Genomic DNA, 115343 nt, shown 5'->3' with positions numbered 1-115343 from the left:
TTGAAACCATTCGCACTGAAGCTAACCAGGGACATGGAAGATGCGAATGACCTCATTCAGGAAACAATGCTGAAGGCATTCAAAAACCGTGACAAATTTGCCACTGGCACCAATATTAAGGCTTGGTTGTACACAATCATGAAAAACACCTTTATTACCAACTACCAAAGAATGGTAAGAAGGAACACCTTTATCGACACCACCGACAACCTGCACTATATCAACTCATCAGCAAGCAGTGTTCAAAACGACGTCTACTCCAGCTTTACAAGGGAGGACATCGAAGCAGCACTCGACAACGTGGATGATGTATATAAAAGCCCGTTCATGATGTATTTCCGGGGATTCAAATACCACGAAATTGCCGAGAAGCTACAAATTCCGATTGGTACCGTTAAAAACCGTATTCACATTGCCCGCAAGGAATTAAAAGCTAAATTGACTCATTACGCTCACAGCTTCTAATTTATGCCAGCACTGGATATTTGCGTTATCGGCTCAGGTTTTGCGGGGTTATCAGCAGCCACTTGCCTGGCTGATCAGGGCCATAATGTCACTTTACTAGAAAAAAATAAAACGATTGGAGGCAGAGCAAGGAAACTTGAAGCAGACGGCTTCATGTTTGACATGGGCCCCTCCTGGTATTGGATGCCTGATGTTTTTGATCGGTATTTTGCACTTTTCGGTAAGAAGCCCTCCGACTACTATCATTTGAAAAGGCTCGACCCGTCTTACACCGTCGTGTTTGATAAGGACGACCACATGAAGGTGCCTGCCAAAATGAGCGAACTGGAGGCTCTTTTTGAATCACTTGAAAAGGGTGCGGGAAAAAAATTGCAGTCCTTTCTTTCCCAGGCAGAATACAAGTATGAAGTTGGCATCAATGACCTTGTGTACAAACCAAGCCGCTCACTGTTCGAGTTTATTGATCCCCGGCTCTTAAAAGGTCTGGTGAAAATGGATGTGTTCCAAAGCATGCATAGTCACGTTCGAAAATTCTTCACCAACGACAAGCTGATCCGGCTGATGGAGTTCCCTGTCCTCTTTCTTGGCGCTGTCCCAGAAAACACACCAGCGTTGTACAGCCTGATGAATTATGCCGACATGTCGCTGGGCACGTGGTACCCGGAGGGTGGCATGTACAAAGTCATCGAGGCAATGGTGAGCCTGGCAGAGGAAAAGGGTGTAAAAATCCTGACCGGCCATGAAGTGGAGAAAATAGTGGCAAAAAATGGGAAAGCTGAAAGTGTGCTTACCGCCAAAGGTGCCTTCAAAGCTGATGTGGTGGTGGCCGGTGCCGATTACCACCATGTAGACCAGCACCTGCTCGACTATGAGTACAGAAATTATACCCCAAAATACTGGGAGAAAAGAACCATGGCTCCTTCCAGCCTTTTGTTCTACATCGGGCTGAACAAGAAACTAGAAAATATTACCCATCACATGCTGTTCTTCGACGAGGATTTTGGCCCTCATGCGAAAGAAATTTATGAAACGCCGGATTGGCCAAGCAATCCTTTATTCTACTTATCTGCCACTTCTGTAACAGATGACACCGTGGCCCCCAAAGGCTGCGAAAACCTTATTCTGCTCATCCCGGTAGCACCAGGCCTGAAAGACGATGAAGCAACGAGGGAAAAATACTACAACATCATTATGGACAGGCTGGAGATTTTAATCGGGCAGGAAGTGAAAAACCATGTGATTTTTAAACAAAGCTATGCACACAACGATTTCATAAAGGATTACCACGCTTTCAGAGGAAACGCCTACGGCCTCGCCAATACTTTGAAACAAACGGCGATTCTGAAGCCATCTTTAAAAAACAGACATTTAAAAAATGTATATTATACTGGGCAACTGACAGTACCCGGCCCGGGTGTGCCCCCGACGCTTATTTCTGGCCAGGTGGTGGCCAATGAAATAAAAAAAGACTTTGTCAGATAATAGTAACACTATGAACCACATAGATCTTTTTGACAGCACCGCATTAAAAGTGAGCCAGCTGGTGACGGAGCGCTACAGCACGTCTTTCACCCTTGGGATTAAAACGCTCCATAAAAAATTCAGAGATCCAGTGTTTGCCATTTACGGGTTTGTCAGGTATGCCGACGAAATCGTAGATACGTTTCACGACCACAATAAAAAGGTGCTACTGGAAAGATTTAGAAAAGACACCTACGATGCTATTGACGAGAAGCTAAGCTTTAACCCTATACTTCACTCGTTTCAGTCCGTCGTCAATCAATACAAAATAGAGAACGAACTCATCGACGCCTTTCTGCACAGCATGGAAATGGACATTCTCCAGAATGAGTACAACGAAAGTGGCTACCAGGAGTATATCTACGGCTCGGCAGAGGTAGTTGGACTCATGTGCCTGAGAGTATTTTGCGAAGGGGACGACAACCAATTCCAGTCGTTGAAAGCACCTGCCCGAAGACTGGGAGCGGCCTTTCAAAAGGTGAATTTTCTAAGAGACATCAAAAGCGATTTTAAAGACAGAGGGCGCACCTATTTTCCAGGAGTCGATTTCAATAACTTCTCTCAAAACAGTAAAAATCAAATCGAAGAAGATATACAGGATGACTTCGACGCTGCCTATGAAGGCATCAAAAGGCTGCCCAAAGGCGCCCGGCTTGGCGTGTACCTGGCTTACGTGTACTACCTGACACTTTTCAGCAAGATTAAAAGGCTGCCGGTTGCCAGAATAATGACTGAAAGGATCAGGATACCTGACTCGAAGAAGATCATTTTGCTGTTCCAAACCTACCTAAAGCACAGTTTAAACGGCTTCTGATGTCACTCTATCTTTGGCTACATATTGCCACAGTCTCGTTTCCCTTACTGAGGTCATTCGAACCAAGAATTGCCTATGCCTCCAGATGGAGGGCACTGTTTCCGGGCATCTTACTCACTGCCGCTTTCTTTATTGTTTGGGATGTCATCTTTACAAAAGATGGCGTTTGGGGCTTCAACCCCGACTACCTCACCGGGCTCTTTTTATTTCATCTCCCCATTGAAGAGTGGCTCTTCTTTTTCACCGTCCCATTCGCATCTGTATTTATTTATGACTGTGTTGTTTATTTTGACAAAGGAAATAAGCTAAACATAAAGCTAAACTGGCTGGCGACTTTGCTGGGTGTCTTCTTAATAATTCTGGCCGCCCTCAACATTCACAGAGACTACACTTTCTATAATTTCCTATTCGCTGGGCTGCTGTTGCTTGCTCAGGGGCTTTTATTAAAATCTGCCTACCTGGGACATTTCTTTGTAGCATACCTCATCCATCTTATCCCCTTTCTGCTGGTCAATGGTATCCTCACCGGGGGAGTGACTGAGGCGCCGGTTGTATGGTACAACAATGCAGAAAATGTCGGAATACGAATTTGGACGATACCTGTTGAAGACACGGTGTATGCACTACTGCTGCTGCTCATGAACATTACATATTACGAATTCTTTAAATCGAGATTTGGTCTCAAACATAATTGAAGTTGGGTGGTTAAGTAAAGTATGTTGAACCTACGTGTAAATATCGATCCTCATTCTGGCTTCTGCTTTGGAGTGGTATATGCCATTGAAATGGCTGAAGACATTCTGGAGGAAGAAGGTAGGCTGTTTTGCTTAGGCGATATTGTACACAACGACGAGGAAGTGAAGCGGCTTGAAAAGAAAGGCCTGAAGATTATCAATCACGACGAGTTAGGCGACATCAGGGACGCCAAAGTGTTGATCAGGGCGCATGGTGAACCGCCATCAACCTATTCTTTGGCCGTTGACAACAACCTTGAGCTCATAGATGCTTCCTGCCCGGTGGTGCTCAAGCTTCAGAACAGAATCAAGAACTCTTTCGATAAAAAGGAAACGATCTACATCTACGGCAAGCCTGGTCACGCCGAAGTAGTCGGGCTACTTGGCCAAACTAACAATCAGGCAGTGGTTTTTCAGGACATCGCCGAATTAGACATCCCGTCGCTGCCAAGGGAGCTGACACTATATAGCCAGACTACCAAAAGTACTGATAAGTTCTATGAAATCACCCGCTTGCTTACCGAAGCCGGCATAAGAGTGAATCCCAATGACACCATTTGCCGACAAGTGTCGAATAGAGATAAGGAACTGAGAGACTTTGCCCGGCATTTTGACAAGATTGTGTTTGTGTCAGGCACAAAGTCGTCGAACGGCAAAGTGCTTTATCAGGTGTGCAAAAACACCAACCCCGACACGCACTTCATCAGCAACGCTGCTGAGTTGGAGAAACAATGGTTTAAGCCCGGCGATACTGTCGGCATTTGCGGAGCCACCTCCACGCCCATGTGGCTGATGGAATCGGTGAGAGATGAGTTGCTGACTTATTGATTATCTTTGGTAAGAATTTCTTCGAATGATCTGGCTGTTTTACACCTTTCTTGTCATAGGCACTTTCTTCTTTATGGAAGCTGTGGCCTGGTTTACTCATAAATACATCATGCATGGGATTTTATGGACGTGGCACAGATCGCACCACAAGCTGCACAACCACACACTAGAGCGAAATGATCTCTTTGCACTTGTCTTCAGTATCCCATCCATTGCCTGTATAGTCTTTGGATCCGAATTTCCCGAAATTCGCTGGCTGATGTTCGTGGGCTTTGGCATTCTGGCGTACGGCCTGTTTTACTTTATTTTCCATGATGTGATTGTGCATCGACGCATCAAGATCAAGTACAAAGCCAAAAGCAAATACATGAAGCGGATCATGCATGCCCACCACGTGCACCACGAAGTGCATACGAAAGAAGGAGCAAGAGCTTTTGGGTTTTTGTATGCGCCCAAGAAGTATGAGAAGGAAATAAAGTAACCCCAAGGCACCTATTTATCCTTTTCGACTGTATTTTGCCTGCCAAATGAGGCAGATTATTCCATTTCTACTTTTTGGGCTTTTGTTCACTCACTGCAAGACCAGAAGCTATTACATATTCTCACCTCCACCCACAAGCACTAACGCATCACTCTACGCTTCCGCATCAAACTATATAGGCTACCAGAATGCAGCGGTCGATTCTCTCATGCCCAACGCCACTACACCCGGAAACTTTAACAGCGGACAAGATAGTGTCAATCTTTACTCACATGATGAAAGACCAGGCAGCCAAAAAAAGCCTCTCATCGTTTCTAAAAAACCTCCCTCTGTTAGCCCCCCACACAAAAAACAACCAAAAAATGATGCTAGTAACAACTCCGCCACTGTACCTGATGAGGGCGACCCGAAACCCAATGCGCTTGCACACGTGAGCTTTTTTTCTGCTATTGGGCTCATACTTTTATACGTGTTTTTATCATTTTCATCGCCCATCGGCGCCATATTGGCTCTCTCGCTCCCGGTTATTGCCATAGCAACTGGCATAATAGCCCTTCCCCAGATCAAAAAATATCATGAAATGGGCAAGCATTTAGCCATTTTTGGAATATGTATTGGGGCGCTGGCATTTGCTCTGGCAATTTTGGCCTTGATATACGTTAATCAATCTCGCCCAAATTGATTACTATAGTATTTGAGCACACTGGCAATAGGAAGAGGTAAATTTCAAAAATCGAGTTGCGTGAGGCGTTAAAAGTGACGGACTATTTATTATTTTGGCTGCAAAATAAATATGCTCAATGAGGCAAGTAGTAGCTGGTTTGCTTTTCTTAGTGATTTTGATCCAATGTAAAGCCCCTAAACCGTATCAATTTCACTTGCCCTTTTCAAAAAAGTCCGAAAAAATCCATTCAAATAAATTTGTGCCAGGTGCAGAGGAAGAAGATCCTTTTTTTGATACGCTGACGTATTTCGAAAAAGAGCAAGAAAAAGAAGCGCTATACTCTCCGGAGTTCAAAGCCAAAAATTTAAATCTGGGTCTTGCGGGAAGTCCCTCTGATTCATCCATTGTACCGATCGACCCGGAAATCCTCAAAAGGGACACCTCCCAACTATCTCCCAGAAATAGCACCATTCAAAAAACCAGCAGTTTGGCGCAAATCAGTTTCTTCTCAGCATTGGCCACTATTGCACTCTTTCTTTTACCTCTTTCGTACCCCGCTCTTGGCTCCTTTTTGTTCTTAGCAGCAGCTGCCTCCGCCCTAACCACCGGGCTGATCGCTATTCAACGCATAAGAAAAAAGAATCAGAGTGGTTACGGCATGGCCGTGTTTGGTGCAAGCATCGGCGGCCTCGTGCTATCGATCCTCGCCATACTCATCTTCTATGGCTATGTCATCAATCAGTAATCGGCCACGCCAGAAGATCACCTTCTAGCATTCAATTCAGCATAGTTTACTCATCCCTCAGCGCTAGCACTGGATTCTCTTTCGTCGCTCTTAATACAATGAGCCCAACGCTGATCATGGCAAACAACAAAACGAGCCCGCCTGCAATCACGAATATTGTTGGATCCAAAGCTATGTGATAGGCAAAGCCCTGCAAAAATTCGCTCATCAGGTAATATGAAGCTGGGGTAGCGATGGTGAAGGCAACCAAAACCAAAAGCAAATAGCCTTTTATCAGCGACACAGCCAATTCGGACAAAGATGCCCCCATCACCTTCCTTATGCCTATCTCCTTGCGCTTGCGACGAATAAGAAACGACGCCACACTGAACAAGCCCAGCGAAGCAATGACGATGGCGAGAATAGAAAAGAAGGCTGCTGAGATGCCGATCCTTTCCTGCTCTCTGTACATGCCGGCAAACTCCTGATCGAGAAAAAAGTAATCGAAACTACTCAGCGACTCCAGCCCATTCCACTCCTTTTCCACCCGAGCCAGCACTGAGGATGTTTTGCCAGGCTGGAACCGGACCACGATCAGGCTGCCATACACATTATCCAAAAAGTGAATGAGAGGCTGAACTTCACCCGCCAGGGATTGATAGTGGAAGTCTTCCGTTACACCTATCACTTTGTAGAGTTTGCATCCATTTTCTCCGCCCTCGCAGAGTGTTTTGTCCTCAATATTCTGCCAACCAAATGCCTGCATAGCCTTTCTGTTGATAATGACCGCAGCGGTGTCACCGGCACGGGTAGCATCGAAGTTGCGGCCTTCGACGAAGCTAACGCCCAGTGCAGGGAAGTAGTTAGCGCCAACATACGACTGTCGCAAGCTGTGAACTATCGTTGGATCAGCTTTATCGCTAAAACGATTGTAGTTTTGCCAGTAACGGCCGGGTACATTTTGGGCCCTGGTCACCACCTCTACACCAGGTTCGGTCGCAAGCGCTTCTTGCATCACTTTAACACGCTGCATGGCTTTTTCAATATCGGGAAAGTCTTGCTCCGACAGGGGCACTACCAACACCTGACTATCGTCGAAGTTCAGGTTCTGGTTTTTCATAAAGGTGATCTGCTTCCAAATCACCACCGTCCCTACGATCATTAAGATGGAAGCAGCGAACTGAAATGTCAGGAGCCATTTCCTGAAAACAGGATTGGTGCCTTTGTTGCTACTCTTTCCCTTGAGCCCATCTGTCGCTTTGATGGAGGTGATCAGCAGAGCTGGAAAAAGCCCACTTGCCATACCAAGAAGCATGGAAAAAAAGAGCGTTGCGCCAACCATGACTGCCCAGCCGCCCGAGGTATAGGTAAAGGCAATAGAGAATATTTCTTCCATGTAAGGAATGGCAAAAAACAGCATCAACCAGGCTGCCAGGGTAGCCAGAAAGTTCACTATGAAAGCTTCTGCCAAAAACTGAGAAACAAGCTGCCTTTTGGAAGAGCCAAGCACCTTCCGTATCGTTACTTCCTTGATTCTCACAAGCGCTTGTGCAGAGGCCAGGTTCACGTAGTTCACCGACGCAATGGCAAGAATGATGATTGCAACTATGCCCAGAAGGTTGATGACCATATCGTTGTTGGCCTCCACTGCCCTGGAGCTTTTTAGTGGGAGCAAATGAATGCTGGTAGCATTGCCAGCTGGCAAAAAATTGTCGGCCACGATCTGATCAAGCTTATCGGCAAGCTGCTGTGGAGTAGCATACTCGTCCAGCATCACATATGCGGTCATAAAGGTGTTGTACCAGTTGGCCAGCTCGGGGTCGGCGAGGTAGCCGGGAATATTGCTCCAACCCGACAGGATGCTGAACTGGATGGTCGAATGAGTTGGGATGTCTTGCAATACGGCGCCCACTATCCATGTTTTGTCGCCAAGCACTTCTTTCACCTGTTTTCCCACCGCCCTGTCATCGCCGAAGAGCTCCCGGGCCTTTTTTTCTGTAATGACCATCTCGCCTTTGGTCGCCAGCGTTTGCTTCAGGTCACCCTCCAGCACTGCGAAGCCAAACATATCGGCAAAATCTTCGTCCACAAACTTGATTGTCTCCTGAATTCGCCCATGCTCAGCTTCGAGCCACGGACTGTCCCACCCTGCAAACCGGGTTGCGGCCACCACCTCGGGCAGGTCGGTCTTGAGTTTGGGGGTCAGGGGCGTTTTGGTGAGGTAATCAGGCTCCCCGCCGTTTTCCATCTCACCGATTTTGTAAATGCGGGCACTGTTGGGATGGAAACCATCGAACGATTTTTCGTAGCTGACAACAAGGAATAGCAGAATGGCAGAGGCAATTCCGAGCGAAAGGCCCAGAAGGTTGATCAGCGTGTAGCCCTTTTGCCGACGCAGATTGCGGTAGCTTACCTTGAAATGATCCTGAAACATAAAAAATGGATTTACTGATGACGGAATAACTGACTTTAAAAGTTTCGGTCGGATGAGTCGGGTGATCTCCCAAATAAAGAGCCACCTGAGTTTCGAACGAGAATTCTCCTGTGCCTTTTGCTCGTATATTTCCAACAAATCCCCTTCAATCTCTTCTAGAAAATCTGCTTTACAGATTGCCCTGAAAAATCGCATCGGCAGGCGAGGTGGAACAAATTGAGGGGATCTCATGGGCTACATAAATTTTAAAACCATCGATGGTATGTCAGACCACAGCTGGGCACGGATGTCTTTGATCTCCTGTAAAGCTCTTTGGGCAGAGGCCGTAATTTTGTAATACTTCTTCCGCTTGCCTCCACGCACGTTGGAGGTTTCGCCCCATGCTGAGTCGAGATAGCCTTTCTCTTCCAGCCTCTTTAGCGCTGTTTGCAGCGCACCTACGCTGGTGCCATAACCCAGCCTGCTCTCCAGCTCGTTTTTTATTGACACACCATAAGCGTCATTATGCAATACAGCAATAGTCAGCAGCACAATTTCCTCAAACTCCCCCAGCTGTGTTTTCTTCATGATTTATATTTTTCCGAAATGTAGAGGTTATCATATTAAATTCCTAATTGAAGAGGTTATAAGACTTCTTTTGCTGATTGTCAGCCACCTTACAGCATGCGAGGCCTCTGCTCTGTACCTTTACATCATGAAAAAGTGGGCAATTGCTATAGGCGTTGTGCTAGCAGTGGGACTTACAGCTTTTCTAAGCTCGAAGCCTTTCGTTGAAAAAGACACCCCATTGTTCACCTCCGGCAGTGGAGGTTTTGCCGTCATTGAGCTGTTCACCTCGCAAGGCTGCTCGAGTTGTCCGGCTGCGGATCAGCTTCTTAACTCAATTATCGAGGAAGCCTCCGCTAAGGGCGAGCCCGTCTTCGGTTTGTCTTTTCACGTAAGTTACTGGGACTACCTTGGCTGGAAAGACCCGTACGCCAGCTCCAAGTACAACGTTCGACAAGGCAACTATGTCAACAAACTAAAGGCTGGCAATGCCTACACCCCCCAAATGGTGGTAAATGGAAAAGTTGAATTTGTGGGTTCTTCCCGGAAGGAAGCGGATTGCGCCATCAAAACTGCTTTGTCCGAACCAGCCAGTTACTCACTAAAAGCGTCAGTCGTTGACAACGGCGAAGAGCTCCTGGTTAAATATGCCCTGGACAGAGCACCTAACCAGACATTGATCAATTTCGCCCTGGTGAAAAAGGAGGCAGAAAACCAAGTACCGAGGGGAGAGAACAAAGGACGAACGCTGACCCACAAAAATGTAGTTGTGGAGTTTCATGCAGTAGCAGCACAGGCGGCTGGAGAAGTTTCACTTTCCTTGCCAAAAGAATTTGACACCGAAGACAGTTCCGTAATTATTTACCTCCAAAATAAAAATGACCTGGCCGTCATCGCTGCTTGCCAGGTCATCCTGTAATTCTTTGTGGGGGTCAGGCACCCTTCAGTTCTTTAGATTTGTCAAGCACTGCGTTCCAAACCCTGAACACGTTCTGATAACAAATCTTGGCAATATCCTCTTCAGTGTAGCCCCGCTTCAAAAGTTCGTAAATCAGGTTAGGAAACTCAGAAACGTCTTTAAGGCCAGTTGGCAGCGAGTCACCCACGCCGTCGTAGTCGGAGCCCAAACCGACGTGGTCAATACCAGCTATTTCTACCACATGGTCAATATGATCGGCCACCACGCCTACAGTGGCAAACAGGTTGATGGCAGAATCTGCCACGTATTGCTTCATATAAGCCTGCGCAGTAGAATCTCTGTAGCTCAATCCATTTTCAGCCAACCAGTTGGTCATGTGCTCCCTTACTTTTTCGCTTTGTTCTCTCACTTCATCGGAAAGAAAGCTCGACCCAAAGTTGATTTGGATCACACCACCATTCTCACCCAGCATTTTGATCATTTCATCCGACATATTGCGCTCAAAACCTGGTGTGAAATACCGGCAAGATGAGTGAGAAGCGATGGCAGGCACGTCAGTCAGCGCCATCACATCATAAAATGTGCTGTCCGACACATGCGAAATATCCACCATAATGCCCTGCTTGTTCATTTCCTTCACAACCTCCTCACCAAATGGGCTCAGGCCATTCCAGGTATAAGTGGTATCGTAGCTGGAGTCGCAAATCTGGTTGTCTTTGCCGTGAGTAAGCGTGATATAGTTGATCCCTCTTTCAGCGAAGTACGCCACGTTGGCCAGGTCTTCCATTAAGGGAGCTCCGTTTTCCATACCCATCGGCAGCGATATCAGCCCTGCCCTAAAGTTCTCTTCAATTGCAGCAGGCGTCTTGGCCAATGCAAATTTGTCGGGATAGGTGGTTGTCAGCTTCTCTACCATGGCAATAAGCGAATCGGCGAGGTCTTTGGCTTCTTGCGTTACTCCATAGCTCGATGGAATGTAAATCGACATCATAGGCGCATCCAGGCCGCCTTCCTTTGCCCGCACATAGTCAAAGTTGCCTTCCGGGGTACGAACTGAAACGTCCATAACTTCCTTTTTTAGGATAAAACCCGCCACCTTCATTCGATAGGGCAAATCAACGTGGCCATCAGTCAGTATATATTTATGAGCAAGTGTGTCTGCGTAGGCCATCAACTCGGCATCCGACATGGCCGATATATCTTTCCTTTCTTCCTTCGGGGTACTACAGGCCGCTAATACAGCTATTAACAGGCAGTAAACTAGTTTTTTCATTGTTTTGGGTTTAGTTGAGTCATGAAATTAAGTGCAAATGACAAAGAAACCAATAGTTTGTTGTCGAGAACGAAGCAAAACAGCACTTAATTCGCTGTTTCATCTAATAAAATGAGAGAATGATTAATAATAGTATAATATTTAAACCGAAGTGAATGCGGCACTTCGAATTAATTAACTTGCCTGAAAGTGGAACCTGACGTCTAAATCTGTAGTTGGGCCATAAAATTGAAAAAATCAAAAACAGCCTAAAATTGAATTGTGTGCGCACACAATATGGATAATTCAAATTTATTGCCGATATTTACAGCCAATCAGCTGGCGCTTCGCAACGGACAGGACAGGGAAGAGGTTTGGATTGCCTACAAGGGGTTCATTTACGATGTGAGCCTTTCCAGGCTTTGGCGAACCGGACTACACTACGAACACTGGGCAGGGCAGGATCTTACCGGTGAATTACCCGATGCGCCACACACTGATTCAGTTTTTGATAAATTCAAATGCATTGGGCGCTTGTCCGGGCATGAAAACACCCAAACACAATGATTCTAATTGCAGACAGTGGGGCAACAAAAATAGAATGGCGTTTGATAACGGAAGATGGCCAAATCAAGCAAGCCAGCTCTGAGGGTTACAATCCCTACGTTCAGGAAGATGAAGACCTTCGAAAAGGAGTGCAGGAACATGTGCTTCAAGTGGTGGGGGCTCACAAAATAACCGAGCTGGCGTTTTATGGTGCTGGCTGCGGAAGCGTGGAAAAAAACAAAAAGGTAGCGGAAGTACTCAGGCCTTTCTTCCCTGACGCCGCCATTGAAGTTAACAACGATCTTTTAGCCGCCGCACGGGCACTATGTGGCAACGACCCAGGCATTGCCTGCATTTTGGGCACAGGCTCCAACTCCTGCTATTACAACGGTGAAAAAATTGCCGCACAAGTACCCTCACTAGGCTATGTGCTGGGCGATGAGGGTAGCGGTGCCAACATGGGCAAAAAGTTACTCATAGCAGCCATCAGAAACAGGCTCCCTTCCACTTTGCAGGAGGCGTTCAACAAAAGATTTGCATTAACGGAAGAAGACCTGCTTGAAAACGTGTACAAAAAGAAGTACCCATCCAGGTTTCTGGCCAGCTTCATGAAGTTCCTGATGCACCACATCAAGGAGCCGTATGTCTACAAGCTGGTCTACGATTCGTTCACCGAATTCTTCACGGAGATAGTCATGTCTTACAAAGACCACGACAAACTTCCCGTGCACTTCACTGGGTCGGTGGCCTTCTATTATGGCAATATCCTGCGCCAGGCAGCAAGCGATCAGGGTATTACTGTCAAAAACATCATTGAGGGCCCTATTGCTGGCCTCACGCTGTATCATCAGGAAAGAACTTTTGGAACAAGCAAAGTATGAGCACCACCGAAAGCAGTTCATATTACAATCACCTGGAACAAATGTCTGTTCTGGAGCTGTTGACCAACATCAACAAGGAAGACCAAACCGTGCCTTTGGCGGTACAAAAAGCATTGCCACAAATCGAGGTGCTGATCGCTCAGATGGTACCACGGATGAAAGAAGGCGGCAGACTGTTTTACATTGGTGCCGGCACCAGCGGCAGGTTGGCGATTGTGGACGCTTCCGAATGTCCGCCTACCTATGGCGTTTCGCCTAATGTCGTAGTGGGTATTATGGCCGGCGGCGACAAAGCCATCAGAAAATCCGTAGAGCATGCTGAAGATGACCCGAATCAGGCGTGGAAAGACCTTGAGGCATACAAGCCAACACCAAACGACACACTTATAGGAGTTGCCGCATCTGGCAGAACGCCTTATGTAATTGGTGGTGTGTCTGAGGCGAGAAAAAAAGGATTGCTTACTGGCTGCATTACCTGCAACGCTGGCACTAAGCTGGCTGAAGCAGTAGAATATCCTATCGAGGCGGTAGTAGGGCCAGAATTTGTGACTGGCAGCACCCGCATGAAGTCCGGAACGGCGCAGAAGCTGGTGCTCAATATGATCAGTACCACGGTGATGATACAGCTGGGGCACGTGAAAGGCAACAAAATGGTGGACATGCAACTGAGCAATGAAAAGCTGGTGCAACGGGGAGTGAGCATGGTGATGGATGAGCTGAAAATCGAAGAACCGCTGGCTGCCGAGCTATTACAGAAATATGGCTCAGTGCGAGGTGCTGTAGACAATTATCCAACGCATGCATGAGCTAGAGCCCTTTTACCGGTGGCTTACTTACTACGACCCTTCCACGGATCCCAACTCCCCTTTTGAAGGGAAAGAATACAACTACGACGTTTACTCTGAAACTGTTTACGGGTATTACCTGGCCCCCGGCTGGGATTATATGGGATCCGAAACGCTGTACATGAAAATTCTCTATGCCGATTACGAAGAGGGCTATGTCGTTTTTGAGTTCATTGGCGAATGGAACGATGCCCTTCATAACGACATCATGCACCTGAAGCGGAACATTGTTGAGCACTTCGAGCGGTACGACATCAACAAATTCATCCTCATAGGTGAGAATGTGCTCAATTTCCATGGTTCCGACGACTCCTACTACGAAGAATGGTTTGAGGAAGTGGAAGATGGCTGGATTGCCATGGTTGGCTTCCGGGACTTTGTGCTCGATGAAATGAAAAACTTCAATATCGACTCCTATGTCAACTTCGGCGGCACCCTACAGATTGACAACTGGAGAACCCTGACACCGAAAGTCTTTTATCAATTGGTGGAGCAGCAGATTCAGAGGAGGATCGGGGGGTAGTGACTAGTACTCAACGCTACTTCATGATGCAAAATCCAGAACTTTCTGTAAATTTATTGTTGTTATTAGTAGCATGGAGAAATCACTTCTACATAGAATTACATTGAATCCAGAAGTTTGTGGCGGCAAACCGACCATCAGAAACATGAGGTTTTCCGTTACCGACTTATTGAGTCTGTTGGCTTCAGGCATGACCCACGAAGAAATACTTAAGGACTATCCATATTTGGAGGAAGATGATATAAAAGCATGTCTTGAATATGCTGTAAGGATTTCCGACCCAAGAACAATCATTCCAGTAGTGCATTGACATGCATTGTTTTCTTGTCGACACGCAATTACCCCCGCTATTGTCTGAGTTGCTGAACGAAAGAGGTTTCGATTCAAAACACACTGCCGCCGACTTTCCAGATGGTCAGTTTCTGGGCGACAGGAGCATTATGGATATCGCAATAGAGGAAAATAGAGTTGTCGTCACCAAGGACAAAGACTTCAAAAACAATTACTTGCTGCAAGGCGCTCCTCCAAAAGTATTATTTATCCAACTCGGGAATTCTTCCAACAGGGAGTTACTCAATTATTTCAGGAAAAATTTAGCCCGCATTGAATCTCTGCTCGACGACGGTCATTATTTTATAACTCTCGGAAAGGACAATATCGCAGCTTACTAGACAAACGTCCAGTTCGACCTAACATGCTTGCAGAAATCATTTGCCTATCGTCTGCTGAGGCATAAAAACTAACCCTTGAAAAAACTTCAATATCGATTCCTACGTCAACTTCGGCGGCACCCTCCAAATTGACAACTGGAGAACGCTGACGCCGAAAGTCTTTTATCAATTGGTGGAGCAGCAGATTCAGAGGAGGATAGGGCTGAAATGGTCATCCTTTAGTTTCTGCCTACAACAACTCCTCTTAAATCACTTTTGAGATCGTAGTTGCTTTTCAGACCTCAGCCAATAAATATTTTTATCCAGTTTTCCCACGATGGTACGAAGCTCAAATGATCCCTGCATAATACTCGTCGATTTCAGTTCGTGAGTAGTATAAACCAAACGATAAGAGCCATAGGTATCATGACTGAAATAAGTACAGACAGAATCGTCTTCGATGTATACGTACTCTTTAACCAGCTTAAGCTTTTCCAAGAATTCAGTAAACTCCCCCTTGTCAGATTCCAAATACTCCACTACAGAATTCGGAACCTGCTCAATCGTCACGTCATTGAGTGTATACACCCACTGGTTTTGGTATGTCTTTGACAGATAACCTTCCCGTTCAATTGTCAACGTTCCACTGAAAATCTCGTCGTTGTTTTGACGTCGCTCCCGAGTTGGCGTCAACCCTTCGAAATTGCTATAATTTATCTTCTGCATCCCTTTTGATCTAGATAACTCGAAATGTTTTAGCCTAAGCGTATAGTCATTTCGCCATTCCCGATAGTTGGCAGATATCATCCTATTGGTTCTCGATTTCAGGAAGGAAAAGATGGCGTCAAATTCAGCTAACTCGTGCTTATAATAAGCAGGAAATTCATTCTGCTCAAATTTACCACGTCGGTAATCAATGTAGTGATGTTGAAGAAAAACTGTCCAAACAACTGTAGCTGCCACAGTCCCGAGAAGAATTACCTTGAATAGTAAATAAAACCGGCTTCTGTCAAACGGCATATAAGAATGTCTTTCAAAAGAGATTGGCTTCTCAGTCTGAGTATTGATGTTAGACTTTGGTAAATCAACATCATCTCCATACACTTGCTTAAGTTTCTTGAATGCTTTTTTGGGCTTTCTTGTGTAATTTTCCCTACGCATTCCGAATCCCATGTAACCCATAGCGAAAAGGTTGGTTTTTGGGGACGTTTAGTAAAACTAAAAAATGCCCCTCGCTCAATAAGTTAAAGAAAATAAGTCACTATCACCCCAACCTCTCCACCCTCGCCACTTCCGAAATCAAATACTTTCTCCCCGTTTTCATCTCCAGACAAATGGAGCGGGTGCGCTTCTTGCCTTCTTTTTTGAAATGGCGTGATTCCAGCAAAAACTCCTCACCAATGACAAGCTCAGCCAGCAGAATGCCTGATTTGTGCACGTCATATTTGGAAAGGGCCATCATGAGGGCAGGATCGGAGCAGGAAGCGGCTTTGGGGTTAGCCAGGTGGCGACGGAGTTTCAAACCCAATTCATCAGGAAACGCTCCAGCTTCCACCATGGGAAACAGCACTTCTTTGAAAGTATTTTTCCACTCAGCACCATGAGGGGCTATTCGTCGGCCATATTTTTCAAAAGCCTGCAGGTGGGCTACCTCGTGCAGGTAGGTTACTGTAAAAGCGTAGGGATTGAGGTCTTGATTGACCGTAATGATAGGCTTCCTGCCTTTGTTGAACCGGAAGTCGCCCAGTTTGGTGGAGCGGCCTTTGACCACCTTTAGCGTGAAGCCATGCTTCACCCAAAGGTCAAAGCAATACCGGGAAGCCTTTGGCGGCAGGTATTTTTCGAAAACTGCAAACTGTGACTGCAAGCGGGCTTAAGGTAAGTCTTCTACGTCTCTTTCAATGGTGATTTTCACATCCTTTAAATCACGATGGATGTTGCGAAGCTCTTTCCTGATTTGCTCTCTTATTTTTCGCACATCTCTGTCGGACACGTCCACTTTGATCACGATATCGTCGAGCCCATCCTCCAGTTCGATCCTGATCTCCTCCACATCATCCATGGCATCGTCGAGCGATTCCTCCACGTCGTTGAGGGCTTCGTTGATGATATCCTCAATTTCGTCGGTGCTGGCTTCTACAGTTATACTGAACCGATTGTCGTCACGCCGGTCGCTGCATGAGCTGATCATGAAAGCGACTGAAAGTATTGCTAACAATTTTTTCATAGGATAAAACTACCCTATTTCTGTCTGAAAAACAACGTAATGGGCGAACCGGTAAAGCCAAAGTGACCACGCAATTTGTTTATTAAATACCGCTGATAGGATTCTTTGATGTACTGAGGGTTGCTACAGAAAAAGGCGAATGAGGGCGTCTTTGTCGGAAGCTGCGTGATGTATTTGATGTTGATAATTTTGCTTTTGACAGACGGCGGAGGAAATTTTTCTATTTCCTTCAACATAATATCATTCAGCTTGGAGGTCGCAACCTTTTTTATTCGGTTCTCGTGGATTTCCATGGCCAACTCAATTGCCTGAAAAATTCTCTTCTTGGTTACTACAGACGTGAATATAATGGGCACATACGCCATGTCGCCAAGCTTTTCTATCATGGCTTTGGTAAACTTGTCGGCGGTTTTCTCGTCCTTCTCCACCAGGTCCCACTTGTTCACCATGATCATGATGCCTTTTTTGTACTTGTGGGCCAGGTTGATAATGCTCATATCCTGCGCTTCCAGGCCAAGTGTTGCATCGATCATGACAATACTCACGTCGCTGTCCTGAAGGGCCTGAATGGATCGCAGCACAGAGAAGAATTCAATGTCTTCTTTCACCTTGGCTTTCTTGCGAATACCAGCAGTGTCGGTCAAAATAAAGTCCTTGTTAAATAGGGTATAGCGGGTGTCGATAGCATCACGGGTGGTGCCCGCCACGTTGGTTACAATGGTGCGATCCTTGCCAACCAGCATGTTCAGAAAAGAAGATTTGCCCACATTGGGCCTTCCCAAAATAGCAATACGGGGAATGTCTTTTCCCGGATCTTCGTCACCATCTTCCTCAAAATGCTTTACTACTTCATCAAGCAACTCTCCAGTGCCGGAACCGCTATTGGAAGAAATAGGAAACATGTGTTCTCCCAGTCCCAGCTCGTAAAACTCATTCGCAGCAAAAATTCGCTCCGTGTTATCGGCTTTGTTAGCCACCAATAGCACGGGCTTGTTGACACTTCTCACGACGTTGGCGAAGTCTCTGTCCCATGGCGTAACGCCCTCACCACAGTCAACCATGAACAGGATAACCGAGGCCTCTTCGAGCGCTTCCACTACCTGCTCTCTGATGGCAGCTTCAAAAATATCATCCGACCCCACCACATATCCGCCGGTATCAATCACCGTAAAATATTTACCAATCCACTCGGCGTAGCCGTAGTGGCGATCCCGGGTTACGCCGGGTTCGTTGTCCATAATGGCCTTTTTCTTCTCTATCAGTCTGTTGAAGAAAGTGGATTTGCCGACGTTGGGCCTGCCTACAATTGCTACGATATTTGCCACTGGAAAATAAAAGATTAGTAATAATGAATGAGGAAATCAGCCACGATGGCTCTGCTGAAAACAAATATTATTGGTAAAATTCGTCATAATAATTCAGAAAAGCTCCTCCGGCTTTTTCGCTACCATAACAACGCATAACAAAAAGGCCTCAGCGTGCGCTGAGGCCTTGTTAGTAGCGGGGACAGGACTCGAACCTGTGGCCTTCGGGTTATGAGCCCGACGAGCTACCAACTGCTCCACCCCGCGATATGTTTGTTAAAGGGCTACAAATGTAAGGCAGCTTTTAAGCAAAAACAAGTACCTTTACAGAATAATTCAAAAGAATGTCAAAAAAATCTACTGACCAGCCATCTCCAGCGTTCCGTTCGGGGTTTGTGTCCATCATCGGCAAACCCAACGTCGGCAAATCTACCCTCATGAACGCCCTCATTGGTGAGCGCCTCTCCATCATCACAGCCAAGGCCCAAACTACCCGCCACCGCATTTTTGGGATATTGACAGGCAAAGATTTCCAGATTGTGTACTCCGACACACCCGGGGTAATGAAGCCTCAGTATGAATTGCAGGAGGCGATGATGCGTTTTGTGTACCAGTCGCTGGAAGATGCAGATATGATTCTTTTCGTTGTCGAGCTGGGCGACAAAATGGATGGCGACAACGTCGAAATTCTGGAGCTGTTGAGGAAGAGCGGCGTGCCTGCCCTTTTTGTGATTAATAAAATAGACAAGTCAAAAGGCAGCCAGTTGGAAGACAAGGTCACTTACTTCAAAGAGTTTTCGGGTGATATCCCTATTCTCTGCATCTCCGCCCTCGACAAGACCAACCTGGAGCCACTGTTTGACCAAATATTAGAAAAACTGCCTGTCCACCCACCGTATTTCCCTGACGATGAAATGACAGACCGAACCGAGCGGTTTTTTGCATCAGAAATCATCAGAGAGAAAATATTTCTGAACTACAAAAAGGAAGTGCCTTATAGCTGCGAAGTAATCATTGCTTCATTCAAAGAGGAAGAAAAGATTATCCGTGTGATGGCAGAGATTTTTGTTGAGCGGGCCACTCAAAGGGCGATCATTATTGGGCATGGAGGGCTGGCTTTGAAAAAAGTGGGGATAGAGGCAAGGAAGGACATGGAAGCCTTCTTCGGCAAGCAAGTCCACCTCGAAACCTATGTGAGGGTTGAAAAAGACTGGCGGCAAAATAAGCTCAAGTTGAAACGATTTGGGTATGTGGATTGAATCCAGGCCTAAAAATGCCTTCTAAGGATTTCATTTGAGCTACGGAAGGTCAGTCATAATTCCCAAAAAATAGATTCCCAAAAATCTTTCTTTCCTGCCGACAAACCGAAAAAAAATACCCTTATTCAGCATAATAAAACTATCAACTTTTCCATTTTATAAATTATTCCTATTTTAAGCACATGCTCAAACAGGAATAACCAATGCTATCCAGAAAAAACAGCCTCATATCAGGCATTATAATATTTACATATTTTTTTCCACAAACATTCTACGGGCAGGAAGTTATCATAGGGAACGCCTTGAGCTCTGACAATGCGCTTTTGAATATTGGCTCAGAAAAGGGCATACTACTTCCCCGGCTTACTTCCGTGCAGCGGGCAACATTACCCAGCCCCGCCAATGGATTGATTGTATACGACATCGAACAACACTGCTATTACTATTATAACAGCCGCAGCGGCTGGGAGGCAATGAAGCCGGTGCCGGCGGGAACAATTACAATGTGGTATGGGGATATTTCTACCTACTTTCCCGGAGGCGTGGGGGTTAAGCACATGGCGGGGTGGGCGATTTGCGACGGCAACAATGGAAGACCAAATCTGGGGGGCAAATTCGTTGTTGGGTACTCAGGGTCAGGAGACTATGCGACTATTAATGGCACCCCTGGAGGATCTGGAACAGTAGGTCTTGGGGTAGATAACTTGCCAAGCCACACCCACACCATTACTGACCCAGGTCACAACCATGCCGTCACACTGCCTGCAAACACAAGTCATACGCACAGCATCAGCTACAGTTCCAGTAGCTTTGGGCCAACTTTCGGGCGGGCGGACGATCATCTCTCTACCGTCGCTTACAGAGACGGTGGTACTATCGTTGACTATGACGTCACCACAAGCAACGGTTCCTTTTCGGCATCGATGAGTCCCGCCAGTGCAAACATTTCATTGCAAAACAATGGGTCGGGTGCTGCCTTCGACAATCGCCCACCTTTCTATGTTCTTGTTTACATCATGAAATTATAACCATGAAGTTTCCAGCTAAAATTAATCTGATTTTTGTGTTTGCCTTTCTCCTGGCCAACTATACCAACGCCCAACAAGGCGCAGCCATAGGGACGACTAACCCGGAGCCGTCAGCGGCCTTTCAGGTCGGAGAAAGGGTTTCCAATATCAATAAGGGAGTGCTCATACCACGAACTACTACATCAATTGTCGGGCCCACCGATGGGCTGCTTATATATAACACATCCTCCGGATTCCTTGCCTATTCCCAAGGAGGCGTTTGGACAGATATCGCTCCTGTGCCCTCCGGTACGGTGATTATGTGGGGAGGAGATGTCTCAAGTTTGCCGGATGGCTGGGTGCTTTGCGACGGAAACACCTATAATTTGCAAGGGGCTGTAACATCAGGTGGCATCCCAACCCCTAACCTCAGGAGCCAATTTATAGCTGGCTATTCTGGCGGCGGAGACTATGCCACGCTGAACTCCGTCACCGCAGGTGGGGCCTTTCACACACTTACTATAGCAGAAATGCCGTCACATTCGCACAGTATTTCATCTGATCACACACACAGCCTAGGTTTTACTCCAGGTGCTCACGATCATGATTTCTCTGTCAGTGATGCCGAAAAGAGCACCGGCGTTATCGCAGGTGCAAGCACTGCACCTGTTGCCGGGTTTCACTATCTCCCCGTGGCCAACCCCAAGTCAACCTCAAGGGTGGGAACCACGGTAACAGTTGGCAGTTCAGGGACGGGAATTTCCGTAGGGGAAACCGGCTCAAGTCAGGCCATCGACAATAGACCTCCATATTATGTATTGGCGTTTATCATGAAGCTATGAAAAAGATAACCCAGCCACATCGATGGCTACTCACTACCGTCTGCTTTCTTACGAGTTTCTGCCTAAAAGCACAAGGGCCGGAAGACTTTCTTTTTATAGGCACTGGGCCAACCCCGCCTTACGAAAAGGCCGTCGTTGTCATTGATGTCCAGGAAAAAAACAAAGGTGTGCTATTGCCTAACTACGCTACTGAAATGAACGACGGAACCAACCACAGAAAGCACTTGCTAGCGGAAGAAGACGGAATGATGTATTACGACTCTATTGGAAATAACGTCAGTGTTTACAATGGAGCCAATGACGTTTGGAATTCTCTGGCTTCTTTCCCTGTCAAAAGCATCGTGATGTGGAGTGGCGACCCAAACGCACTTCCGGCTGGCTGGTATCTCTGCGATGGTGGCAATGGCACGCCAGATTTAAGAGGCAGGTTTATTGTTGGTCTGAACCCAGGTGGTTCTGACTATCCTTCCAAGGGCCCGGGTGGGGGCTCTGACTACATAATGATTAACGAGGCCATGCTGCCTAACCACTCGCATGGGGTAAACGACCCTGGTCATACCCATGCGGCTACCTTGACTCATGATCATAATTATTCTGTCACAGAATACCGATCCATTATTCCGAACACAAATAAAAGCATGGTGGGCCCGGGGGGCTCTCCAAGCAACACAAGTTCGGTCACCACAAGCTCGGCCTCGTTTACCGGCACTTTCTCTGTCTCCTCAAGTGGTGTAGGAGCATCTGCTGGCGCTACTGGGGGAGGTCAGCAATACGACAACCGGCCACCTTACCTTGTGCTAGCCTTTATTATGCGTGTAAACTAGCATAAACCGGCAGTCGAAAAAGAAGCTGCATTTAACTCAGCAGCCGAACAAACATTTTTCTTCCTATCTTTCGCCTTGCATTAAAAATACATGGAAGCGATCGATAGTGTGCATCTTAATTTTAGTCAGGGATCTGCCTGGGGTCTTAACTTGCTGCTGGCCTTCATCATGTTCAGCGTGGCTATTGAGCTTTCGGTAGGAGATTTTAAAAAAATCGCACAATACCCGAAAGCGGCGGTTGTAGGTATCATCTCACAGTTCCTCGTCCTTCCTCTTCTGACTTTTCTTCTCATACTGGCGTGGGAACCGGCCCCAAGTATTGCTCTGGGCATGATCATGGTAGCGGCCTGCCCTGGTGGTAATGTCTCGAATTTTTTCTCTTTCATGGCCAAAGGCAATGTGGCACTATCAGTCACCCTCACCGCATTTTCAACTGTAGGTGCTATTCTTTTCACCCCTATCAATCTATCATTCTGGGCCAGCCAATATGAGCCTACCGCCAGGTTGCTTACAAAAGTGGATCTTTCCGTTTTAGATGTTTTTACGGCCGTATTCATCATACTTGGCGTGCCACTTATCGTAGGCATGACAGCAAAGCACAAAGCCCCGGAATGGTGCCTGAAATATGGCAATGTATTTCGCAAGGTCTCCCTGGGCATCTTTGCGCTATTCGTTGTTGGAGCCCTTACCGCCAACTACGAAATATTTTACAACCATATTTACCTGGTTGTCATTCTGGTATTGATCCACAATGCGCTTGCCCTGGGTGGAGGCTATGCCCTGGCCAGATTTTCCGGTTTGACTTCCACTGATCGTCGTACGATTGCTATTGAAACAGGAATTCAAAACTCGGGCTTGGGACTTTTGCTCATATTTACTTTTTTTGACGGCTTGGGAGGCATGGCGCTGATTGCCGCCTGGTGGGGCATCTGGCACATGGTATCCGGGATGACCGTCAGTTACCTGTGGTCCCGTTCCAACTAAACTTTAACGTTATACATGATCTATTTCATTTTTCGGCCAATTGTTAGGGTCGCTCTATGGTTTTTTTACGGCCATTTCAAGGTTTCCGGTCTCGAAAATTTACCAAGGAATGCACCTGTCATCCTTGCCCCTAATCACCAGAACTCATTTTTGGATGCCATTCTCCCCGCCTGTTTTCAGCCCAGGTCGCTTCATTTCCTCACCCGCTCCGACGTGTTCAAGAAAGGGCTGATACAAAAAATTCTTTTTGGTTTTCATATGTGGCCTGTCTATAGGCAGCGAGACGGCAAGGATACCCTTGGAAAAAATGAAGAAGTGTTTAAAAACTGTAGTCAGCTACTGAGGGATAATGGATGTCTGCTACTGTTTCCGGAAGGCGACCAAGTCTGCGCACACAACCTTAGGCCGCTCAAGAAGGGGATGGCTCGTATTGCATTCCAGTCAGCACAGGAGTCTAACTTTGAAAAGGAAATTTATATTGTGCCGGTGGGACTGAACTACGAGCACTACTGGAATTTCAATACGGCGTTTCAGATGCGTTTCGGCAAACCGGTCAAAGTGCTCGATTTCAAGAAAGATTATGAAGAGAGCGAACAAAAAGGACTATTATCGCTTACCAAAGCGGTGAGTGACGGTATGGAGCAGGAGATCATCCAGATTGGCAGCAGTGCCAATGAAAATTTTTGGTTCGAAGAAGCTGGGCTTTCGGGGGTAGATTTAACGTCGCCTGAATTTTTCAGAAACATAGACGTCGACTCAAGACCTGCACCCAAACCAAAGAAAAGAAAAATTAACCCACTGGCCCGTGCTTTACACTGGCCCGTGCTCACACTCCTTTCCCGTTTCTTGAAAAGTAAAATCAAAGACAACAAGTTTCTCGGCGCCGTAAAGTTCGGAATGGGCATGGTCTTCTTCCCAATATATTACCTGATTGTATTCGCAATCATTGTCGCCCTTTCTGGAAACTGGTGGCTGGCCACAGGATTAGTTGTTTTTATGATTCTATCCCTGAAAGTAAAAAGCTAAGCTTTGCTGTACTCAAAAGTGCCACGTGCACTGGAAATCGTGACAAGCGGGCTAGCTGAGGCCTTCACCTCACCTATAATTTGCGCATCAACTCCGAAACTGTTCGCAATTTGAATCATGTTCTCCGCTGAATCAGCGTCGGTATATATTTCCATCCGATGCCCCATATTGAACACTTTGTACATCTCCTTCCAATCCGTACCACTTTCTTCCTGAATGATCCTGAATAAAGGCGGTACGTCAAACATGTTGTTTTTTACAACATGGTTCTCAGTGATAAAGTGGAGTACTTTGGTTTGTGCTCCGCCACTGCAATGGACGATTCCATCAATCGCTGCCCGGTGGTGTTTAAAAATCTCCATCATTACCGGTGCGTATGTCCTTGTGGGAGACAGTACCAACTTCCCCATATCTAACGGCACGCCTGCTACCCTGTCGGTTAGCTTGTATTTCCCTGAGTACACCAGGTCTCTTGCTACTGCAGCATCGTAACTTTCAGGATATTTGCCCGCATAGGCCTTTTCAAAAACATCATGACGTGCAGAAGTTAGTCCGTTGCTACCCATGCCTCCATTGTAACTGGCTTCGTAGGTAGCCTGGCCGTACGACGCAAGTCCAACAATCACATTCCCCGGCTTTATCCCGTCAGTCGTGATAACGTCCGAGCGCTTCATTCTGGCGATCACCGTGCTGTCTACTATGATGGTTCGAACCAGGTCGCCAACGTCGGCAGTCTCCCCTCCGGTCAATGCTATATTCACACCATGGTCTCTCAATAGCTGCAGGACTTCCTCGGTACCGTTAATAATTGCTGAGATGACCTCTCCCGGCACTTTATGCTTATTACGCCCAATGGTCGAGGAGAGAAGAATGTTGTCGGTAGCCCCCACACAGAGCAGGTCGTCGGTGTTCATAATGACTGCATCCTGGGCAATGCCCTTCCAAACACTTAAGTCGCCCGTTTCTTTCCAATACAGGTAGGCTAGCGATGACTTGGTGCCGGCACCATCAGCATGCATAATATTGCACCATTCAGCGTCATTGCCCAGCATGTCGGGCACAATCTTGCAAAATGCTTTGGGGAAAAGACCTTTGTCAAGTTTCGAAATTGCCTGGTGCACGTCTTCCTTGTCGGCCGACACACCTCTTTGCAGGTAGCGCTCGTTCATCCGACAAAAATAAGCGACCCACAAGAATTGTTCGCCTTCTTTAGCCAATTAATTGAAGACATGCGACCGACTGGGCTGTAGATTATCATTAGATAGCAAACTCCTTTAAAAGGATGTTCTTCCTCGTTTCGGGATCTTCCCTGTAGATCACAATTCTTCGGCATTCAAAAGCATCGGGAACAGACGCACTGGCAAGGAACTTAATCGCCTTGTCGTAGTTGTCACCCTTGATGTAGTTGCCAATGGTGATGTGGTGCCTCAGGTATTTTTCAAAATCTTCGTGCTGAGGTTTCTCTCCAGTCAGATAATCTTTGAAGGCCTGGTGAAGGCTATTGGTTAATACCCTTAGAGGGAGTGACTTCTCCACATCCACAAAAATCAAACCCCTGCCGGGTGCGATAATTTTATTCAATGAGATGTCGAAAGGAAGAACACCTGTCACTACTTTTTCAACAGCCTGCACAAGCGGCTCGAGGTGACCCTGTTCAACTTTCAGATAAATAAGGGAAATGTGCGGCTCATAGTCCCAATAGAAAAAGTTGCCTATTTTCTCCTTAAGCTGAAGCTTGAGTTTTTGGATATGAGAATAGACCGGCTCCGTGGGAAGCAAAAAGACCTTTACAGTGTCGAGCGCCATTACTGTTGTTCTCCCCCGTTTCCTCGTTTAAAATACTTATCAAACTCATCGTCTTCCAGCGAGCCGGGCTGATCTTCGTCTTCGATGATGAACTTAGACTTGTCGTATTTTGTCACTTTAAATTCGGTACGACGGTTGACCTGATGCTCCTCCTCAGTTTGTGCTTCTTTGATGATCAACTGAGTTTCTCCATAACCCCGGGCCACCATGCGGGAGGCGTTTATTCCCTGTGAAACAAGGTATCTAACCGCTGATCTGGCCCTTCTATCTGAAAGGTCAAGGTTATAGTCGTCGGGAGCTCGATCATCTGTGTGAGAAGCAAGTTCAATTTCAATCTCTGGGTTGTCTCTCATGAGTTGCGCCAGTTTGTCAAGCTCAACTGCAGCATCGGTTCTGATGTCGTCCTTGTCCAGATCGTAGTAGATATTTTCCAACACAATCGGCTTTTGCATAATAATTTTGTCGAGCCGGATTTTTGTCTCAAAAGTTACGTTAGTGATCAGCTCAGTAAGTGTGCTTCTGTCAGGCGTTTTGCCTACAGTGCTAAAGTCGATCCTGGTGGTGAAGTAGTCCGGCTTTTCGGCTACCAGATAATAGTTTTCTTCCCCAAAAACCTGAAAATTGAAGGAGCCATCGTCACCGGTGAAGGTTTCGCTAATCAGCTTGTCATCTTTTTCATCCAGAAGCCTCACTTTGGTATTGCCTAAAATCTCGTCAGTTCCGGTAGCATCGGGCGTTACAGTAGTCCCTGCTAGATGAAAATTGATGATTTTCAGATTAGGGTCGTCATTGACAAAGGTATAAATGTCGTCATCGCCCTTTCCACCGGGTCTGTTGGAAGAAAAGAAGCCTCTCGTAGGATTAAAAAGGAACAAGCCAAAATCGTCTCCTTCCGAGTTGACAGGTGCCCCAAGGTTGTCTACCCTCATCGCTCCGCCCTGTCGCTTGGCCACAAAAATATCCATGCTGCCGAGCCCCGGATGCCCATTAGAAGAAAAATAAAGAGAGCCATCCTCGGCCATATATGGGAATGCTTCGTCACCCGCTGTGTTGATTTCAGGTCCCAGGTTTCTGATATCCACCCAACGGCCCCGGTTGTTTAGGGTAGCTGAATAAATGTCGCTGCCACCCAGTCCGCCTGGTCTGTCCGACGCCCAGTACAAAGTGGTGCCATCAGGACTCATAGCCGGGCTGCTGTCCCACGACGAGGGCTCATTGACATTGACGGGCCTTGGGGTAGACCATCGCCCGTTCCTATATCGGGTAAAAAACAAGTTAATTTGCTCGGCATCACTGCTTTTTCCTGTGTTGCCTTTGGCAAAAATCATCGTAAAGCCATCTGAAGAAAAGGCAACAGACCCTTCGTTAACTCCCGGGTCATTAATAACCGGATCCAGGGCTTTCAGCGAGGTGAGGTCGACAACGGCACCTCTTGTTTTCACACTGTAAATATCTGTAAAACCCGTGCCAGTGGCCTTGTACACTTTTCCACCATCTCTGTTTGAGGTGAAATACAGGTCGCCCTTATTGTAAACAGGGCTATATTCAGCAGCTGGTGTGTTAACCGTTTCAAGGTTTTTTACCCTGTAGTACGACTCTCTGTCTTTCAAAAGATCAAGCTTCTCAAGGCTCGCCAGATCATCTTCTGCGAGCTTCTTGATAGATGGCGTTGAAGCTTTCAGTAAGTAGTCATTCAGCGCATCTTTAGCGTCGTCATATTTCCCTACTGCTTTGAGGGCTTGAGCATATTCAAACCATGCCATTTCGTCATCAATACCATTCTGAATAGCAGCACGATAGTAGGGCGCTCCCTGGCCAATTTTATTCGACTTCTTGTAAGCTTCCGCAAGCCGATAATTGAGGTCAGGATCTCGTGGATTTTTCTTCACCAGTGTCTGATACTGGTCGATAGCAACGTCATATTCCGCATTGGCATATGACTTTTCTGCTTTTTTGGAAACACTGCATCCAGCCAGAAAAAACAATCCCAATACTAGTCCCAAACAGGTGTTTCTCATAACAACTACTATTAAACGAGGTACAACCTTCAAACACTCAATTTAACGAATGTCCCTATTGAAAGGTATGCGCAGTTTTAAAATAACGTTTCAACCAGGTGTCTCCAGCCGCCACCAGCCAATTTGCTTTCAGGTCTTCCTTTGAACTTATCAGTGTATTGAATACCCGAGAATCGGCCTCCAGTTCACCACTTGCTACTTTTGGTTTTATTTCTTGCAGCTTAACTCTCTCAAGAGACTTCCCATTTTTAAAAATCACTGTGTCTCTTGTAAAAAAGTCTACTTTCAGTTTTTCCTGAAGTATTTGGAGTTCGTGAACAGATGCATCAATACTACAACCTGAAGCACCATAAGACGCTTCGTCGACTGCGATAATGACAAACACCTTATTTTCTATAATAAAAGAACTCGTAAGCGGCTGGTTATGGGCCTTCCACGAATCAAGAAATGAAGTAAGCGAACCGGAAAGCCACTCCACCTCTTCGTCGGTAAGGAATCTATCGCATTGGTACACCCACAACCTGCTGGTGTCCTCCATCTGATCAAAAGGAATAAACATGCCTTATAATTTTTAGTAAATATAAAAGCCCGGGGCTACATGAACTAATCGAGCCGTCGCTATTACTAATAATTACAATAAAACTAAAGTTCCAATCAACTACGAATTTGACAGGTCAGAGTTTGATGCCAAAATGAGTTCTGCAAGGTCAAGCACCCTCACCTGACTCTCCTTTTCCTTGTTCTTGACCCCGTCCGACAACATGGTCATGCAGAACGGACAAGCGGCGGCTATCACCTCCGCACCGGTTGACAGTGCCTCTTCGGTGCGTTCAATATTGATTTCCTTATTGCCTTTCTCAGCGTCTTTAAACATTTGTGCTCCTCCGGCACCGCAGCAAAGCCCAGTAGTTCTGCATCTCTTCATTTCCACCAGATCAGCATCAAGTGCGGAAATCACCTCTCTTGGCGCTTCATACACCTGATTGGCCCTGCCGAGGTAGCAGCTATCATGATAAGTAATCTTTTTGCCCTTAAAGGCCCCTCCGGCCACCTTCACTCTGCCTTCATTGATAAGTTGTTGCAGGTAGGTAGAATGGTGGATCACGTCGTAGTCGCCGCCAAGACTGGGATACTCATTCTTCAGGGTGTTGAAGCAGTGAGGGCAAGCCGTCACTATCTTTTTTATTTCATAGCCATTGAGCACTTGAATATTGGCCATGGCCTGCATTTGAAACAAAAACTCATTCCCGGCCCGCTTGGCAGGATCCCCGGTGCACGCCTCCTCCTGGCCCAAAACTGCAAATTTTATCCCGGCGTGGTTGAGGATTTTAACAAAGGCAGTCGTCACTCTCTTGTAACGGTCATCAAAAGAACCGGCACAGCCTACCCAAAACAACACTTCGGGCGACTCTCCTTTGGCGGCCATTTCGGCCATCGTTGATATCTTATACTCCATTGTTTAGTCTTTTGAAGGTTCTTGTTTCAGTTCGTTGGCCCAATTGAACCGGTCGGAGGGTGGGAACTTCCAGGGGGCAAAATTATTCTCGATATTCGAAAACATAGTGTTCCACGAGGCTGGCGAGCCCGATTCTTCCATGGCCACATACTGGCGCATCTGCACAATGATATTCAAAGGGTCAATATTAACCGGACAGGCTTCGGTGCAGGCATTACATGTGGTACAAGCGTTAATCTCTTCTTTGGAGATATGGTCACCCAGAAGAGACTTCCCGTCTGCTCCCGGCTCTCCACCTTTAGCAAGAAAACTCCCGTACTCTTCCATCCGATCTCTCGTATCCATCATAATTTTACGGGGCGAAAGTTTTTTGCCAGTTATGTTAGCCGGGCACTCAGATGTGCAGCGACCACATTCTGTGCAGGCATAGGCATCCATCAGGTTCTTCCAGCTCAGGTCCATTATGTCTTTGGCGCCAAACCTTCCTACCTCTGCCGGAGGTGCGGCCTGATCCGATTGGATTCCCAGCATCATCTTCACCTCATTGGTCACCGTCTCCATGTTCTCAAATTTCCCTTTCGCATTGAGGTTTGAGTACCAGGTGTTTGGGAACGCCATGAAAATGTGTAGATGCTTTGAGTAAGTAACATAAATAGCGAAGGCCAGAATGCCAATGATGTGAAACCACCATGCAAACCGTTCAACAACTACCAGCGTGTCAGTGCTCAGTCCGTCGAATAATGGAATAAGCACAGAGCTGATGTACAGCGTGCCTGTCTGATGATATGCCTCCGGCAATTGAGTCTGCAACAACTGATCGGTGGCATTCATAGTTAGTATCGCAAGCATCAGGATGCTTTCAATTACCAAAATAAGGTTACCATCCAGTGCAGGCCATCCTTTCATCTCAGGCTTTGTGAATCTCGGCACCCTCAAAATATTTCTCCTTATCAGGAAGACAACACAGGCAACTAAAACGGCCAGCGCAAGAAATTCGAAAAAGTTAATTGCCACACCATAAATGCTGCCGAGCAAAGGAGCAAACAGCCTGTGCGTTCCCAATATACCGTCGAGCACAAACTCCAGCACCTCCAGATTAATGATGAGAAAGCCCGCATAAATGAAGAAATGAAAAAAGGCTGGAATAAAACGCTTGAACATCTTCTGCTGTCCGAACGCCACAAGCAGCATGGTCTTCCATCTTTCACTCTTACGATCCGATCTATTAAGAGGTCTTCCCAGTAAAATATTCTTTCTTATCTGCCGGATTCGACCGAAAAGCATAAAGCCCGCAACGGCCAGAATAGCTAAAAACGCAATTTGCGGAAGGTAGGTCATGTTGTTTGTCGCTAGTTTCCTTTATTTTTCAAATTGTTTTTGGATCAAATCATTTAATCCATACTTTTGCATTCTCATTTCTGAGGGTGCTGTAGCTCAGTTGGTAGAGCATCGGACTGAAAATCCGTGAGTCGGTGGTTCGAATCCACTCAGCACCACATCACTTAAATGCCTTCGCTAGCGAAGGCATTTTCTTTTTCTATCCTCCTCATCCCACTTCTTCACGCAGCGATAGTCATCCGACTTTGCTTTCATTATTTCGAAGATATAAAGGATTTATGAAAAATAGTATGCATGCATACTAAATAGTTGACCGAAGCACATTCCGGCCAACTACAATATTAAAACAACTAATGGAAGTTATAAAGGCAACGGAGTGATGCCATTTATCAGTGCACTAAAGTGACTCGAAACAGTGTGAGGCTGAATTAGGTGAAGTTCTTCAGCATATTAATTTCCGACTTAGTAAGCATACGCCACGTGCCCCTGGTAAGGTCTTTTTTGGTAAGCCCTCCATACATCACCCTATCGAGCTTCACCACGTCGTAGCCCAGGTACTCAAAAATACGCCTAACGATCCTGTTTCGGCCAACGTGTATCTCAATTCCGATACCTATCGAATCTGGAGATACGATCTGAATATCGTCGGGCTGAACGGGGCCATCCTGCAACTCAAGGCCTGCCTTGATTTTTGCAAGGTCATCGGCCTTCAATGGCTTATTCAATTCTACATAATAAATTTTCTTCACCATGTGCGAAGGGTGACTCAGCTTTTTAGCCAATTCTCCATCGTTGGTAAAAAGTAGCAGCCCACTTGTGTTCCTGTCCAGTCTGCCAACCGGGTAAATCCGCTCTTCACAGGCATTAGCCACCAGTTTCATCACAGTCTTCCTGTTTTGCGGATCGGTAACTGTAGTTATAAAATCCCTGGGCTTGTTCAACAACAGATAAACCAGCTTCTCAGCTTTCATTACCCTTCCATCAAACTTCACAACGTCCTTTGGCCCTACCTTAAGCCCAAGCTCGGTTACCACCTTACCATTGATGGTCACTTTTCCCTCTTCAATCAGCTTATCAGCCTCCCGGCGTGAAGCGATGCCAGCATTAGCCAAGTATTTATTCAAACGAACTGGCTCATTGGGAGACACAGGCTTCTCATCGTATTTCTGTTTGAAGGGTTTTCCAGCCGCTCCACCCTTTCTTGGCCCTTTTGGCGCACCTTTACCTTTTGGCTTACTGGCAAAGCGGGAAGTTCTTTCGAACGCTCCTTCCGTAGCATTGTCAGGTGAGCTTCTTTTCACACGACCAGTCGACTTTTCACCAAAGCTCCCTGCTGACCTCTTAGGACGGCTGGTGCCCTCTGAAGAACCTCGCCTATTCCGGCCTTCCGACGGCTGGCCTGAGCCGTCAGCAGAGCCGGTAGCAGGCCCCTTGCGCCTGGCAGAAGGCCCTGACCTTTTAGGGTCATCGCTTCTCTTGCCTGGCTCGCTGCGTTTGCCCGCACCAAAAGACGGCTTATCGTCGGAGAATTTCTTTCCTCCTTTAAATGGTTTCTTCATAAGTGGAATGTAATAAAAAAGAAGGGTTATTCTTCCGATTTGGTCTCCCCAATCTCATTTTCTTCTTTGAGAAAGTCTTTGGGGGTCGGCATTTCTTTCAAATCGTTAATGCCAAAGTAGTCCATAAATTTGCTGCTTGTGCCGTACAAAAGAGGTCTGCCTACCCCTTCTGACTTTCCCTTAATTTCGACCAGCTCTTTTTCAAGCAGCTTTTGTACAGCGTAGTCGCAATTGACACCACGAATTTGCTCGATCTCCGATTTGGTCATTGGTTGCTTATAGGCAATAATCGACAAAGTCTCAAGGGAGGAGGTAGAAAGGCGCCTTTTTGATTGCTGCTTCAGCAAAATGCCTATGCTTGCCTGATACGCTGGTTTGGTAAGAAACTGATAGCCTCCTCCAGACTTTACAGGCTCGAAGGCAAAGGTTTCCGCACTATATTTTTCTTTTAGCTTTTCAATCGCAAGGGAAATATCATCTCCAGGCACTTCAGTGCCGAACATTTCCTCCAGCGTACTCTTCAAGTCTTCATCCCTTACTGGCTTGGGTGAGCAAAAGATGAGTGCTTCAATATGATTGACAAGATAATCCAACTGCTATAAACCCCTACTACTTTAGTTTCGTGACTGCTTCAATTTAGCTTCAATAGAATGCATAGTATGAGGAACAGCTTTTAAGCGCTCCTTAGAGATTAGCTTTCCGGTATCTACACAAATGCCATAGGTGCCATTTTTTATCCTCACCATGGCATTTTCGAGTTGAACCATAAATTTTTGCTGCCTGGAGGCCAGCTGGCTCAGATTTTCCTTTTCCATCATGTCGGCGCCGTCTTCCAGTACCTTTATGTTTCCAGAGGTATTATCCGTGCCTTCATCGTTGCTTCTGCTAAGCGACTCCTTGATGTATTTAAGCTCACTTCGTGCCTTATCGAGCTTTTGAGAGATTATTTCCTCAAATTCTCTAAGCTCTTCGTCTGAGTATCTGGTTCTTTCGTCTTGGCTCATAGCATTTCAAGTTTTACCTGACCTGGCGTCCCAAAGGTTTTCAAAAATAAGGCAAATGTATGTTTTCATACCTGAAAAAGAAAGGCCCGCTACTAAACGGGCCTTTCTTTTTAAGCTACCTTTTGCTTTTCCTTAAATTTTTTCAGCTGCCTTCGCAAGGCTTCCACTGCCAGATCGGTTGCAGCTTCAAAAGATTTAGACTGCTCTTTGGCAAACAATTGTGAGCCAGGAATATTCAGCTTTATTTCAACTACTTTGTTTTCTACATCATTCTTCTCGAGACGCATAAATACTTCACCATCTATAATCCTGTCATAAAAGGTATTTAGCTTATCGGTTTTCTTTTGAATGAAGTCCAACAATTTAATGTCGGCGTCGAAGTGGATTGAATGCATCTGCAGTTTCATAATACTAAAATTTAAGGGTACAACAATCAAGCCTTTGGATGGGCTTGTTTATAAACAGACTTCAGCTTGTCAAGTGTATTGTGTGTATACACCTGAGTAGCTGCTAAATTGGCATGACCAAGTAAATCTTTTACAGCATTAAGATCAGCTCCCTTGTTGAGCAAGTGGGTAGCGAAGGTGTGTCTAAGTACGTGTGGGCTTTTCTTTTCCGAGCTAGTAACCATATTCAAATACGCTTTTACCGTCCTGTAAATCATCATAGGATAGGCTTTATCTCCCTCATCAGTTACTATCAAAAAGTTAGAGAAATTTTCAGACAAATGCCCCTTCTTAAGGGTAATATATTTTCTAACTTCTTCAACAAGTGGCGCTGGAATAGGGATCACCCTTTCTTTGTTTCGCTTGCCTAATACCTTAACGTGCCCCTGATAGAAATTGATGTCCTCATCCTTCAAATTAATTAATTCGGAAAGACGTATGCCTGTGCCATACAAAAAATCGAGAATAAGCTTATCTCTGACACCAACAAATCCCTCCGGAAAAGGAATTTGGTCAAGTAGAATGGTCATTTCACTCTCCCTTACGAATGAGGGGAGCATTTTGGGGGTTTTGAGAGGCTTCAGCTTGTCGGCCGGGCTTTTTTCTATCTCCTCTCTGCGGAGAAGAAACTTGTAGTATGACTTGAGGGAGGCAATTTTCCTGTTAACTGACTTGCTTTCCAGGCCCTGTTCAACAAGGTGGATAAGCCACGTTCTCAATGCCTGATAGTTGGCATCCTTTAACCCGTAGGAAAATTCACTGTTTAGAAATGACTCAGCCTGAGTTAGATCACTCTTGTATGAGGTAAGGGTATGGGGGCTAAGCCTCTTTTCGAATTGGAGGTATTTGAGAAAAGAATCAATCATAAGTTAGTGAAATCACCTTATTCACTAACTTATGAAATATATCCGCTATTATAAATTTTCCTGCCCCATCATTTGCTGACGGTAGGCTGCTTTGATTTTTTCTTCTCTGTTTTTAACAGAAGGCTTAACAAAGAAAGTACGGCTGCGAAGCTCCTTAAGAACGCCTGTTCTCTCGAATTTCTTCTTGAATCTCTTAAGTGCCTTGTCGATTGACTCGTTTTCCTTAATGTTTACTACGATCATTTCCTTAATTAATTATGGGCTGCAAAGATAAAGTTTTTAATTCCAAAAACTCAAATTTATTTCAATAGTTCTCTTGAGATAACCACCTTTTGGATTTCGGAGGTTCCCTCGCCAATAGTGCAGAGCTTGGCATCTCTGTAAAATTTCTCCACCGGATAGTCCTTGGTGAACCCATAGCCACCGAAAATCTGCACCGCATTATTGGCCACTGAAACAGCTACTTCGGAGGCATAGTACTTCGCCATGGCAGATTCCTTTGTTACTTTTCCCTTTCTATTTTTTATGGCACCTGCCTGATAGGTGAGCAGTTTGGCTGCCTCCAGCTGGGTAGCCATTTCGGCAAGCATAAAGGAAATCCCCTGAAAGGAAGAAATGGGCTTATTGAATTGATGTCTTTCCTGTGAGTAAGCCAAAGCAGCCTGCAAAGCGCCCTCAGCAATGCCACAGCTTAACGCAGCTATTGATATCCGGCCTCCATCCAATACCTTCAATGATTGTATAAAGCCATCGCCAACCTGCCCCAGGAGGTTTTCTTCTGGAATTCTACAGTCCTGAAAAATCATTTCAGCTGTTTCAGACGCCCTCATGCCCAGCTTATCTTCCTTTCTTCCACCCGTAAAGCCCGGGGTACCTCTCTCGACTATGAAAGCCGACATGCCATGAGAATCACCCGCTTTGCCCGTTCTTGCTATCAAAACAGCTATGTCGCCAGAAATGCCGTGGGTAATAAAATTTTTGGCTCCATTGATCACCCATTCCTTCCCATCTTTCACTGCTGTAGTTTTCATATTAGCAGCATCCGAGCCGGTGTTAGGTTCGGTAAGTCCCCAGGCTCCTATCCATTCTCCTGATGCTAGCTTTGGCAGCCACCTCTTTTTTTGTTCGTCATTTCCAAATTGAAGCAGGTGACCTGTGCAGAGGGAATTGTGAGCAGCCAGCGAAAGCCCTATAGAAGGATCCACTTTCGATATTTCTATGATAGCAGTAATGTATTCGAGATAGCCAAATCCTGACCCTCCCAGTTCGTGCGGCACCATCACTCCCATAAGGCCAAGCTCACCCATTTTATGAAATAGCTCTTTAGGAAAATGCTGGGACTCATCCCATTTTTTGATGTTTGGCGAGATTTCCACGCCGGCAAAATCACGCACCATTTCCTCAATCATTCTTCGGTTCTCCGACTCGGCTTCCTCGTTCCGTTCTTTTGTCAATGTATCCATGTTGTGTATTTGGGCTATATAAAATAAAAACGCAATTATCCATCGTTAGTTTAAACTGACAACCAGCATTCTCGCACGGTTGGTCTCAACGCCGAGTTTAATTAACTCCAAAAACCGTTCATTTACCGAAAGAATTGGTGTAATTATTTTGCAGATTGATAGATTTGCAGCAGACTAATAAGAAAATCCGAACAATATGAAAATTGCTGTAGTTGGAACCGGCTATGTTGGACTTGTGACAGGTACCTGTTTCGCCGAAACAGGAAACCACGTAACGTGCGTTGACATCGACGAAAAGAAGGTTGAAAAACTTAAGAATCAGATCATGCCCATTTATGAACCTGGTTTGGACGTTCTCTTTGAAAGGAATATTAAGCAGGGCAGACTCGATTTCACTACTAACCTTAAAGAAGGCATCAAGGATGCCAAAATCATTTTTCTAGCCCTGCCCACACCTCCCGGCGAAGATGGCTCTGCTGACCTTAAATACATATTGAAAGTGGCCAGCGACTTGGGCCCAATTCTTAGTGAGTATACAGTGATTGTTGACAAGAGCACAGTGCCCGTTGGCACAGCCGACAAGGTACATGCTCAAATAGCCAAAAATGCGAAAGTGCCTTTTGACGTGGTCTCAAATCCTGAGTTCCTCAGAGAGGGTGTCGCAGTAGATGATTTCATGAAGCCAGACAGAGTGGTCATTGGCACTAGCTCAGAAAAAGCCAAGAAGGTAATGGATCAGCTTTATGCCCCATTCGTACGCCAGGGCAACCCGGTTATCTTTATGGATGAGAAATCGGCCGAGCTGACCAAGTACGCAGCCAACTCCTTCCTCGCCACCAAAATCACATTCATGAACGAGATTGCTAACATGTGTGAGCTCCTGGGAGCAGATGTTGACATGGTTAGAAAAGGGATTGGTACGGACACCAGGATCGGAAAAAGATTTCTTTTTGCCGGCATCGGATACGGTGGAAGTTGTTTTCCAAAGGACGTGCAGGCACTTGCCAAGTCGGCGCAGGAAGTTAAATATGATTTTAAGCTTCTAACCTCGGTAATGGATGTGAATCAGGAGCAGAAAACCAAGTTGATCCATCGGGCCAAAGCTTTTTACAATGGGAGCCTAAAGGGCAAGACTTTCGGTATCTGGGGTCTCGCATTTAAGCCATATACCGACGACATTAGAGAAGCGCCAGCCTTAGAGAATATTAAAGAGCTGCTTGCACTTGGTGCCAAAGTGAAGGTATACGATCCGGAAGCCATGGAAAACGTGAAAGAGCTCTTTGGTGACACCATAGAATTCTGTAGCGACGAGTATGCGGCAGTTGAAGGTACTGACGCACTGTTTATTATGACGGAATGGCCTGTTTTTAGAACGCCTGAGTTTGACAAACTTCAGTCTCTGCTCAAGTCTAAGGTTATTTTTGACGGCAGAAACTTGTACGACACACAAGCGATGGAAGATTTAGGGTTTACGTACTTCAGCATCGGTAGAAAAGACGTTGATGGCAAATAATCAAATTCTCGTCACAGGCGGACTTGGCTATATTGGCTCTCATACGGTTGTGGAGCTGATCAATGCGGGTTTCGAGCCAATCATTATCGACAACCTGTCTAATTCAGAGGTCAAGGTATTAGATGCCATTGAGAAGATCACTGGTAAGCGTTGCCTGTTTCATCAGGTTGAAATGTGCAACTATAATGAGTTGGAATCCATTTTTGTGAAATATCCGGAAATGAAGGCGGCTATCCATTTTGCCGCCTTCCTTCTGGTCAACGAATCTGTCGACAATCCGCTTAAGTATTATGAGAACAACTTATTGTCGACTATCAATCTTCTGAAGTGTCAGTCAAAGTTTGGGACCAAAGGGATCATTTTCTCTTCTTCCTGCACTGTGTACGGAAATCCGGAAGTATTGCCTGTCGCTGAAAACGCCCCCATCCAGGAGGCTGTTTCTCCCTATGGCAACACCAAAAAAATGTGCGAGGACATCATCAGAGACACAACTGTTGCCTCCGAAGTAAAGGCGATAGCTTTGAGATACTTCAACCCAATTGGAGCACATCCTACGTCATTAATCGGCGAGGTTCAGCATGGGATGCCACATCACCTGGTGCCTTTCATTACAGAAACGGCGCACGGGAAAAGGGAGTTTCTCAGAGTTTTTGGCGACGACTACAACACAGTTGACGGATCTTGTGTCAGGGACTATATTCATGTAATGGATGTGGCCAAAGCACACGTGGATGCGGTGCAGCGGTTCGCAAATGGAGCTATGGAGTCTTCATACGAAGTATACAATCTGGGCATGGGAGTGGGTATGTCGGTGATCCAAATGATTCAGGCATTCGAAAGAGCAACAGGTATTAACATCCCATACAAAATTGTTGACCGAAGGGGGGGCGATGTCGAAGCAGTTTATGCGGATACGTCTCTCGCCAACAAAAAGTTGAATTGGAAAACCCAATTCGGCATTGAAGAAGCCTTAAAATCAGCCTGGGACTGGGAAATAGCACAGGCAAAACTGAAACAATGAAAAAAATATTAATTACCGGAGGAGCTGGCTTTATTGGCTCCCATGTGGTGAGGCTGTTTGTTAATAAATATCCTGATTATAAGATTTTCAATCTTGACAATCTTACGTACGCCGGCAACCTGGAAAACTTACGGGATATTGAAAGTCTGCCTAACTATACTTTTGTAAAGGGGGACATCACCGACGACAAGTTTATTTTTGATCTTTTCAAAAAAGAACAATTTGATGGCGTGCTGCACCTTGCAGCTGAGTCGCACGTAGATAGGTCTATATCCAACCCCATGGAGTTTATCAAAACGAATGTGATTGGCACAGTAACGCTGCTGAACGCAGCCAAGGATACGTGGAAAGACTCATTCGAAGGGAAACGATTCTACCACATTTCAACCGATGAAGTATATGGCTCACTTGGGGATGAGGGCTTCTTCACCGAAACTACTTCTTACGATCCACAGTCTCCGTACTCTGCTTCGAAAGCAAGTTCAGATCATTTTGTGCGTGCTTATGCCAACACTTATGGGCTCCCTGTAGTGGTTACAAACTGCTCGAACAACTACGGCCCTTACCATTTTCCAGAGAAGCTTATTCCACTTTGCATTCACAACATCAAAAACAGCAAGCCTCTGCCGGTTTATGGAAAGGGTGAAAACATCAGGGACTGGCTGTACGTGGTGGATCATGCGAGAGCCATAGACACTGTTTTCCACAAGGGCACAATTGGCGAAACCTACAATATTGGTGGGTTCAATGAGTGGACGAACATTGATGTGGTGAAGCTTCTTTGCAAAATCATGGACAAAAAACTTGGCAGACCCGAAGGCACTTCTGAAAAGCTAATTACCTATGTAAAAGACCGTGCCGGTCACGACATGAGGTATGCCATTGACGCCAACAAAATCATGAAAGGGCTAGGCTGGGAGCCTTCGTTGCAGTTTGAAGAAGGCCTGGAAAAAACAGTCGAGTGGTACCTGGCCAATGACGCCTGGTTAAGCAATGTTACTTCAGGCGATTATATGAAGTACTACAGTGATCAATACGAAAAGAGGTGATTTAACTGATTGGGCTTATTCTTCGTAAGCCCAATCAATTCCTTGTTTCATGTCTTTTAAGGTGATGCCCTCATTCTTTAGCAGGCTTCTTATTTCATCTACCTTATCATAGTTTTTTGCCTCTTTTGCTTCTTTATAAAGCGTAAGCAAAATACCTATGAGGTTCTTAGGCTCTACAATAAGTTCTTCTTTTAGCCCAAGAATTTCTTCAACAAAAGAAAGATAAGTAGATTTTAGCTTATCAAAGCCCTCTTGTCCGATTTCCCCATACTTAAGTCCGCCTGTTTGCAGCGAGTTGATCTTTTTCAAAAGATTGAACAAGTGCCCGATCGCCAGAGCAGTGTTGAAATCGTCGTTCATTGCTCTGTAGCAATTATCTGCCAAGCCATTGATTTGGTCAACAGCCTGCTGATTCAGGGCCACTCCTTCCTCCGGAACAAAACTCATTTCTTTAATCAGCTTCAGTCCATTCATTAGCTTCTTGTAGCCTTTGTTGGCAGCAGATAAAGCTTCGTTGGAAAAATCAAGCGTGCTGGCATAGTGGCTTTGCAGCATAAAGAAACGCACCGTCATTGGGCTGTACGGCCTGTCGAGCAATTCGTGCGTGCCAGTAATCAGCTCTGAAGGCAGAAAAGAATTACCCAGCGACTTACTCATCTTCTGGCCATTCACAGTCAGCATGTTCGTATGTAGCCAATATTTTACCGGCTCTTTCCCCGAGGCACCAACAGACTGCGCTATTTCGCACTCATGGTGGGGAAACTTCAGATCCATTCCACCGCCGTGTATATCGAATGACTCTCCAAGGTATTTGGTACTCATCACGGAGCACTCCAGGTGCCAGCCTGGAAAACCCACTCCCCATGGAGAATTCCATCGCATGATATGTTCGCTAGAGGCGTTCTTCCAGACAGCAAAATCCAGCGGGTTTCTCTTCTCGTCCTGTCCATCCAGCTCCCGGGTGTTAGCCATCAAATCATCTACAACCCTACCTGACAGTTTACCATATTGATATTTCTCATTGAACTTGCCGATATCAAAATAAACAGACCCTTTAGACTCGTAAGCATATCCATGATCTATAATGGTCTTAATCATCTCTATTTGTTCGAGAATATGGCCAGTTGCTGTTGGTTCTATGCTGGGAGGCAACACGTTGAAAATATCCATCACCTGGTGGAACCCATTGGTGTATTTCTGCACCACCTCCATCGGTTCCAGGTTCATGAGCTTTGCTCTTTTTCCGATTTTATCTTCTCCGTCGTCCGTATCGCCGGTCAAGTGCCCCACATCAGTAATATTTCTGACGTAGCGAACCTTGTATCCCAGATGCAAAAGGTATCTGTAAATAATATCGAAACTGATAAACGTGCGGACATTACCCAAATGCACATCATTGTAAACCGTAGGCCCGCAGACATACATGCCCACATAGGGCGCATTGATGGGCACAAACTCTTCCTTTTGCTTAGTTAAAGAATTGAATAATCTTAGTTTCGGGATCATGCGGCAAATTTAACAATTGTAAGCAGAAGGCAACATTCTTTATTTAAGGAGTCCTCCGCTCAACATATTTGCTTTCAAACGATCACAAGAACACTTTGTTTGGGAGAAGTTTGGGAGGGCCCCTTTGTTAACAAGAAAAATTAATATAAATTTGCGGCTGGATTAAGAAAAAAGGGGACGAGCGTCCCCTTTCTTTATATAGTTTGGTTTGGTATGGCTGAGGAATCGATTATAAAAGGTTGGCTTGACGAAATAATAGACAGTGACCTGTTTGTGGTTGAAGTATCACTAACCGGCCCAAAGAACGCTCAAAAGCTGAGAGTGTTTCTGGATGGGGACAGTGGAATCACCATCGAGCAGTGTGCGAAGATTAGCCGAAAATTAGCTGCCAAACTAGATGAAGAAGACTTGATCAAAGATGCGTATCAGCTGGAGGTGTCTTCTGCAGGCATTGATCAGCCCCTGAAGTTGTTGAGGCAGTACTATAAGAACATAGGCCGGTCGGTGAAGGTATTTAAAGCCGACGGAAAAGAGGAAAAGGGCAAGTTGATAACTGTGAGTGAGCAGGAGATTCAAATAGAAGTAAAAAATAAAAAAGTCACCGAAATGAGCACAATACTATTTCAGGACATTCATCATACAAAAGTTTTAGTCACCTTTTAGGCAGTTTACTATGGATAGCGTATTTCTTATAGAATCCTTTGCGGATTTTGCAAAGAGAAAAAACATTGACCGCCCAACAATGATCCGTATCCTGGAGGATGTATTCAGGACTATGATCAGGAAGAGATTTGAAACTGATGAGAACTTTGACATCATTATCAATGCGGACAAAGGAGACCTTGAGATTTGGCGATTCAGAGAAATCGTAGACGATAACTCGGAAGACATTTGGGATCACGATAAAGTAAGCCTTACAGAAGCGAGAAAAATAGAGCCTGACTTTGAGATTGGAGAAGAAGTAGCGGAAGAAGTTAAGCTTGAAGACTTTGGTAGAAGAGCGGTACAAATGGCTCGCCAAACGCTTATTCAGAAAATCAAAGACCTTGAGAAGGACATCCTTTTCCAGAAGTATAAGGAACTCGTGGGCGAGATCATCCTTGGTGAAGTTTACCAGGTGCTTGGAAGAGAGATACTATTGGTTGATGCTGAGGGGAATGAGTTAATCCTGCCGAAATTTGAGCAGATTCCTAAGGATCGCTTTAAGAAGGGGGAAAATGTACGTGCGATTGTTCATAGGGTGGAGATGGTCAATGGAAACCCAAAGATTATTCTTTCCAGAACTTCGACCGTTTTCCTTGAAAGGCTTTTCGAAAGCGAAGTGCCGGAGGTTTATGATGGCTTGATCACCATTAAAAAGGTAGTTCGTGAGCCTGGAGAAAGAGCCAAGGTGGCTGTAGAATCTTATGACGACAGGATTGACCCGGTTGGTGCCTGCGTAGGTATGAAAGGCTCAAGGATTCACAGTATCGTGAGAGAGCTTGAAAATGAAAATATAGACGTTATCAACTTTACTGAAAACACTGAGCTGTATATATCAAGGGCGTTGAGTCCTGCGAAAATATCCAGCATGAAAGTGGAGCCTGAAAATGGAAGAGTGTCTGTGTACCTCAAGCCTGACCAGGTGTCGTTGGCGATCGGAAAAGGTGGACAGAATATCAAACTGGCCAGCCGTTTGGTGGATCTTGAAATCGATGTGTTCCGTGAGCTTGAAGGTCATGAAGTAGAGGACGTATCACTGGATGAATTCTCAGATGAAATTGAAGGCTGGGTAATTGACGAGCTCAAGAAAATCGGCCTCGACACTGCCCGTAGCGTTCTTAATTTGACAAAGGAAGAACTCATCCGAAGGACCGATTTGGAGGAGGAAACAGTACAGGATGTGCTCTCTATCCTACGTCAGGAATTTGAATAATAATTTTAATAACACGCTTTAAAGAGTCATATTTGCGTATGAGTGAAGACAGAATGTGGAGACTAAGCCAGGTCGCCAGAAAGTTGAATGTTGGTACAAATACTGTCATTCAGGCTCTGGAGAAGAAGGGCTTTTCAATCGATAGCAGCCCGAATGCCAAGCTCACTCAGGAGCAGTACGATCTTTTGGCAAGAGAATTTGCTACTTCTGCCCACGAGAAAGAAGAAGCTTCCGGCATTACTATTGGTAAGAAGCATTCTGACAATGTGGTTATCAATACGAACTCTCCACAGGAGAGCGGATCGTCTGATGAAGAAGAAGAAATCTTAATAAAGAACCTTTCCAGCAAAGAGCAGCCTAAGGAAGAAGCTGCTGAAGAGGTGGAGGAGCCAAAAACTCAAACCCCGAAACTTCAGGGAATTAAAGTTGTAGGCAAAATAGATCTTGAGCCCAAAAAGGCTCCTAAAAAAGAAGCGGAAGATGCTCCCAAAGCTGCTACTCCTGAGCCTCCTAAAGAGGAAAAGAAGGTAGTAGAAGAGGCCCCTAAAGTGGTGGCCAAAGTGGAAACACCTGAACCTCCCGCCGAAGTCGCTGAAGAGCCCAAGGCTCCAAAAGAAGAACCCAAAGAAGTCTCTGAAAAAATAGCCGAGGAACCGCCAATGCTGGCCAAACCGGAGCCAATTATCAAAAAAGAGGATCGGGTAATTGAGGCTAAGGCCGACGCTCTCAAGGGTCTGACTGTTCTTGGGAAAATAGAACTGCCAGAGGCAAAGAAAAAGCAACCAGTTGCCAGCTCTGACGACAGAGACAAGAAGAAAAAGAAACGTCCACGCAAACGCATAGTTGTTGAAGGGAAGGACAGTGGCGATGCTCCGAGGTTCAAAAAACCAGAAGGCGACAGGCCTGCCAGCACACCCGGCAAAGGAAGATTTGAGAAAAAAGAAGAGGTCTCCGACAAGGAGATTCAGGATAAAATAAAAGCTACTCTCGCCAGGTTGAGCAAGGGTAGTAAGCCCGGGCAAGGAGCCAACAGGTCAAAATACAGGAGAGATAAGAGATCGGCCAAAGCTGAGGCGGAAGAAGAGAAGATGCTCCAGCAGCAGGAGGATTCGAAGACTCTTAAGGTGACTGAGTTTATTTCTGCCAATGACCTTGCCTCATTAATGGGGGTTTCTGTTAACGACGTAATTTCTGCTTGTTTAAGCATGGGAATCTTCGTTTCTATTAATCAGCGTCTCGATGCAGAAACGATTACCGTAATTGCGGACGAATTCGGTTTTGATATTGAATTCTCAACGTCAGAAGAAGAGTCAGAAGCTATTAATACTGAGGATGATATTGAGGACGATGAGCCCAGAGCGCCTATCGTTACCATCATGGGCCACGTTGACCACGGTAAAACTTCGCTTCTCGACTATATAAGGAAGACCAAAGTTACAGCGGGCGAGGCCGGTGGCATCACGCAGCACATCGGCGCATACGATGTAGAAACCACGGGCGGCAACAAAATTGCCTTCCTCGACACACCAGGTCACGAAGCATTTACTGCCATGCGTGCCAGAGGTGCGGCGCTTACCGATATTGCAATCATTGTGGTGGCAGCAGACGACAACGTCATGCCTCAAACCAAGGAAGCCATTAACCATGCGAAAGTAGCTGGTGTTCCGATAGTAATTGCTATCAACAAAGTTGACAAGGCAAACGCCAACCCAAACAAGATCAAAGAGGAGTTATCCCAAATCAACATTCTTGTGGAAGATTGGGGTGGAAAATACCAATGCCAGGAGATTTCAGCGAAAACAGGCCAGGGCATCGATGACCTGCTTGAAAAAGTACTTTTGGAAGCTGAAATCCTTGAACTGAAAGCAAAGGCTTCTAAAAAGGCCGTAGGAAGCGTTATCGAAGCTTCTCTTGACAAAGGCAGAGGTTACGTAGCCACCGTGATGGTACAAAACGGAACCCTGAATATCGGTGACGTGGTATTGGCTGGCTCTCACTTTGGTAAAGTGAAGGCGATGTTCGACCACAGAGGCACCAGGCTGAAACAAGCCGGGCCTTCAACGCCGGTGCTTTTGCTTGGTCTTGATGGAGCTCCTCAAGCTGGTGAAAAGCTGAACGTAATGGAAAGTGACCGTGAGGCACGTGACATTGCCTACAAGCGTCAGCAAATCCAACGTGAGCAGAACCTTAGGACTAAGAAGCACATTACGCTTGATGAAATTGGGCGCCGTTTGGCCATTGGTTCATTTAGAGAACTTAACGTGATTGTGAAAGGTGATGTTGACGGTTCTATTGAGGCACTAGCCGACTCACTGCTGAAGCTTTCTACACCGGAAGTTCAGGTCAACATCATACATAAAGCAGTAGGCCAGATTTCAGAATCTGATGTCTTGCTAGCCTCAGCTTCCGATGCGATCATCGTTGGTTTCCAGGTGAGGCCTTCTTCAAGTGCACGCCGCTTGGCCGAACAGGAAGAAATCGAGATCAGACTTTACTCGATCATCTACGACGCTATCAACGAAATCAAAGATGCCATGGAAGGTATGCTTGCGCCGGAGTTCCAGGAGGTGATTACTGGTAACGTGGAGATTCGTGAGGTATTTAAGATTTCTAAAGTTGGTACGGTAGCAGGTTGTATGGTGACTGACGGTTTCATTAAGAGAAACAATCAGATCAGAATAATTCGTGACGGTATAGTGGTTTACACTGGCGAAATACAGCAGCTCCGCAGATTCAAAGACGACGTGGCTGAAGTAAAACAAGGCTATGAGTGCGGTATAAGCATCAAAAACTTCAACAACCTCGAAGAAGGAGACATCATTGAAGGCTTTGAACAACGTGAAGTAAAACGCTCTCTTTAACAGAGCTGATAAATAAAAGTAAATCCGGCCAGTTGGCCGGATTTTTTGTTTCTGGGATTATGAAGCTACTCCAGGCAACAATGGTCATTTTTTTTATGCTAATACTAGCAGGCCTTTACCGTCCCTGGTGGGTGCTATGGTGGATGCCCCGCCAAAACAGAAAAAAGGTACTCCTGATGTATGGAATACCTTTTCTTCTGATGCTACTCATCTATGTCTTTTTCAGCTGAGCCCGGAAGGATACTCTCCACTGCTAACTAGCTGATGCAGTTTTTGCATGACCATATCTTTCTCCTGGCTGTAGGTTACACCCATCCAATCATTGCCGTCAGGTAGCACGTCGACAATGGCGTTTTTCTTCTGCATCAGGTTTGTAACTGCAGAGGGGATATAAAATTCTGCCTTTAGCTCATTTTTATTTGCAGCATAGAACTCGTCCCAAATGCCGACAAGCTCAGGAAACAAAGCAGGTGTGAAGCCCCAAAAATTCATTGAAACGAAGCCCTTAGGGTCCAAAATTTCCGGGTTGGCTTCATTTTCTTCATTGACAATATTAGCTCCTGACTGAAGTATTTTGGTTTTCTCTACCACAGAGATCAATTTACCGTCGGCGTCCACATTGCATATCCCTCTCGCAACCGATCCTGCATCTGAGAGCGTCTCCATCAGAGGATAGCCTACCATGCTAAAATGGAGCGCCTTTGGGTCAACGGACTGGAGAAACTTGCCCATTGCCAGGTAGGCTTTTCTTCCGTAAAAATCGTCGGCATTGATAATAGCGAACGGCTCCTTAACCACGTCTTTTGTTGATAGCACAGCCTGGCCAGTTCCCCACGGCTTCACCCTGTCAGGGTGTTGCGCAGGAGGTGTCTGAAATACGAACTCAATCTCAATCTTGTCACCCCACCACTTGTTCAGGTGCTCGTACAAAACATCCCGCAAATCTTTACGGGTGATAATAACCACCTTGGTAAACCCTGCTTGAATTGAGTCATAAATTCCATAGTCCATCAGCCACTCACCAGAGGGCCCAAAAGAGTCGGCCTGCTTTATTCCACCGTATCGACTTCCTATTCCGGCGGCCAGTATTACCAAACTTGTTGATTGCGTCATATTATCTGTAATTCTTTTTTTAATGGGGTCTGTTTCGGCATGCAAATTTTATATTTTACGGGTTCGAAACAAAAACTATACTCCAAAATGGTCTTAAGCACACTCGACTGGGTAATAATAGCGGTTTTTTTTGCTATTGTAGTAGGAATTGGATGGGCTGCCTCGCTCACCGCCGGGAAAAGCACCTCTGAATACTTTCTGGGCGGTAGAGGAATGCCCTGGTGGTTGCTCGGTATTTCCATGGTGGCCTGTACTTTTTCGGCAGACACCCCCAACCTGGTAACAGGAATGGTGCGTGAAAACGGTGTGGCAAAAAACTGGGCCTGGTGGGCGTTTCTCATTACTGGTATGGTGACGGTCTTCATCTATGCCAGACTCTGGAGACGTTCCAACGTAATGACCGACCTGGAGTTCTACGAGTTGCGGTACAGCGGCAAGTATGCTTCCTTCCTGCGGGGGTTCAGGTCCCTGTATCTTGGCATTTTCTTCAACTGCCTGATCATGGGAACAGTTACGCTGGCCGCTATCAAAATTGGGCAGATCATGCTTGGTATCGAAAACCCAGTTTACATTGTGGTGGGTGCCTCAATAGGGGTTGTTATTTATGCGACAATTGGCGGAATAAAGGGAGTGATTTGGGCAGACTTCTTTCAGTATTCAATCGCTATGCTTGGTGCAGTAATAGCTGCCGTGGTTGCAGTCAGCGATGAGAGAGTGGGTGGCCTGACCAAGCTGCTGGCTCACCCGAATGTGATGCCAAAACTGGATATTTTTCCAAGTTTTGACGATCCAAAGCAGTTCTTGCCATTACTTATTATCCCCATCGCAGTGCAGTGGTGGTCAGTTTGGTACCCGGGCGCAGAACCGGGCGGTGGAGGTTATATTGCCCAACGAATGTTGTCAGCTAAAGATGAAAAGAATGCCATCGGGGCTACACTACTTTTCAATTTTGCACACTATGCGCTACGCCCTTGGCCCTGGATCCTGGTGGCGCTAGCCTCACTGGTTATCTTCCCCGACCTGGCTTCAATAAAAGCTGAATTCCCCGGTATTAGTGACAACTATCTGGGTCACGACATAGCGTATCCTGCTATGCTAACACTTTTAGGCACTGGCTGGAAGGGACTTGTTGTTGCTTCAATTATTGCTGCCTACATGTCCACCATCGGAACACACCTCAACTGGGGCTCATCCTACGTGGTCAACGATTTTTACAAACGCTTCGTAAAGCCAGACGCCACTGAAAAACAGCAGGTGTCTATCGCCCGTTTCACTACCGTCGGGTTAATGATTTTCGCTGCAACCTTCTCGCTCACTATCCTTAAGAATGCTACGCAGGCATTTGATATCCTGCTTCTCTCCGGAGCCGGCACAGGTGCCATTTACATCCTCAGATGGTTTTGGTGGAGAATCAACGCACTTACTGAGATTGTTGCCATGGTAGTAGCTACTGTTCTGGCCTTTCTGCTGGTGCTGGTGATAAGTCCTGAAGCACTTGACAACGCCTATCTGGACGTTTTCTCAACCCGCCTTTTAATATCTCTATTTGGCGTTAGTGCTGCCTGGATTTCTACTACTCTGCTCACCAAGCCCGAAGATAAAGAGACACTAAGAAGCTTCTACCTGAGAACCCAACCTGGCGGGCCTGGCTGGAAAAAGGTCGTTGATGAAGCCATGAGCGAAGGCATTGTGCTTGATGCTTCCAAAGGCGCAAACTGGCAAATGCCCTTGCAAGTAATGATGGTATTTGTAGGTTGTGTAAGCATCTACTGTTCGCTGTTTGGTATTGGAAGCTTTATCTACGGAAACATCGGTCTTGGATTCGGTCTTTTGGGCATAGCCGCCGCCGGTACGGTTATCCTGTTCAGAAATCTGGGCAAGCTTTCTTTGAAGTAAGCACATTATGGATAGTAGGAGGATACATGCTGCTGTTGTCCTGGGAACCGCACTCCTATTTTCTTTGCAAGCATGTCAACAAAACGGGGAATCAGCAGTGGCTGACTCCCCGTTTGATTCTTCTCACCTGCCAACTGACACACTGAATGTTGGCTTCCTCGCCATCAATGGCGTCTACAATTCTGAGTTGATGGCTCCTTTTGACGTATTTCAGCATACTGTATTTCACACCTCTCCAGGCATGAAAACATTCATCGTGTCTCCCACCCATGAGCCCATCAAAACATTTGAAGGAATCAAAATCATACCTGATTTTAGTTTTGACGATACTCCGTCCATTGATGTACTGGTGGTGCCCAGTGCTGAGCACAACATGGACACCGACTTGCAGGATTCGGTTCTGATCGAATTTGTGAAAGATAAGGGCGCAAAGGCCAAGTTTATTATGTCGTTATGCGATGGAGCCTTCATACTCGCCCAGGCCGGCCTTCTCGACAATGTGAAATGCACAACCTTCCCTTCCGATATCGGGAAGTTCAAAAAAATGTTCCCTCACCTCAATGTTCAGGAGGGATACAGTTTCGTTCACGACGGAAAAGCCATTACTTCCTCAGGCGGCGCCAAATCATACGACCCTGCCATGTATTTGGTGGAATATCTGTATGGTAAAAAGGTAGCCCGAGGCATAGGTGGCGGCTTAGTGATCGACTGGAAGCTGGAAGAGGTTAAGCACATGCAATAGTGCCATGCAGCCTGCCTTCAACTAAACTAGAATCGTTTGCTGAATACCTCTGTTCGTTTGGTTTTATAATCATAAATCCTGACCTCGAAAAAATGATGTCCTCTATCGATCAGTTCCCGAAAATCGTACTGAAGCCCTTCAAGTTTAAAGTCCTTCACAAATTTGTTGGAAAGCGTTCGCTTGGTAACTGCGTCCGTAATAGTTACCTGCAGGTTGGTACCCTTCCTCACGGCAAATGGGAAAAAAGCTGTCGTGTTCTCCCTTGCTGGCGTCGCCTCTGTTAGTACTGCCTCCTCATGAAGATAGAGCCGGTGCTCGTTGTTGGCGTCAACGAGATAAACATCATAAGAATACCTACCAACTTCCGTCAGGGTATCTTTCAACAGGTATTCAGACCCCACGCCACCACGGCTATTGAAAGCCAATGGCAATTGCCAACGTTTATTGGAAGCCTTACTTGTTCTTATAACGGAAAAATGGCTTACCTCCGATGTGTCGGGCTGGTATTCCCAGCGCAAGTCGACTGTTTTCTCATTGGCCTCCAATATTCCTTCCGCCAAAGGGTCTTCGATCAGCACCGGAAGCCCATTGGCTTTGTCCGACACCTCGATAGTAAAATCGCAGAAGTCTCCCAGGTATCCGTCTATGATCATAAAGTACCTGATATTAGGCTCAGGGCTATTTACTTTAAAATAAAAATCGTCGGCGGAGGCTGGTGAATTGCACGAAACGATTTCATAACTCTCAGTTTGGCAAAGCTCACCTTTGAAAACAACCAACTGCACACCCCTATCATCCTTGCAACGCTCATGCCTTACGTTGACGTAAAATGAACTCTCATCAGCGGGGATATAGGAAAACCACTGGTCGTTATGGTACTGTATGCATTGGCCGGTAAGCTTTTCGTCAATGCAGGCTCTCTCCACAGTATTGTTGTCGGTAGAAGATCGTGTAAGCGTATTAAGAACTAGTTGGCTAACGCCCGTTGACAGGTCATTAGAAGTTTGAGCTTTGGCCCAAAAAGTGATCAAAAACAGAATTAATGTAAAAAGCGCCCTCATTACGTGACATTTGGCCTTACAGCAAGATACACACCACTTACTCCCCAGAGAAATAAAAAAGGGGCAGTTGCCCCTTTCTATAATTATGTGGATTAACTATCAATCGTCAGCCGACCATCTCCAGTCGCCCTGTATCCTCAGCTTAAGCTTCAAGCCCTGATCTTCAAGCAACTTGCGGGTGCTTTCGTCATCCAGCTTAGCTGCTGGGAGCTCCTGAGCCCTGTCCAGTTCGTAAAGCATCATGCTGGAAAAACGAACATTGTTGACCAGGTGCTCTTCGTTAACAAGGTCGATGTCATCGCAGTCGGCATGATAGCAGTCGTACACCGAACGATCCAGGTTACTTACCGGTGCAAAGAAGGGGACGCCTTCCAGCATAAACGACTGATGGTCGCTATGAAGACCAGCCCTGTTCGCAAATTTATTAGTGAATGTGCTATCCACTGCCTTGATCCTGTCGCCTGCGTCTACAAAAAACTTTTCGGCCTCCAACCTGCCGCCAGCATTAAAGCCAACAGCATTAGATGAAGCGTCCAGATTGAAAACATATTTCAGATTCTCAATTTCGCCTGATTCTTTGAGGGCATTAACATAGTGTTTCGAACCCAGCAGTCCTTCTTCTTCCCCCATCCACATCACAAACTTGAGTGTTCTGCGTGGCTTGATGTCCAGCGCCTTAAAGGTTCGGGCTATGTCGATAACAGAGAAAGAACCGATGCCGTTGTCGATAGCACCCGTTGCCAAATCCCACGAGTCGAGATGGCCGCCGGTAAGAATAACTTCGCTAGCCTTGTCTGTTCCCGGGATAGTGGCTACCACATTTCTTGCTTTGATCACTTCGCTGAAGTTTGTCATTTCAAGCTTGGCTTTCACCGCTCCGGCAGTCAGCTTGTCTTTTAATGCAAGGCCATCCTCATAGCCAATGCACACCGCAGGAATTGGAATAAGGCTTCCTGTAACCGAGGCTGTTCCGGTCAATAAAACCCCACCTTCTACCTGATTGAAGAAAATAATTCCGGCAGCACCATTGTCGATAGCCAGTTTTGTTTTTTCAGATCTATGCAGGTTTTTGGAAGGATCAACTGTCTCAGGCAAAATACTGATGTATACAAATACAATCTTTCCCTCTACAGACCCTGGATTGGCCTCGTAGTCTTCCTCTATTCCGTTGCCCATGTCAATAATTTCGCCTTCAAGGTTTACACTAACAGGTGAGTGAGCCAGGCTGACAGAGCTTACCTCTTCCCAATCGGATCCACTGCTAAACTGCGTTTTTACTTCTCCACGGCTCCACGACTCAACCTCGAAGGGGTCATACTCAACGTCGATGCCATACGACTTGAAGAGGTTGTAGGTGTATTCCTCGGCCTTAGCGCCATTCTCAGACCCAGTAAGTCTGTGCCCTACTGTAGCCATGCAATCTGCCAGCGTGGGATACACTTTTGAGTTAGCCAGCGTCTCTTTGTTGATTTCCTCCAGCATGTTCACTGGCGGCTTTTGCTCACAGCCAGCTATGGCAAGTGTGGCAGCAAATAAAACGGTCAAATGTCTTTTCATCGATTGAAGTTTAGGTTAGTCCTGCGATTTACTAACAAAAAGGGACAACCTGAAAGGTATTTTTATTGGTGGCGAATTGTTTACTGCACTTTTCTCAAGGCGTTCTTTATCGTTTCCACAATAAAATTCACCTCGTCTTTATCAATGATGAGTGAAGGTCTTAGCGTAATAATGTTTCCTTCAATAATTTTAAAAGCGAGCCCTTCCTGCATGCATAGATACATGATCTGCTCAGCTTCATCGGTCGCCCTTTCCTTAGCAGTCCTATTCTTCACCAGATCAACGCCCAGGTGAAGACCTTCCCCGGCCACATTGCCTATAAGAGGAAATACTTCCTGTAGTTCAAGAAGCCCTTCTTTGAGCAGGTTGCCCATCGCTGCGGCATTATCGACCAATTGCTGGTCTTCGATATAGTTGATAGTAGCCAGCCCTGCGGCACAGCACAGCGGATTCTTTTCATGCGTAAAATGCCCAATCGACCGGTGCTGCAACAGATTATATTCTTCCTTTGTTACAATTCCTGCAAAAGGCATCAAACCGCCACCAAGCGTCTTACCTAGTACCAGCACATCTGGTGTTACAAAGTGCTCCGACGCAAACATTTTGCCTGTTCGGCCGAACCCCTCAATAATTTCATCAAAAATCAAAAGTGCATCATGTCGGCGACAAAGCACTTTCACCTCCTCCCAGTATCTTCTACTCGGCACCACAGGTGTAGCCGAAATTGGTTCTCCGACAACGGCTGCCAGGTCAGGATTTCTGTTGAGAATAATTTTCATCTGCCTGAGATACTCATCGTCTACCTGCGCCTGGTTTGTGAAGCCCCAGGGATTACGATAGTAATTGGGAAACTCTACATGAAAGGCTCCGGGAACCATTGGGCCATTGCCTGTATTAAAATGCTCCTCACCCCCCACACTGGCCGACTGGAAGCCCGTGCCATGATAAGAATCCCAAAAGGAAATGGTTTTCCATTTGCCGGTGACTTGTTTTGCCAGCATAATAGCCATTTCTATTGCCTGGGAGCCCCCGGGGCAAAACAGCACACGATCAAGGTCTTCCGGCGTTACTTCTATTAGTTTAGCCGCAAGGTCAACCGCAGGTTGACTGGTGTATCTTCGGGGCGTGAATGCCAGTTGTGCATCCAATTGTTGTTTTACTGCCTGGATGACTTCGGGATTAGAAAAACCGGCATTGTGTACACCGTTTCCATGGCAGTCCAGGTATTTTCTTCCTTCCAAATCATAGATGTAAGCACCTTCAGTTTTTGACAGGCCATTCATCACTGGAGTTGAGAGTGCCTGATGCAAAAAATATTTTTCATCGGCTGCCAAAAGACCCAGAGTGGGTGGGTGTGTCAGCGCTTGTTGATATGCCTTTCTGGTTTCGGTCAGGTTAGAATCGCCTTGTTCGTGAGATGCATTACTGTTTTTCATAAATGAAAATACAGGCGATTTCATTTATGAAGCTTTTCCTACGTGTTAACAAAAGATTAAAAAAAAGCCCCGAAGTGAATCCCTCCGAGGCTAAGTATCTTTGTAGCTATTGCGCTTACAGGCTGACTGCCTCTACAGACTGCACTTCTGGCACCATTCTTTTGAGCAAATTCTCAATACCTGCCTTTAAGGTCACCATGCTGGAAGGACAGCCACTGCAAGAACCCTGCAACGCCACTTTTACAATACCATCTTCAAAATCCTGGAACACAATGGCTCCGCCGTCCGACTCAACTGCGGGCTTAATGTACTCTTCCAATACGCTCTTGATGTTTTTTACCACATCTGGGTCGCTGTCGAGTATGTCGTTTTGTAGGGGATCGGCTTTTATCAAAACTGGCTTTTCAGCTTCCAGATATTCCCTGATATGGGTTTTCAGCTGATCCTGAATATCTATCCACTCCACATTTTCGTCCTTTGTGATCGTCACAAAGTTATTCATGTAGAATACCCTCTTTACAAAGGCGTAGTTGAAAAGCTCTTTTGCCAGGGGAGCATGTTCTGCGCTAGCCTCGTCGGGGAAGTCATAGTTTTCACCTTCCCCTACCAACATAAAGTTCGCGACAAATTTTAATGAATTGGGGTTGGGATTGTTCTCCAGGTACAGAGTAACAAGCCTTTGAGACTTCTTTATCGTAGATTCCATTGGTTTCAGAATTTTAGCTTACTTAGGAACAACCTGCTGCCAAATAAGTTCAGCAGCGCTGCTTTGTGTTTTAATGAACCAAAGATACAACCTGTCATCGACGATATACTCCCTCAGGAACCGGCGTCAGAATTAAGGAGACCTTTATCAAATTCGCTGGCGAGGTCGCCCTCTGAGGCAGCCACTATCACAGCTACCGAGGCATCACCGGTAACATTTACAATCGTGCGAACCATGTCGAGAGGTCTGTCAATAGCAATGATCAAAGCTAGCCCTTCAGGCTCCACACCTATTGCACCCAACACTATCACCAGCATAATTAGCCCTGCACTTGGAACAGCCGCCGCACCAATAGAAGACAGGGTGGCGGTGAGCACAATAATCAACTGGTCGGCGAGCGTAAGGTCGTGGCCAAAGGCCTGTGCTATAAACACTGCGGAAACCGCCTGGTGAATGCTGGTGCCGTCCATGTTGATGGTGGCGCCAAGTGGAAGTACAAAACTCGTTACCTCTTCCGACACGCCAAGGTTTTTTTCCACACAATCCATCGTTACAGGCAGGGTAGCGGCACTGGAGCTTGTTGTGAATGCCAACATCTGAGCCGGAAAAATGCCCTTGATGAATTGTACGTACTTTATTTTTGTGAAAATTCTAATAAAGAGCGGGTATATAAGAAAAATCATCGTACCCAGCCCTCCAAGAACTGTGAGGGCATAAACCCCCAGTGCTTTAAACAAATCAAGAGCACCTGAAGGGTCATCTCCGGCGATATCAACGAGCAGCCCTGCAATAAGCGCAAATACGCCGATTGGGGCATACTTCATTATAATATGCACAACGTTCAAGAGAGTGATGTTAATCCCCTCAAAAAAACCCTTCACCGGGACAAGCTTGTCTTTCGGCGACATCACCATGGCGATGCCCAGCATGAATGCAAAGAAAATCACTTGCAGCATAGCCCCATTGTCAGTTGCGGCCTTAAAAAAGTTGTCAGGCACAATATCTTCAAGCATTTGAAGAGGCCCCGACTCTTCCACGCCTTTGGCACTGGTCATTTTCAGGTTCGCATCTGAAGCGTATTTCATACGAAGCTCTTCCCTTTTGTCGCCAGGAAGAAACTTGCCAGGTTGAATCGTATTCACCAATAGCAACCCAATGGTAATGGCAACTACCGTTGTGAATAAATAAAAACCAATAGTTTTTCCGCCTATTCTCGAGAGCTTGGTGAGGTCGCTCAGATTAGAAATGCCATCAATTAGGGACACAAGCACCAAAGGAACCGCTATCAGCTTCAGCATTTTGATGAAGATGGTGCCGAATGGCTTCACCCAGTCTGTTGTAAATTCACCAAGGCCGCCGAAAATAGCGATCATCCCCCACACCACTCCAGCCAGCATTGCAATTACTATCCAGAGGTGTAAGGGAATTTTTTTCTTTTGGCTTGTCACAGTTTAACGGTTTTGTTGATCAAATAGTAGTCGGCTATAACAAGTGCTGACATTGCCTCTACAATTGGCACTGCTCTTGGCACTACGCAGGGGTCGTGGCGGCCTTTTCCAGTTACTGTAGTGGCATCACCATGCAAATCAACACTCTCCTGATCTGTCATAATAGTGGCTACAGGTTTAAAGGCTATCCTGAAATATATATCTTCTCCATTAGAAATACCACCCTGAATTCCACCTGAGTGATTTGTTTTCGTTTTAACGGTATCGCCATCCTTATAAAAAACGTCATTGTGTTCCGAGCCCCTCATAGTAATTCCTTCGAACCCGCTTCCAAACTCAAATCCCTTCACGGCATTGATGCTCAGCATGGCTTTGCCGAGTTCCGCATGAAGCTTTTCAAAAACAGGTTCGCCAAGCCCTGGAGGCACGCCTTTTATCACGCCGGTCACAATGCCCCCAATCGTGTCTCTGCTTTTTCTAACCTCATCGATCAGGTCAATCATCTTCTCTGCCATTGGCCCATCAGGGCAACGCACAATATTGTCATCGATTTTTCCGAGATCCAGCTCCTGATAAGATTTTTCTAGCTTTAAACCACCCACCTGCGACACATAAGCGTAGCACTCAATGCCGAGGGTCTTCAGAAACATTTTTGCTATTGACCCGGAAGCCACTCTGGCCGCAGTTTCTCTTGCAGAGCTTCGCCCACCACCCCGGTAGTCTCTTACGCCGTATTTAACCTGATAAGTATAGTCGGCGTGGGATGGCCGAAATTTTTCAGCGATGTGGGAATAGTCCTTGCTGCGCTGATCCTCATTATAAATCACCATGCCGATAGGAGTGCCGGTTGCCTTCCCTTCAAAAATTCCTGAAAGGAGTTCCACCTTGTCACCCTCCTGGCGCTGAGTAGTGATTTTTGACTGGCCAGGCTTTCTCCGGTCTAATTCTGCCTGAATAAAGTCTTCGTTGATTTCGAGCCCGGCCGGGCAGCCTTCCAGCACTGCGCCAATACCTTTTCCATGCGACTCACCAAAGGTGGATATCTTAAAGAGCTTCCCGAATGAGCTTCCCATCTATTTTCTTTTCACGTACAATGCAGCAGTAAGTGCTAACATAACTAATATAAAAACGTTGGCAAAAATACGTGATGAACCGGCACTTGAAAGTTTTACAAGGGTATTTTCTTCCAGCCCTATCCTGTCGTAAAAAGAGCCAAGGTCGCTGGATGAGATATATTCATTTCTGCGGCTCTCTCCTTTCACTACCAATTCCACTCTCGATTTAAGTGTGTCGTATTTGGCCTCTTCGGGGTTAAAAAACACCATTTGGAAGTAGTCCGACAGTTTGTATCCCCCAGGCTCATTGGGGATGCCAAAATAATTGAAAGTCTTTGTACCCCTCACCTTCCCATTGTTTCTGTTCACACTTTGCTTTACGTTGGGGTCGTAAAAGTCGAAAGCCTTGCTTTGCGCCACCTGAGGCTTGTTAATGGCAGAGATATTTCCTTCCCCAGCTACAATAAATGAGTAATTAAAACTGTCGCCAGTGTTCAACTCTGTACTGCTGATTTCTTCTTGCAGTCTATATTTACCCACCGGCACAGCTTGCTTCAAAGGATGCGGCGGAAGGTCTTTGACGGCCACCACCTTTTCCTTGGAACTAAAGGTCTTGTAGTCCTCCATTCTATTCTGTCCAAAAAATGTTGGGTTCTTTGCGACCTTGTATTTAATCAACTCCAAACCCACAGAGGGAAATGTGATGTCGTCGAGATTGAGCGGGTAGTAGGTAGCCTGATAAAGTTTATACTGCGAATACCGCTTTCCATTGATAGTTACGGGCTCCTTCTGCACATTTTCAATGTTGTAGTTTTCCTCCCAGGTGTTGGCTGGCTTCACTTTCTTCACGATGTCGGTCAGCTGCTTGCCCAGCTCATAAAACTGAAGCGGTGCCTTGTTCTCCTCCGCCACATAAAAGGCCAGGGTGGTTGTAAAGCCCTCCCCAACAAACACCTCATCCTTGTCGGTGGTAAGGGCCAAAAAAGCTTCGTCCTTAATATCAACAAACTCATTTGGTGTGCTTTTCCGACCGAAGAAGTCTTCAAATGGATCAGCCCCGAACGGATCTGCCTGCTGCCTTCTGGCGTTAACCGGGGGGCCCACTTTGATGATTTGCCCCTCAGATTTGAACTTTTCTCCGTTAACGGTGATGGTAAACGGCTGAAGGCGGAAACTGCCCTCCCTCTGTGGGGCATAATTTTGAGTAATACTCTGGGTAGAGCTCATTTTCCCGTTAATGAAATTAGTAGATGTGGAAGAAGACGTGCCTCTTTTTACAAATCCCGAAATTTCAGGAAATTCATCATAGCTTCTCAGTCGGTCATTTTGAACAGTAACCGTAATTGTAAAATATTGATTGAGAGCCATTTCTGAAGGCCCGAGGTCAACAGAAATTTCCTGAGAATAGGATTTTTCCAATATCAAGAGCGTCGCAGCAGCTATCAAAAAACTGGTCTTTGCAAACGATTTCAAACGCATAAAATTGTATTTTATGTTAAATCTATTTCCAGATTAAGATTTCATTAAAAGTAGGACAAATCTTTGCCAATTACCCAACATTTTTTTAAGTTCGACGTACTTAAAACCGACGTAAAGTCTAAACGATTGAAAACGACTGTATGTTATGTTAAGAACAAGAATGCCCATGTTAGAGTACTTTAAAACAATCTTAAGCAAAGTTAGCTTTGACAAATTTCTTTTCGAAAAGGAATTGAAAAAAGCTATTAAGGCGTTGGTACCGGATGAGCTACTCGTTTTCCGGGATTGGTGCTACGAGCAATTTGGAAAGATGTATCAGTTAATCCTAAACAAACAATTCAGTAAAGTCAAATTGTAACATTAACCACCGAAGGGACAAGAATTTGTCCCTTACTTTTTTCCCGCAAATTGTATATTTCTCTTTAGCCCTGCAAACTTAGTTCTCTTCACCGCCGACTTCTTGAATACCCTACCGAACGTCTCTTCGGTCATTTCCTCCCACTCGCTCTTTGAAAAACCCTCCCAACCTTGTGGACTAAAGGCAGCCTCACGATGGGGCTTCGAAAATCGGTTCCATGGACAAACGTCCTGGCAGATATCGCATCCAAAAGCCCAGTTTTCCATTTTCCCGCTAAACTCATCCGGTATGCTCTCCTTCAACTCAATGGTTAGGTAAGAAATACACCTGCTCCCATCAACAACATAGGGTTCAGGGATGGCCTTAGTAGGGCAGGCATCCTGGCAGGCGGTGCAGGTACCACAATAGTCCTTCATGGGGCCGTCAGCTTCGAGCTCCAGGTCAATGATGAGCTCTGCTAAAAAGAAAAAACTTCCCATTTCTCTGTTCAACAGCAGGCTGTTTTTGCCCACCCAGCCAAGTCCGCTTTTGGCAGCCCAGGCACGTTCGTGCACAGGAGCTGAGTCCACAAACACCCTGCCTTCCACTTCGCCAATCTGGGTTTGTATAGCTGAAAAGAATGTCTTGAGCTTTTCTTTCACCACCAGGTGATAGTCCTGGCCGTAAGCATATTTGGCAATTTTGAAATTGTTCTCGCTTTCGTGCTTCGCCTTCGGGTAATAATTGTAGACCAGCGAAACCACACTTCTGGCCCCGGGAACGAGTTTCGTCGGGTCCAGCCGCATATCAAAATGATTCTCCAGGTAACTCATTTTTCCCTGATAGCCTCTATTTAGCCATTCCTCGAGTTTTGGTGCCTCTTCGGCTAAAAATTCAGCCTTCGCTATGCCACAAAAGGAAAAACCCAGCTCGCTGGCTATGGCTTTAATTATCTGTGTGTTTTTTGAAATTATGTGACTGGACATATCAAAAGCCACTTTTATTCATCGAACAGGGTACCTGACCTTCCGGGAAGGGGTACTTTTAAATGTTTGTAAGCCATAGGCGTGGCCTCTCTCCCCCTCGCCGTTCTTTTGATATACCCTTCCTGAATCAGAAAAGGCTCGTACACTTCCTCGATGGTTTCGGCCTCTTCACCGCAAGCGGTAGCAATAGTACTGAGGCCAACGGGACCACCGCTGAATTTATGAATGATAGTGGAAAGTATCCTGTTGTCCATCTCGTCCAGCCCGTTCTGATCGACATCAAGCGCTTTCAATGCCATTTCAGCTATAGGCATAGTGATAGTGCCAGTTCCCTTTATCTGCGCAAAGTCCCTGGTTCGGCGCAGCAGGTTGTTGGAAATCCGGGGGGTACCACGGCTCCGCCTGGCAATTTCGTAGGCTGCGTCGTCCTCAAGAGGTGTATTCAAGATATCGGATGATCGCTTTACAATTTGCGTCAATAGTTTGGCGTCGTAGTATTCGAGCCTGGCATTGATGCCAAAGCGAGCCCGAAGCGGTGAGGTGAGCAGCCCTGACCTGGTTGTGGCACCAATCAACGTAAAGGGGCTGAGGGTAATTTGCACACTCCTGGCGTTAGGCCCTGAATCGAGCATGATGTCAATCCGATAATCCTCCATGGCAGAATAAAGGTATTCCTCCACGACTGGGTTGAGCCGGTGAATCTCATCAATAAAGAGCACATCGTAAGGCTCCAGATTTGTCAGCAGCCCAGCCAGGTCGCCGGGTTTATCAAGCACCGGGCCGGAGGTGATTTTTATATTCGACTGGAGCTCGTTGGCAATGATGTGTGAAAGGGTGGTCTTACCCAGGCCCGGGGGGCCATGAAGCAAAACATGATCCAGAGGCTCGTTGCGTTGCTTGGCGGCACTGACAAATATTTTGATATTTTCAACCACCTTCTCCTGCCCGGTAAAATCACCAAAGTTCAAAGGACGTAATGCCTTTTCTATCTCCTTTTCGGTGGAGCTCATTTGTTCATCGTCGCTACGGAGGTAGTCTTCTCTCATACTCAATTGAGGATTTGCGCTAAGTTAACGAATCGCCTTATTAAGTGGATAGTTCACCGGCCTTTGTTCAGTCAATCAAAATTTTTAACTGTAACTTGCGGGCCTAAAAACTGATTGTCAATGGATCCTTTTGTCAGGAAGCGAGTTGTGCCTCTACTATTTGTTATCGCCCTATTTATCGTTGTGTTTGTGAGGAGAAACAGCTCGCCAACACAGGTAATGATGCTTCAGGGAACAACCATGGGCCCGATCCCCTACCATGTGAAATATATTTCAACTAATGGGGTGTCGTACCAAAATCAGGTAGACTCATTGCTGCAGGCATTCAATCAATCTCTTTCTACTTATGTGCCGGATTCAGAAATATCGAGATTCAACAAGGCCGACTCGCTTGCTTTTGAATCATCACTGATGTTACCTGTGCTGGAAACAAGCAAATTGGTGTATGAAATGACGGGAGGGGCTTTTGACCCAACAGTTGGGCCACTGGTCAACGCCTGGGGTTTTGGTCCTAACAAACAACCTTCGGCCGACACGGCAAAAGTGGATTCTCTGCTCAACTTTGTTGGGTTTGATATGATACGATTTACTTCTGCCTATGCCGTAAAGGAGGTTTCGGGCATGTACCTCGACTTTAGCGCTGTTGCTAAAGGGTATGCAGTTGACCTTGTCGGAGATTTTCTGGCTTCTAAGTCAGTCAGCGACTACATGGTGGAAATAGGTGGTGAGGTGACCTGCCATGGCAAAAATGAAAACGGTGAGGCCTGGCTCATTGGCGTGGACAACCCGAAGCTGGACATTACCAATGAAAATATTGCTGCGACGGTGAGCCTCGACAACAGGGCGATGGCAACTTCTGGCAACTACCGAAACTTCTATGAAGTGAATGGGAAAAAATATGCCCATACTATTGACCCGGTGAGCGGCAGACCAGTTCAGCACTCACTGCTAAGCGCTTCGGTGTTTGCCAACAATTGTATGACTGCAGATGCCCTGGCAACCGCCTGTATGGTAATGGGAGTAGAAAAAGCAGTCACACTTTTTGAAGCGCACAAAGAGCTGGACGCTATACTCATCTATAGCGGAGCCGATGGCGACATCCATACAATTGTGACTTCCGGCATTAAGGCAAATGTGCACTACCTGCTGTTTCCTGAAGCAAGCAATTCTGTATCCCAGTAGCAGCTACACGTAACGGAAAATTTTAGGGCATTGAACCTTTTGCGTACTTTCGGTATTTAGTAACGATACCTGACAAAATTTTTGCTGGCAAATGTGTCTAACGGAAACCCATAAGTCCTTCATTTTTAGCTTACCTGCTCACAATGGTTATTAGTATTATCTCTCTGTTCGTTTTAACACTGGCCGGCGGGCTTGCCTCCCAGTACTTTTCAAAACCTGCAGGCGCCAGCTATAAGCTTGCATTGGTCTTCGCAGGTTCGTACCTCTTTTCCATCACCATCATACACATTCTGCCTGAGATTATGCAGTCGTCCACGGATGGAAAACATATCGGCATGCTGGTGTTGGCGGGCTTTCTCATGCAGCATTTTCTGGAGTTTTTCACCACTGGAGTCGAGCATGGCCATAGCCACGATCACTCGCCGGAAAACCAATCGGGATTAGCTCCCTATTCTATTACGGTCGCTCTTTGCGTACATGCCTTTTTGGAAGGAACTGTTCTGGCTCACCCGGGAGTAATACATGGAGAACACGAGCCCTGGACCTTGCTGGTTGGCATTCTTTTGCACAAGATTCCTGCTGCTTTTGCCCTTATGTCGGTTCTGGGCTACTTCATGGGTAAAAGCAAAAAGGCCATATTGTTACTAGTTCTGTTTGCCCTTGCATCTCCATTGGGTTTGATTGTCAGCAATATTCTCAAAGACCAGCTTATACTTTCCGAGTCTGGGTCGGTGGCTTTATTTGCGATTGTGAGCGGCAACTTCCTTCATATTTCCACCACCATCTTCTTTGAAAGCAGCCCCAAACACCATCATGGGTGGAAGAAAAATTTGACCATCATTATTGGTGGCATCGTTGCCATGATATCAGAAGCGCTGATGTAGTACAACCAATAGTTGAAAAGGCTGGTCTTGAATACACATCAATGCCCAAGAGTTTAATTATCTTTGAGGCTCATTTAAGAAAAGGTTGATTAAAAAGCATCTCATACTGATCATTTTCCTGCTGGGGGGCAACTCGTTTGCCTGGTCTCAGGGCATTTTCAACGATACTTTTGTTGTAGAAGGCACGCTGCTCGATAAAAATGACACAGTGCCGGTGCCGTTTGCCCATGCCTATTCGATGGATTACAAAAGGTTCAGGGTGTCTGACGAGAAAGGCAAATTCATCATCCAGCTTCAAAGAGGCGATACTCTCGTTATATCGTCCATTGGGTATGCCACACGCTTTTTCCTTTTTACTGACATTCCTGCCAGCCGAAAAATAGAGCATGTTATTTATATGTCGCAGGATCCTGTGGAGTTGCAAGGCATCACCATTTATGGCAAAATGCCCATGGAAGGATTCTATGACCATGAGCGCATTCCTTATGACAAGTTCAAAGAAAAAGAGCTGGAGCCTGGCTACTACAAACCCGGTCTAAGCATGAGTCCGGGCGGAGCGGGTGTGTCAGTGGGTTTCAGTGGTGCATTAACTTTATTAGCAGCTCAATTCAATAGCGAGTATCAGCAACTGAAAAAACTGGATAAAATAAGGAAGCAAGAATACCAGGTGGCCCGCTACGAGTATTTTGTAAAAAATCGCCTAAGTCCGAGGTATGTAACTACCAACACCTCTCTGCTAACCACCGAAGTTGACGACTTCATCAAGTTCTGGTCGCCCGACACAGCCTTCGTGGAATATGCCAATGAGTATGAACTAGTCACCGCCCTGCAGGAAAAGGAAAAGCAGTACATTGATCAAATCAAGCGCAACCGGGGTGCCGACGAAGACATAGTAAGCACCATTGAGTTGCGGAAGCTGCTGATGGACAAGGGGAATGAGGAGTAGCGCTCAACCCAGTCTCTTGCAACAAAAGCAGCCACTAATACCCATCTCCATTACATTATTTCACTTGTTTTAGTACCTTACTGTTTCGAGTGGCCAACAAGGCGCTCGACTCAAGCTTAACACACTAAACAAGTTCGCTGATGGAAGACAAATGGCACAAACAATACTGGCAGAGAAACCTTCGCTATCTATCCATACTTCTCATCATTTGGTTCCTTTCTTCGTTTGGCTTCGGGATTTTCTTTGTCGACACCCTTAACACCGTCAGACTAGGTGGCTTCAAACTCGGCTTTTGGTTTGCCCAACAGGGCTCCATCTACATATTTGTCGTACTCATCTTTTTATATGTTCGCTGGATGAACAAGCTGGACAAGAAGTATGACGTTGACGAAAAATAACCCGCTTAAACCTACTTAAACAATGGATGTACAAACCTGGACCTACATTATCGTAGGCTTCACTTTCGCTATTTACATCGGTATCGCCATTTGGTCGAGGGCCGGCAGCACCAAAGAATTCTACGTAGCCGGAGGGGGCGTTTCACCGCTGGCCAATGGCATGGCCACTGCCGCCGACTGGATGTCAGCTGCCTCTTTCATTTCTATGGCCGGACTGGTTTCGTTCATGGGCTACGATGGCACTGTTTACCTCATGGGCTGGACAGGCGGTTACGTGCTACTTGCCTTATTGCTCGCTCCCTACCTTAGGAAATTCGGGAAATTTACGGTGCCTGATTTTATCGGCGACAGGTACTACTCCAACCTTGCCAGAACTGTCGCTGTTATCTGCGCCCTTTTCGTTTCGTTTACCTACGTAGCAGGCCAAATGAGAGGTGTGGGCATCGTCTTCGCCCGTTTTCTGGAGGTCGACATCAACACAGGTGTTATCATCGGCATGTGCATAGTCTTGATATATGCTGTGTTGGGAGGCATGAAGGGCATTACCTATACCCAGGTGGCTCAATATTGCGTACTGATTTTTGCCTACATGGTGCCTGCCATTTTCATTTCCCTGATCATGACAGGAAACCCCATCCCGCAGCTGGGCTTCGGCAGCGAACTTTCTGACGGCACCTACTTGCTGGACAAACTAGACGGCCTCCATCAGGAATTAGGCTTTGCTGCCTACACAACCGGCAAAAAGACCATGATTGACCTGACATTTATAACGGCCGCTCTCATGGTCGGCACTGCTGGGCTTCCTCATGTGATCGTAAGGTTCTTCACCGTTCCAAGAGTAAAGGACGCCAGAATTTCTGCTGGCTATGCACTTATCTTTATAGCTATTCTTTATACGACGGCTCCTGCCATAGCAGCGTTTGCCAGAACAAACCTGATCACCACAGTTCAAAACAAAGAATATTCCAGTCTGCCGGAGTGGTTTGCCAATTGGGAAACTACGGGCCTAATCAAATTTGATGATAAGAACAATGACGGCATCGTTAACTATGTTGCAGATGCGGGCACGAACGAGCTGACCATTGACCCTGATATTATGGTGCTCGCCAACCCTGAAATCGCCAAGCTTCCCAACTGGGTGATCGCTCTGGTAGCAGCAGGTGGGCTGGCTGCTGCACTATCAACCGCAGCAGGTTTGTTACTCGTAATCTCCACATCCATCGCTCACGACCTCATCAAAAAACAAATTGCCCCCGATCTCTCCGACAAGAACCAGCTTTGGTTTGCCCGGGGCGCTGCAGTGTTGGCAGTGATAGTCGCTGGCTACTTCGGCATCAATCCGCCCGGCTTTGTCGCTGCAGTTGTGGCCCTCGCTTTCGGCTTGGCGGCCGCTTCCTTTTTCCCTGCCATCATCATGGGCATTTTCTACAAACGAATGAACAAGGAAGGGGCCATTGCAGGCATGGTCGCCGGACTCGGCATCACATTGTTCTACATGATGAGGTACAAACTGGGCTGGATAGGCGGGCCTACCACCTCAGCTGACTGGTGGTTTGGTATTTCGCCGGAAGGATTTGGCACGGCTGGTATGTTCGTCAACTTTGCTGTTTCGCTAATAGTCTCGAGGTTCACGCCAGCACCGCCAGAGGAAGTGCAAGAAATGGTAGAAAGTATACGTTACCCGAGAGGCGCCAGCGGCGCTACACATAGCTAATGTGTGCGCCAACAATTTCCCCATCCATTTGGAGCGTTGCGGTTGTGAACGTTTCTTCTTTTGGGTAACTTGAACCGACAGACGTTTATAACACATACCATACAGAAAGGGAATTGAGATGACGGATAAAATACAAACCCTCAGTGGGTATATTCACGAATACCAAAAGAGCGTGAATGAGCCGGAGGCCTTCTGGTCAAGAATTGCAGAAAACTTTTACTGGCGAAAAAAATGGGACAAGGTGGTGGAGTGGGATTTTCACAAACCCACCATCAAATGGTTCCGCAATGGAAAGCTGAACATTACTGAAAATATTTTTGAAAGACATCTTTTCACGCTGGGCGACCACCCTGCCATTATATGGGAGCCAAGCGATCCGAAAGAAAAGAATAGAATTATTACACTTCGGGAGTTGTACGAAATGACCTGCCAGTTTGCAAACACCATGAAAAAGAATGGTGTGAAAAAGGGCGACAGGGTCATTATCTATATGCCTATGGTGCCTGAGGCAGCTGTTGCCATGATGGCATGCGCCAGAATCGGCGCCGTGCATTCAGTGGTTTTTGCGGGCTTTAGCTCCACCTCTCTTGCTGACAGGATCAACGACTGCCAGGCAAAAATGGTACTGACCTCTGACGGCAATTTCCGTGGCAACAAGGCCATCGACGTAAAAGGTGTGGTAGACGAAGCCATAGAGAAAACAACGACTATTGAAAAGGTTATCGTTTTCAAAAGAACGGGATCAGATGTCACGATGAAGCCTGGAAGAGACCTTTGGTGGCATGAGGCTATTGAAGGCGTTTCAAAAGAAAACAAAGCAGAAGAAATGGATGCGGAAGACCTGCTATTCATTCTTTACACCAGTGGATCTACAGGCAAACCAAAGGGCGTGGTGCATACCTGCGGTGGCTACATGGTCTATTCGCAATATACCTTCCAGAACGTATTTCAATACAGCGCTGGTGATATATACTGGTGTACTGCGGACGTTGGTTGGATCACCGGACACTCTTACATCGTGTACGGCCCGCTCTTGGCAGGAGCCACCACACTGATGTTTGAAGGCGTGCCTACGTACCCGCATCCGGGCCGCTTCTGGGAAATAATCGACAAATACCATGTGAACCAGTTCTACACCGCCCCTACGGCCATCAGAGCGCTACAGGCTTATGGGTTGGAGCCCCTGGCCCCCTATAAGCTTGATTCGCTTAAAGTGATTGGTTCCGTGGGCGAGCCCATCAACGAAGAGGCCTGGCATTGGTATCACGACCATGTGGGCAAAAACCAATGTCCGCTGGTAGACACCTGGTGGCAAACCGAAACGGGTGGCATCATGATTTCGCCGATTCCGGGCGTTACACCCACCAAGCCTTCTTACGCTACCTTGCCACTTCCAGGTATTCAGCCCATCATCGTTGACCCTGATGGCAAAGAGCTGACTGGCAAAAGTGTTCAAGGCAATCTATGCATTAAATTCCCGTGGCCTGGCATGCTCCGCACCACCTATGGCGACCATGAAAGGTGCAGACAAACATACTTCGGTACTTACCCCGGCCTTTATTTCACCGGCGACGGCGTAAAAAGAGACGAAGATGGCTACTACCGCATCCTGGGCAGGGTAGATGATGTCATCAATGTATCGGGGCACAGAATGGGAACAGCAGAAGTGGAAAATGCTATCAACGAGCACCCTCTTGTGGTAGAGTCTGCTGTGGTGGGCTATCCACATGACATAAAAGGCCAGGGCATTTATGCCTTCGTGATTGCCGACATGTCGAACAGAACGGAAGAGAACCTGATCAACGAAATTCGTGAAACAGTAAGCAAGATCATTGGTCCGATTGCAAAGCCTGATAAGATTCAGATTGTGCCAGGCCTGCCAAAAACAAGGTCTGGAAAGATTATGAGACGGATACTTAGAAAAGCTGCGGAAGGCGATGTTTCTAATTTGGGAGATATCTCTACACTACTTAATCCGGAGGTAGTGGAGCAAATTATCGCTGGGGCAAAGAAGTAGCCGTTTTCTGCCAAAGATTTAAAAAGCTTAGACTTCTTTTAAAGAAGCATCTAAGCTTTTTTCTTTGTGCTTTCATTAGCCCGACTTAAGCACATTTTTCAGACACCTATTGGGAGAAGTCCCAACATCCTATTGTTGATATGCGACAGAAGTTACTACGTGAAGGGGCCAATGAACTTTCCTATGAAATAAGAGGCATTGTTAGAAAGGCGGAACAGCTGGAAAAGCTTGGCTACAACATCCTATGGGAAAATATTGGCGACCCTATCCAGAAGAACCGCAGGCTTCCTGATTGGATGAAAGAAATCATTTCAGGACTCCTCTTCGAAGATGAGACGTTCGGATACAGTCATTCGAAAGGAGTATTGCACACCCGTGAGTTTTTGGCAGATCGAAACAACAAAAAAGGTGGTGCTCAAATCACAGCCGACGACATAACATTCTTCAACGGACTGGGAGATGCTATTGCAAAGATCTATCAATACCTGATTCCTTCTGCCAGGGTCATAGGGCCGTCGCCAGCCTACTCTACTCATTCTTCAGCTGAGGCATCACATGCAAACAATCACCCACTGACCTATAAACTGGATCCTGAAAACTCCTGGTACCCTGATTTGGATGACCTTTATAATAAAGTAAAGTACAATCCGAATATTGTGGGTATCCTGATTATCAATCCCGATAACCCAACGGGTATGGTATACCCAAAGCCTATTTTGGAAAGAATGGTGGCCATCGCCAAAGAGTTTAACCTCTTCATTGTATGTGATGAAATTTACATGAACATCATTTACAACAATGCCGATACCTGCTCTCTTGCAGAAGTCATCGGTGATGTGCCGGGCATGTCCTTAAAAGGGATTTCCAAAGAGTTTCCATGGCCGGGTGCCCGATGCGGATGGGCTGAGTATTACAACCGTGACAAGGATGTTGAGTTTGCCAGACTTTGCCAGACCATCGACAATGCCAAGATGATAGAGGTGAGTTCTACCAAGCTTCCTCAAAGGGCTATTCCAAGAATCATGTCTGACAGCCGGTACCCGGATTTCATTAAGGCAACCAACAAACGGATTGGTGAAAGAAGTGCCTTTCTGTCAAAGACGTTCAAAGACAATCCTTATATCACCTTCAACGAAACCAACGGGGCCTTCTATAACACTATGATCTTCAAGCCCGACGCTTTGAAACCAGGCCAGACAATGCCGATCAAAGACGCCAAAGTGAAACAGTTGCTGGACAGCTGGTTTGAAAGCAATAATGGGCCAATGGAAATGGACAAAAGGTTTGTCTACTATCTGCTGGCGGCAAAGCAGGTTTGTCTGGTTCCTATTTCTTCTTTTTGCTCTGATCTGATGGGCTTCCGCATGACTTTACTAGAAGAAAATGATGAGATCCGGGACGAGATTTTTAAGAGGATCAAAGAAGGAATCGAGGAATTCTGCGGTGCTTGACTTTTCCTTAAAGAAGGTGCAAAAATAACCCCTTCTCATTGCTGAGAAGGGGTGTATTTAAAAGGCAGAATTAATAATCATTTCATCATCCGCTGCAAGATTCGCAAGACTCCGGATCGTCGAGCGAGCACGACATGTCGGCCTGGTTCTTCGCATCCATCTCCTCAAGCTCTGCGGCAGTAGGAACTTTATTTTTTTGCTTTTCCACCGTGAACTTAATAGCGTCAGTGGCTGCCTTGGTTCTCAGGTAGTACATACCAGTCTTCAACCCTAGCTTCCATGCTGTGAAGTGCATAGAAGTAAGTTTACCAAAGTTAGGGTTCAACATGTGGATGTTGAGGCTTTGGCTCTGGCAGATATATGGGCCACGATCTCCAGCCATTTCCAGAATAGTTTTCTGAGAAATCTCCCAAACCGTTTTGTATAGCTCTTTGATGTCATCTGGAATCCCAGGAATGTTTTGGATTGAGCCGTTGGCACCCATGAGTTGATTCTTCATGTCTTCGCTCCATAGGTTTAGCTTAATCAGGTCTTTCAGCAAATGCTTGTTCACCACAATGAACTCTCCTGACAATACCCGACGGGTGTAGATGTTAGACGTGTATGGTTCGAAACATTCGTTGTTGCCAAGAATCTGTGAGGTAGAAGCAGTTGGCATAGGGGCAACCAATAGAGAGTTACGCACACCATTTTTCTTAACATCCTGCTTCAGTTTTTCCCAATCCCAGCGGCCACTATCTGGCGTAACGCCCCACATATCGAATTGGAAAATACCTTTTGAGGTAGGCGATCCTTTGAACGTTTCATAAGGCCCTTCCACTTTGGCTATTTCCATAGAGGCTTCCATGGCAGCAAAGTACATCGTCTCAAATATGTCTTTGTTTAGCTGCTTAGCTTCAGGCGACTCAAATGGGTAGCGCATCAAAATAAATGCATCGGCCAGCCCCTGCACACCAAGCCCGATAGGGCGGTGACGCATATTTGACTTACGGGCTTCAGGCACCGGATAGTAGTTTACATCAATCACCTTGTTAAGGTTTTTGGTGGCTACTTTCGTGATCTCATATAGTTTCTGATGGTCGAACGTGCCGTCCTCACTCACATATTTAGGCAGCGATAAAGAGGCAAGGTTACAAACTGCTACCTCATCTGGCGCAGTGTACTCGATGATCTCTGTACATAAGTTAGATGACTTGATAGTGCCAAGGTTTTTCTGGTTCGACTTTCTGTTGGCCGCATCTTTGAAAAGCATATAAGGAACACCGGTCTCAATTTGTGCTTCTAGTATTTCGAACCAAAGCTCCTGCGCTTTCACAGAACGACGACCTTTGCCTTCCTTCTCATACTTTTCGTAAAGTCGCTCAAACTCCTCTCCCCAACAATCGGAAAGGCCCGGGCACTCATTAGGATCCAGCAAAGACCACTCACTGTTCGACTCTACCCTTTTCATGAAAAGGTCTGGAATCCAAAGTGCATAAAACAGGTCACGGGCACGGAGCTCTTCCTTACCATGGTTTTTCTTCAACTGAAGAAAATCGAAAATATCGGCGTGCCATGGCTCTATGTAAATAGCAAAGCTTCCTTTGCGCTTTCCACCACCCTGGTCAACATAACGAGCCGTCATATCAAAATTGCGAAGCATTGGAATGATGCCGTTAGAAACACCGTTGGTTCCCCTGATATAAGAACCCGTTGCTCTAACATTGTGAATGCTCAGTCCGATACCACCAGCAGACTGAGAAATCTTGGCACATTGCTTTAAAGTATCATAAATACCGTCGATGCTGTCGTCCTTCATTTGAAGAAGGAAACAAGACGAAAGCTGCGGCTTGGGCGTTCCTGCATTAAACAATGTAGGCGTCGCATGAGTAAACCATTTTTCTGACAGCAGATTATAGGTTTCAATCACAGAATCGATGTCATCCATGTGAATACCCACTGCCACTCTCATCAACATATGCTGCGGACGTTCCACCACTTGTCCGTCAAGTCTGATCAAGTATGAGCGCTCCAGCGTTTTAAAGCCGAAGTAGTCATAACCAAAGTCACGGTCATATATAATAGAAGAATCAAGATGAGCTGCGTTCTCCTTTATGACCTTCCATGCTTCCTTTGAAATCAAAGGGGCGTTTTCGCCAGTTTTAGGATCTACGTAGGTGTAGAGTCTCTTCATTGTATTGGAGAACGACTTGCTGGTAACCTTGTGCAGGTTGCTCACAGCAATACGGGCAGCCAGAATGGCGTAGTCCGGGTGCTTGGTTGCCATGCTCGCTGCCGTTTCAGCAGCAAGGTTGTCTAGCTGCTGGGTCGACACCCCATCATATAGACCGTTAATTACCTTCATGGCAACTTCAACAGGGCTAATATAATCTGCATTGAGTGCGTAGCAGAGTTTCTCGATTCTGGCAGTGATTTTGTCAAATTTCACTGACTCTCTGTGACCATCTCTCTTAATTACTAACATATCTATGGTTTATCAGGTATTGGTGGTGGTGATTAAAATTCTTCGTCTAGTGAGAACTTGTGAGAGTCCTTGTCATTATTGTTCATAACGCCCGCTTTCTGGTATTCAGCGACTCTCTTCTCAAAAAAGTTGGTTTTTCCCTGAAGCGAGATCATTTCCATGAAGTCGAATGGGTTGGTTGAATTATACAATTTAGGACAATGAAGCTCATCCAGCAATCTGTCAGCTACAAACTCTATGTACTGGCACATCAGGTCTGAATTCATGCCAATAAGCTTCACAGGAAGTGCGTCGGTAACAAACTCTTTTTCAATCTCTACAGCATCCGATATGATTTTCTGGAGTGTTTCAACCGGCAGTTTGTTCTTTACATGGTTGTTATAAAGCAAACAAGCAAAATCACAGTGCAATCCTTCGTCTCTGGAAATTAGTTCATTAGAGAAGCTAAGGCCTGGCATCAAACCACGCTTTTTTAACCAGAAGATTGAGCAGAAACTTCCCGAAAAGAAAATGCCCTCAACAGCAGCAAAAGCCACAAGCCTTTCCTGAAACGATCCCTCATCGATCCAGCGAAGCGCCCAGTCTGCTTTTTTCTTCACACAATCCATGGTATCGATTGCATTAAAAAGAAGATCCTTCTCTTTAGCATCTCTTACATAGGTGTCAATCAACAATGAATATGTCTCGGAGTGAATGTTTTCAATCGCAATTTGAAAGCCGTAGAAAAACTTTGCTTCAGTGTACTGCACTTCCGAAACAAAATTCTCAGCAAGGTTCTCATTCACTATACCATCGCTGGCAGCAAAGAAAGCAAGGACGTGTTTAATAAAGTGCTGCTCCCCTTCGTTCATATTGGCCCAGTCCTTTAGGTCATGGCTAAGGTCAATTTCTTCCGCTGTCCAAAAACTCGCTTCCGCTTTTTTATAAAACTCCCAGATATCGTGGTGCTTGATGGGGAATAGAACGAACCTGCTATTGTCTTCCTTCAGTATTGGCTCCTCAATTGCTTTTGTCGACATATTAACTACTTGTTACTAATTCAAAATCTTATTTCTCCTGGTCTTACTTTCTTCCTTCTGTACGCCGGTCTCGTTAAATACAATGACTTAGAGCCACCATTCCATACTGAGCAGGTGATATCTTGGAATAGTGCTATAATGTATTTAAAAACGAAAGGCCCGACTGGATTGGCCTGATGAGAGTGAAACCCCCTCAAAAAACAAGCAGTACAAATATGTGAAAACGGTTGAAAAAATCAAAAGTGGTTTGGCACACAAAGTTACGTTATTAAAATAGTGCAAAAACATTCATAACATACTGAAAACTAAAAGCTTATGACTTTATATCGAAACTTCTACTTCATTTCATTTTCGCTGTATTCGCAGTCGAAAAAAAGTTAAATTATTTTAGCATCAACAATGGGTAGTGTCTCTTGACAGGACGCTTGTAAAATATATATTATAGTTATACCTTTGCAGTCCTTTTTACAACAAAAGTTTTAAGAACAACGGATATGTACGCTATCGTAGACATCGCCGGAAAGCAGTTCAAAGTAACAAAAGACCAATTCGTTTATGCCCCTAAAATGGCTGGCGAAGAAGGCGCTTCCGTCGAATTTGAAAATGTACTACTTGTCGACAATGACGGCAAAGTAGCGGTTGGTACTCCTACCGTAAAAGGAGTAAAAGTGTCAGGTAAAATCCTTGGACACGTTAAAGGTGACAAAGTGATTGTCTTCAAAAAGAAGCGTCGTAAGAGCTACAAGAAGAAGAACGGTCACCGTCAGCAGTTTACAAAGGTTTTAATCGAGAACATTAAATAAGAAAAAACCATGGCACACAAGAAAGGCGCAGGTAGTTCCAGAAACGGCCGTGAATCGCATAGCAAAAGACTAGGCGTAAAGATATTTGGTGGCCAGTTGGCAAAAGCAGGAAATATTCTTGTTCGCCAGAGGGGTACTACTCATCACCCAGGTGAAAATGTAGGTTTGGGCAAAGACCACACCCTGTTTGCACTAGTGGAAGGCACTGTTAACTTCAAGAAAGGCTACAAAGACAGATCATTTGTATCTGTTGAGCCAGTGAAGTAATTAGAATAGAAATTTGAAATTGAAGCCCTGTTGAGTAATCGACAGGGCTTTCGTTATTCTAGAGCTCTACTCGGTATATGGCGCCGGTTTAAATAATGGCTTGTTGTCTATCATTCATAACTTTCCCAATATTAAACTGTACATTTTTTAGAAGCTAAAATTGATTAACTTATACAACAGTTCCGTTTTTATCGTTAATTTGCACCAAACCATTTAGCTCGATGCGCAAATTTTCTTTTGTAGGGTGCGCCTATCTTCTGCTTTTCTGTATGCCACTGCATCTTTCCGCTAGTGTTGCCAGCCAAATGCACGCACAAGTCTCCAGGACTTTTGAAACAAGCCCGTTGTCGGAAAATGGACTTGCAATGGAAACCGAAATGGCTGAAAAGCTGGAAGAGGAAGGTTTGGGGCTTTTTGGCCCTGGAAATAGAAAGAAAAAAAGACACAAAGAGAAGAAGAAAAGAATGGGGGGACACCAAAATCTCGGTGAGAGGCTTTCCCAAAAAGGTATCTTCGGCAAACAAACTAAAAATAGTGGTGTAGGCCAAAACGTGCTCTTCCTTGTCGTGCCGGCGGTTGCAGTAGTTGGCCTGGCTTTCTTATTTGCTGCTAGCACCAAGAACAAAAATGCCGACTCTCTGCTTGACCCCGACCCCAACGGAACCAACTAGCTCACCCAAATAATTTGTAGCTCGCCACTTTCTCGAAGAATTCGCCCACCACACCAGGGTGAATAAAAATGCTGTAAACGATGCCCACAATAGCTCCTGTCAAATGCGCCATGTGATTGATATTATCGCTCATTTGCCGTGACTGATTGATCGTGTAGATCAGATAAAGAACCCCCAAAATAAAGCCGGGCAACCCAATCAAGCCAAAAAGGTAGATTTTGTTCAAAGGATTGAATAGAATGCTGCAAAAAACTACCGCAGTCACACCCCCTGAGGCACCCAGTGATTGATAGTGAATGCTATTTCTATTTTTGAAGTAGCTCGGCACATCCGACAAGCCGATCGCTACCAAATAAAACACCATGAACTGAATGCTGCTTCCCCCCGAGTAATAGCCAATAATCTGCTCAGCTGCCTGCCCAAAGAAAAAGAAGGTGAACATGTTGAAGCCCAGGTGCATCCAGCTGTTGTGCACAAAGCCAGACGTCAGAAATCGCCAATACTCTTTCTTCTCCCTAATGGCATAGGGACTCATGGTGAGCTTGTAAAGTAAATTTGGGTTGTTCAACCCCATGATTGAAATAACGACTGTAACAACCAGGATAATCAGTGTGGGGCTCATAGTTCAGGAAGATGGCAATTTTGAAATATAAATTTTTAGTTCTCTCGGGCGATAAGGTAGTCAGCGAAATCTTTCATCGTTTGCTTTTTGCTATCTGGCAAAGAAAGGTCGGAAAGCTGCTTCAACGCAAGATCAAAATAATCATTCATTTTTTGATCCGTCAGCTCCCTAATCCCATTTCGATCATATATTCCCCTGACCGCCTCCACCTTCTCGTTCGTATCAAAGTCCTTGATCATCAGCCAATTTTCGAGCTGGCGTTTGTCATCTCCTGTAGACGTCCGAAGGGCCTGTATCAGCAAAAACGTTTTTTTGTTGGCAATAATATCTCCACCCACCTGTTTTCCGAACTTCGCCTGATCGCCATACACATCCAACAGGTCGTCCTTCAGTTGAAACCCGATGCCTATGTTCTCACCAAAGCTCTTCAAAAGTTGAGCGTCATGGGCACTGGCGTTGCCTAGTACCGCACCTAACTCGAGGCTAAAGCCCAGAAGTACAGCCGTTTTGAGCCGAATCATTTCGATGTAATCAGCCTCGGTCACGGCGTCCATCTTTTCAAAATTCATGTCGATTTGCTGGCCCTCACACACCTCAACGGCACATTGATTAAAAGAACGAATAATCCCTGGCAGTTTTTCGCCCGGCACCTCCAGCAACAGGTCATAGGCCTTTACCAGCATCGTATCTCCCGAAAGGATGGCTACATTGCTATTCCATTTCTCATGCACTGTGGCCTGGCCTCTCCGCAACGGCGCATTGTCCATGATGTCGTCATGCATGAGCGTAAAGTTGTGAAAAACCTCAACAGCCAAAGCAGGGCGAAGGATTGACTCTACATCGTCTCTGAAAAGCTTGTAAGCGAGAAGGGCAAGAATCGGCCGCATTCTCTTGCCGCCCAAATCCATGATGTACCTGATCGGCTCGTATAATTCTCTGGGGTGTTTACCAAATTCAAATTTGGTCAGTTCCTTGTTGAGGAGTTCTGTGTACTGACGCAGCAGCTCTGTCATTTTTCGTTAGCAAATTCCAAATCGATTGTGCGGCGATCAATGTCTGTATTGGTGACCTTCACTTTTACCTCGTCGCCCAGCGTGATCATCCGCTTATTGTTACGACCAATGATCCGGTAATTTTGTTCATCAAATTCATAAAAATCGTCGTTCAGGTCGGCTAGTCTCACCATGCCCTCACACTTGGTTTCTATGATTTCCACGTAAATGCCCCACTCAGTAACGCCAGCCACAATGCCATCAAACACTTTGTCGGCCGCCATTGACATGAACTCCACCTGCTTGTATTTAATGGACGCTCTCTCGGCATCCGCAGCTCTTTTTTCCATGTCGGAGCTGTGAACACACATGGGCTCGTATTTGTCTTGCTCAACTGACTTACCGCCTTTCAGGTAGTGGGCCAGCAAGCGGTGGACCATCATGTCGGGGTAGCGCCTGATAGGCGAGGTGAAGTGGGAATAGTGTGGGAAAGCCAGACCAAAGTGCCCATTGGCGGCAGTCGTATACTTGGCTTTGGCCATACTTCTGATGGCAAGAGATGTCAGCACATTTTGTTCTGGTTTTCCTTCAATCTCGTCTATCAGTTTGTTAAGCGTTGACGAAAGGTTTTCATCTGTCAGGTCGATCTTATGTCCAAACTTCTTGGCGAACAACGTGAAGTTGTGAAGCTTCTCCTCGTTAGGCGAATCGTGTGTACGATACACAAATGTCTTTCTTCCGCTCTCAGTTTTTTGTCCGAATATGAATTCGGCGACTCTCTTATTGGCCAGCAGCATGAACTCCTCAATGAGCTTGTGTGCATCCTTTCTTATTTTGGGCACAATACCCAGGGGTTTGCCTTGTTCGTCCAGCTTGAACTTTACTTCAATGGTTTCGAAGTTGATCGCACCATTTTTATACCGCTTGTTTTTTAACAGCTTGGCCAGGTCGTTGAAAATTTTCAGCTCTTTGCAATAATCGCCAACACCGGCTTCGATAACCGCCTGGGCCTCTTCGTAGCTAAAGCGTCGGTCGGAATGGATCACCGTTCTGCCAAACCACTCATTGACAATTTTGCCGCTGTTCTCCATCTCAAAAACTGCTGAGAATGTCAGCTTGTCTTCATTGGGGCGGAGTGAACAAAGTGCATTCGAGAGCTTCTCAGGGAGCATTGGCACGGTGCGGTCGACCAGATAAACAGACGTTGCTCGGGTGTAGGCTTCTTTTTCAAGAATGGTTTCTTCCTTCACATAATGTGTGACGTCAGCAATGTGCACACCAATTTCATAGTTTCCATTTTCAAGAAACTTGATGGAGAGTGCATCATCAAAGTCTTTGGCGTCCTCCGGGTCGATGGTGAATGTGGTTACGCCTCTGAAGTCCTTTCTGGCTGCTATTTCCTTCTCAGGAATAGTCTCCGAAATTTTATCTGACTCCGAAATTACCTCCTCGGGGAATGTAAACGGCAGGTCAAACTCAGCCATAATTGAGTGAATCTCGGCTTCATTTTCACCTGCTTTGCCCAATACCCGCACCACTTTGCCTACCGGGCTCTTGTTAGTTCTATCGTGCCATCGGTCTATTTTTACAATGACCTTGTCATTGGTCGTTGCGTTATTGATATGCTCTGGGTAAACAAAAATATCGTTATGAATCTTTCTGTTATCAGGAATAACAAAGGCAAACCTCTTGGATAGCTGAAGCTTGCCAACGAACTCATCCTTTTTACGCTGGACAATTTCTGTTACCCGGCCTTCTCTATGTTTCTTGCCATGGAACTTGCCCGAAAGCTCGAATTTCACCGTATCACCATCAACGGCAAACTCAAGATCATCCGTTTTCACATACACATCATCATCAAGTTCGGCGCAAATAATGTAGGCAAACCGTGAGTTAACATGGTCAACAACGCCCACCAACGCCGATGGCATTTGCTGGCTAACGAACCGGCCGTCTCTATTTCGGCTTATAATCCCTTCGTCTTCCAAACGAAAGGCAACTTCAGAAACAAGGTTTTTAGATTTCTTATCACGAACACCGAGCGTTTGAATCATTTGCCTGATAGACCAGGGCTTGCCCGATTGTTGCCTGAACAGATGTAGAACTGATTCTTTGATCTGTCCTGCAGATATTGTCTTTCTTCCTGGTGATTCTCCGCTGTTTTTTCTCTTCTTATTATTCTTTTTACTCATGTAGGAGTTTTCTTACAAAAAATTATGGGTCAATGCAGGTTCTGCATCAATTAACTGTTGGGTGTAGTCTGATGTTGGGTTTGCCAACACATTTTCAATCTCTCCCGCTTCTTTTATTTCACCGTTTGCCATCACTGTCAGGTAATCGCACGTGTGGCGGAGAGCTGCAAGATTGTGCGATACCAGCAGAACGCCCAAGTTACGCTCTTTTTTCAAGTAAAGGAAAAGATCGAGAATTTCAGCCTGAATGGATTGATCCAACGAGGAGGTGGGCTCGTCGCAAAGCAAAATCTTCGGTTGCAACGCAAGTGACCTGGCAATAGCCAAACGTTGTTTTTCACCACCAGAAAGCTGCCTGGTATTGCTTTTCAAAAGACCAGTCGGCAGCTTCACCCAGTCTAATAATTCATTTATGGTGATTTTAGTTTCATTCTGGTTTTCAGCGATGGCTTCATTGAGTATTTGCTCAACGTTTTGACGGGGGTCGAAAGCGCTTGAAGGGTTCTGATAAATCACCTGAACGGCTCTTCGGAAAGCTACCAGCTCTTCAGCAGTCAGGCTGTCGACAGGCTTGCCCTGGTAGTGCAACTTATCGTAGTGAGTTGGGTACATACCTGCCAGCGTCCGCATTAATGTTGTTTTCCCAGACCCGGAAATACCCGCCAACCCACTTATCGCTCCCTGGTAGAGCTCCAGCGAAACAGACTGAACTGCTTTAACCGCCCTATTTCTGCTCCAGAAAAATCCAGTTGGCTGGTAGATAAAATCCAGGTTCCGCACAGTTAAAACAGGTACACCCCTGTCGGAATGCTTCTCAGGTCTTTCCTTTCGTGACAATAGCCGCTTATGCGCTTGAATTAAACTGCTGGTGTAGGTTGCCCTGGGCTGGTTCATTATTTCTTTGGTGAGCCCATACTCAACCACTCTTCCAGTGTTTAGCACCATCAGTTTGTCGCACATGGGTGCCACAATCGACAAGTCATGGGTAATAAATATGAGCGCTGCCTTTTCCTTTTTGCAAAAATCTTTGAGGAGCTTCAAAATGGCCGCCTGGTTCACTGTATCGAGTGCCGTTGTAGGCTCGTCGGCTATAATAAGGCTCGGTTTGGCCATCATAGCCATAGCGATAAGAATACGCTGCAACTGCCCTCCCGACAGTTGGTGGGGAAGACTGCCCAGCAACCTCCCCGGATCATCAATGCCTGTCTTTTGAACCAATGCGTACGCTTCTTCCATTTGAAACTTGATTCCCAAAGCCTGGCACTGATCCTGCCATTGTCTGAGGAGAGTAGTTACCGGAAAACTCGCATCCAGTGGCGACTGGGGAATGTAAGCGATGGAATGGCCTCTCAGTTTGGCGATTTGGTCTTTGAGCGGTTGACCCTCCCAACCGATGCAGCCAGAGGAGTGAAGCCCTTCGTCGAGCAAATGTAGGACGCTATGTGCCAGCAACGACTTTCCTGCCCCACTTTCCCCCAGTATGCCTAGCGATTCGCCGTGCGCCAGGGACAGTGAAACATTCTCAAGCAAATTTTGCTGGCCAAAGCGAATAGTGAGTTCGGAAATTTTCAGCAGGCTAAGTGGATCGGCAGTCATTCGTTAACGTCTACAAACAATATTTTATCCTTCGGAATAGTCGGTTGCTGATGCAGCCGAAGGAAAACCTGGGCAGTAGCTACTACATCGTTTTTACAGTAGCGGGCAATTCTGTCAATGTCTCCGGTGCCATAGTAAACTTCATTTACCATGCTTCCATCAATATCATCCTTTGGAGATGGAATTCCCAAAACAGCTGTGAGAAGTTGCAAGGAGGTAAAGCTCTTTCTGTCTCCGTACTTCCACATTTCCATGGTGTCAAGGTGTGGCACCTCCCATGGTTTCTTGCCTTCAAGTCGTAGAATATCGGGCAACGGGATTCCGTGAATAGTCATTCTTCTGCATAGATAGGGGTAGTCAAATTCCTTTCCGTTGTGGGCACAGAGGAAGTAGCCCTGATTAAACTTTTGCTCCATCAGCTTTTGGAAGCTTGTAAGCAACTGATGTTCATCGTCGTTGCTCAACGATGTCACCCTCAACTCCACACTTTTATCCTCATTGAAAGCAAAGTAACCCAGCCCAATAACGATTACCTTTCCAAACTCAGAGTAAATTGCTGCCCGGTTTTCATACATTTCAGCCGCATCGACCTCATCATTTCCCCCTGAGAGGCTAACAGCCTTTTTGCTCCAGAGTTTTTGCCAAATTGGGTCGAGTTCGTCAAATTTCTGGCTTCCTGCTACGGTTTCAATGTCTATAAAAAGGATCTTCTTTGGAGTGCTGTCTGCCATGCCACAATATTTTTTCTATTAAAATAGAAAAATATTTACGGATGCAAGACACCTTCAAGCCCTATCTCTTCGATATAGCTCAAATTATCTTCTAAAATGGTATCAGGGACAAAAATATATTTCTTGTCATACACCTGGTTGCCAATAAAAAAACTGACCCAGTATTCATTGTTAAGGCCAAAAACCTGGGGATGGATGGACTCTACCTGCATCGCTCCTCCTCCGTCAACTAGTGGGAACATGTGCCGAAGTGTAGAAGTCTTTTGCTTCTCGCCATCTAGTTCGCCATACCCCTTGGAGGTAACCATCACATTTTCCAAAGGCCGATTATTTCTGTTAATGAGGTACACCACCCATTCTGCTTCTTCGTCGACTGTCGGCTTTTTAACCACAGCCAGGGTAACATCTTTTACAGGTAAAAAGGGAATGTCTTTTTTCATGCAGTGACGAGGTTCATTTCAAATAGAGAAGCAATGTTCTTCAAAAGCCTCTGTTGTACCTCTTCCATACTCACTTCAATCCCAAGCTCTTGCTGTAGGGAAGTCACCGCCTTATCATCTATCCCACATGGCACGATGTGCTTGAAATAATCGAGATTGGTATTCACATTGAACGCCAGCCCATGCATGGTGACCCACCTGCTTGACTTCACTCCAAGGGCACAGATCTTTCGTGGGTCCTTCTGTTCCTCACAGTCAAGCCATACGCCTGTAAGCCCGGCAATTCTTCCGGCCTTCACCCCGTATTCGGCTAAGGTCATTATTACAGCCTCTTCTAGTAGTCGAAGGTATTTGTGGATGTCAGTAAAAAAATTATCGAGGTCGACTATTGGATACACCACCAGCTGGCCAGGGCCATGGTACGTAATGTCGCCGCCTCTGTTGATCTTGTAATAGTTAGCGTCTATTTGTTTGAGTTCGTCATCATTTACCAACAGATTCGCTGCTTTTCCGCTTTTCCCCAGCGTAAACACGTGTGGGTGTTGGCAGAACAAAAGATAGTTGGGAGTGGGTTTCTGAAGTTCAACAGGCGCATCCCTGTTTTTAATCTTCAGCGTCACAGTCTCTGCAAATAGCTTCTCCTGGTAGTCCCACGCTTCCTGGTAGTCAATCAAACCAAGAGAGATAACTTGTGTACTAGTGTTTTTGATGGCAGCTGTAGCCTGCATTTTTAGCTGATATAGGATTCCAACATTTTGAATCCCGAAGTAGTTTCAAGCGTTACTTTCTTCAATTCAGCAGGTAGCAGCACACAGTCTCCCATTTTCACTTCTATGCTTCCACCATCATAAGCTATGTTCAGCTCACCGCTCATGCATACGTAAATAATAAACGAGTCGAGGTAGTGATAGTCACGCTCAATATCTTTGGTGCACTCTAGCTTATTTGTGATGAAATATGGGCTCTTCACAAGCTTCACAGGCTCATTCAACTTGTTCTGATACATTGTCTTGTAATGCTCATGGTAGGTGTAATCAATCGCATCCAGCGACTCATCCACATGCAGCTCTCGCTTGTTGCCTTTGTCATCTACTCTGTCAAAATCGTAAATGCGGTAGGTGGTGTCAGATGTTTGCTGAATCTCGGCCAGTAACAACCCCTTGCCAATGGTGTGCACCCGGCCCGCTGGCAGATAAAACACATCGTCGTTGAATACCTTTTCGTAGTTCAATACGTCCATTATGCGGCCTCTTTCGAAGTAGTCCAGGAATTTTTCCTTAGACATTTTGCGGTTGAAGCCAGTGATGAGTTGCGAGCCATGGTCGGCCTGGAAAATATACCACATCTCCGTCTTACCGTGGCCATTGTGACGAGCCTTGGCCAGTTCATCATTTGGGTGCACCTGTATGCTGAGATCATCATTGGCATCGATAAACTTCACCAGCAAAGGAAATTCGTCGCCAAACTTCTCATAGATTTTTTCACCAACCAGCGCAGCCTCAAACTTCTGGATCAGCTCCTTGAGGTTCATGCCCTCCAAATGTCCCTCTGCTACCTCGGAGATATTGCCCTCAACGCCTGAGATTTCCCAGGTTTCTCCGCAATTGGGCAACTTGCCAAAGTCTTTGCCAAGTATGGTCTTAATTTTCTGTCCACCCCAAATTTTGTCTTTGAAGATGGTTTTAAACTTTAAAGGATATAATTTTAGTTGTATCACGTTTATCGAATCTAATCCGCAAATATATAAATGCCTGCCAAGTCACATAACCAAAGCGTAGGGAAAAAAGGAGAAATAATTGCCACAGACCATTTGCGAAAAGCAGGTTATGAAATAATTGCAAAAAACTACAGGGCCGGTCGGGGTGAAATTGACATAATCGCAAAACTTTCGGCCACCCTGATATTTGTTGAAGTGAAAACCCGATCCAATGGAAAATTTGGCTATCCGGAGGAAGCTGTAACTCAAAAAAAAGCTGACAAACTAATAGAAACAGCCCAGGCGTATATGGAAGAAGTTAACTGGGAGGGCAACATTAGGTTCGATATTATTTCCGTCGACTTGCAGCGCAGTGCCGAAATAACCCACTTTGAAGATGCCTTTCACTAAATGATTTACTTTAGCTGCACCATTAAGCGCTCCCTGTCATATATCAACTCTCCTTTGTCATTCCATTCCCTCAGAATGACTGGACTAAAGCTTTCGTCGAAAGGATCTTTTGAATACTCGACCTCACGTTTTCTCCTGTTCCTGATAGGGTAATACTCCCGCCAAACGCCAACTTTGTGGTCAAACTTGTACTCGCCCATTACGGCTATCTGTCCGTTGGCATGAAAAGCATAGTAGTAGCCTTCCTTCTCCCCATACTCAATCGGAATTACTTCCTTCATTTTGGTTCGTTCAACGTCCCAATAAGCAATTTTTGACTCCCTTGGCCAACCCTTGTAGTACTTTTCCTTGTTGAGGAGAATGTCGGATTTATTGAGTTCTACCCATCGACCGTGTTTCGTACCCTTGTAGAAAAACCCTTCTTCCAGCACCTGATCACCCAATACTTTGCGGTAGGGGCCGTGCAAAATTCCGGCATACTCCTTGTCGATATTTCTGCTGGCCACAATTTTCTTTCTTTTGAAATTGTACCAATAAATGTCTCTAACATATTCATCCGGCTCCTGATACACCTTCAGATAGCTAAACAATTCCAGCACCGTATTCTCTCCAAAGCCCGTTCTGGTGAAACCCTTCTTCGTCTTTACTCCATAGTACACGTTCCTCTTTGGCTTTTTCTTCTTAACGTCGATTTTCTCATTCTCCTCGTCAAGCGCATCCAGGTCGATGGTGAGGGGGGAATCGTATTTGGGCTCAAAAGAAAATTCCTCCTCCTGCGCCTGAAGAGGGCCACAGGCTAAAAGCAGCAATACGAAAACTGAGGATATTTGATATTTTATTGCCATTGACACTTCAACGAGTAGAAGGGAACGGATATTTTTCGAAAAATAGGAAAAAGAATCCTAATTATCAGGATGAAGACACCTGTCGCCCCGATGTTCTTGTTGTGTGCTATGTAATTGAAATGGGCAGCGTAATTTTAAAAGTGTGCTGTTGCACAATCCAATTAACTCCCACATATTTAAGAGCTGATGAATAACTGAAACGGCCCTATTCCGACAGACTTTCGCTAAATCACACCTCTGATACCATGACCAAACCCCTGACACAACCCTACAAAGTGGTCACTTCCAACCGGTGCCTGCTGGGCGAAGGCCCTGTGTGGGACAGCCAACGACAAGTCATCTGCTGGCTGGACATCCTGAATGGCATTATTCATGAGTACAGCCCGTCTAAAAACAGCCACCGGCAAACCCCACTGCACGATATGGTCGGAGCAGTGGCCATGTGCAAAAACGGTGACTTCATCGCCGCCATGAAAAGCGGACTGGCCATAGTTGAACGGGACAGCGGAGCTGTAAAGCCGCTGGTTGATCCGGAAAGTCACCTGCCAGGCAACCGCTTCAATGAAGGAAAATGTGATCCGGCGGGTCGCTTCTGGGCGGGCACCATGGCACTATCGGAAGTGGAAGGAGCCGGTAATCTTTACATGCTCGACACTGATGGCACTTGCACGTTAAAAATACCCGGTGTCAGCATCTCCAACGGCCTGGCGTGGACTTCCGACCAAAAAACGATGTACTATATTGATTCACCCACCCGAAAGGTGGTGGCCTATGACTACAACCATGCAACCGGCCATATTTCCAATCAGCGAGTAGCTATTTCCATTCCAGAGGAAGAAGGTTCGCCCGATGGCATGACCATCGATAGCGAAGGCATGCTGTGGATTGGCCACTGGGATGGTTGGCAAGTTGCCCGCTGGAACCCTCTATCAGGGCAAAAGCTGTTGAGCATCCGCATGCCAGCTGCCCGCATTACTTCCTGCACTTTCGGAGGGGATGACCTACGAGACCTCTATATCACATCGGCCAAAGTAGGGCTCACCAACGAACAGCTCGAAGAGCAGCCACTGGCCGGGTCGCTTTTCGTGGTAGAAAATTGTGGGTTCAAAGGGACGGAGGCAGTTAAGTTTGGCTTTAGCTAAGCAAGTCTTTGAGCGGAACAGCACAAAAAAAGGAAAGCCTCCCATTGCTGAGAAGCTTTCCTGAAACCGGTTTGTGAAACGGGTACAGATTGATTCAGTTAATATGCCATCAAATACAATCAAAACTTCAAGTTAGTCGAAGAAAGCAGCAAACCTTTATCCTCGCTTTCGGAGTTTGCTCTACATTTTTTGGTGCAGGCTACTCTTCCTTTGTCCCAAAGGAATAACATCCATTCGAATTGATGAAATGGCTCTTTATAACGAAGGAAAACTACAACGTAAATTATAAAAAGCATGTTTTGTTATCAAATTGCACAGCTTGAACCACTACGTGATCAACCATACTTCTCCTTCATCGCCGCCACCTTTCCTCTAACTCTTTCCACCAACTCTTTAGGCGCCGAAATCCACAAATCCTCTCCAAGGCTTAGAAACCGTGCAATCAGTTCAGGGTTGATATGGGCCTTCAGTTCGTACAAGTTTTCTGCTTTATCCAACTTACGCTGTGTGTGGTGGATTTTCTTAGTGTCTATATAGTTGGCGAGATAAGGAGAGGTCTGGAAGCGAATGGTTTTTGGGCCTTCATCGGTGACTGTTACTCCAACCAGATCGCTGAAATGAGTGGTTGGATTGAAGGTTATCTTTGTTTGATAAAGATCGAAGTAATACTCCTCAATTGATTGTATTCGATCAAGCGCATAGTTTCTTACTTTACTTGTTTCCAGGTCGTGAGCAATCAGGTACCAGCGTGCATTGAATTCTTTCAGCATCAGCGGAACCACTTTTAGATCCAATGGCACTTCTATTCCAAATGGCTTATATTTCAGGGAAAGGGGATTTCGCTCCTTCAGGTGAGGGTATAGCAGACTGATCCATTGCTGAGCAGCTGGGTAATCTGTTTGCTCAAAGCTGATAACATTCTTCAATATAAAAATGGTGCGGGGGGGGTAATGATTCACTGGTTCAAAGCATGCTTGTCAGGTATTTTCATCTTTCAAAAAATGACAAGCAGCTTTTCAAAGTCCTTGTTGAGTCGATACACTATCGTGGCATACCAGAAACTGTGACCAAACTCCCTGTATCAGAAGTCAATACTACTAACTTAGCAGATAGGGAATTTTTATTGGCAATAATTGAGCAGGATGAAAGATCCGGAAGAAATAGCAAAACTAGTCGATGAGCATACCTCTCGGATAGGGCAGGTTGAGGAAGACGTAGTTCAAATAAAATCGCATGTTGGTTTGGTAGATCTTGAAGGACATAAGGGTGTCGCAGAACTGCTCTTTAAAAGCGTTCCTGATAGTGCTAATCGTAAAAGATGGATTTATCACTACGCACAGTTTCTGATAGCTGTAAATAAAGGTGACAAAAGTGAATTATCTTTAGCAGCATGCAAAATCTTTGAGGGACTAACAACATCGATTCTCCCTCACTCAATCACAATTGACGATTTTAACGTTGTATTAAAGGATAAGTACCGCAAAACGCTTAGAGATAATGTTTTCAATACCGGCCTTGTGTTTCGTGTTGATAATAACTACGAACCAAGAATTCTCGAAGCACTTAAGAACCACGTTCTTCCTTTCGAGCTAGGTATCCCAATAGACTTAATGGATAGGATTAAGCTTGCCGCATTCAAATTTCTGTACCGAAAAGAAAAGTGCTGGGGAAATGAAACTCGAATCATTAACGAAATGAAGGGATTTCGAAATTCTGAAGTTCACGATGGCGCTAAAGTACGCAGACAAGACGTGTCAATTCCGCAAATGGTTGACGTTACAGACCTATTTATTCGATCGCTGCTAACATTCTATGCGTCAAGTGATTAACCGGCCAAATACTTTTTTCTAGATACTTTTTCACGATCTAGAGGTCGATAGGCATTTATCCACTCAGCTAATTTCGAACACAGCCTGCTTCATGTCCCAGCCGATTGGTTGGTGCTTTACGCCTGAGAAGCTCATCATCTTGGCAACAAAAGTTGTTGAAAATTACAAGAATTTTTCCAATGCAAATTGGCTGCATTCCCAGCAAGTAAACTTGTACCATGAAGGAAGCAGCAACATACAACGAATTACTTGAGTCCAGTGAATGGAAAACTCGAAGGGATGAAATTCTCAAGAGAGACGGGCACCAATGCCTGGGCTGTGGCTCAACTTCGTCTTTGCACGTTCATCACCGCCAGTATCAGCACATGGAGGGAGAGTTCATTAAGCCCTGGGAGTATGCTGGGAAGTACTTGGTTACCCTTTGCTCAGACTGCCATCGTCTCGGCCACAGTCTATTTAAAGTATCCACATTTCAAATAACTAAAAGCGTAGGCTATGAATTGGTTTAAAAGAAAAAAAGCATCGTCATCAGAAATGGAAAACAGTGCGATTGGCACCCACGCCCTAAATCCACAAATGGAGAAATTTGAGCGAATATTCATAGAGAAAGAAGAGCCTGCTAACCAGGCACGTCCAAGTCAGGCAACAAATATCGAACCAACAGAGGCTTCGTCAAAATCTTCGCTTTTGTTGTTTTTGAATACCGATTATGATCAGCAAGGGTATTCTGACGGATACAACTTCCACAGTGAAAGGTACCTTGAGCTAAAAGTGGAGGAGTTGCAGGGTGACTGCCTGATGTATCTGGAAAGTGAAATTAACCGCCTTCAGGCTGAAGCATACAATCTGACTACTCAGATCAGATCCTACAGATCGGAAGATTTTATTGAATTGCGAGACCAACTTGAACTACGCCATGAGCAGGTTCACGAGGCAATTGGCAAATATGTGGCTCAGAAAGACATGGTAGCAGTTGGGCAGGGATTTCTTCAAAAACCAATCGCCAAATATAAGGCTGGCTATTTTAAGGGAGTGTTTCAATACCAGGAGCTCGAAATCTTGAGCAAACCATTAACTATACTTTAATCCAAAATGTCATGCTAAAAACTGCTTGTTCAATTCTCGGTGAAGATTATAACCTATTGAAAGACGAAACGGCTGAAAGCAGAAAAAAGGTTTTGCTTCTCAGTTCGGTATTGTTTGTTCCTGTGATCCTTTGGTTTTTCCAGGGCTTTCTTTTGGGCCAGATGATTCTTGGTCTGTCGTTTGGGGTTTCCCTGGCGACCGCAATCGTATTGTCGTTCCTGATTTTTTTGCTCGAACGGGCTATAATCATGGCTCCAAAAAACTGGAAAATGAACACCTTCAGAATCTTTCTGGGCCTACTGGTCGCTTCGATTGGATCTATCATCATTGATGAAATCTTGTTTCATAATGACATCAATGGTCAGATGGTCACTTATAAAAAAGGTCTCTTGGATGAAGAGCTTGAGGATATTGAGAACAAGTACTCCCCCGAAGTAACCACCTTAAAGGAACAGGTGGCAGCGAAGTATGCAACCTGGAATACGGCTATGCAAGAGGTAAAGGCTGAAGCCGACGGCACTGGAGGGAGCGGCATCAAAGGTGTAAGTGAAATTACAAAGACAAAATTGGCCCTCACTGAAGCGCAGGGTCAGTCTTATCAAAGGTCCGCACAGGACCTGGCGTTGCTAGAGGCAAAAAGGGAAATGGAAAAAACTGAGCTAGCAACTAAGTTCGAAAAGGGGTTTAGTGAGAATTCACTACTCACCAGGATGAAAGTGATGTTTAAATTCATTAGTAATGATTTGATGATGATGGCAGTGTACATCGTTATTACGCTGATATTATTCACCATGGAGTTTTTGGTGGTGATCATTAAGAGTTGTTCCTCCCAAACTCACTACGAGTTCAAGCTTCAAAAGATGGAAGAGATGGCACGTTCCAGAACAGAAAAAATTGTTGCCAGGGATTTGAAGATGTACAACGCTGGAATGGGTACGCCTGAAGCAAAGGATGCAAGGTTGTATATTGAAAGAGGCAATCAGGGGTATTATAGGGCGGGGTGAGGTGTCAATGATCCTTTCAATAGAAGTAGACTTAGTCTTTATTGATCGACTCCTCCCTGTCAAATGGAAGTCAGTCGTGGTGAATTCAAAATGACAAAATCTCTACTGAAAGAAGTGGCCATTACACTTGCTGTAATAATGACTAAATTAACAGAAATGTATCCGTATGTATACTGAAAAGGTAAAATTTTTGCCGTGGAAAGGACCTCACTATGAGGAAGGACTAAGTGGAGTTACGACACTTGTGTTAGGTGAATCCCATTACACATGGAACGAAAAAGACATTAATAAATGGCCAGAGGTAACACAAAAATTAGTGTCTGAGCAAATCCAAGACAAAAAGTTCAAAAAAGCTTTCTGGACCAATATTGTGATAACCTTTATCGGATTTACCCCTACGCTAGAAGACAAAAAGAAATTCTGGAACTCTGTGGCATTCTACAACTATGTACAAGAGACTGCTGGCGACAGCGCTAGAAAAGCACCACCAACGGACAGTTGGGAAAGGAGCGCCCCAGCGTTTCAGGAGGTATTGAATAAACTGAATCCTGATTTTGTTGTTATTCTGGGCTACCGGTTGTCAAGTCATTTGTCAAGGTTCAAAGAAAACCCGGGGCCGTTCTTAGGTACAGATTCAAAAATCAAAACGTGGTGGATGGCAACAAATGGTGGCCAAGCACTTGCCACTACCATAAGACACCCGTCAAGTGGGTTTAATGGCCGAGCATGGAATAAGTACATCCTGGAGGCATTGACTCTCGCTGCGAAAGAGTAGGTCTACTAGCTAGTGTTTTTAAAGAAACACTCCTTGACTCCAAATGCAACGAGTCACAATTCCTGGTTAAGTGGTTGAGAAAGAAATTGACATGAAATAACGCTCTGTCGTGCAAAGGCGACACACATTATCGTTCTACACATTTCCGTTGCATGAGAATTTAACCATTATGTAGCTCTCCCTGTTAGTGGAAATGTGGATCTTTTGGCAGTGTGATGTTGACTGTTGTTGATCTTCCGAAGCTTAGAGCAACAAATAGTTCCTATTGATCCAAAAATTTTCTACTTTCTACTCGAAAGAATTGACTGCTAACTTAATTACTTAGCCAACAACCCACGTTGATGAATTTTCAACGCCCTTTTTTTCATTTTTTCAAAAGGTATCGGACCGCCTTAGCATTAACTTTAGTGATAGGGACATGTGTCAATCTTTTTGGAATTGAACCTCTGTTCCCCTATCAAACACTTGTTGAAATCGAACGGAGTCAAGAATATGGCAGGCTATATTTCCACGACTTCAATAAAGACGGAAGAAAGGAAAGGGTTCGTATTGGAAAGCAATACCAAAACTCTTTTTACATTCTTCTAGATTATGACCATCAGTTCAATGCATTCGGAAATCTTCCAATTAAATCTAGCCCGGCCTTCGGCGACTACAATGACAACGGAATTGACGAGATATTTTTTGCGTCTTACTTGAACGATTCGGTTTTCATAAATGGCTACGAATACTACCGGGAGGATGAGCCAGTTATAAATTCGTTTTTTATTGACCGTGTTGAAACCTACAACGGCGAGGAAGATTTTGTCCTGTCAATAGACGCAAGGTACGATTTCGACGGAGATGGATACAAAGAGTTGCTAGTAGGAATACAAACTCTATACAACTATTCACCTCGAAGATACTACTTGATCAATTTGAAATCCAAAGCAGTAACTGCAACGCCCGTTAGTGGAGCATGGAAGCAATCTTACGAGGTTTTGAATCTTGACGACGACCCTTATCCAGAGTTTTTAACCTGGGGGTACGCACCAGGCAACACTCCCCTAAACTTCCCACTTCATGACCATTGGTCTTGGTTAATAATGTACGACCATGACCTGAACTACCTGGAAGATCCCATTCCTTACAAACAACGCCCAGGGAGTCTAAATTTCTGGAACATTGACGGAGACACCCTTGAAATCATCCTTCAAAGTAAAGCGGATAGTTTAACAAAGGCCGTCCGAATTTTAAAGAACGGCCAAGCTATTGATACCACTATTATTACTAACTCGGATTACACCACCCTGTATTCCAACCAAAGGACTGAAGCCTACAAAATAGACACCGAGGCAGGCGTACTTTACCTACTAAACCGCCACACAGAAAAGACACAATATTCGTTACCAGCCAAGTCAGCCTTACTATATAGTTTTGATGCTGACTGTGATCTCAGGGACGAGCATATTGTTTCATCGTCCGACGAGCTATATATACATACTTTCGATTTCAAAGAAAGCGTATTAGTTCCGATCCCAAAAGGTGAGCTGCGATTAGACCCTAATATTCTTCCCTTTTCAGTCAACTGTGTAAGTGGCAGCCCGGCACAAATCTCACTAAATTATCCGGATCACTTTTACCTATTCGACTACGAAACAAACAAGTTCACTCAGTTCAAATGGGCAATTTTTCTCTTAGCCTATATTGCATTATTTGGCATAGCAAGACTGGTCATTCGCTACCGTGAGCTCAAAGAAGCTTCTCTTGACTATGAATATTTGCTTCTACAGGTCAATTCGTTAAAAAATCAACTAGATCCACACTTTACTTTCAACCTTCTGGGATCCATTAGAACCATATTGGAAACTGGCGAAAGAAGTAAGGCTTTGGAAATATTTGACAAATTGGGGTTGTTGCTGAGAAGCTCACTTGTGGATTCTGACAAAATCGAAGCACCTCTCAGTTCGGAATTGACATCGGTCACAACTTATCTCGAACTCCAAAGGTTTCGATTTGGCGAGAGTTTCGACTTCAAGATAACAGTGGATGAGTCCGTTCCTGACGACTTGCTAGTACCCAAGCTATTGATCCAAACCCATGTGGAGAATTCGATAAAACATGGCATAAAATCTCTGAAACACGGTGGCAGGATAGACGTAAGAGTCTCCCCTTGTGAGGAAGGCGTTGAAATTTTGATTGCCGACAATGGTATAGGCAGAAAGAACTCCCAACGTGAAGGTACGAGAGGGACTGGAAAGGGCATCAAGATAACGTATCGATTGATTCAATTGTTTAATGACGTTTATAGTACATCGGTACACCAACATATTTCAGATCATCCGTACCCCCAGCCACCCAACGTCGGAACATTGGTGCGAGTTTTTATTCCACACCCTTAGGTTCATTTCAAAATTCCTATTGTTCATTCGCAATGCGGCACAAATCGATAAATAACTTCCCTTTTTTTACTACAATGAATTCCTCCTACTCAAAAAATCGCTAAATTAAGATAACAGTAAAGGTCGGATCCATTTGACTGAGACACACACCCAAACTTCGAATGACATCCAAAAAGCTTACGGCATCAATTGTTGAAGATGAGATAGATCATTTACGTATCCTATCCGATTATTTGGTAGAACGAGCTGAGATTGAAGTTATTGGAAGGTTTTCGTCAGTTGAGAAAAGCATAGAAGGATTGCTGGATCATCCACCTGACTTGTTGTTTTTAGATGTTGAGTTGCCAGACGGTAGTGGCTTTGACATTCTCGACGCCATCAAGAATCATACCCCAAAGTTGATGGTAATTTTTACTACGGGACATGAAAAATATGCTGTAGAGGCGATAAGAGCTTCAGCATTTGATTTTGTGACAAAGCCCCTTCGACAGGATGAATTGAACAAGGCTATTGAACGTGCGATCGACCAGCAAGTGCCAAAAAGTTTTGAGCACCGTATCGAGGACTTGCTGTTCAAGTTTCAGAGCAGTCCGAAGGTTCGCCTCAATACCAAGACTGGATTTTTGATGATGAATGTGGCTGACATTATTTTTTGTCAGGCGGATGGAAATTATACTACGATTTGGTTTGGGGATTGGAAAAAGGAAGTGTCAACGCTACATCTTGGGCTGATCGAACAGAAAATTAATCATCCGGATTTTTTGAGGGTTAGTCGCTCTCTTCTGCTAAATATCAACTACCTGGTTAAGGTGGATCGGAAAGATGGGGTTTGTGTTCTGGAAGCTTTCGGCCAAACCGAAGTATTAAGGCTTTCGGAAAGATCCATAAGAGTCATTGGAGGCTTGTTGTAATTTCCAATTGTATCCGCTTGCGCTTACCCCATACCTCTCGGGGCATTATTTCTTTGAGGATACATTAGCATCAATTCCTGGTTTCATTCCTTGATGAAAAGAACGGTTCATTGCCGTATTAGTGCCTCCAATCAATAAGTATGCGTTGACTTTCAGGGCTTTATTTAGTGAGTTATAATTAATGTGCTTTCAACTCTGCACCATTCCAAGAAGCTGGAATATTAAGAAGGTTTGGCTGAAGGTAATGCCGGTGGGGGATGAAGGCGATTAAAGAGCCCGTCAACGGCGAACATCTATGAAAAAGCTGATAATTTTATGTTCTTTAATGCTTCTAAACTTGAGAGCATTTAGCCAATCAGACAGAAGCAAGTCTTTACTTCTGGAGGGCATGATTCATTGGGCGGAGGTTCAAAATAATTGCAACACTCAATTCGATCTTGTTACGGCTTACTCTGTATTAAATCAAAAACCCTTAGGTTTTATCTCCGCTGGAGTTGGAACGCAGGTGGATGTCGGATTAGGTTTTAAGATTTATTTTGACTTAGTAGATTACTATTCATACGTTCATAATGAGCCCAATGCATCTTGGGAAGGTGCTAACGGATACATCACTGTCTATGTAGACTATTCATTGAGTATTGGGGCTTCTCTTCCAGGTATAGGTATCGAGTTTATTGAATTTACGCCTGGCTTTGAAGATCCGTATATCAACCAGAATCTTAACCTTGCCAGTATCGACTTACCTCTTGTTCAATTCAATGGGTTGCAAACGACAATCGACGGATCAGGAAGTGAGAATGTAAATCTGTTTGGCGTTTCGGCTGATGGGTGTGATTCGGACTTTAAAGGTGGAGTTTCATTAATCACATACAGCAATAATTTAGCAAGAGCGGAAATTGCAGCCGAACAACTCATATCAATTCTTAATGATGCTCTAGGGCCAGTTGGCAATGCGGCAATGGCCTTTGATGGAATCGACTATTACGATTTTACAAAGACTTTGAAAAATGATTTGCTACCACTAGTTAAAGAACAAGCTTTCACGAATTGTGATTGCTATCAGCAAGTTCAGTACAGTGGAATCCTATCGGAAATTAAGGGAGGGGAGGACACAAATAATGATGGCAGAACTGATCTGATCTTTTCCTCTGCGAATTTTGATGGAATTCATGTATATCAAGAGAAGCCTCTTGAAATAGAATTCTTTAATAACGGCAATCAACAAAATGATTTTATTATCAAGATCGAAAACTTGACAAAAAATGGTAAGTGGAGAATAAATCCATTGGATAAAAACTACAACGCCGAACTGGAATATTCCATTTATGACACATATAGTCAGACCCTTAAAAATATTTACCCAAGTAGTTCAGCCTATCTTAAGAAATATGCTCTGTCGCCAGGCAATGAAAAGGCATATACGGAAGGAGACATTTTTCTAATTAGTTTGAAATGTGATCAATGTCAAGCCAATGCTTCTGAAAATAGGAAAATATATGTTAAAGGATATAGAGACGAAGATCAGTCACTGTTTCTTAACCTTAACAATACGACAATGCAAAATGATCTCCTTTCTATTGCATGGGACTCTGAGTTTCAGGCTGAAGCAAACCTACAAGTTGCTATTGACCCAGACATTAATACTACCACTCCCTGGCAAAAGGCAAATGAAAACGATCCTGATAACCATCAGTGGATTGGAGATGTAATTCAATTGTCTCAGAGCAGCAAATCGGGATCAAGATCATTTGATCTTTCAACGAAACCAGGAGGGCGATATACGCTATGGGGCATCCTATTTGATGACAAAGGATCAAACTATTTTGACTACATGGGTCAGATCTCGCTGGCAAGAAATTCCCCACCTGGAAAACCAACATTAACAGAAAATCAATATTCGTCACTAAGCCCAAGTCTAGCCTTTTCGCAGTATGTGGCAGATGATCTTGAAGCCGATCCTCAAAAAGGTTTCCAACTAAAGGTCTTCAATTCCTCTAGCGAACTCATATACAACACAGGCTTCATCAACAATTCTTCAGATAATTTTCACACCTATTCATTGGGGTCATATACCGGTTATGACGCTGCAAGCGAGGATGTTCGTAAAAGCGAAGCTCTTTCATACGGGAGTTCCTACACCTGGAAGGTTCGTTACCTGGACACTGGTGATGACTGGAGCGAATGGAGCGATTTAGGGTCATTTTCAATACCCAACAAGGGTGATGTTTTTGATATTAATATTATCTATCCCAATAAGACTTCATACAGTCAGGGTCAAACAATGGCTATTCAATGGCAGTCAGCGCTACCTACCGGTACAGAGTATGTGGTAGACCTGTATAAAGATGATCTACGACGAGCGATCATTACAACCTCCACTACCAACAAGGCAATCCAATGGTTTATACCATCGAATCAGGCATTAGACAATAGCTACAATATCAGGGTTTATGTGAAAGGAGATACTGACATATTCGATGATTCGGATTATTTTGAGATATCGGAGCCACAAGCTAATTATGACATATCCATCAGGCAATTTTCCACAAGTAAATCTTATACGAAACCAGGCAACACCATAACCTTCGATTATCAAATTTTCAATTCAGGCAACGGTACCGCCAGCGGTTTTACAGTAGACTATGTATTACGATCAGAAGCAACGGGAGCAATTGTGGAAGAAAGTGGTAACTACAACAATAGCATTTCTCTCGTGCCAAATGAAACTTATGCCTCGGGCGGGTCGATCCGAGCTCCAGATGAAGAAGGCATATATCTGCTTGAGGTTTCGTTGAACTACAGCAAGGATTCAAAATCTGGAAATAATAGTACAGAATATCCTGTTTATGTTGGTAATAGCAACCCTTATAATGTTTACCTCAATGGGGGCAGTGATGTGTGGTTTTTAGAAGGAAACCACACCATTCACAACTACTCATCATTCAATGTACTTGCCTACGACGACGATGATGCGAGAGTTAGTTTAGCTGGCAAGACGCAGACAATGGAGCTTGATCGAATATGCCTATTCGACGCTGATCGATTTGCTCTTATCTATAAAGGTTGGTTTCAGGGTTATGGGGCAGTTTTTAGATACTATTATCAAGTTGATGATTTTGAACTTGATGAGTTAAGATTTGAGGCGCAAGCAGGGAAGATTACATCCATTCCATTTTCGGCTAGTTCTGGCTCCAACATTGAAGGCGTCAAATTCTTAGATGAAAGTGATGTTAATGATAGCAGGCGAGCAGCTTTAGAGACTTGGGGTTTTCATTTCGATAATTTAAGCGCAGATCAAAACGCTGGTGAGATACATTTTAATATTCCTGCCGATAATCCAAGGAGCTACTATGATTTCTTCATAGAGATCGATCGTAAGTCGGCACCAGAATATATTCAAAGAGTGAAAGTGGATGTCATAGATCCAAAGGCTGAATTTTTACCTGCACTTTCAAAACAAAAGTTAACGCTCGCTCCCGGTCGCAATGAAACCATCGAAGTCACAGCTGAAGGATCATTTGGATTCAATGAGTCTATAGTAGTTTCCGTTCCTGAAATTCCAAATGGAATCCAGGTTTCTTTTGAAAACGGAGTCCGTGCCTTCCAAGTCGGTGAGACTGTAACTGTGAATGTCTCGGTAAATGAAAACTACGATGGAAGTTTTGGCTACTTGAGCAACATAAGTTTGGCCTTTGCATCCGATACTCAAAACAAGGAGGTACCACTATTTGTGGAAATGGTGGATGATTCACAAAATTTCATAGCAATTGACAATGTTCAATACATAGATCTGGACCCAAAGAAGGATAGCTTACAAATCAATTTCTCGGCTGATTTTAGTCTGGGCGAAACAGCTGTGACGTCAAATTGGCAATATTTCGATGGAAGTAGCTGGCTAGACATTCCCTCGGATCAGATCAAGAACAATGCGGCAGTTCCAAAAGGAAGTCATTCCATCATTTGGGTGATCCCATCCAATTTGCGAATAGAAAATGCCAGATTCCGAATGAAGAATAAGAATGGAACTGATTTTTTGAAATTAATAAGTAAAACAGAATCTTTTGACAGCCATCATGATTTTGATGCTGCTGCAGTTTATAATGGGCAATTATATTTTTTAGATACTCATTCGGATTTGTCTTATAGCCGGTTGCGAATCTTCAACCTAGATGATTACGGTACTCTCGTATCAAGCTCACCTTACTTAACCCAGATCCCACAAAGTGATGCTGTAAATATGTACTTCTGTAATAATCGGCTCTACTTCTTCCAGGATGGAAGCTCATCGACATCCGGAACCTTGTGGATTTACTCAACCTCATATTCATATTTAGGGAGTAAATCTTTTGATGGTCAAGTTGATTGCATGGTATGCATCGACAATAAATTACATGAATTCTTCTGGGATAACGATTTGGATACTCAAACATTTTATGAGCTTTCGCAATCAGGAACAAGGACGGGCAATTACAAGGTAATCGAATACAATAACTCTATCAGGTCGGATTATTCACTGTTTGACGGGCAAAATATTTGGATTGTTGACGGGGGTTCATTCTATAGAATTGGGCCAAATCTATCATTGGAAGAAAAAATAATTAGTGGCAGTTTCGATCAAGGTGCCTTATACAACAACCAATTTCTAATAGCTGTTGACGGAACCAATAATGTTTACAAATACTCCTTTTACGACCCCTACTCTTTTTTCTCCGAGTCACAGCCTTTTCATATCAACACCACGTTCCCTCCCCGATTTATTGGTTCAAATCAAATTGATTTAACTGAAGATCAGGACTACGATACGCTCAACTTAATCACATTATTTACTGACCAAGACACGGATTTTGCAGGCCTGACATTTGAGTTTATTGGCATCTCGAGTGGCATAATGGTAGAATATGACATTGCAAAAGGGAACTTCGCCATCAGGCCAAAATCAGATGTTAACACTGATCAGTCTTTTAAGATAACTGTAACGGATGGCTATAATTCTCTTACACAAGATTTCAATGTTTCAGTCTTATCTATTGATGATAATTCAATAGCAATCATTGAAGGTAAAACGGTAACAATTAACGAAGACAAGTCGATCAAAATCCCTTTCGATAGCCTATATGTAGATATAGATTCCGAGCCATTGGAACTGGAGTTTTCCGCTTTTGCATATCAGAAGGATAATCCCGGATATCCAGCGGGTTTTACCCCTAGTTTTAATATTGAAGATGAATACTTGCTTCTTGAGCCATACAAAAATGAAAATGGCGAGTTTGTCATTGAATTGGAAATCGTCAACCCTGAAACGGACAACTCGCTAACTTTAAGTTTCACACTTGTTGTACTACCCCAAAATGATCGGCCCGGATCATTTTCATTAACTTCTCCAGTCAATAAAAGAATATTGCCAGGCGAGTTCGGTTTCAATTGGGAAAAAGCTACTGATCCAGAAGCAGATCCTGTAAGCTATAAATTTATTATTTCTATTGGGGGTGTTGAGTATACAGAAACTCTATTTTCCAATACCGTCATTTATTCTATTGGCCAAGATTTTATTGGGAAGCCTGGTTTCTGGCAAGTGGTAGCAACGGATGGATCTGACGATACTTTTCCAGTCAATAATTATGGACATTTTTATGTAGTGGCAGACTCATCTGCGCTCTATCCATTTGACCAGGTAATAAAAGAAGACATTTCGTACAGCATTGATGAAAATATCTCGACAGGAACCGTGTTTGGTAATGTCCTCAACTATTTTCCATCTGACCTGGATGAGCTAGCGATTTCAATTTTCGAAAATGATAATTTCAATATCAATGCAGAAGGTTACCTATCAGTTAACAATCCATTGGATTTTGAAAGTCAAAATGAGTACTTCCTAAACCTTTCTATTGTTTATGCCGGCTATGATGCGATCAACTTCTCATCTGAAATGGTGATCACATTAAACGACGTTAACGAAGCTCCGTCAGTGGACGGTGGTGCGGTCACGATTGACGAAAACTCACCAGTTGGGACTTCTACCTGGACTGTCATAGCTTTTGATCCTGAAGAAGGTGATATAACCTACTCAATCGTTTCTGGAAATGACTTAGGAGCCTTCCTTATTGACCCAACTAGCGGAAAAATCACGGTTGCTGATCCAGTACAGATTGACTTTGAAATCCACCCAACTTTCGAACTTTTGGTAGAAGTGAGCGATGGAGAGTTCACAAATCAAGCTACGATTACAGTAAACTTGAAAGATCAAAATGAAGCTCCATCAATTGCTGATGACAAATTTACAATTGATGAAAACTCCGTAACAAACACATATGTCGGAACTATAAAGGCAGTTGATCCTGATGATGATGAATTATCGTTTTCAATAACTTCAGGAAACGACACAGGTGCTTTTGCACTTGATCCAAATACCGGAATCTTAACGATATTTGACAGTAGACCTGTAAATTTTGAAGCGAATCCAGTGTTTGATTTACAGGTTGTTGCACATGACACCAAAATGAGTGATACCGCAACCGTTGTTATCAACCTGAACAATGTAAACGAACCCCCATCGATTTCCGACACAACGTTTACTGTAATGGGCCATTCGCCCGTTGGAACCGAAATTGGAAGAATATTGGCGCAAGACCCAGAAGGTACGCCAGTGACATTTTCCATCTATCCAGCCAGCGGCACGGCGAATTTCGCTATTGATCAACAGTCTGGGATTATTTCGGTAGCAGAGGCTGGGGCACTGGATTATGACTTTAGACCTTCATACGAATTTTATGTTGGTGCGAAGGACAACACTCAAAATTCATGGGCAACAGTAAGCATTAACGTTTTGCCACTCCCGGAATCAAATGAATTCCTGCAAGACTCTCTTGCTCTTCTTGCCATATACAATTCTATGGGAGGCTCCAATTGGCTAACGCCATGGGACTTAAAAAGGCCGGTCAACGAATGGTCTGGCGTGACAATTTTGGGAAATCGGGTGACAGGACTTGATTTATCAGCTTTCGTAATGGAAGACGGCCTTACCTATATCAGAGATAATAACGTAGTTGGAGCGCTTCCAGAGGAACTCTATAGCTTAACAGAATTGATACACCTAAGCTTTCGTGCAAATTCAAAAGTAGCTGGTTCGATTTCGCCGGCCATAACGAATCTCCCAAATGTGTATCTTTTAGATTTCACCCAAACTTCTATTGATGGCGTGCTGCCCACCGAACTGCTTCAACTTAAGAACCTTGGCTTTTTGAGTCTTGGACATAGCAAAATATCCAACTTAGAAAGTTTCGACTTCAGTGATCTAAAAGTACTTCAAGGCTTAGACTTGGGCTACGTCTCCCTAAACACCGTGCCTGCTGGTATAAATCTAATGCAAGAAGGATATGTGTATTTGGAAGGCAATAAACTATCAGCCCTGCCAGAATTTACAGCTTCACATAAACTTAGCCTCTATGTTGCAAACAACCAATTGTCTTTTGAAGACTTAATTCCGGTGAAAGATTTGTTTACTGACCAATTTCAATATAACCGGCAAAACATCATGGCGCTAAACTCTCCTGCTATTGAGGTCACACAAGGTGCTCAGGTAACGCTAAAGGCTAACATAGACACAGATGTTCCAGAATGCATCTTCAGCTGGTTCGCACCTAACAACAGTTTGCTTGCGACCTCAGAAGACCCTGAATTGAGCATCACAGTTTCTGAGTCAAATATTGGGTATTACAGATTGGAAATATCAAATGAGATGTTGCCCGGGTTAACTCTATTCGGGAGTACCAAAGTCAACCTGGCTAACCACTTTATCTCTGTAAGTGACACTACTTTTTCAGTGAAAGAAAACAGTCCAAGAGGGCACAAAATCGGTTCTCTAAAAATGTCCGATTCATACAATCACAATTTAGCGTTCTCCATCTCAAGTGAAAGCGTAATTAACAGTGTTTCATATACTCCACAAGGAGATCTATATATTTCTGATTCGGCTGCATTTGACTTTGAAACCAATTCTGTAATTACGTTGAATACCGAAGTAACCGACGGGTTTTTTATTGAAAAGGTTGCTATAACAATCAACGTTGTTGACGAGCAAGAGAACGAGGGAGATGACGATGATAGTGATGACGATTTAAAAAGTTCTCAAACCATCACATTTATTGCTCCAGACACTGTATTTATCAGGAGTTCAATCGAGCTTGTTAATTTAATTGCGACAAGTAGCAGTGGGCTCGAGGTCTCATTCCGTCTAATCGAGGGTTCCGGACATTTAACAGGCTCTCAACTTTCTGTTACCGAAGCAGGACCAGTTCGAATCATGGCGTATCAAGACGGCAATGAAGAATTTGCGCCAGCAGAGCAGGTAGAAGAAACAATCAATTTTGTAGAAGAATCCGTTTCTACTGGCGTCGACGGTAAACTGGCAGAAAGTATTAAAATCTTTCCAAATCCTGTTACAGATAAATTGGAGATAGTATTGAAAGACCTGAGTAGCAAAAATCTTCCACTTGTTGCAGAAATTCATAGCATTAGCGGACAGAGATTCGGAAAGTTCAAAATTTCCAAGGACAAGACTGCCATAGATATGAGCCAGGCGCCTTCTGGAATGTATATCATCACCGTAGCCAAGCAAGACGGTAGAAGCTTAAAACATCAGAAGATTTGGCGAGAATAAGGAAGCAAGGAGAAAAGATGTCAAAGGGCTAAACCTGACTCAGGCGTCCTTATGAACGAAGGGGTTTCTACAAACACCGCAATCAGCCCGATTAAGGCTCATTATATCTGTTTTTGGATCAAGCAATATTTCTGGGGGACTAATTTTTTTGACAAGAGTATTATGTCATTACATAAAGAGGCAAAAGGTCCAAGCCTAACCCGGCCGGGCGGCACGCATTGAACCAGTTTTGCTTCTTTATTGTCTATCATTCGCCAAATGGTACAACGTTATTTCAGCGTCTTACTCCCCAGATTTCCCGCTTGATCCCTGTTTTTGTTCGGACAGTAATTGACGGCACAAATTCCCTTCAAAAATGAACCCTTGTATGTATCAAAAAATAAGGAGTCACAACTTTCGTCATAACTCCTTGATTTTCAATGTGAACCTGGAGGGAGTCGAACCCCCAACCTTCTGATCCGTAGTCAAATGCTCTATCCAGTTAAGCTACAGGTCCAGTTATTTTATTTTCCGCTATTCCCCAACCATCCCACCGGCTTTCTTGTCATGTTAAACGAGAGGCAAGGCTTTCTGGTCTAATCACTGATCGGACGCTGAATTAACATCTCATCATTAATTACGGGGTGCAAAGTTAATATATCTTGATTCATTAAAAAAGACTTTGACATTCTTAGTTAGTAATTTTAAGTTATCTTTGCGCTCTATTATTCAAAAAAGCAACGTTTCTATTCATGCAGCGATTCATTTTATTAGCTCTATCGGTATTAACATTCACTTTTACTGCGTCTGGCAATGCCGGCACGGAGCCTAACGACAACAAAGAAACGCAACAAATACATGGCCCAAGGCCCGACCTGCCTGGCAAGCTCCTGATTAATTTAGGCTCGAGCTACTTTGTCGATGCCCCTGACGGTATGAAAACCAAAGTATTTGAATCCCGCCCATTGGATTTATGTTATACCTATCACTTCGATATCCCCAGCTTGAAGCTTTCCTTCGTACCAGGCATTGGCTTTGGCTTTGACAGATATAGCTTTAAGAAAGCTGTCGGCTTCGACTACGAAACAACGGGAGGTGAAACCAACCTTGTGCTTGATTCCATTGCCGATGTAAAAGTATTGAGGAGTAAGTTAATCACTAACTACATAGACGTTCCATTGGAGCTGCGGTTTGTTCCGAACCTGGAAAACAAAGAACGCAGTGTATTTATTGGCGTCGGTGGCTCCATAGGTTATTTGTTCGAGGCACATACCAAGTTCAAATACGAGGACGATGGAGGCAAGAAAATGACCAAGCAGAGAGAAGACTGGAATCTTAACAAAATAAGATACAGTGTACATGCCAGACTGGGCATTGGCGGATTCTCTGTCTACTACAAAATGGGATTGAGCGACGTTTTTCAAAGTGGCAAAGGCCCGAACGGCATCAACGTTACTGCCAATACAATCGGCATCTCGTTTAACGGCTTCTAAGGTCAGGAAAATACCATCATCATCAGGTAACAAAATCCTCCTCCGAGAACAGCGCCGGCTGCGACTTGCGAAAAACTATGGGCCTGCAGCACCAAACGGGCTGTCATTACCCAGCCCAGCACGACAATTGCTGCCACAAAAGGGATAAGTAACTCGCTTCCCGGAAAAATATGAACCAGGGCCAGGATAAAGCCAACAACGCCACCAATACCCGCACTGTGAATGCTTATTTTCCAAAAGAAAGTGATTCCGGTTAGCAGCACAATCAGCAAAGTAGTGGTCAGCATTAATAGCACCAACACCGGATTTAGGGTGAGTTTGCTGTAAAACATGTAAGTAGTGACTGCGTAAAAAGTAGTAATAAAAACAAAAGGAACCAGCCTGTCATTTTTATCGTGCATTTGAAGGCTTTTGATAGTTGAAGTGAGCCGAAGGGCCAAAAGACTCAGCACAGGTATAATCAGAGTGGTGGTGGACAGCGCCAGCAGAATGTACGGCACATTTTCGTCGGCCAGAGGCCTGAAAGCCTGAGGCACGTACCGAAAAATAACAAAAAACATGATCGTCGGCAGAAGAAGCGGGTGAAAGACCACCGATAATGCCTGCATAAAAAACCTTAGCACTAGAGCTCCTTCCTTAATCTGGCCACAGGAATATTTAGTTGTTCCCGGTATTTGGCTACAGTTCGCCTGGCGATTTGATACCCCTTCTTTTTAAGCAATTTTTCAAGTTTATCGTCCGAAAGCGGCTTGCGCTTTTCTTCGGCGTCAATCATTTCTTTCAGGAAATGCTTCACCTCTCTGCTACTTACATCGTCGCCAGAGTCAGTAGAAATGCCTTCCGAAAAGAAATACTTCAATGGATATATCCCGAATTCTGTTTGGATAGTTTTTGAGTTGGCCACTCTCGACACCGTGGAAATATCCATTCCTATCTCTTCTGCAATATCCTTCAAAATCATCGGCCGCAGCTTGCTCTCATCTCCTTCAAGGAAAAAGTCGTACTGATACTTAATAATTGAATTCATTGTATTGAGCAGTGTTTGCTGGCGTTGCTTGATGGCGTCAATAAACCACTTCGCCGAATCAAGCTTTTGCTTCACAAAAGTGACGGTCTCCTTGAGTTTCTTGTCCTTCTTGTTGCTCTTATCGTAGGCCTGAAGCATTTCCGAATAGTCCCGGCTTACCTTCAACTCAGGAGCATTTCTGGAATTCAAAGAGAGTTCCAGGTTTCCATGATTGTTAAAGAGCATAAAGTCTGGAATGAGGTACTGCGTTTTAACAAGGCCAGACCCTACGCCACCGGGCTTTGGATTGAGGTGGGTAATGAGCTTGATCGCCTCCTTCAGCAACTCGTCATCCTCAAGTTCAAGCTTTTTTGAAATCTTGTCGTAGTGCTTTTTAGTAAACTCATCAAAACAGTCGGTGACTACATGATGTGCCAGCTGCGCTACTTCGCCGCCAGTTTCTATTTTCCGGTCGATTTGCAACTGCAGACACTCCTGTAAAGAGCGGGCTCCTATGCCAGCAGGATCAAATTCCTGGATAAGGTGAAGAATTTCTTCCACTTCGTCAGCTTCACATTCAATGTTTTGAGAGAAGGCCATATCGTTCACTATGGCATCCAGGTCTCTCCTAATATATCCATCCGCCTCAATACTGCCTATCAGCTGCCGCCCAATGGCGTACTGACGCTCGTCCAGCTTGAGAAACCCGAGTTGAGAAATTAGCTGCTCTGAAAGCGTGGAGCTTTCACTAAATGGCACTTCACGTTCTTCTTCATCTCCTCCAGGGCCATCCCCTTGCATCTTATACCCGGCGTAGTCATCGTCTGGCAGGTATTCATCAATATTCAGTTCGTCGCTTGCCGAATTGTCTATATCATCAAAATCATCTGCTTCTTTTGGCTCCTCCTCCTTACCTTCCTCCAACGCAGGATTGATCTCCAATTCCTCCTCGATTCTGGTCTCCAGTTCCGCCGTCGGTACTTGCAGGAGCTTAATGAACTGAATCTGCTGCGGCGACAGCTTTTGACTCAGAGATTGGGTTAAGCCCAGCTTTTGCATACTTCGATTAGTTTAGCCTTTTAGTGCTGTAAAATAAGAAATATAAGGTATTTGGCCATTCTTCCTGCCAACTTCATTACGCAATTCGAATCTATAGGTTGAGTCGACAATGTAGAAACAGAGGAAAGGCTGCATCCGGTTGATTTTTAATGCCATTCACCTTTGATAAAAGTCCTCAATATAGTTTTTTTGCGGCAATTTTAGAGTTCTCAATCGAGATGAACAAATAGGTTTGGTAAAAATACTGCTACCTTGCGAAAAAAGAGAACCGAGTACTTTTTTAATTAACGAGAAATAAGGTGAGCCAGAAAAAAAGGACTAAAATCAAGGACATTCTTCAGTTAGCTGAAGCGAATGTTGTAGTGACAGTGAAAGGCTGGGTAAGGACAAAGCGTGAAAACAAGAATGTTGTCTTTATCAACCTCAACGACGGCTCAACTATCAATAACCTTCAAATTGTTGGCGATCCCTCCAGATTCGATGAGGCAACTATCAAGAAAATAACTACAGGAGCCTCCTTGTCTGTTACTGGTTTGCTTGTGGCTTCACAAGGTTCCGGACAAAAGTACGAACTGCAGGCTGAAACGATCGACGTGCTCGGTGTGGCTGACCCTGAGAAGTTTCCTTTGCAGCCAAAAAAGCATTCCCTGGAGTTTCTGCGTGAAATTGCCCACCTCCGGCCCCGCACCAATACATTCAGTGCCATCCTGCGGGTGAGGCACTCCATGATTTTTGCCGTGCATAAGTTCTTCCACGAAAAAGGCTTTTTCAATATTCACACCCCAATTATTACCGCCTCCGATGCCGAAGGAGCGGGCGAAATGTTTAGGGTGACCACGCTTGACCTCGAGAAGCTGCCAAAAACGGAAGACGGGAAGGTGGACTATAAAGAAGACTTTTTTGAAAGAGAGGCAAACCTCACTGTATCGGGGCAGCTCGAAGGTGAGCTGACCGCATTGGCTCTTTCCGAGATTTATACTTTTGGGCCCACTTTCAGGGCTGAAAACTCCAACACCACCCGTCACCTGGCGGAATTCTGGATGATAGAACCTGAAATGGCATTTTATGACCTGGAAGACAACATGGATCTGGCTGAGGAGATGCTCAAATATCTCGTTACCTATGCGCTCGAAAACTGCCAGGAAGACCTTGCCTTTCTTGAGCAGAGAGCCAAAGATGAAGAGAGCACTAAAAAGCAGGAAGAAAGAAGCGAACTCGGTCTTTTAGAAAGATTACGCTTTGTGGCTGACAATGAATTTGTGCGCCTCACTTATACTGAAGCCATCGATATCCTTAGAAATAGCAACTACAACAAGAAAAAGAAGTTCCAATACCTGATTGACGCCTGGGGCGCTGATTTACAGTCGGAGCATGAACGCTACCTTGTTGAAAAGCACTTCAAAAAGCCAGTGATTTTGATCAACTACCCAAAAGAGATCAAGTCATTCTATATGAAGCAAAACGACGATGGAAAGACAGTGGCAGCCATGGACATCCTGTTTCCAGGCATTGGCGAAATTGTAGGAGGCTCACAAAGAGAGGAAAATTATGACAAGCTCACCAACAGAATGAAGGAGCTTGACATGGATGCAGAAAGCATGTGGTGGTTTCTGGACACCAGAAGGTTTGGAACTGTACCCCATAGTGGCTTTGGCCTTGGGTTCGAACGGCTGATGCTGTTTGTCACTGGCATGAGCAACATCAGAGATGTGATACCCTTCCCAAGAACGCCCGGCAACGCAGAGTTTTAATCCCGCACAAACAAAAGAGGCAGCCCCGACGAATAGGAGCTGCCTCTTTTATTTCACAGTAAGGTTGTATCGTCAGTTCTTAAGAAACTTGATTGCCTTTTTGTACCTGGTATAGTCATCCTTGATGATCAGGAAGTAATACCCGGAATTGAAAGTTTTCACAGGAATCTTGTAGGTGTCCTTCGCCACTTCTTCAGGTTCTATCCTAATAGTGTTCCCAATGATGCTGTGCATCTCAAATTCCACTTTCTTCAAGTTCGAATCTTTTATCTCCACCACAATAAACTCGACGGCTGGGTTAGGATATACTTCAATTTGATTTTTCAACTCCAGTGTGGGGGTCTGTCTGAAGGCACTTTCAGCAGTCACTTGCTCCTTGTCTTCGGTAGATTGCGCATACCCATTCACCCCGAGAAGGGCGACAAGTAACAATCCGATGACAAATTTAATGAAGCGCATAATCTACATATCTGGAGCCAATAAGGCTATGTAACAAAGTACGAAAAAAAAATAGTAATGTTCTAATGCCTAATTGAAATTTTTGAATGTCTTTTTCGTTATCTGCGGTTTCCTCAAAAATGGAGGTGAAATGAACGGTGAAATTAGACCAGACTCAAAATTCGGCTCGAATATTACAATTTTGTAAACGCCGCTGGAAGAAAATCAATAACGTCGGAGGCGATTAAACCATATTCTCCCCTGGATTGAGCGCCCAAGTCGCCTGAAATTCCATGGAGTAAGACTGCTAAACGAGCACTTTTTGTTGGGGAAAATGCCTGGGACAGCAGTCCTGCTACAATGCCGGTAAGTACATCGCCGCTCCCTGCAGTGGCCATGCCGGGATTTCCTGTGCTGTTAAAATAGACCTCTCCGCCTGGCGTGCTGATGCTGCTGTACGCTCCTTTTAGAACCACAATCAACTGGTGTTTTTTTGAAAACTCAACTTGTTTGTTCAACCTTTCGTAGTCGTTGCTCCAGTCGCCTACTAGTCGCCTGAACTCCCCCGGATGCGGTGTTAATATGCTGTTGGCTGGCACTTGCTTGAAAAGCTGTGGATTTTGGCTCAAAATATTGAGTGCGTCGGCGTCAATAACCATAGGTTTTGAAACAATCTTCAGAACGCTTTCAAATGCCTTAACGGTCACATTATGCGTGCCAATGCCTGGCCCGATAGCGACACAATCAAAGTTTGACAAACCGTCAGGCATTTGAGTAATATAGTCATGATGGGAATCCTCGCTGACCATGGCCTCGGGCACAGCGGCGTGAATGGGCGTTACGGCACAGCCCGGCGCATGGGCCGTTAGCAGACCCGCACCAGCCCGCATGCAGGCTTTCGAAGAAAGAATAGCAGCGCCTACCTTACCTTTGCTCCCAGCAATCAGCAGCGTACGTCCTGCATCACCTTTGTGAGCAAACCTGGCTCGGTTGGGCAGTCTCAGATCCTCATCCCCCACCCGTTGGTAATAGTAGGAACACCCCAATTCCTTCATAAACTGGGCTGAAAGGCCAATGTCAACAGATTTCCATTCACCCACATACAGGTAGTTCTCAGGCAAAAGAAAGGCTAGTTTAGGTGCCTGAAATGTGATTGTAATATCCGAATGGAACGCTATTGCGCCATTCTGGGGTTGATCGCAAAAAAGTCCCGAGGGGATATCAATGGCCACTTTTCTGGCTTCAATGCCATTCAAAAAGTCTATTAGTTTCGCATAGTCCCCATCAACCGGCCTGTTCAGACCTGAGCCAAACAAGGCATCAACTATAACCAGCTTATCGGGGATATCCGCAGCGTATATCTCCGACGCTTTGGCCACGCTGACAGCGCCTGTAAGGCGGTTAAGGTTGGCCCTGAAGTCTTCAGTTCCTTTTTCTGCCGATCCCGCCAGCCACACCTTTACCTCATATTTTAGATCTTTCAGCAGGCGAGCTACGGCAAGACCATCTCCTCCGTTGTTACCTGTTCCGCAAAAAACCCATACGACGTGGTCACTAAAAAAGTGCTTTTTAAATTCTTCAACAAAGGCATTACTAGCCCTTTCCATTAGGTCAATAGAGGTTATAGGCTCATTTTCTATAGTATAGGCGTCAGCTTCACGGATTTGTTGAGGAGAAAGAATTTTCATAGCGACTGAATTCTCAGTAAGTTAGAAAGCTTTTTTCACAAGGGCTTTAAAATGATGCCATTTCAGCTAGGGAGTTTATTATTCGTTACCTATCTTTTGAGCTGTTTTTAGCAAAACCTACCGTAAATTCTGATCCTATGATTGAGTACAACCCCAAATCCTGGGTTTCCCTAATTTTTGATGTCTACAGCCGATATGTTATCAAATCGCTTTTCCCGCTGCTGGCATTTATGATGGTGTATTCCACATTCTTGACTTATGTACTCGTTGATATATTTGAAATTCATACTTTTTTCGAGGGAGCTATTGTATTTCATTCACTTTTAGGAGTAGTGCTCGGTCTTTTCCTGGTACTGAGAACCAACACAGCCTACGACCGCTGGTGGGAAGGCCGAAAATTGTGGGGACAGCTCGTGAATGATACCCGGAGCCTTTCCATGAAGGTCAACGCCTATCTGCCTGAGAAATCCAGAGATGACCGCTCTTACTTTGAGCACATGATTCCAAATTTTGTATATGCCATGAAAGAGCACCTCAGGCACGGCACGAAAATGGAAGAGTTGGAGTTTGAAAACGAATATGATGAACAGAAAGTAAAGGCGTGCGACCACAAACCGAACAAAATCAACGCCATGCTTTTCCAAAGGATAAACGCCATCTTTAAAAAGGGCGAAATCACTGGTGAACAGCTCATTATTTTTGACAAAGAAATTAAAAATTTTGCTGACATCATGGGAGCCTGCGAAAGGATCAAAACGACCCCTATTCCCTACTCCTACAGCATGTATATTAAGAAGTTTCTCTTTATCTACACAATGACCCTCCCATTGGCTTTCGTTGTTGAATTTGGTTATTGGACAGTGGTACTCGTTGGGTTAATCTTCTACATTTTAGTGAGTATTGAGCTCATCGCTGAGGAAATTGAGGATCCGTTTGGAAAGGACATTAACGACTTGCCAGTGGAACGTATCTCAATGAATATCAAGAGGAATGTAAAAGAGATCATTCAGGTGGATTTCCCGAAAAAATGAATGAGTACCAGCTACTGCTCATCGTTAACCTGATAGCAGGTGCTGGAATTGTCATTTGGGTCAACAAGAGAAAATATGATGGGAAGAAGGCAATTATCTATGTGCTGGCGCTTGTGCTACCAATACCTACGCTTCTCTATCTGTATCTGTTATATAAGTTCACGGATCAGTTAAAAAAATGAAGGCATGGATTGTAGAATCCATGCCTTCATTTTTTCTAAAGTTTCATCTTGTCAAATAGGCACGTTCACATGCCTTTCAGCATGGTAGCTTGACCTAACCAGTGGGCCGGATTCCACATACTTCAAGCCCCTCTTCAAACCCTCTTCTCTGTACATGTCAAAGGTTTCCGGGTGGATAAACTCAGCCACCTCAATATGCATTTTGGTCGGCTGGAGATACTGACCCAGCGTCAGAATATCGAGCCCGTTGGCTACCAGGTCGTCGATGGCTTTGAACACCTGATCCTGTGTTTCTCCTAAGCCAAGCATAATACCCGACTTTGTGCGTTTTCCCAGCTCCTTGGTTCTTCTGGTCTGCTCTAGGCTTCTTTCGTATTTAGCCTGTGGGCGTACCCTGCGGTAAAGGCTTTCCACAGTTTCCATGTTATGGGAAACCACCTCCTGCCCGCCTTCCACCATCCTATAAAGGGCATCCCAATTGGCTTTCACGTCGGGAATAAGTGTTTCTATAGTTGTTTCGGGGCTGGCCAGTTTGGTTTGCACTACGGTTTGATACCACACCTCAGCACCCTTGTCTTTAAGTTCGTCACGGTTAACTGAAGTAATCACGGCATGCTTCACTCCCATCAACTTAATGGCTTCGGCCACTCTCCTCGGCTCGTCTTCATCATATTCAGGCGGCCTGCCAGTGGCCACAGCACAAAAAGTGCAACTGCGTGTGCAAACATTACCCAGGATCATGAAGGTGGCGGTACCTGCTCCCCAGCATTCCCCCATATTTGGACAGTTGCCACTCTCACAAATCGTATGCAGTTTGTGTGTGTCGACAAGCTGGCGAACCTTGGCGTATTCCTTTCCCACTGGCAGCTTTACTCTTAGCCAGTTGGGTTTTTTTACCCGCTGTGTGGCATCCTGAGAAATTACTGGTAACTCTATCATTGTTAGCTTTCTTCTTCCAATTGAATTATTACAAAATAATACCCTCCATGGTTCACAAACAAATGGAAAATGGAAAGGTTACCGGCGGGCGCCGTAATAGAGTGTGAAAAAGGCCGATGTGAAAAATGCCGTGTTTGTGGCAGCCGGTATGATAATAATCTCCTTTGTGAAAGCTTCTGCCAGCACACCTATTTCAAAACCAGTGACGTTACTCTTGAACGTGCCAAATTCGAAGTTGATAGCTGCTTTGGCATTTAAGCCTGGCTGTATTTTCGACTGACCAAGGCCCTGAAAAAGTCTTCCGGTTCCTAAAATACCGCCAAAACTATGCCTGGCCGGATCAAATTGCTCGACTGTAAAAGTACTGGGCCCGGTGGCGTATTTGACATAGTAAGGAGCAACAATGCCCAAGGTAGGGCCAGCGGCCCAGCTAGCATTGATCTGAACGCCCTGCTGAGGTGCTTTTCGAAACATCAAATAGTCCTTGCCATACTGCAAGCGAACAGCATAAAGGTAGTTTTTCTTAGCCCAGACAAATGGATTGCCGTATTGGGAAATATACCTATACTCTTTTGGGTGCTTCACGTTGATTAGCTCCATTCCAAAAGTTCGGAAGGTCTTTTCATCCATGGCCTGAGAGTACTTCAGAACGATGCCACCGATGAGTCCGCTGTTTGTGTTTTTATTGATGCCCCATATATATTCTCTTGAATATTCATAGTTACCGTTGTCCTGTGACTTGGCCACTGACGATGTCAGAAGAATAAAGCAAAAGATAGAAAGTCCTGTATTTAGACGTTTCATAAGGGAACCAGATATTTTAGACCAAATTAGCCATTTTTAGCTTAATCGATAATCAACAAGACTAAGTTTGAATCAAAATGGTTGACTGTCTCCGAGTAACGGCATGACAACAATAAATTGATTCGGACTTCAATAACAAATCAACACCTGTTACCCCTATCGCTTAGTAAGTAAATACTCTGAGTAGCAACTGCCGGGCTGTCAATAAGGAAAACAAAATTCCTCTGACCCCTTTATAGCACAACATCTTTGGTTGCCGACTTGATCGCATCATACGAAATACTGAAATGCGAAGCGTCGTAAACTGGCTTGCCCTGGAAGAGCACTATAGCCTGTGGAGACTGGTGCTCAATACCCAACTCATTTGCCACAGCGTGCGACGTCGATCTATTCGCCAGCAAGTCGAGGTAGTAGGGTTTCCAGTCCTTCATCTCACTTTCGTCCCATTTGCGTTCGATCCTGTCCAGTGACGCTGCACTTATAGAACAGCTGGTGCTGTGCTTAAAAATGAGCACTGGATGGGAGTTTGATTCTTCGATAACGCTTTCAATTTGCTCAGGCGAGGTGAGCTTATTCCATTTGATCATACTAGTAATTCCAGATGTCTCTTTCTTTTTTGTCGTACTTAGGCTTATCAGGCCCATTTTTAACACCCTTTGCTACCTCTTTGTTCCCGCTCACTCTCACCAATATGATATTAAGCTCCCGCCATTCTTTTCTAAGCTTTCTGGAATTAATCTTCTTGCCTGTGACATAGGCGATACTGGGGTGGCTATCACCCGCTCCTCGTTTTATTTTAAAACCACCGGTATATTCAGCGAGGCGTCCGGCCTCTTTCTCTGCGTGATGCTTTTCTCTTCCCTCCGTTCTCACCTTTAAGAAGCCGCTGTATTCATTGTACATCAAGGCGTATCCTTTGTCTTGTAGCTTTTCCGCAAACTTAGACACCCTTTTTTCGTCACCCTGCCAGTCGGTGATCATCTCATTGTACCTTTTCCTGAAGCTCCTGTCTCTTGGCGTGGTTACGATGGTGGGAATATGGGTCGACACCAGTGGATTATAATTATTGTCTCTTCTCTTTTCTTTATCAGGCAGGGAAAACTGTCTTGCTTCCTCAGAGATTGACCTGTTAACTCCGTTCCCTGGCCGATAGAACCCGGCTTCCTTGCTGTACCTCGGCGTAGCCTTTCCTATTGGGAGAAACCCTGATGTATTATTGAACCCAATTGCCCAACCTCCCTTTTTTACAACAAAGCCCGGGTCTTTGCTATACCTCGGAGAAATGCTTTCCGGCGAAACCTGCTTGGGAGCCTTGCTATATCTGGGAGACACACTTTTAGGGGAAACCAGCTTGGGAGGTACACTGTATCTTGGTGATACACTTTTGGGAGAAACCTGCTTGGGTGCCACACTATAGCGAGGTGAGACACTCTCGGGTGACACCCGCTTCTGGGGTTTGCTGTACCTCGGGCCAGCTTTGGCTATTGGCAATATTCCGGGGGTCTTTCTAAAACCAAAAATCCACTTACTCTTGTTGGTGACAAAACCCTGACTTTCACTGTAGCGTGGTGAGACGCTTCCGGGAGAAACCTGCCTGGGTGCCTTGCTATACCTGGGAGACACACTTCCAGGGGATACCCTCTTTTGGGGCTTGCTGTACCTTGGGCCTGCTTTGGCTATCGGCAATATCCCCGGGGTATTCTTAAAGCCAATAACATAGCCCCCCTTTTTAACCACAAACCCCTGGCTTTGGCTGTACCGGGGGTTAACTGACTGAGGACTTACTCTTGGTTGCGGCACAGAATACCTGGGTGAGGCGGCGTACCGTTTGGTTCGATCGAACCCGGGATTCTTTGAATACCTTGGATTAGGAGAGTTGGGGTTATAGATGCCAATTCTTGGCGAGAGCCTGATCATGGGCACACGTCTGCGTTGCTTGCTTGCTTTTTCGCTATTGGATCTGTATTTGACCTTTGATTTTCTGCGGGAAACCTTTCCAGGCTCCGAAAAACGAGCAGAAGATCGGGGTGAGTTGTCGATGGAAACGCCACCGCCGGTTGACTGATAGTTAGCTCCCTGCCTGATGTTCTTCTTTGGACGTTTAACAGTTCTTGTGTCGACTTTTCTGTCTTTCTTGGATACTTGCCCAGCGTTTTTTTCGGACTTGCCTCGTCTTCTGTTGAGGAAAAAACCGGGATTTTCAGGCTTCTCCTCAACTGTCTTCAGTTTATTTCTTCCCTCCAGCAACTGAGCCTTCGCTACATCAGCAGAAGCCAACCATAACAAAATGGCCAACAAGCTAATCCAGGTAAGCCTCAAGGCTGATGAGGTGAAAGTTTTAAAAGAAGAAGAAATAAACACCCGTTAAACTCAATTAAGTAAACCTAAAGCGGCAATATATAAAATTAATGCCCAAATGAAGAATTGACGGTTCTTACTAAAAACGCAAAAGTTCCTCGATTCTTTCCCTCAGGCGGCCTTTTGGCAAAAAGTTTTGCTCCAATGCCGGTGCAAAAGGCACTGGCGTGTCAAGACTTGCTTCACGCATAACTGGCGCATCAAGACTAGTGAAGCAATGCTCACTTATCCAGGCAGCGATTTCGGCACCGATGCCGCCCGTGAGGCAATCCTCATGCAGCACCAACACTTTGCCTGTTTTCTTCACGGTTTCCCTTACCGCTTCCTTATCCCATGGCAACAAAGTTCTCAAATCCACAATGTCGGCGGACACACCCAGCTCTTTACAAACATGCTGAGCCCAGTGTACCCCCATGCCATAAGTAATAATGGAAATATCGGTGCCTTCGGCAGCTAATCGGGCTTTGCCTATTTCGACAGTGTAGTAATCGTCGGGAATCTCTTCAG

Annotated in this window: 105 protein-coding genes, 3 tRNA genes and 1 pseudogene (2 of these 109 cut by a window edge); 54 read left to right on the top strand and 55 right to left on the bottom strand. The window is 45.1% G+C overall.

Going from position 1 to position 115343, the window contains the following annotated elements; all coding sequences use genetic code 11:
• The 8 genes from RIF36_RS08530 to RIF36_RS08495 form a co-directional block, all read left to right on the top strand.
• A protein-coding gene (locus RIF36_RS08530; protein WP_350124357.1) for an RNA polymerase sigma factor crosses the window boundary here: on the top strand, positions 1 to 465 show its 3' portion. Its footprint begins 48 nt before the window's first position; the window shows 465 of its 513 coding nt (coding positions 49–513); its start codon lies off the left edge, out of view; the stop codon is at positions 463 to 465.
• Positions 466 to 468: 3 nt separating this feature from the next.
• Complete coding sequence (gene crtID / locus RIF36_RS08525) at positions 469 to 1947, top strand: bifunctional phytoene desaturase/3,4-desaturase (RefSeq protein ID WP_350124360.1); 1479 nt, start codon at positions 469 to 471, stop codon at positions 1945 to 1947.
• Between the two features lie 10 nt (positions 1948 to 1957).
• On the top strand, positions 1958 to 2800 hold the full coding sequence (locus tag RIF36_RS08520) for a phytoene/squalene synthase family protein (RefSeq protein ID WP_350124363.1): 843 nt from the start codon (positions 1958 to 1960) through the stop codon (positions 2798 to 2800).
• Complete coding sequence (locus RIF36_RS08515; RefSeq protein ID WP_350124366.1) at positions 2800 to 3495, top strand: lycopene cyclase domain-containing protein; 696 nt, start codon at positions 2800 to 2802, stop codon at positions 3493 to 3495. Before RIF36_RS08520 ends, RIF36_RS08515 begins: the two co-directional genes overlap by 1 nt.
• A 21-nt stretch (positions 3496 to 3516) precedes the next feature.
• Positions 3517 to 4362: a 4-hydroxy-3-methylbut-2-enyl diphosphate reductase gene (locus RIF36_RS08510; RefSeq protein ID WP_350073348.1), complete on the top strand. Its 846-nt coding sequence runs from the start codon at positions 3517 to 3519 to the stop codon at positions 4360 to 4362.
• A 25-nt stretch (positions 4363 to 4387) separates the two neighbouring features.
• Positions 4388 to 4843 carry a sterol desaturase family protein gene (locus RIF36_RS08505; RefSeq protein ID WP_226940346.1) on the top strand — a complete coding sequence of 152 codons (456 nt, stop codon included), beginning with the start codon at positions 4388 to 4390 and terminating at the stop codon, positions 4841 to 4843.
• Positions 4844 to 4889: 46 nt separating this feature from the next.
• Complete coding sequence (locus RIF36_RS08500) at positions 4890 to 5525, top strand: DUF4190 domain-containing protein (protein WP_350124369.1); 636 nt, start codon at positions 4890 to 4892, stop codon at positions 5523 to 5525.
• 196 nt (positions 5526 to 5721) lie between these two features.
• Entirely contained in the window at positions 5722 to 6252 is a 531-nt protein-coding gene (locus tag RIF36_RS08495; RefSeq protein WP_350118429.1) for a DUF4190 domain-containing protein, read from the top strand.
• Between the two features lie 46 nt (positions 6253 to 6298).
• Here the strand turns inward: RIF36_RS08495 and RIF36_RS08490 are convergent, their stop codons facing one another.
• The 3 genes and pseudogenes from RIF36_RS08490 to RIF36_RS08480 form a co-directional block, all read right to left on the bottom strand.
• Positions 6299 to 8665: an ABC transporter permease gene (locus RIF36_RS08490; protein WP_350124706.1), complete on the bottom strand. Its 2367-nt coding sequence runs from the start codon at positions 8663 to 8665 to the stop codon at positions 6299 to 6301.
• A gap of 45 nt (positions 8666 to 8710) precedes the next feature.
• Positions 8711 to 8896: pseudogene (locus tag RIF36_RS08485) on the bottom strand (permease prefix domain 2-containing transporter); the annotation flags it as partial.
• Between the two features lie 3 nt (positions 8897 to 8899).
• Positions 8900 to 9232 (bottom strand): PadR family transcriptional regulator, encoded by a 333-nt coding sequence (locus tag RIF36_RS08480; protein ID WP_350124372.1) that lies wholly within the window; start codon positions 9230 to 9232, stop codon positions 8900 to 8902.
• Between the two features lie 127 nt (positions 9233 to 9359).
• Here RIF36_RS08480 and RIF36_RS08475 point away from each other — a divergent pair, with 127 nt between their 5' ends.
• A complete protein-coding gene (locus RIF36_RS08475; RefSeq protein WP_350124375.1) occupies positions 9360 to 10130 on the top strand; it encodes a DUF1223 domain-containing protein in 771 nt (256 codons plus the stop codon).
• Between the two features lie 13 nt (positions 10131 to 10143).
• Here RIF36_RS08475 and RIF36_RS08470 read toward each other — a convergent pair whose 3' ends face one another.
• Positions 10144 to 11403, bottom strand: coding sequence for a dipeptidase (locus RIF36_RS08470; protein ID WP_350124378.1), 1260 nt, complete (start codon positions 11401 to 11403; stop codon positions 10144 to 10146).
• 276 nt (positions 11404 to 11679) lie between these two features.
• On the opposite strand from RIF36_RS08470, the gene RIF36_RS08465 reads away from it, so the two are divergent.
• From RIF36_RS08465 to RIF36_RS08440, 6 genes are all read left to right on the top strand, one after another.
• On the top strand, positions 11680 to 11949 hold the full coding sequence (locus tag RIF36_RS08465; RefSeq protein ID WP_151996227.1) for a cytochrome b5 domain-containing protein: 270 nt from the start codon (positions 11680 to 11682) through the stop codon (positions 11947 to 11949).
• The gene (locus RIF36_RS08460) at positions 11946 to 12809 is read left to right on the top strand and encodes an N-acetylglucosamine kinase (protein ID WP_350124381.1); all 864 of its coding nucleotides are present in this window, start codon (positions 11946 to 11948) and stop codon (positions 12807 to 12809) included. Before RIF36_RS08465 ends, RIF36_RS08460 begins: the two co-directional genes overlap by 4 nt.
• Positions 12806 to 13615 carry an N-acetylmuramic acid 6-phosphate etherase gene (gene murQ / locus RIF36_RS08455; RefSeq protein ID WP_350124384.1) on the top strand — a complete coding sequence of 270 codons (810 nt, stop codon included), beginning with the start codon at positions 12806 to 12808 and terminating at the stop codon, positions 13613 to 13615. Before RIF36_RS08460 ends, murQ begins: the two co-directional genes overlap by 4 nt.
• On the top strand, positions 13608 to 14177 hold the full coding sequence (locus RIF36_RS08450; protein WP_350124387.1) for a hypothetical protein: 570 nt from the start codon (positions 13608 to 13610) through the stop codon (positions 14175 to 14177). The genes murQ and RIF36_RS08450 overlap by 8 nt, the downstream gene beginning before the upstream one ends.
• A 73-nt stretch (positions 14178 to 14250) precedes the next feature.
• Positions 14251 to 14487 (top strand): DUF433 domain-containing protein, encoded by a 237-nt coding sequence (locus RIF36_RS08445; RefSeq protein WP_350124390.1) that lies wholly within the window; start codon positions 14251 to 14253, stop codon positions 14485 to 14487.
• Position 14488: 1 nt separating this feature from the next.
• Positions 14489 to 14848 (top strand): DUF5615 family PIN-like protein, encoded by a 360-nt coding sequence (locus RIF36_RS08440; protein ID WP_350124393.1) that lies wholly within the window; start codon positions 14489 to 14491, stop codon positions 14846 to 14848.
• 249 nt (positions 14849 to 15097) lie between these two features.
• Here RIF36_RS08440 and RIF36_RS08435 read toward each other — a convergent pair whose 3' ends face one another.
• The 5 genes from RIF36_RS08435 to RIF36_RS08415 all read right to left on the bottom strand — a co-directional run bounded on the left by RIF36_RS08435 (position 15098) and on the right by RIF36_RS08415 (position 18625).
• Positions 15098 to 16009 carry a hypothetical protein gene (locus RIF36_RS08435; protein WP_350124396.1) on the bottom strand — a complete coding sequence of 304 codons (912 nt, stop codon included), beginning with the start codon at positions 16007 to 16009 and terminating at the stop codon, positions 15098 to 15100.
• Positions 16010 to 16091: 82 nt separating this feature from the next.
• Entirely contained in the window at positions 16092 to 16694 is a 603-nt protein-coding gene (locus RIF36_RS08430; RefSeq protein WP_350124399.1) for a transcription elongation protein SprT, read from the bottom strand.
• A gap of 6 nt (positions 16695 to 16700) precedes the next feature.
• Positions 16701 to 17054, bottom strand: a complete 354-nt coding sequence (locus tag RIF36_RS08425; RefSeq protein WP_350124402.1) for a hypothetical protein — start codon at positions 17052 to 17054, stop codon at positions 16701 to 16703.
• Positions 17055 to 17068: 14 nt separating this feature from the next.
• Complete coding sequence (gene der / locus RIF36_RS08420) at positions 17069 to 18379, bottom strand: ribosome biogenesis GTPase Der (protein ID WP_350124405.1); 1311 nt, start codon at positions 18377 to 18379, stop codon at positions 17069 to 17071.
• A gap of 173 nt (positions 18380 to 18552) precedes the next feature.
• Positions 18553 to 18625, bottom strand: a tRNA-Met gene (locus RIF36_RS08415).
• A gap of 77 nt (positions 18626 to 18702) precedes the next feature.
• Between RIF36_RS08415 and era the strand changes: the two genes are divergently transcribed.
• The 6 genes from era to RIF36_RS08385 all read left to right on the top strand — a co-directional run bounded on the left by era (position 18703) and on the right by RIF36_RS08385 (position 24300).
• Entirely contained in the window at positions 18703 to 19617 is a 915-nt protein-coding gene (gene era / locus RIF36_RS08410; RefSeq protein WP_350097429.1) for a GTPase Era, read from the top strand.
• 203 nt (positions 19618 to 19820) lie between these two features.
• Positions 19821 to 20645: a phage tail-like protein gene (locus tag RIF36_RS08405; RefSeq protein WP_350124408.1), complete on the top strand. Its 825-nt coding sequence runs from the start codon at positions 19821 to 19823 to the stop codon at positions 20643 to 20645.
• Positions 20646 to 20647: 2 nt separating this feature from the next.
• A complete protein-coding gene (locus RIF36_RS08400) occupies positions 20648 to 21466 on the top strand; it encodes a phage tail-like protein (protein ID WP_350149334.1) in 819 nt (272 codons plus the stop codon).
• Positions 21463 to 22290 carry a phage tail-like protein gene (locus RIF36_RS08395; RefSeq protein ID WP_350124414.1) on the top strand — a complete coding sequence of 276 codons (828 nt, stop codon included), beginning with the start codon at positions 21463 to 21465 and terminating at the stop codon, positions 22288 to 22290. Before RIF36_RS08400 ends, RIF36_RS08395 begins: the two co-directional genes overlap by 4 nt.
• Before the next feature lie 90 nt (positions 22291 to 22380).
• Positions 22381 to 23274 (top strand): bile acid:sodium symporter family protein, encoded by an 894-nt coding sequence (locus RIF36_RS08390; RefSeq protein ID WP_151996213.1) that lies wholly within the window; start codon positions 22381 to 22383, stop codon positions 23272 to 23274.
• A gap of 15 nt (positions 23275 to 23289) precedes the next feature.
• Positions 23290 to 24300, top strand: a complete 1011-nt coding sequence (locus tag RIF36_RS08385) for a 1-acyl-sn-glycerol-3-phosphate acyltransferase (protein ID WP_350124417.1) — start codon at positions 23290 to 23292, stop codon at positions 24298 to 24300.
• On the opposite strand, the gene RIF36_RS08380 is transcribed toward RIF36_RS08385, so the two are convergent.
• From RIF36_RS08380 to RIF36_RS08355, 6 genes are all read right to left on the bottom strand, one after another.
• Positions 24297 to 25469 carry an AIR synthase related protein gene (locus RIF36_RS08380; protein ID WP_350124420.1) on the bottom strand — a complete coding sequence of 391 codons (1173 nt, stop codon included), beginning with the start codon at positions 25467 to 25469 and terminating at the stop codon, positions 24297 to 24299. The genes RIF36_RS08385 and RIF36_RS08380 overlap by 4 nt on opposite strands.
• Before the next feature lie 88 nt (positions 25470 to 25557).
• Positions 25558 to 26106, bottom strand: a complete 549-nt coding sequence (locus tag RIF36_RS08375; protein WP_350124422.1) for a 2'-5' RNA ligase family protein — start codon at positions 26104 to 26106, stop codon at positions 25558 to 25560.
• Positions 26106 to 28124 carry a CHU_0125 family OmpA-like outer membrane integrity protein gene (locus RIF36_RS08370; protein ID WP_350124424.1) on the bottom strand — a complete coding sequence of 673 codons (2019 nt, stop codon included), beginning with the start codon at positions 28122 to 28124 and terminating at the stop codon, positions 26106 to 26108. The genes RIF36_RS08375 and RIF36_RS08370 overlap by 1 nt, the downstream gene beginning before the upstream one ends.
• 55 nt (positions 28125 to 28179) lie before the next feature.
• Positions 28180 to 28683, bottom strand: coding sequence for a hypothetical protein (locus tag RIF36_RS08365; RefSeq protein WP_350124427.1), 504 nt, complete (start codon positions 28681 to 28683; stop codon positions 28180 to 28182).
• 99 nt (positions 28684 to 28782) lie between these two features.
• The gene (locus RIF36_RS08360) at positions 28783 to 29580 is read right to left on the bottom strand and encodes a (Fe-S)-binding protein (RefSeq protein ID WP_350124430.1); all 798 of its coding nucleotides are present in this window, start codon (positions 29578 to 29580) and stop codon (positions 28783 to 28785) included.
• A gap of 3 nt (positions 29581 to 29583) precedes the next feature.
• Positions 29584 to 30918, bottom strand: a complete 1335-nt coding sequence (locus RIF36_RS08355; protein WP_350124433.1) for a 4Fe-4S dicluster domain-containing protein — start codon at positions 30916 to 30918, stop codon at positions 29584 to 29586.
• A gap of 85 nt (positions 30919 to 31003) precedes the next feature.
• Between RIF36_RS08355 and RIF36_RS08350 the strand changes: the two genes are divergently transcribed.
• Positions 31004 to 31076, top strand: a tRNA-Phe gene (locus RIF36_RS08350).
• Positions 31077 to 31346: 270 nt separating this feature from the next.
• On the opposite strand, the gene RIF36_RS08345 is transcribed toward RIF36_RS08350, so the two are convergent.
• The 7 genes from RIF36_RS08345 to RIF36_RS08315 all read right to left on the bottom strand — a co-directional run bounded on the left by RIF36_RS08345 (position 31347) and on the right by RIF36_RS08315 (position 36256).
• Positions 31347 to 32477, bottom strand: coding sequence for a pseudouridine synthase (locus tag RIF36_RS08345; RefSeq protein ID WP_350124436.1), 1131 nt, complete (start codon positions 32475 to 32477; stop codon positions 31347 to 31349).
• A gap of 26 nt (positions 32478 to 32503) precedes the next feature.
• Positions 32504 to 33070, bottom strand: coding sequence for an SMC-Scp complex subunit ScpB (gene scpB / locus RIF36_RS08340; protein ID WP_317489382.1), 567 nt, complete (start codon positions 33068 to 33070; stop codon positions 32504 to 32506).
• 21 nt (positions 33071 to 33091) lie between these two features.
• Positions 33092 to 33481, bottom strand: a complete 390-nt coding sequence (locus tag RIF36_RS08335) for a TraR/DksA family transcriptional regulator (protein ID WP_151996203.1) — start codon at positions 33479 to 33481, stop codon at positions 33092 to 33094.
• A 110-nt stretch (positions 33482 to 33591) separates the two neighbouring features.
• Complete coding sequence (hpf, locus tag RIF36_RS08330; RefSeq protein WP_151996202.1) at positions 33592 to 33888, bottom strand: ribosome hibernation-promoting factor, HPF/YfiA family; 297 nt, start codon at positions 33886 to 33888, stop codon at positions 33592 to 33594.
• A 26-nt stretch (positions 33889 to 33914) separates the two neighbouring features.
• The gene (locus RIF36_RS08325; protein ID WP_151996201.1) at positions 33915 to 34793 is read right to left on the bottom strand and encodes a tyrosine-type recombinase/integrase; all 879 of its coding nucleotides are present in this window, start codon (positions 34791 to 34793) and stop codon (positions 33915 to 33917) included.
• 48 nt (positions 34794 to 34841) lie between these two features.
• Positions 34842 to 35036, bottom strand: a complete 195-nt coding sequence (gene rpsU / locus RIF36_RS08320) for a 30S ribosomal protein S21 (RefSeq protein ID WP_151996200.1) — start codon at positions 35034 to 35036, stop codon at positions 34842 to 34844.
• A 56-nt stretch (positions 35037 to 35092) separates the two neighbouring features.
• Complete coding sequence (locus RIF36_RS08315; protein WP_350124440.1) at positions 35093 to 36256, bottom strand: acyl-CoA dehydrogenase family protein; 1164 nt, start codon at positions 36254 to 36256, stop codon at positions 35093 to 35095.
• Positions 36257 to 36452: 196 nt separating this feature from the next.
• Here RIF36_RS08315 and RIF36_RS08310 point away from each other — a divergent pair, with 196 nt between their 5' ends.
• Genes RIF36_RS08310 through rfbB form a run of 3 tightly spaced genes read left to right on the top strand, consistent with a single transcriptional unit; the run spans position 36453 to position 39839 of the window.
• A complete protein-coding gene (locus RIF36_RS08310; RefSeq protein ID WP_350097455.1) occupies positions 36453 to 37769 on the top strand; it encodes a UDP-glucose dehydrogenase family protein in 1317 nt (438 codons plus the stop codon).
• Complete coding sequence (galE, locus tag RIF36_RS08305; protein WP_350124443.1) at positions 37759 to 38790, top strand: UDP-glucose 4-epimerase GalE; 1032 nt, start codon at positions 37759 to 37761, stop codon at positions 38788 to 38790. Before RIF36_RS08310 ends, galE begins: the two co-directional genes overlap by 11 nt.
• Positions 38787 to 39839, top strand: a complete 1053-nt coding sequence (rfbB, locus tag RIF36_RS08300) for a dTDP-glucose 4,6-dehydratase (protein WP_350124446.1) — start codon at positions 38787 to 38789, stop codon at positions 39837 to 39839. Before galE ends, rfbB begins: the two co-directional genes overlap by 4 nt.
• Positions 39840 to 39854: 15 nt before the next feature.
• Here the strand turns inward: rfbB and cysS are convergent, their stop codons facing one another.
• Positions 39855 to 41345, bottom strand: a complete 1491-nt coding sequence (gene cysS, locus RIF36_RS08295) for a cysteine--tRNA ligase (RefSeq protein ID WP_350124449.1) — start codon at positions 41343 to 41345, stop codon at positions 39855 to 39857.
• A gap of 213 nt (positions 41346 to 41558) precedes the next feature.
• On the opposite strand from cysS, the gene rimP reads away from it, so the two are divergent.
• The 3 genes from rimP to infB are packed head-to-tail and all read left to right on the top strand — an operon-like array spanning position 41559 to position 46121.
• Entirely contained in the window at positions 41559 to 42008 is a 450-nt protein-coding gene (gene rimP, locus RIF36_RS08290; RefSeq protein ID WP_350124451.1) for a ribosome maturation factor RimP, read from the top strand.
• 10 nt (positions 42009 to 42018) lie between these two features.
• The gene (nusA, locus tag RIF36_RS08285; protein WP_151997571.1) at positions 42019 to 43260 is read left to right on the top strand and encodes a transcription termination factor NusA; all 1242 of its coding nucleotides are present in this window, start codon (positions 42019 to 42021) and stop codon (positions 43258 to 43260) included.
• A 38-nt stretch (positions 43261 to 43298) separates the two neighbouring features.
• Positions 43299 to 46121: a translation initiation factor IF-2 gene (gene infB / locus RIF36_RS08280; protein ID WP_350097462.1), complete on the top strand. Its 2823-nt coding sequence runs from the start codon at positions 43299 to 43301 to the stop codon at positions 46119 to 46121.
• 222 nt (positions 46122 to 46343) lie between these two features.
• On the opposite strand, the gene RIF36_RS08275 is transcribed toward infB, so the two are convergent.
• Positions 46344 to 47234: a nucleotidyltransferase family protein gene (locus RIF36_RS08275; RefSeq protein ID WP_350097464.1), complete on the bottom strand. Its 891-nt coding sequence runs from the start codon at positions 47232 to 47234 to the stop codon at positions 46344 to 46346.
• A gap of 87 nt (positions 47235 to 47321) precedes the next feature.
• On the opposite strand from RIF36_RS08275, the gene RIF36_RS08270 reads away from it, so the two are divergent.
• Together RIF36_RS08270 and RIF36_RS08265 are read left to right on the top strand one after the other, a co-directional pair.
• On the top strand, positions 47322 to 49130 hold the full coding sequence (locus RIF36_RS08270; RefSeq protein ID WP_350124454.1) for a sodium:solute symporter family protein: 1809 nt from the start codon (positions 47322 to 47324) through the stop codon (positions 49128 to 49130).
• A gap of 97 nt (positions 49131 to 49227) precedes the next feature.
• Positions 49228 to 49872: a DJ-1/PfpI family protein gene (locus RIF36_RS08265; protein WP_350124457.1), complete on the top strand. Its 645-nt coding sequence runs from the start codon at positions 49228 to 49230 to the stop codon at positions 49870 to 49872.
• A 26-nt stretch (positions 49873 to 49898) separates the two neighbouring features.
• On the opposite strand, the gene RIF36_RS08260 is transcribed toward RIF36_RS08265, so the two are convergent.
• From RIF36_RS08260 to ruvB, 9 genes are all read right to left on the bottom strand, one after another.
• Entirely contained in the window at positions 49899 to 50933 is a 1035-nt protein-coding gene (locus RIF36_RS08260; protein ID WP_350124460.1) for a hypothetical protein, read from the bottom strand.
• A gap of 99 nt (positions 50934 to 51032) precedes the next feature.
• Entirely contained in the window at positions 51033 to 52490 is a 1458-nt protein-coding gene (locus tag RIF36_RS08255) for a M28 family peptidase (protein ID WP_350124463.1), read from the bottom strand.
• Between the two features lie 80 nt (positions 52491 to 52570).
• A complete protein-coding gene (gene pbfA, locus RIF36_RS08250) occupies positions 52571 to 53950 on the bottom strand; it encodes a (R)-1-hydroxy-2-aminoethylphosphonate ammonia-lyase (RefSeq protein WP_350124466.1) in 1380 nt (459 codons plus the stop codon).
• A gap of 91 nt (positions 53951 to 54041) precedes the next feature.
• Positions 54042 to 54632 carry a NifU family protein gene (locus RIF36_RS08245; protein ID WP_350124469.1) on the bottom strand — a complete coding sequence of 197 codons (591 nt, stop codon included), beginning with the start codon at positions 54630 to 54632 and terminating at the stop codon, positions 54042 to 54044.
• Between the two features lie 113 nt (positions 54633 to 54745).
• Positions 54746 to 56080 (bottom strand): dicarboxylate/amino acid:cation symporter, encoded by a 1335-nt coding sequence (locus RIF36_RS08240; RefSeq protein WP_350073268.1) that lies wholly within the window; start codon positions 56078 to 56080, stop codon positions 54746 to 54748.
• Entirely contained in the window at positions 56077 to 57153 is a 1077-nt protein-coding gene (gene aroC, locus RIF36_RS08235) for a chorismate synthase (protein WP_151997579.1), read from the bottom strand. The genes RIF36_RS08240 and aroC overlap by 4 nt, the downstream gene beginning before the upstream one ends.
• Complete coding sequence (locus tag RIF36_RS08230; protein ID WP_350149333.1) at positions 57154 to 58614, bottom strand: BatD family protein; 1461 nt, start codon at positions 58612 to 58614, stop codon at positions 57154 to 57156.
• A gap of 390 nt (positions 58615 to 59004) precedes the next feature.
• The gene (gene queG, locus RIF36_RS08225; RefSeq protein ID WP_350124475.1) at positions 59005 to 59937 is read right to left on the bottom strand and encodes a tRNA epoxyqueuosine(34) reductase QueG; all 933 of its coding nucleotides are present in this window, start codon (positions 59935 to 59937) and stop codon (positions 59005 to 59007) included.
• A 14-nt stretch (positions 59938 to 59951) separates the two neighbouring features.
• A complete protein-coding gene (gene ruvB / locus RIF36_RS08220; protein ID WP_350124478.1) occupies positions 59952 to 60983 on the bottom strand; it encodes a Holliday junction branch migration DNA helicase RuvB in 1032 nt (343 codons plus the stop codon).
• A 120-nt stretch (positions 60984 to 61103) separates the two neighbouring features.
• Here ruvB and RIF36_RS08215 point away from each other — a divergent pair, with 120 nt between their 5' ends.
• The 7 genes from RIF36_RS08215 (at position 61104) to RIF36_RS08185 (ending at position 69575) form a co-directional block, all read left to right on the top strand.
• The gene (locus RIF36_RS08215) at positions 61104 to 62165 is read left to right on the top strand and encodes an FAD:protein FMN transferase (protein ID WP_350124481.1); all 1062 of its coding nucleotides are present in this window, start codon (positions 61104 to 61106) and stop codon (positions 62163 to 62165) included.
• A 143-nt stretch (positions 62166 to 62308) separates the two neighbouring features.
• The gene (locus RIF36_RS08210; protein ID WP_350124484.1) at positions 62309 to 63049 is read left to right on the top strand and encodes a ZIP family metal transporter; all 741 of its coding nucleotides are present in this window, start codon (positions 62309 to 62311) and stop codon (positions 63047 to 63049) included.
• A gap of 85 nt (positions 63050 to 63134) precedes the next feature.
• The gene (locus RIF36_RS08205) at positions 63135 to 63995 is read left to right on the top strand and encodes a peptidase associated/transthyretin-like domain-containing protein (RefSeq protein WP_350124487.1); all 861 of its coding nucleotides are present in this window, start codon (positions 63135 to 63137) and stop codon (positions 63993 to 63995) included.
• Between the two features lie 140 nt (positions 63996 to 64135).
• The gene (locus RIF36_RS08200) at positions 64136 to 64393 is read left to right on the top strand and encodes a DUF4212 domain-containing protein (protein ID WP_151997586.1); all 258 of its coding nucleotides are present in this window, start codon (positions 64136 to 64138) and stop codon (positions 64391 to 64393) included.
• 22 nt (positions 64394 to 64415) lie between these two features.
• Complete coding sequence (locus RIF36_RS08195; RefSeq protein WP_350124490.1) at positions 64416 to 66107, top strand: sodium:solute symporter family protein; 1692 nt, start codon at positions 64416 to 64418, stop codon at positions 66105 to 66107.
• 118 nt (positions 66108 to 66225) lie between these two features.
• On the top strand, positions 66226 to 68124 hold the full coding sequence (gene acs, locus RIF36_RS08190) for an acetate--CoA ligase (RefSeq protein WP_350124493.1): 1899 nt from the start codon (positions 66226 to 66228) through the stop codon (positions 68122 to 68124).
• A gap of 140 nt (positions 68125 to 68264) precedes the next feature.
• Positions 68265 to 69575 (top strand): pyridoxal phosphate-dependent aminotransferase, encoded by a 1311-nt coding sequence (locus RIF36_RS08185; protein ID WP_350124496.1) that lies wholly within the window; start codon positions 68265 to 68267, stop codon positions 69573 to 69575.
• 85 nt (positions 69576 to 69660) lie between these two features.
• Here RIF36_RS08185 and RIF36_RS08180 read toward each other — a convergent pair whose 3' ends face one another.
• Both RIF36_RS08180 and RIF36_RS08175 read right to left on the bottom strand, forming a co-directional pair.
• The gene (locus RIF36_RS08180; protein WP_350124499.1) at positions 69661 to 72039 is read right to left on the bottom strand and encodes a ribonucleoside-diphosphate reductase subunit alpha; all 2379 of its coding nucleotides are present in this window, start codon (positions 72037 to 72039) and stop codon (positions 69661 to 69663) included.
• A 32-nt stretch (positions 72040 to 72071) separates the two neighbouring features.
• A complete protein-coding gene (locus RIF36_RS08175) occupies positions 72072 to 73058 on the bottom strand; it encodes a ribonucleoside-diphosphate reductase small subunit (RefSeq protein ID WP_350073247.1) in 987 nt (328 codons plus the stop codon).
• A gap of 494 nt (positions 73059 to 73552) precedes the next feature.
• Between RIF36_RS08175 and rplU the strand changes: the two genes are divergently transcribed.
• The 3 genes from rplU (at position 73553) to RIF36_RS08160 (ending at position 74799) form a co-directional block, all read left to right on the top strand.
• A complete protein-coding gene (gene rplU / locus RIF36_RS08170; RefSeq protein WP_151997592.1) occupies positions 73553 to 73861 on the top strand; it encodes a 50S ribosomal protein L21 in 309 nt (102 codons plus the stop codon).
• Positions 73862 to 73870: 9 nt separating this feature from the next.
• Complete coding sequence (gene rpmA, locus RIF36_RS08165; RefSeq protein WP_151997593.1) at positions 73871 to 74128, top strand: 50S ribosomal protein L27; 258 nt, start codon at positions 73871 to 73873, stop codon at positions 74126 to 74128.
• 221 nt (positions 74129 to 74349) lie between these two features.
• Positions 74350 to 74799 carry a hypothetical protein gene (locus tag RIF36_RS08160; RefSeq protein ID WP_350124502.1) on the top strand — a complete coding sequence of 150 codons (450 nt, stop codon included), beginning with the start codon at positions 74350 to 74352 and terminating at the stop codon, positions 74797 to 74799.
• 1 nt (position 74800) lies between these two features.
• Here the strand turns inward: RIF36_RS08160 and RIF36_RS08155 are convergent, their stop codons facing one another.
• The 8 genes from RIF36_RS08155 to RIF36_RS08120 are packed head-to-tail and all read right to left on the bottom strand — an operon-like array spanning position 74801 to position 83086.
• The gene (locus tag RIF36_RS08155; RefSeq protein ID WP_350124505.1) at positions 74801 to 75421 is read right to left on the bottom strand and encodes a rhomboid family intramembrane serine protease; all 621 of its coding nucleotides are present in this window, start codon (positions 75419 to 75421) and stop codon (positions 74801 to 74803) included.
• 35 nt (positions 75422 to 75456) lie between these two features.
• Positions 75457 to 76434, bottom strand: a complete 978-nt coding sequence (locus RIF36_RS08150) for a polyprenyl synthetase family protein (RefSeq protein WP_350124508.1) — start codon at positions 76432 to 76434, stop codon at positions 75457 to 75459.
• Positions 76431 to 78605: a ribonuclease R gene (gene rnr, locus RIF36_RS08145; protein ID WP_350073238.1), complete on the bottom strand. Its 2175-nt coding sequence runs from the start codon at positions 78603 to 78605 to the stop codon at positions 76431 to 76433. Before rnr ends, RIF36_RS08150 begins: the two co-directional genes overlap by 4 nt.
• Positions 78606 to 78617: 12 nt before the next feature.
• On the bottom strand, positions 78618 to 80201 hold the full coding sequence (locus RIF36_RS08140; protein WP_350124511.1) for an ABC transporter ATP-binding protein: 1584 nt from the start codon (positions 80199 to 80201) through the stop codon (positions 78618 to 78620).
• Positions 80198 to 80932 carry a 3'-5' exonuclease gene (locus RIF36_RS08135; RefSeq protein ID WP_350073234.1) on the bottom strand — a complete coding sequence of 245 codons (735 nt, stop codon included), beginning with the start codon at positions 80930 to 80932 and terminating at the stop codon, positions 80198 to 80200. Before RIF36_RS08135 ends, RIF36_RS08140 begins: the two co-directional genes overlap by 4 nt.
• A 35-nt stretch (positions 80933 to 80967) precedes the next feature.
• On the bottom strand, positions 80968 to 81372 hold the full coding sequence (locus RIF36_RS08130) for a hypothetical protein (RefSeq protein ID WP_350124514.1): 405 nt from the start codon (positions 81370 to 81372) through the stop codon (positions 80968 to 80970).
• Positions 81369 to 82100: a lipoyl(octanoyl) transferase LipB gene (gene lipB / locus RIF36_RS08125; protein ID WP_350124517.1), complete on the bottom strand. Its 732-nt coding sequence runs from the start codon at positions 82098 to 82100 to the stop codon at positions 81369 to 81371. The genes RIF36_RS08130 and lipB overlap by 4 nt, the downstream gene beginning before the upstream one ends.
• 2 nt (positions 82101 to 82102) lie before the next feature.
• Positions 82103 to 83086, bottom strand: a complete 984-nt coding sequence (locus RIF36_RS08120; protein WP_350124709.1) for a type I phosphomannose isomerase catalytic subunit — start codon at positions 83084 to 83086, stop codon at positions 82103 to 82105.
• A 33-nt stretch (positions 83087 to 83119) separates the two neighbouring features.
• On the opposite strand from RIF36_RS08120, the gene RIF36_RS08115 reads away from it, so the two are divergent.
• Positions 83120 to 83479 (top strand): YraN family protein, encoded by a 360-nt coding sequence (locus tag RIF36_RS08115; RefSeq protein WP_350124520.1) that lies wholly within the window; start codon positions 83120 to 83122, stop codon positions 83477 to 83479.
• A gap of 5 nt (positions 83480 to 83484) precedes the next feature.
• Here RIF36_RS08115 and RIF36_RS08110 read toward each other — a convergent pair whose 3' ends face one another.
• The gene (locus RIF36_RS08110) at positions 83485 to 84324 is read right to left on the bottom strand and encodes a toxin-antitoxin system YwqK family antitoxin (protein ID WP_350124523.1); all 840 of its coding nucleotides are present in this window, start codon (positions 84322 to 84324) and stop codon (positions 83485 to 83487) included.
• A gap of 245 nt (positions 84325 to 84569) precedes the next feature.
• On the opposite strand from RIF36_RS08110, the gene RIF36_RS08105 reads away from it, so the two are divergent.
• The gene (locus RIF36_RS08105; protein WP_350124526.1) at positions 84570 to 85466 is read left to right on the top strand and encodes an SMP-30/gluconolactonase/LRE family protein; all 897 of its coding nucleotides are present in this window, start codon (positions 84570 to 84572) and stop codon (positions 85464 to 85466) included.
• A gap of 335 nt (positions 85467 to 85801) precedes the next feature.
• Here the strand turns inward: RIF36_RS08105 and RIF36_RS08100 are convergent, their stop codons facing one another.
• The gene (locus RIF36_RS08100; RefSeq protein ID WP_350124529.1) at positions 85802 to 86425 is read right to left on the bottom strand and encodes a helix-turn-helix transcriptional regulator; all 624 of its coding nucleotides are present in this window, start codon (positions 86423 to 86425) and stop codon (positions 85802 to 85804) included.
• A gap of 183 nt (positions 86426 to 86608) precedes the next feature.
• On the opposite strand from RIF36_RS08100, the gene RIF36_RS08095 reads away from it, so the two are divergent.
• The 8 genes from RIF36_RS08095 to RIF36_RS08060 all read left to right on the top strand — a co-directional run bounded on the left by RIF36_RS08095 (position 86609) and on the right by RIF36_RS08060 (position 102108).
• Positions 86609 to 87295, top strand: coding sequence for a hypothetical protein (locus tag RIF36_RS08095; protein ID WP_350124532.1), 687 nt, complete (start codon positions 86609 to 86611; stop codon positions 87293 to 87295).
• A gap of 279 nt (positions 87296 to 87574) precedes the next feature.
• Positions 87575 to 87775 (top strand): hypothetical protein, encoded by a 201-nt coding sequence (locus RIF36_RS08090; RefSeq protein ID WP_350124535.1) that lies wholly within the window; start codon positions 87575 to 87577, stop codon positions 87773 to 87775.
• Between the two features lie 15 nt (positions 87776 to 87790).
• Positions 87791 to 88381, top strand: a complete 591-nt coding sequence (locus RIF36_RS08085) for a hypothetical protein (RefSeq protein WP_350124538.1) — start codon at positions 87791 to 87793, stop codon at positions 88379 to 88381.
• An 11-nt stretch (positions 88382 to 88392) separates the two neighbouring features.
• Positions 88393 to 89385: a DUF4407 domain-containing protein gene (locus tag RIF36_RS08080; protein WP_350124541.1), complete on the top strand. Its 993-nt coding sequence runs from the start codon at positions 88393 to 88395 to the stop codon at positions 89383 to 89385.
• Positions 89386 to 89551: 166 nt separating this feature from the next.
• Positions 89552 to 90160 carry a hypothetical protein gene (locus RIF36_RS08075; protein WP_350124544.1) on the top strand — a complete coding sequence of 203 codons (609 nt, stop codon included), beginning with the start codon at positions 89552 to 89554 and terminating at the stop codon, positions 90158 to 90160.
• Between the two features lie 407 nt (positions 90161 to 90567).
• Positions 90568 to 92541 (top strand): histidine kinase, encoded by a 1974-nt coding sequence (locus RIF36_RS08070; protein WP_350124547.1) that lies wholly within the window; start codon positions 90568 to 90570, stop codon positions 92539 to 92541.
• Between the two features lie 161 nt (positions 92542 to 92702).
• Complete coding sequence (locus RIF36_RS08065) at positions 92703 to 93452, top strand: LytR/AlgR family response regulator transcription factor (protein ID WP_350124550.1); 750 nt, start codon at positions 92703 to 92705, stop codon at positions 93450 to 93452.
• Positions 93453 to 93747: 295 nt separating this feature from the next.
• Positions 93748 to 102108 carry a cadherin domain-containing protein gene (locus RIF36_RS08060; protein ID WP_350124553.1) on the top strand — a complete coding sequence of 2787 codons (8361 nt, stop codon included), beginning with the start codon at positions 93748 to 93750 and terminating at the stop codon, positions 102106 to 102108.
• A 422-nt stretch (positions 102109 to 102530) separates the two neighbouring features.
• Here RIF36_RS08060 and RIF36_RS08055 read toward each other — a convergent pair.
• Positions 102531 to 102604: transfer RNA gene (locus RIF36_RS08055), tRNA-Arg, on the bottom strand.
• Positions 102605 to 102839: 235 nt separating this feature from the next.
• Between RIF36_RS08055 and RIF36_RS08050 the strand changes: the two genes are divergently transcribed.
• On the top strand, positions 102840 to 103580 hold the full coding sequence (locus RIF36_RS08050) for an outer membrane beta-barrel protein (RefSeq protein ID WP_350124556.1): 741 nt from the start codon (positions 102840 to 102842) through the stop codon (positions 103578 to 103580).
• Between the two features lie 2 nt (positions 103581 to 103582).
• On the opposite strand, the gene RIF36_RS08045 is transcribed toward RIF36_RS08050, so the two are convergent.
• Both RIF36_RS08045 and rpoN read right to left on the bottom strand, forming a co-directional pair.
• The gene (locus tag RIF36_RS08045; RefSeq protein ID WP_350124559.1) at positions 103583 to 104188 is read right to left on the bottom strand and encodes a phosphatase PAP2 family protein; all 606 of its coding nucleotides are present in this window, start codon (positions 104186 to 104188) and stop codon (positions 103583 to 103585) included.
• A 14-nt stretch (positions 104189 to 104202) separates the two neighbouring features.
• Positions 104203 to 105645, bottom strand: a complete 1443-nt coding sequence (gene rpoN, locus RIF36_RS08040) for an RNA polymerase factor sigma-54 (RefSeq protein WP_151997606.1) — start codon at positions 105643 to 105645, stop codon at positions 104203 to 104205.
• A gap of 299 nt (positions 105646 to 105944) precedes the next feature.
• On the opposite strand from rpoN, the gene asnS reads away from it, so the two are divergent.
• Complete coding sequence (gene asnS / locus RIF36_RS08035) at positions 105945 to 107396, top strand: asparagine--tRNA ligase (RefSeq protein WP_350124562.1); 1452 nt, start codon at positions 105945 to 105947, stop codon at positions 107394 to 107396.
• Between the two features lie 72 nt (positions 107397 to 107468).
• Here the strand turns inward: asnS and RIF36_RS08030 are convergent, their stop codons facing one another.
• Together RIF36_RS08030 and RIF36_RS08025 are read right to left on the bottom strand one after the other, a co-directional pair.
• Entirely contained in the window at positions 107469 to 107855 is a 387-nt protein-coding gene (locus RIF36_RS08030; protein ID WP_350073217.1) for a T9SS type A sorting domain-containing protein, read from the bottom strand.
• Between the two features lie 173 nt (positions 107856 to 108028).
• A complete protein-coding gene (locus RIF36_RS08025; RefSeq protein WP_350124565.1) occupies positions 108029 to 109522 on the bottom strand; it encodes an NAD(P)H-hydrate dehydratase in 1494 nt (497 codons plus the stop codon).
• A gap of 137 nt (positions 109523 to 109659) precedes the next feature.
• On the opposite strand from RIF36_RS08025, the gene RIF36_RS08020 reads away from it, so the two are divergent.
• Together RIF36_RS08020 and RIF36_RS08015 are read left to right on the top strand one after the other, a co-directional pair.
• Positions 109660 to 110553: a bestrophin family protein gene (locus tag RIF36_RS08020; RefSeq protein ID WP_151997610.1), complete on the top strand. Its 894-nt coding sequence runs from the start codon at positions 109660 to 109662 to the stop codon at positions 110551 to 110553.
• On the top strand, positions 110550 to 110735 hold the full coding sequence (locus tag RIF36_RS08015; protein ID WP_350073213.1) for a hypothetical protein: 186 nt from the start codon (positions 110550 to 110552) through the stop codon (positions 110733 to 110735). Before RIF36_RS08020 ends, RIF36_RS08015 begins: the two co-directional genes overlap by 4 nt.
• Before the next feature lie 51 nt (positions 110736 to 110786).
• Here the strand turns inward: RIF36_RS08015 and lipA are convergent, their stop codons facing one another.
• The 5 genes from lipA to RIF36_RS07990 form a co-directional block, all read right to left on the bottom strand.
• Entirely contained in the window at positions 110787 to 111674 is an 888-nt protein-coding gene (gene lipA, locus RIF36_RS08010) for a lipoyl synthase (protein ID WP_151997612.1), read from the bottom strand.
• A 78-nt stretch (positions 111675 to 111752) separates the two neighbouring features.
• Entirely contained in the window at positions 111753 to 112478 is a 726-nt protein-coding gene (locus RIF36_RS08005; RefSeq protein ID WP_350088546.1) for a hypothetical protein, read from the bottom strand.
• A 233-nt stretch (positions 112479 to 112711) separates the two neighbouring features.
• Entirely contained in the window at positions 112712 to 113065 is a 354-nt protein-coding gene (gene ytxJ / locus RIF36_RS08000; RefSeq protein WP_350124568.1) for a bacillithiol system redox-active protein YtxJ, read from the bottom strand.
• Between the two features lies 1 nt (position 113066).
• Positions 113067 to 114773, bottom strand: coding sequence for a hypothetical protein (locus tag RIF36_RS07995; protein WP_350124571.1), 1707 nt, complete (start codon positions 114771 to 114773; stop codon positions 113067 to 113069).
• 142 nt (positions 114774 to 114915) lie between these two features.
• Positions 114916 to 115343, bottom strand: the end of a protein-coding gene (locus tag RIF36_RS07990; RefSeq protein ID WP_502880846.1) for an alpha-ketoacid dehydrogenase subunit alpha/beta. It continues 1579 nt past the right edge of the window; the window shows 428 of its 2007 coding nt (coding positions 1580–2007); its start codon lies beyond the right edge, outside the window; it ends in the stop codon at positions 114916 to 114918.

Source organism: Imperialibacter sp. (assembly GCF_040222815.1).
Classification (GTDB): Bacteria; Bacteroidota; Bacteroidia; order Cytophagales; family Cyclobacteriaceae; genus Imperialibacter.
This window is presented reverse-complemented; position numbering and strand designations above follow the sequence as displayed.

Bases quoted from the DNA above. Each gene is read 5' to 3' on its own strand.
- RIF36_RS08020 (WP_151997610.1), top strand. From the start codon at position 109,660: ATGATTGAGTACAACCCCAAATCCTGGGTTTCCCTAATTTTTGATGTC.
- RIF36_RS08445 (WP_350124390.1), top strand. From the start codon at position 14,251: ATGGAGAAATCACTTCTACATAGAATTACATTGAATCCAGAAGTTTGT.
- RIF36_RS08270 (WP_350124454.1), top strand. From the start codon at position 47,322: ATGGTCTTAAGCACACTCGACTGGGTAATAATAGCGGTTTTTTTTGCT.
- ytxJ (WP_350124568.1), bottom strand. From the start codon at position 113,065: ATGATCAAATGGAATAAGCTCACCTCGCCTGAGCAAATTGAAAGCGTT.
- rplU (WP_151997592.1), top strand. From the start codon at position 73,553: ATGTACGCTATCGTAGACATCGCCGGAAAGCAGTTCAAAGTAACAAAA.
- RIF36_RS08440 (WP_350124393.1), top strand. From the start codon at position 14,489: ATGCATTGTTTTCTTGTCGACACGCAATTACCCCCGCTATTGTCTGAG.
- RIF36_RS08480 (WP_350124372.1), bottom strand. From the start codon at position 9,232: ATGAAGAAAACACAGCTGGGGGAGTTTGAGGAAATTGTGCTGCTGACT.
- RIF36_RS08160 (WP_350124502.1), top strand. From the start codon at position 74,350: ATGCGCAAATTTTCTTTTGTAGGGTGCGCCTATCTTCTGCTTTTCTGT.
- RIF36_RS08470 (WP_350124378.1), bottom strand. From the start codon at position 11,403: ATGAAAAAACTAGTTTACTGCCTGTTAATAGCTGTATTAGCGGCCTGT.
- RIF36_RS08475 (WP_350124375.1), top strand. From the start codon at position 9,360: ATGAAAAAGTGGGCAATTGCTATAGGCGTTGTGCTAGCAGTGGGACTT.
- RIF36_RS08215 (WP_350124481.1), top strand. From the start codon at position 61,104: ATGGATCCTTTTGTCAGGAAGCGAGTTGTGCCTCTACTATTTGTTATC.
- RIF36_RS08075 (WP_350124544.1), top strand. From the start codon at position 89,552: ATGTATACTGAAAAGGTAAAATTTTTGCCGTGGAAAGGACCTCACTAT.
- RIF36_RS08200 (WP_151997586.1), top strand. From the start codon at position 64,136: ATGGAAGACAAATGGCACAAACAATACTGGCAGAGAAACCTTCGCTAT.
- RIF36_RS08355 (WP_350124433.1), bottom strand. From the start codon at position 30,918: ATGACCTACCTTCCGCAAATTGCGTTTTTAGCTATTCTGGCCGTTGCG.
- RIF36_RS08405 (WP_350124408.1), top strand. From the start codon at position 19,821: ATGCTATCCAGAAAAAACAGCCTCATATCAGGCATTATAATATTTACA.
- rnr (WP_350073238.1), bottom strand. From the start codon at position 78,605: ATGAGTAAAAAGAATAATAAGAAGAGAAAAAACAGCGGAGAATCACCA.
- era (WP_350097429.1), top strand. From the start codon at position 18,703: ATGTCAAAAAAATCTACTGACCAGCCATCTCCAGCGTTCCGTTCGGGG.
- RIF36_RS08380 (WP_350124420.1), bottom strand. From the start codon at position 25,469: ATGAACGAGCGCTACCTGCAAAGAGGTGTGTCGGCCGACAAGGAAGAC.
- RIF36_RS08385 (WP_350124417.1), top strand. From the start codon at position 23,290: ATGATCTATTTCATTTTTCGGCCAATTGTTAGGGTCGCTCTATGGTTT.
- RIF36_RS08435 (WP_350124396.1), bottom strand. From the start codon at position 16,009: ATGGGTTACATGGGATTCGGAATGCGTAGGGAAAATTACACAAGAAAG.
- RIF36_RS08365 (WP_350124427.1), bottom strand. From the start codon at position 28,683: ATGTTTATTCCTTTTGATCAGATGGAGGACACCAGCAGGTTGTGGGTG.
- rimP (WP_350124451.1), top strand. From the start codon at position 41,559: ATGGCTGAGGAATCGATTATAAAAGGTTGGCTTGACGAAATAATAGAC.
- galE (WP_350124443.1), top strand. From the start codon at position 37,759: ATGGCAAATAATCAAATTCTCGTCACAGGCGGACTTGGCTATATTGGC.
- RIF36_RS08025 (WP_350124565.1), bottom strand. From the start codon at position 109,522: ATGAAAATTCTTTCTCCTCAACAAATCCGTGAAGCTGACGCCTATACT.
- RIF36_RS08180 (WP_350124499.1), bottom strand. From the start codon at position 72,039: ATGTTAGTAATTAAGAGAGATGGTCACAGAGAGTCAGTGAAATTTGAC.
- RIF36_RS08460 (WP_350124381.1), top strand. From the start codon at position 11,946: ATGATTCTAATTGCAGACAGTGGGGCAACAAAAATAGAATGGCGTTTG.
- ruvB (WP_350124478.1), bottom strand. From the start codon at position 60,983: ATGAGAGAAGACTACCTCCGTAGCGACGATGAACAAATGAGCTCCACC.
- RIF36_RS08395 (WP_350124414.1), top strand. From the start codon at position 21,463: ATGAAAAAGATAACCCAGCCACATCGATGGCTACTCACTACCGTCTGC.
- RIF36_RS08175 (WP_350073247.1), bottom strand. From the start codon at position 73,058: ATGTCGACAAAAGCAATTGAGGAGCCAATACTGAAGGAAGACAATAGC.
- cysS (WP_350124449.1), bottom strand. From the start codon at position 41,345: ATGATCCCGAAACTAAGATTATTCAATTCTTTAACTAAGCAAAAGGAA.
- RIF36_RS08260 (WP_350124460.1), bottom strand. From the start codon at position 50,933: ATGAGGGCGCTTTTTACATTAATTCTGTTTTTGATCACTTTTTGGGCC.
- RIF36_RS08155 (WP_350124505.1), bottom strand. From the start codon at position 75,421: ATGAGCCCCACACTGATTATCCTGGTTGTTACAGTCGTTATTTCAATC.
- RIF36_RS08105 (WP_350124526.1), top strand. From the start codon at position 84,570: ATGACCAAACCCCTGACACAACCCTACAAAGTGGTCACTTCCAACCGG.
- pbfA (WP_350124466.1), bottom strand. From the start codon at position 53,950: ATGAAATCGCCTGTATTTTCATTTATGAAAAACAGTAATGCATCTCAC.
- rfbB (WP_350124446.1), top strand. From the start codon at position 38,787: ATGAAAAAAATATTAATTACCGGAGGAGCTGGCTTTATTGGCTCCCAT.
- RIF36_RS08325 (WP_151996201.1), bottom strand. From the start codon at position 34,793: ATGATTGATTCTTTTCTCAAATACCTCCAATTCGAAAAGAGGCTTAGC.
- RIF36_RS08245 (WP_350124469.1), bottom strand. From the start codon at position 54,632: ATGGAATCTACGATAAAGAAGTCTCAAAGGCTTGTTACTCTGTACCTG.
- queG (WP_350124475.1), bottom strand. From the start codon at position 59,937: ATGTCCAGTCACATAATTTCAAAAAACACACAGATAATTAAAGCCATA.
- RIF36_RS08515 (WP_350124366.1), top strand. From the start codon at position 2,800: ATGTCACTCTATCTTTGGCTACATATTGCCACAGTCTCGTTTCCCTTA.
- RIF36_RS08255 (WP_350124463.1), bottom strand. From the start codon at position 52,490: ATGAAAAGACATTTGACCGTTTTATTTGCTGCCACACTTGCCATAGCT.
- RIF36_RS08135 (WP_350073234.1), bottom strand. From the start codon at position 80,932: ATGGCAGACAGCACTCCAAAGAAGATCCTTTTTATAGACATTGAAACC.
- rpmA (WP_151997593.1), top strand. From the start codon at position 73,871: ATGGCACACAAGAAAGGCGCAGGTAGTTCCAGAAACGGCCGTGAATCG.
- RIF36_RS08060 (WP_350124553.1), top strand. From the start codon at position 93,748: ATGAAAAAGCTGATAATTTTATGTTCTTTAATGCTTCTAAACTTGAGA.
- RIF36_RS08045 (WP_350124559.1), bottom strand. From the start codon at position 104,188: ATGCAGGCATTATCGGTGGTCTTTCACCCGCTTCTTCTGCCGACGATC.
- RIF36_RS08110 (WP_350124523.1), bottom strand. From the start codon at position 84,324: ATGGCAATAAAATATCAAATATCCTCAGTTTTCGTATTGCTGCTTTTA.
- RIF36_RS08370 (WP_350124424.1), bottom strand. From the start codon at position 28,124: ATGAGAAACACCTGTTTGGGACTAGTATTGGGATTGTTTTTTCTGGCT.
- RIF36_RS08115 (WP_350124520.1), top strand. From the start codon at position 83,120: ATGCCTGCCAAGTCACATAACCAAAGCGTAGGGAAAAAAGGAGAAATA.
- crtID (WP_350124360.1), top strand. From the start codon at position 469: ATGCCAGCACTGGATATTTGCGTTATCGGCTCAGGTTTTGCGGGGTTA.
- RIF36_RS08230 (WP_350149333.1), bottom strand. From the start codon at position 58,614: ATGCGTTTGAAATCGTTTGCAAAGACCAGTTTTTTGATAGCTGCTGCG.
- RIF36_RS08185 (WP_350124496.1), top strand. From the start codon at position 68,265: ATGCGACAGAAGTTACTACGTGAAGGGGCCAATGAACTTTCCTATGAA.
- rpoN (WP_151997606.1), bottom strand. From the start codon at position 105,645: ATGCAAAAGCTGGGCTTAACCCAATCTCTGAGTCAAAAGCTGTCGCCG.
- RIF36_RS08465 (WP_151996227.1), top strand. From the start codon at position 11,680: ATGGATAATTCAAATTTATTGCCGATATTTACAGCCAATCAGCTGGCG.
- RIF36_RS08315 (WP_350124440.1), bottom strand. From the start codon at position 36,256: ATGGATACATTGACAAAAGAACGGAACGAGGAAGCCGAGTCGGAGAAC.
- RIF36_RS08005 (WP_350088546.1), bottom strand. From the start codon at position 112,478: ATGAAACGTCTAAATACAGGACTTTCTATCTTTTGCTTTATTCTTCTG.
- RIF36_RS08030 (WP_350073217.1), bottom strand. From the start codon at position 107,855: ATGCGCTTCATTAAATTTGTCATCGGATTGTTACTTGTCGCCCTTCTC.
- RIF36_RS08505 (WP_226940346.1), top strand. From the start codon at position 4,388: ATGATCTGGCTGTTTTACACCTTTCTTGTCATAGGCACTTTCTTCTTT.
- RIF36_RS08520 (WP_350124363.1), top strand. From the start codon at position 1,958: ATGAACCACATAGATCTTTTTGACAGCACCGCATTAAAAGTGAGCCAG.
- RIF36_RS08085 (WP_350124538.1), top strand. From the start codon at position 87,791: ATGAATTGGTTTAAAAGAAAAAAAGCATCGTCATCAGAAATGGAAAAC.
- RIF36_RS08015 (WP_350073213.1), top strand. From the start codon at position 110,550: ATGAATGAGTACCAGCTACTGCTCATCGTTAACCTGATAGCAGGTGCT.
- RIF36_RS08425 (WP_350124402.1), bottom strand. From the start codon at position 17,054: ATGAAAAAATTGTTAGCAATACTTTCAGTCGCTTTCATGATCAGCTCA.
- RIF36_RS08090 (WP_350124535.1), top strand. From the start codon at position 87,575: ATGAAATTCTCAAGAGAGACGGGCACCAATGCCTGGGCTGTGGCTCAA.
- aroC (WP_151997579.1), bottom strand. From the start codon at position 57,153: ATGGGAAGCTCATTCGGGAAGCTCTTTAAGATATCCACCTTTGGTGAG.
- RIF36_RS08210 (WP_350124484.1), top strand. From the start codon at position 62,309: ATGGTTATTAGTATTATCTCTCTGTTCGTTTTAACACTGGCCGGCGGG.
- RIF36_RS08140 (WP_350124511.1), bottom strand. From the start codon at position 80,201: ATGACTGCCGATCCACTTAGCCTGCTGAAAATTTCCGAACTCACTATT.
- nusA (WP_151997571.1), top strand. From the start codon at position 42,019: ATGGATAGCGTATTTCTTATAGAATCCTTTGCGGATTTTGCAAAGAGA.
- murQ (WP_350124384.1), top strand. From the start codon at position 12,806: ATGAGCACCACCGAAAGCAGTTCATATTACAATCACCTGGAACAAATG.
- RIF36_RS08450 (WP_350124387.1), top strand. From the start codon at position 13,608: ATGCATGAGCTAGAGCCCTTTTACCGGTGGCTTACTTACTACGACCCT.
- acs (WP_350124493.1), top strand. From the start codon at position 66,226: ATGACGGATAAAATACAAACCCTCAGTGGGTATATTCACGAATACCAA.
- lipA (WP_151997612.1), bottom strand. From the start codon at position 111,674: ATGATAGAGTTACCAGTAATTTCTCAGGATGCCACACAGCGGGTAAAA.
- RIF36_RS08390 (WP_151996213.1), top strand. From the start codon at position 22,381: ATGGAAGCGATCGATAGTGTGCATCTTAATTTTAGTCAGGGATCTGCC.
- RIF36_RS08150 (WP_350124508.1), bottom strand. From the start codon at position 76,434: ATGACAGAGCTGCTGCGTCAGTACACAGAACTCCTCAACAAGGAACTG.
- RIF36_RS08500 (WP_350124369.1), top strand. From the start codon at position 4,890: ATGAGGCAGATTATTCCATTTCTACTTTTTGGGCTTTTGTTCACTCAC.
- RIF36_RS08400 (WP_350149334.1), top strand. From the start codon at position 20,648: ATGAAGTTTCCAGCTAAAATTAATCTGATTTTTGTGTTTGCCTTTCTC.
- RIF36_RS08065 (WP_350124550.1), top strand. From the start codon at position 92,703: ATGACATCCAAAAAGCTTACGGCATCAATTGTTGAAGATGAGATAGAT.
- rpsU (WP_151996200.1), bottom strand. From the start codon at position 35,036: ATGATCGTAGTAAACATTAAGGAAAACGAGTCAATCGACAAGGCACTT.
- RIF36_RS08195 (WP_350124490.1), top strand. From the start codon at position 64,416: ATGGATGTACAAACCTGGACCTACATTATCGTAGGCTTCACTTTCGCT.
- RIF36_RS08360 (WP_350124430.1), bottom strand. From the start codon at position 29,580: ATGGAGTATAAGATATCAACGATGGCCGAAATGGCCGCCAAAGGAGAG.
- RIF36_RS08050 (WP_350124556.1), top strand. From the start codon at position 102,840: ATGCAGCGATTCATTTTATTAGCTCTATCGGTATTAACATTCACTTTT.
- RIF36_RS08080 (WP_350124541.1), top strand. From the start codon at position 88,393: ATGCTAAAAACTGCTTGTTCAATTCTCGGTGAAGATTATAACCTATTG.
- RIF36_RS08130 (WP_350124514.1), bottom strand. From the start codon at position 81,372: ATGAAAAAAGACATTCCCTTTTTACCTGTAAAAGATGTTACCCTGGCT.
- RIF36_RS08335 (WP_151996203.1), bottom strand. From the start codon at position 33,481: ATGAGCCAAGACGAAAGAACCAGATACTCAGACGAAGAGCTTAGAGAA.
- RIF36_RS08310 (WP_350097455.1), top strand. From the start codon at position 36,453: ATGAAAATTGCTGTAGTTGGAACCGGCTATGTTGGACTTGTGACAGGT.
- RIF36_RS08375 (WP_350124422.1), bottom strand. From the start codon at position 26,106: ATGGCGCTCGACACTGTAAAGGTCTTTTTGCTTCCCACGGAGCCGGTC.
- RIF36_RS08490 (WP_350124706.1), bottom strand. From the start codon at position 8,665: ATGTTTCAGGATCATTTCAAGGTAAGCTACCGCAATCTGCGTCGGCAA.
- hpf (WP_151996202.1), bottom strand. From the start codon at position 33,888: ATGAAACTGCAGATGCATTCAATCCACTTCGACGCCGACATTAAATTG.
- RIF36_RS08275 (WP_350097464.1), bottom strand. From the start codon at position 47,234: ATGACGCAATCAACAAGTTTGGTAATACTGGCCGCCGGAATAGGAAGT.
- lipB (WP_350124517.1), bottom strand. From the start codon at position 82,100: ATGCAGGCTACAGCTGCCATCAAAAACACTAGTACACAAGTTATCTCT.
- RIF36_RS08510 (WP_350073348.1), top strand. From the start codon at position 3,517: ATGTTGAACCTACGTGTAAATATCGATCCTCATTCTGGCTTCTGCTTT.
- RIF36_RS08095 (WP_350124532.1), top strand. From the start codon at position 86,609: ATGAAAGATCCGGAAGAAATAGCAAAACTAGTCGATGAGCATACCTCT.
- RIF36_RS08345 (WP_350124436.1), bottom strand. From the start codon at position 32,477: ATGAAGAAACCATTTAAAGGAGGAAAGAAATTCTCCGACGATAAGCCG.
- infB (WP_350097462.1), top strand. From the start codon at position 43,299: ATGAGTGAAGACAGAATGTGGAGACTAAGCCAGGTCGCCAGAAAGTTG.